Consider the following 113,438-nt stretch of genomic DNA (forward strand, 5'->3'; position numbering starts at 1 on the left):
GTCCTCGAAGGCCGTCTGGCCTCCGTAGGTCACCAACACCTTCCGCAGCAGCGGGTACTTGAGTCCACCACCGCGCACGTAGACCGGCTCCACGTACAGCAGTCCGCCGTCGAGCGGGACGGCCAGCAGGTTGCCGTACTCGACCTCGGAGTCGCCGCCTCGCAGCAGCCTGATCGACTCGGCGATGTCCTGTTCGGAGTTGAACTGGCTCTGCACCTGCTTGGGTCCGGCCACCGTGGTGCTCGTCGGCAGCTTCAGGACTCTGATCTTGCCGTACCCCTCGCTGCCCGCCTCGGCGTCCACCGCCATGAAGGCACTGAGGTTGTCACGGCCGTTCGGAGTGAACGTCGTGGTGAGCGAGAAGGCCTGTTCCTTCTGGTCGGGCATCTTCATGCTCTGGTAGTACGGCGGCACCGCGTCGCCCGTCTTGTTCGTCGGGTCGGCCGGCACCTGCCACACCTCGCTGCCGCTGAGGAACGTGTTGGCGTCCTTCACGTGGTAGCGGGTCAGCAGTTCGCGCTGCACCTTGAACAGGTCCTGCGGGTACCGCAGGTGGGCCATCAGGTCGCCGGAGATCTCGCTCCTCGGCTCCACCGTGTCCGGGAACGCCTTCATCCACGTCTTCAGGACGGGGTCCTTGGTGTCCCACTGGTAGAGCTTGACCTCGCCGCTGTACGCGTCGACGGTCGCCTTCACCGAGTTGCGGATGTAGTTGACCCGGTTCTCCTGGGCCACCACCGCGCGGTTGTCGTTGGTGGCGGTCAGCGAGTCGGCCGTGGTGTCACCGAGGGTCGTGCGCGACGCGTACGGATAGCCGTTGCTGGTGGTGTAGGCGTCGACGATCCACTGGATCCGGCCGTCCACCACCGCGGGGTAGGCGTCGCCGTCGATGGTCAGCCACGGGGCGACCGCCTCGACGCGCTCCTTGGGCGTGCGGTTGTACAGGATCCGCGAGCCCTCGCCGATGGCACCGGAGTACAGGATCTGCGGCTCGCTGAACGCCGCCGCGTAGGCCGCCCGGTTGACCGGGTTGGCGAGGTTGACACCGCTGTCGCCCTTGTAGCTGGTCGTCTTCTCACCGCTGTCGTCGGAGTAGTCGATCTCCTTCTGGGGACCGCCGACGATCGAGTACGTCGTCGTCCGCTCGCCGTAGTAGATGCGCTGCTCGTACGTGCCGAGGTCGCCCTTGGACGGCAGGTCGGACTCGGTGAACACCGGACGGCCGTCGTCGGCGCTGGTGCCCTTGGCGGCGACGGCACCGTACCCGTGGGTGTACCGGAAGTGGTCGTTGATCCAGTTCCGCTTGGGGATGCCGTTGAGGTTGATCTCGCGCAGACCGATGACCGTGTCCTGCTCGGCGCCGGTCTCGGGATCGGGATAGCGGTCCACGTCCAGGTTGGTCGGGAACGCGTAGTAGTTCCTGATCTGCTGGAGCTGCTGGAACGTCGGCGAGACGATGTTCGGGTCCATGATCCGGATGCTCGCCGTCTCGGAGACCTGGTCGCGGAGCTTGGTCTTGTCCTCGGTCTGGCTGGTCCCCGGGTACTCGTCGACCTGGGCGTCGTCGATGCCGTAGGCCTCACGCGTCGCCTTGAGGTTCTTCTCGACGTACGGCGCTTCCTTGGCCTGCTCGTTCGGCTGGACCTGGAACTTCTGGACGATCGCCGGGTACAGGCCGCCGATGAGGATCGCCGACAGCACCATCAGGCCGAAGCCGATCACGGGCAGCTGCCACGTGCGCCGCCACAGGGTGGCGAAGAACAGCAGCGCGCAGATCACGGCGATGCAGAACAGGATCGTCTTGGCCGGCAGATAGGCGTTGGCGTCGACGTACCGCAGACCGGTCCAGTTGTCGGTCGCCTTGAAGTCGCTGGACTTGACCGCCAGGCCGTACCGGTCGAGCCAGTACGCGACCGCCTTCAGGGCGACGAAGATGCCCAGGAGCACCGACAGGTGGCCGGTGGCGGCCGCCGTGGCCCGCGCGCCGGGGCTGGTGACCCGCAGCCCGCCGTACAGGTAGTGCGTCAGCGCGGCGGCGATCAGCGAGAGGATCGCGGCGGCGAAGCCGAACCCGAGCATGAAGCGGTACCACGGCAGGTCGAAGGCGTAGAACGCGACGTCCAGCTTGAACTGCGGGTCCTTCTGGCCGAACGGCACACCGTTGATCCACATCAGCCAGGTCCGCCACTGGCTCGACGCCGAGGCGCCGGCGATCAGCCCCACCAGCGCGGTGATCCCGAGCAGCAGCCACTTCTTGTACGGCGCGACGCTCATCCGGTACCGGTCGAGGTTCTGCTGCTCCAGCGACATGGCACTCAGCGGCGGCCGCATCCGGTGCGCCAGCCAGATGTTGAAGCCGACCGCGAAGGCCATCAGCAGGCCGAAGACGAAAAAGAGTCCGATCTTGGTCCACAGGGTCGTCGTGAACACCGACGAGTAATCGACCGAGCGGTACCACAACCAGTCAGTCCAGAACCCCGCGAACATGGTGAACACCATGAGAAGGACGGCCAGGACGCCCAGGGTCATGAGCAGGGTCCGGACCCGCCGGGACGGGCGGCCCACTCTCATCCGTGGCCCTGTCGGGCCTCCGCCACGGTCCGGCATCTGGAAAGCCAAGGTAGGCACCTCGAAGTTCGCTGTTGATTCGTCAGGCCCGCGAGTTCGTGGACCATGCGCGGACCCGCGCGATCGCGGGCCCACACTTATGCAACTTACTCACTCTTTACTCAGTTCCCGATTCCGGTCCTGAACGAGAGAGGATTGTGACCATGTCCAACACACCCATGGCGGCGAACCCGCTCACTCGGGCCGTACTCGAGATCGACGAGTACGTCTCCGGCCTCGGCTGGGACCAGCCTGCCCGCCTTTTCGCCCTCGTAGACACCGCGCGGCTCCGCGCAGAACAGCCCTTGCTGGCGGACCGGCTCGGTCTGGGCGACGAGCAGGAGACGACCGCCCTCACCCCGATCGAGCAGGACGAGATTCCGACGGGCAAGCCGCTCGACGAGTTCCTGGGCACCATCGCCTGGCCCGACTCGGTGGCCGGCTGTGCCCTGACCGTGGAGCGTCTGATGCTGCCGCCGTCCGCGGAGGCCCAGGTCCCGCAGGATCTGGACGGGGCCGCGCTGGCGGCGTGGGTGGCGAAGCACCCGGAGCGCCAGGAGGTCCGGATGACGGTCGCGGTCCTGCGGGACGGCACCCGTGACTCCGCGCTGCGGCTGCGGGAGAAGGACTCGCCCACGGAGGTCCTCACCGGGTCCGCCCTGGTACCGGGTCTGGCGGAGGCGCTGTCGGCGACGTTCGCGGAGTAACCCGTACCGGACGGCTGGAAGCGTGCCCGCGCGGGCGGTCGGTGTGCCCGCGCGGTCAGGAAGCCGTGCATGTCGGCAGGTCCGCGGTGTCACCGGAGCCGAGGTCCTTCAGCGCGTCGAGGGCGTCGTCGATGGTGTCCACCTTGATGAGGGTGAGACCCTCGGGGATGTCCTCGGCAGCCGCCGCGCAGTTGTCCGCGGGCGTGAGGAAGTACCGGGCGCCCTTGGCGCGTGCGCCGACCGTCTTCATCTGGACCCCGCCGATCGGCCCCACCTTGCCCGCGTCGTCGATCGTGCCGGTGCCGGCCACGAACGCGCCGCCGGTCAGGCTGCCCGGGGTGAGCTTGTCGTAGATGCCGAGCGCGAACATCAGACCGGCGCTCGGCCCGCCGACGTCGGCGAGCTTGATGTCGATGCTGAACGGGAAGGTGTGGTCGGTCCCGGCGGCGATTCCGACTATCGCACGCTTGTTGCCCGCGTCGTCGGAGGCCGCGGTGATGATCGTGACCTTCTCGGTCCGTGTCGGCGCCCGGTTCTCCTTCTCGGCGGCGGCCTGCTCCTTGGCGGGCACGATCGTGAACTCGACGTCGTCGCCGGGCTTATGCTCGGTCACGAGTTCGGCGACGTCGGCCGGCTTGCGCACCGCGCTGCCGTCGACGCTCTTGATCACGTCGCCGGCGTGCAGCTTGCCCTCGGCGGGGGACCCCTTGACGACACTGGAGACGATCACCCAGGACTTCACCGGGACGTCGAGCGCCTTCAGGGCCGCGACCTTGGCACTCTCCTGGGACTGGCTGAACTCCTCGGCGTTCTCCTGGGTGGACTCCTCCTCCGTCTTGCCGTCGGGGTAGAGCGTGTCGTGCGGCACGACCTTGTTGTCGTGCGCGAGCCATCCGTAGACGGCCTCGACCAGGTTCATCCGGTAGTCGGCACTCGTGACCCGCACCGTGGTCATGTTGAGGTGGCCGTCGGTCGGATAGGTCTTGCGTCCTTCGATGTGCAGCACCGGCTCGCCGTCGTGATCGCCCAGAGTGTCCACCGTCGGCCCCGGGGACATCTCCGAGTACGGCACGGGAAGGAACACACCCGCGCACAGGAGTGCGATCAGCATCAGGGTGGAGGCGAGCATCGTCGCGGTGCGGCGTGGCATGCACCGACAGTACGGGACGAGGCTGTCAGCGCACCGTCAGGGCCGCCCGAGCGGGCGGCCCTGACCTTGGCGTACATCGTTGACCTGCGGTTTTCGGTCCCTCAGTCACCCGAGGGCCGAGGCTTCTCCATGGCCTCGCGGAAGCGGGCGTACCCGACGAGCTCGGGGCCGTCGCTCCGCGCCCTGCGCGTGCGGTTGGCCCAGCTTCCCCAGAGACCCGCGCCGACCGCGGTCATGAACGGAATCAGCAACCAGGCAAGAGCGGCCATACCGACCTCCCAACCCCATGAGCGTCCGCGACTGACTGATCAGCAGATTAACCATCCGCAGTGACAACGCTCATACCCGGGGTGCGGTTACGCAACCGGAGTCCGGAACGGGGACACGGAACGCCTCGGCACGCCCCCACCCGCCCGCCCGTCGCCCGACCACCGTCCTCGACGACGGCACTACGCGCCGACCCATTCCTCTGTCCCGTCCGAGAACTTCTGGTGCTTCCAGATGGGCACCTCGTGCTTGAGGTCGTCGATCAGTTTCCGGCAGGCCTCGAAGGCCTCGCCCCGGTGCGGGCACGACACGCCGACGACGACGGCCAGATCCCCGACCCGGAGGTCTCCCACCCGATGCACGGCGGCCAGCGCCCGCACGGGATACTCGGCGGCGACCTTCTCGGCGATCCGCCGCATCTCGTCCTCGGCGCTCGGATGGCACGAATACCCCAGCGCGTCGACGTGGGACCCGCCGTCGTGATTGCGCACGGTCCCCACGAACAGCGCCGTCCCGCCGGCCGCGTCATCGCCGACGGCCCGGAGGATCTCGTCCACGGACAGCGGCGCGTCCCGGATCGCGATCAGCTTGACCGGATCCTGTGCCGCCTGCTCACCGGGGTGATCATTCGTGGATGCCATGCCCCCATCGTGCCCCACGCCCGCACCGGCACGGAACAGCCCCGCCGCCCCGTGTCGCCCCGCACGCACGCGCACGGACCCTCCCCGGCCGGCGGCTCCCGGTCCGTTCCCGGATCCGTCAGATCCGCCGACGGGTCTTCCGCGCCCTCCGCACCACCGCGGCCGCGCCCAGCAGGGCCACCGTCGCTCCCGCGGCGCCCGCCGCCGTCGCGTCCTTGCGGCCGAGCCTCCGCCCGGCGACCGTGTGCCGGCCGGAGACCTCCTCGAGCAGTTCGGCCAGCACCTCCTCGTTGGTGTGGGCGGGCCGCCACCCCGCGTCGTGCAGCCGGCTCCCGCTGACCACCCAGGGGTGCATCGTGTACGCCAGGTCCCCGGCCGGGGACGGGGTCAGCCCGATCCGGTGCAGTCGTGCCGCCGCGCCCAGCGCGACCGCCGACGGCAGCTCCATCCGCCGGATGCCGCTGAGCTCCTCGACCTCCTCCTGCTCCAGCCATCCGTCGCACCCGACGGCCAGCTCGCCCTCGACCTCTTCCCGGACCGCGTACTCCAGGGCGCTGCACAGATCGTCGACGTGGCAGAACTGCCACGCGGGCCGCGAGCCGGCCACCACGAGCAGTCGCGGCGACTCGAAGTACCTGGTCAGCGCGGTGTCGGTGCCTCCCACCAGCACAGCGGGCCGGACCACCGTGACATTGAGCCCGGGGTGCGCGCGGGGCGCCCTGCGGGCGAGCCGCTCGATCTCCAGGAGGTCGCCCACGCCGGTGGCCTCGGCCGTGGCCCGCAGTTCCGCGTCCTCGGACAGCGGCAGCTCGTTGTCCGGGAGCGCCCCGTAGACCATCGTCGAGGTGCACAGCACCACCCTGCGCACCCCGGCCGCCGCGGCGGCCGTCAGCACGGTCTGCGTCCCCCGGACGTTGTAGGCCGTTCGGGCGGCGGCGTCGGTCTCCAGGTCGAGGTCGATCGCCAGATGGACCACCACGTCGGCCCCGCGCAGCTTGTCCGCGATGGCGGGATCCCGTACGTCCAGGATGTGCCAGTGCGCCTCGGCGCACTCGCCGCGGCGCTCGTCGATGGCGATGACCTGCTTGATCTCCTCCGAGGCGGCGAGCCGCTCGGTGAGCAGCGCGCCGACACCGGCCGCGGCGCCGGTGACCGCGACGACGGGCCCGCGCGGGGGCGACGAGCGGGTCGACTGGTTTCGCGCTGCGCGAACCTGCGGATCTGGGGAACTCACCGGGCGTCTCCAGCGGTTGTCTTCAGTACGAGCGCATGCGAAGCATGTGTACCAGGTGGCATCCATCCTGCCGCAGGCTTTCTGTCGGCGAAGCATCGAGGCCCGAACAGCTTCAGGTGTCTACGCTGGGTGGTGTTGTCGGGCAGCCGTGCCGCCGGAAAGAACCGGCGGCCCTATCAGCCGAGGAATCCCGTGAGTGACACCCCATTCGGATTCGGCCTTCCGCCGGAGGAGCCGGACGACGGCGACGAGGGCAAGAAGAAGGACCCGCAGAGCGGTGGTGGTCAGGACCCGGCCAACCCGTTCGGTTTCGGCATGCCCGGGGCCGGCGGCTTCGGCGGCCCCGGCGCCGACAATCCGTTCGCCGCGATGTTCGGTTCCCTGAACCCCAACGACCTGGGCGCCGCGTTCCAGCAGCTCGGACAGATGCTCTCCTACGAGGGCGGTCCGGTGAACTGGGACATGGCCAAGCAGATCGCCCGCCAGACGGTCTCCCAGGGCACCTCGGACGGCACGAAGGACGCCAGCGTCGGCCCGGCCGAGCGCAGGGCCGTCGACGACGCCGTCCGTCTGGCCGACCTGTGGCTGGACGACGCCACCTCGCTGCCGTCCGGTGCGGCCTCCTCGGTGGCGTGGAGCCGTGCGGAGTGGGTCGAGGCGACCCTGCCGGCCTGGCGGGAGCTCGTCGACCCGGTCGCCGAGCGCGTCGGGGCCGCCATGGGCGACGTGCTGCCGGAGGAGATGCAGGCCATGGCGGGCCCGCTGATCGGCATGATGCGCTCGATGGGCGGCGCCATGTTCGGCACGCAGATCGGCCAGGCCGTCGGCGTGCTGGCCGGTGAGGTCGTCGGCTCCTCCGACATCGGCCTGCCGCTCGGCCCCGTCGGCAAGGCCGCGCTGCTGCCGGTGAACATCGCGGCGTTCGGCAAGGACCTGGGCGTCCCGCAGGAGGAGGTGCGGCTGTATCTCGCCCTGCGCGAGGCCGCCCACCAGCGCCTGTTCGCCCACGTGCCGTGGCTGCGCTCGCACCTGTTCGGCGCGGTCGACGGCTATGCGCACGGCATCAAGGTCGACACCGCCAAGCTGGAGGACGTCGTCGGCCAGTTCGACCCGCAGAACCCGGAGCAGTTGCAGGAGGCTCTCCAGCAGGGCATGTTCCAGCCGGAGGACACCCCGCAGCAGAAGGCCGCCCTGGCCCGTCTCGAGACGGCGCTGGCCCTCGTCGAGGGCTGGGTGGACGCCGTGGTGCACGCGGCGGCGAAGCCCCGGCTGTCGTCCGCGGACGCGCTGCGCGAGACGCTGCGCCGCCGTCGCGCCTCGGGCGGCCCCGCGGAGCAGACGTTCGCCACGCTGATCGGTCTGGAGCTGCGCCCGCGTCGGCTGCGCGACGCCTCGCGCCTGTGGGCCTCGCTCACCGACGCGCGCGGGGTCGACGGCCGGGACGCCCTGTGGGCCCACCCGGACATGCTGCCGACGGCCACCGACCTGGACGATCCGGACGGTTTCGTGCACCGCGAGCAGATCGATTTCTCCGAGCTGGACAAGATGCTCGGTGAGGCGGCCGGCAAGCACGACCTCGGGAAGAAGGACGAGGGCGGGAGCGGTGGCCCGGACGAGGGCACCGGCAAGGACAAGGGCGACGGCGCCGAGTGAGCCTGTACGACGACACGGTTCTCGTGCTCAAGGGGTACGAGAGCCAGCCGGAGCTCCGCCAGAGCTACCTCGACCACCTCGCCGCGTACCGGGACGGCATGTGGAAGGCCTGCGACGCCGGCCACATCACCGCGAGCGCCCTGGTCGTCGATCCGGAGCGCGGCCGGGTGCTGCTGACCCTGCACCGGAAGCTGCGGATGTGGCTGCAGATGGGCGGTCACTGTGAACCGGGTGACGCCTCGCTCGCGGCCGCGGCCCTGCGGGAGGCCGCCGAGGAGTCGGGCATCGCCGGGCTGACCCTCCTGAAGGGCGGACCGGTGCGTCTGGACCGGCATGCGATCCCGCCGCCCTGCCACTGGCACTTCGACGTCCAGTACGCGGCCGTGGCGTCCCCGCACGCCGCGCACGCCATCAGCGACGAGTCGCTCGACCTGCGCTGGTTTCCGTACGACGAGGTGGCGGACGTGGCCGACGCGTCGGTCGTCCGCCTGTTGGAAGCGACCCGGGCGAGACTGGGCGTCTGACGCACGGGTGAGGGGCGACCCGCCCGTGGCGGGTCGCCCCTCACCGCTGTTCCGGTGTTCCGGCCGGAGACTCAGCTCCAGACGTTGCCCTGGTTCTGTCCGCGGGCGCCCTGCTGGCCCATGCCGTACTGCGCGGCGAGACCGGAGCCGATCCGGGCGTTCTGCGGCGGCAGCAGCTCGCTGGGCTGGACGAGTACGAAGCCGCTGCCCATGAAGCTGAGCTCCCAGCCCTCACCGGTGCTGCCGCGGCGCCGCCACACCCCGGAGGAGTGGGTCTGGGCCTGCATCTGCACGCGCAGCGCCGTGGACCAGGCGACGATCGCGTCGGCGTCGCAGTTGACGTACTTGTCCGGCGTCACCTGCATCAGCAGCGGCATGCCGGAGGTCATCAGCGCGACCTTGCCCTGGCCGGTGATGTTGAGCTGGTACTTCCCGGAGCCGGAGATGCCGTACAGGCTGTCGACGGCGATGACCTCGTGGTGCAGCGAGGAGTCCATCGCGAGCACATAGCTGCTGTCGACGGTCAGCCCCTCGTGGTCCACGTCCATGAGATGGATGTGCTGGGCGAGGTTGGCGAGGTAGACCGTGCCCTGCCCGTGGCAGCGCATCAGGTCCAGTCCCTCACCGGTGCGCGCACGGCTGAGGGACTGACCGCGGCTCTGGTACTCGGCGTCGAACTCGACGAGCCCCTGGTAGGCGACCATGCTGCCCTTGCGGGCGAGGATGTCGTCGTGACCCCCCAGGGCGACCCGGAGCATCTGCTTGTTCTGCAGGCTCCAGCGTTCCTGGGTCTGCTGGTCGTTGTGGGCGAAAAGCGGGCTCTGCATGATGTGGTTGCTCCCCCTCAGCCCCGGACCCGGAGGCGGTCGGTGCTGTCCTCACTGGGCTGGACGACGACGATGCCCTGTCCGGAGAACGCCATCTGGTAGGCCTCGCCGCTGCCGCGGCCGATCAGCGACTGCGCCCGGAAACTGCGCTTGCCCTTCACCTTGAGGTTCGGGGACCAGGCGACCAGGGCGTCCGGGTCGACGTACGTCTCGTCCTCGCCACCGCCGCAGTCGACGACGATCGGCTTGCCCCGGGAGGTCAGCGCGACCCAGCCCTGCCCGGAGATCCTGGTGTTCCACAGGCCCTGCCCGGCGAACTTCGCCAGTCCCTTCACCCGCTCCACGCCCCACGACAGGTGGGCGTCGAAGGCGAGCAGGTTGGTGGCGTTGACGGAGATGCCGTCGCCGTCGAGGTTGATCACGACGACGTTCGCACCGTAGTCGGCGAGGTAGAGCAGGCCGTCGCCGGAGCACTTCATCAGCGGCGCGCCCTCCCCGGTCATCCAGTCCCGCGCGATCTGGCGCACGGCCGACGGGTTGGGCTCGTACTGGACGAACCCCTCGTAGGCGACCATGGAGCCCACGCGCGCGAAGAGGTCGTTCCCGGTCTGCATGGCGACCTTCAGCATGTGGTCGCCGTGGTTCTCCATGCGCGCGGTGACGGGGGCGGGGGCGTAGCCCGCGAGCGGCTGGTTCATGACGGGCTCCCTCAGATCTCGTACGGCTGGACGACGATGAAGTTGCCGGGCGCTCCCCGGAACTGGAGGTTGACGCTCTCCCCGGTGTCGCCGGGGTAGGAGTTGCGGCGCATTCGCACCTGGCTGGAGACGATCACCTGGGAGGCGGCCGACCAGGCGACCACGGCGTTGCAGTCTGCGAACGTGGTGGGCGTCACCGGCAGCACCACGGGCACCCCGTGCGTCTTCACGACGACGGTGCCGGTCCCCTGGAACTGCATCGTGAACAGCGCGCCACCGGGAATGCCGTGCCCCTCGATGCGGCGGACCTCGTACTGGAGGCCCTCGTCGAAGGCGAGGACGTTCTCGGCGGAGACGCACACGGCGTCGCCCTGGAGCTCGATCGGGTGCAGCATCGTGGCGTCCTCGGCGAGGAACACCTGCCCCTGGCCCGTGCAGCGCATCAGCTGCATCTCCTGGCCGGTCGCGTTGCCCACGAGCCGGCCGGTGAAGCCGGCGCCCTTGTAGCTGAAGTCGACCTTGCCCTGGTAGAGGACCATGCTGCCCTGCCGGGCCAGCACGGGCTGACCGCCGATGCCGAGGTCGACGCGGACGAGCTTCTGGTTCTGCTGGGTCCAGCGCTGCCCGGTGGGCGTCTCCTTGAACGTCTGGAGCGCACCGAGCACACCCAGGATCTGCGGTGTGCCCTGCGGAGCCCCGTAGAGGGCCGGCGGGCCCGGCATCTGACCCGGCATCTGTGCGGGCGGCGGCGGCTGGCCGTAGCCGGGCGGGGGTGTCGACAGGCCGTGACCGGGGGGCGGGACGGGTGCCTGCGGCTGTGCGCCGTAGCCGGGGGGCGGCGGGGCGCTCGGGGCCGACGGACCGGGGGGCGGTGACTGCCGGCCGGGCTGACCGAAGGGCGCGGGCGCCGGAGCCGGAGGCGGCACCGGAAAGCCACCGGGCGGAGTGTTCAGGGGCGCGACGATCGTCTGCGCGACGTGCACCGACGGCGCCGGGGGCGGGGGCGGGGTGGCGCCGGGAGGAGGGGCGAAGCCCTGCGCCGCGGGCTGCGGGGCAGGCGCGGGAGGCGGGGCGGGGGTGCCGGGGACGGCGAACGCGGGCGGTGCGAAGCCCGGGGCGGCGCCGCCCGCCTGCGGCTGCTGCGGGGCGGCGGGCTCCTCCTCCGCCACCTCACCGCCGAAGTTCTTCAGCAGCGCTTCGAGCCCGCCGTCGAAGCCCTGACCGACGGCGGCGAACCGCCACACGTCCTTGAAGTAGAAGTCACCCAGCATCACCGCCCGCTCGGTGGAGAACTCGGAGCCGTCGAAGGAGTAGCGGGCCACTTCCTCGCCGCCCGCGACGATGCGGATGTATCCGGGCCCGATCTGGGACATCTGTCCGGCGCCGTCGATCGCCGCCGTGAAGGACAGCTTCTTGATCTGCTGCGGGATCCGGTCCAGCGTCACCCGGAAGGATTCCGTGTCGCCGGCCTGCGCACCCAGGAGTTGGAGGGACTCCTCGGGGGACTTCGGCTGGTTGAAGAAGATGAAGTACCGGTCGTCCGAGAGCCGTTCGTCGGCGTCGAGACCGAAGCAGCTGATGTCGAGGGTGATCCCGGGACCGGAGATCTGCACGCCTACGTACAGATCCGTGCCGGCGGTGAGATCACTGATCCTGGCCTTGTGGCCGCGTTGGAATTCCCTGGCCATGCGTACGACCGTCCCCCATCCCGAATGTGAGTGCGTCGCGCCAGGCTAACGGCAAAACCGGACAACCGACGAAGTCGGTACAGACCCGGTACACAACACGCGCATGCCCCTACGGCGTGCTCGCCCCGGACCGTGTTCCCTCGTCGCGGGTGCCGGGCGGATGCGGCAGCCGTCCGGCCGCGACCACGCCTTCGAGGTAGCCCCGGGCCCGTTCCGTCTTCGGGTACGCCTCCAGCAGACGCCAGAAACGGGGCCCGTGACCGGGCACCAGCAGATGCGCCAGCTCGTGGCAGAGGACGTAGTCGATGACGTACTCGGGCATGCCCTGCAGCCGGTGCGACAGGCGGATGCTGCCCTCGGACGGCGTGCACGAACCCCAGCGCGTGTTCTGGTTGGTGACCCACCGCACGGAGCGGGGCAGGGCCCGCCCGTCGAAGTACTGGGCCGACAGCCGCTCGGCCCGCTCGGCCAGTTCGGTGTGCCCGAGTGTCCGTCTGCTCTCCTGGGCGGCCAGCTTGTCGAGCATGACGCTCACCCAGCGCTGCTCCTCCGCCTCGGACATCCGGGCGGGAATGAGCACGACGGTGCGATCGCCCTCGCGGTACGCGGACACCGTTCTGCGTCGGCGGGAACTCCGGCGGACCTCGATCGCGCTCGCCCGTGAGCCGTTCGTCGGCTGGCTCGTCGTGCTGCGCTGTGGCGGGGCGGGGCGGCGCGGTGGGTCGGCGGGCACGCCCCGACGTTACCCGCTGCCCACGGGGAAGTCCCGGTTCCGGGACGCTTCGATGCCGATCCCCCACCATGCGCAGGATTCATAGGATCATTCATCCCACCTGTGGACAACTTTCCGCACACCACGCCAAAGCGGTGCATGCTGGCACTCGTCGGCCGTCCCATGAGCGGGCCGACGCTACCGAGCTCCGGCGGAACTACGGCGACCACAGCAACTACGGCACCGATCAAGGGCATACGGGGGACCTGGCATGCATCCGATGGTGAAACCCGCGCTCCGGCGCGGATGGCGCGACCTCAACACCGTGCAGTTCGGGATGACACCCGCGCACGCGCTGACCCTGGGGCCGGTGGACACGGCGACGGGCAGCTTCCTCGACCTGCTCAACGGCGCCCGCGGACTCGATCACCTGCGCGAGGAAGGCCGGCGCATGGATCTGCCCGACGGCCATGTCGACCGCCTCGTGACCAGACTGGCGCGGGCCGGCCTCCTGGACGACTCCCGGGGCGGCGGCCCGGCCGCCGATGCCCTGCGCGAGAAGCGGGAGGTCATCGACCGGCTGCGCCCCGACCTGGCCTCGCTGACCCTGACCACCTCCGCACCGGGCGATGCGCTCGGCCGCCTCGCCGCGCGCCGCGGCGCGCGGGTGCAGGTGAGGGGAGCGGGCCGGGTGGGCGCGATGCTGGCGGCACTGCTGTCGGGAGCCGGCGTGGGTGAGGTCGACGTGCGCGACATCGGGCGGGTCGAGCCCTGGGACGTCGCACCGGGCGGCCTGCCCGCCGAAGCCGTCGGCGACCGCAGGGACGAGGCGGCCCGCCGCGCCGTGCGCCGCGCCGCGCCGGACCGGCCACGACGCCGTACCGCCCGGTCGCCGTCCACGGGTGGCGGTCCCGGGTTCTCCCTGGTGATCCTCGCTCCCCGGGACGACGTCGCCGTGCACGCACCCGACCCGTCGGGGGCCGAGCCCCTGGTGGCCTCCGGAACACCCCATCTCTACGTGGGCGTGGCGGAGGCGACCGGTGTCGTCGGACCGCTCGTCCTGCCCGGTGAGACGGCCTGCGCGGGCTGCCTCCAGGGGAACAGGACGGACCGGGACCCGGCCTGGCCCCGTCTGGTCGCCCAGTGGCGCTCCGGACGGCAGCGCCAGGTGGGAGCCTGCGACACGACTCTGGCCGCGACCACGGCCGGGCTGGCCGGCGCCCACGCACTGGCTCACCTGGACGGCCATGTTCCGTCCAGCGCCGGCACCCGCTGGGAGGTGTCCCTCCCAGGGCTGCGCTGGCACGCGCGGCCGGTCCGGGCACGTCCCGGGTGCCCGTGCGGAGCGGCGGAGGGAAGCGCGGCGAAAGGCATGTCGGAACACACCTCCGAGTACGGCCGGGCGCACGAGACAATGGCCTCGCAAGGGCCGTCGAAGGAGTCGTATCGTATGGCGGACGCGAAGCGGCCGGCAGGGACTTGGAGGGCGCATGTCTGATCTTCCCCGGAAGGCGGTCACCCGGACCGCCAAGCTGGCCGCGCTCCCGCTCGGCTTCGCCGGGCGGGCGACCTGGGGGCTCGGCAAGCGGATCGTGGGCGAGTCCGCGGAGATCGTCGGCCGGGAGCTCCAGCAGCGCACCGCGGAACAGCTGTTCAAGGTGCTCGGCGAGCTAAAAGGCGGCGCGATGAAATTCGGCCAGGCCCTGTCGGTGTTCGAGTCGGCCCTGCCGGAGGACATCGCCGGGCCCTACCGCGCGGCGCTGACGAAGCTTCAGGAGGCGGCCCCGCCCATGCCGACCCGCACCGTGCACACGGTGCTGGAGGAACGGCTCGGCGAGGACTGGCGCGACCTGTTCGTCGAGTTCGAGGAGAAGCCGGCCGCCGCGGCCTCGATCGGCCAGGTCCACCGGGGAGTGTGGCACGACGGCCGCGAGGTGGCGGTCAAGATCCAGTACCCGGGCGCCGGCGAGGCCCTGCTGTCCGACCTGAACCAGCTGAGCCGGTTCGCCCGCCTGCTCGGCCCGCTCATCCCCGGCATGGACGTCAAGCCGCTGATCACGGAGCTGAAGGACCGGGTCTCGGAGGAGCTGGACTACGCCCTGGAGGCCCGGGCCCAGCAGACCCACGCCGAGGAGTTCGCGGACGACCCCGACGTCGTCGTACCGGCGGTGGTCCACCAGGGCGAACAGGTGCTGGTCACCGAGTGGATGGACGGCGTCCCCCTGTCGGAGATCATTTCGGACGGCACGGAAGAGCAGCGCGACCGGGCCGGTCAGCTCCTGGCCCGCTTCCTGTTCTCCGGCCCGGCCCGCACCGGGCTGCTGCACGCCGATCCGCATCCGGGCAACTTCCGTCTGCTGCCCGGCGGTCCGGCCGGCGAGGACGACTGGCGTCTGGGCGTACTGGACTTCGGCACGGTGGACCGTCTCCCGGGCGGGCTGCCCCAGCCCATCGGCGAGGCCCTGCGGATGACACTGGACGGCGAGGCGGAGGCCGTCTACCGGATGCTGTGCGCGGAGGGTTTCGTCAGGGAGGCCGTCGAACTGGACCCCGACGCGGTCCTCGAGTACCTCCTGCCGATCATCGAACCGGCGCGGGTCGAGGCGTTCACCTTCACCCGTGGCTGGATGCGCGGCCAGGCCGCACGCATCGGCGACCCCCGCTCCCCGGCCTACCAACTGGCCAAGCAGCTCAACCTCCCTCCGGCGTATCTGCTGATACACCGGGTGACCCTGAGCACGATCGGTGTGCTGTGCCAGTTGGGCGGAACGGTACGGCTCCGCGACGAACTGCGGGAGTGGCTGCCGGGGTTCCTCCCGGAGGAGCCGAAGCCGGAGGAATCCGGGCCGGAGGAACCGGAGTCGGGCACGGAGAACACAGAGAGCGCGGCGGACCCGGTGGAGGCGGGCGGCGCGGGGGCCTCGGCGGAGGAGAAGTCGACGGCTCAGGCGTGAGACGCGCGGGCCGCGCCCGCCGTCGCAGCCCGCTCGGTGCAACGCACCGCGGGGGCCGGTCCGTTCGGCACGGACCGGCCCCCGCGGTGGAGAGGGACCGCCGGGTCAGCCGGATCGGAGGAACCGGCTGACCCGGAGAACCGCTCCTGCACGGTTACTGCATGACGGCCATGGCGAGCGCGCGGCGGGCGCGCCGGGAGGCGCGCTCGGCACGGCGCTGCATCCGCCGAGCGGTCACCAGGCGCACAGCCTGGCGCTCCCGCTCGGCCTCGTGCAGCCGCTCGTGCATATGCGCACGGGCCAGGGCTTCTGGAATGAGTTGCATCTCACGGGTCCTGTTCTGGCGCGAGTCGTTCGCGCCGCTGGTGGTGAAGTCTTCGGTCGCGGAGCCTGCGGGCTCGTCGGCGGTCGGCATCATCGAGGCCTGCTTCTGCGGGTCGTACGTGAGGGGATGGTCGATCGTTCCTGGGGTGTTCATGCCGTGACCGGGTTCTTGCGCGGACGGCCACGCGGCCGCTTCCGGGCGACGACGACACCCTGGACGAACAGCTCCCCGCCCCAGACGCCCCACGGCTCACGCCGCTCCTTGGCACCCGCGAGGCAGGCCTCCATCAGCGGGCAGGTACGGCAGAGGGATTTGGCGTACTCCACGTCCGCCGGCGACTCGGCGAAGAAGACCTCCGGGTCGTAGGAACGGCACGGGACGGGTACACCAAGGTTCTCGATGGCGTCGTCGAGCGCGGTGAGCGCGGTGAGCGGAGTCAAGGTCGGGTCCTCCGTGGAGCCAAGCTTGGGGATCGTGTCGGAAGGCGGTACGGACGGGGCGTGCGCTTCGAGTTGCACGGTTCGTCTTCCTCGTCTGTTCGTTCCGGCCGGTGGGCCGGGTGGCGGCTGGTACCGGGTTCTTGTCTTGTCCCGAGGCGCTTCGGTCCGTCGCCCCCGTTCGGGGACAAACAGAAGGGCCGCGGATCCCGGGTGGGGTTCCGCGGCCCTGAAGGCGCCGGCCTGATCGCATCAGGCTGGATGACTCCAGGGTTCTGGCCCACGGAAGGCCCACATCAGGTACTGCTGCGTCGTCTGCTTCCGGAATCCGGCACCGGCCGCCGCAAAGACATAGGCCTGCGCCTGTGCCTCTACCGCTTCCAGTGCCTTGATCGGTCGCTCATTGCGCTCACGGAGGGAAAGACCCGCGGGAGCGACAAAGGACGCCGGACGTGCGGCGGGGATGCCGGACAGACCAGTGCCCTGATGCGAGGCGCCGAGCATGCACAGGGAGACGGCCGAGCGATCGGTCGTTTTGACGACGGAGCTGGTGTTGATGCTGATCACAGGACTCGCCTCCTCTCGGCGTATCAGGGGACCGGGTCTACCGGTCCGGCGAATATGCAAGTACAACACGGATCCAGGGCCTGTGAGAAGGCCGCCGTTCCCGTGCCTAAGAACCTATGGGGCTTCCCCGGGCATGCGCAAACTATTTTCTCGACGAGTTGGAATCAGTCTTGATCCTTGCCATGCGCCCCGTCCCCGCCTGCGCATATGGCCAGTACGTCGGCTCCGTAGCGTCCCAGCTTGCGCATCCCCACCCCGGGGATGCGGGCGAGCCCCGCCGCGTCCTCGGGGACCGCCTCGGCGATGGCCATCAGCGTCTTGTCCGTGAAGACGCAGAAGGCCGGCTGCCCGCTGCGCCGCGCCTGCTCACCACGCCAGTCGTACAGCCGCTCGTAGAGCCCCTCGTCCATGTCCGAGGGGCAGTCCTCACAACGCATCAGCTTCATCTCGCCCGCGTCCGTCAGGGTGCGGCCGCAGACCCGGCACCGGGCAGGACTGCGCTGCCCGCGTCGGGGAGCCGACGCCGCGAAGCGGGAAACGGCCGCCCCGGACACACCACGCTCCACACCTCCCCCTCCCCCCGCACCGCCCCGGCCGACCGCGACCGCCGAGCCGGAACGCAACCCGTCGAGGAAGCGGCTCGCCCTGCGGCTCGCCCGCCCGCCGGGCGAACGGGAGAGCGCCCAGGAGACATGGAGACGCTCACGCGCCCGGGTGACACCGACATAGAGGAGCCGACGCTCCTCCTCGATCTGCTCGTCGGTCTTTGCGTAGGTGATCGGCATCATCCCCTCGGCGACACCGACCAGGAAGACGACGTCCCACTCCAGACCCTTGGCCGAGTGCAGCGAGGCGAGCGTGACGCCCTCCACCGTCGGGGCGTGCTGGGCACCGGCCCGCTCGTCGAGCTCGGCGACGAGATCGGCGAGAGTGGCGCCCGGTCTCGCGGCGGCGAAGTCCTGGGCGAGGTTCACCAGAGCGGCCAACGACTCCCAGCGCTCCCGCACCGCACCCGAGCCCGTCGGCGGCTGGGCCGTCCAGCCCTGGCCGGACAGCACGGCACGCACCTGGGAGGGCAGGTCGACGGCATCCTCGAGGAGACTGTCGTTACCGCCGAAACGGGCCGCCCCACGCAGGGCGACACCCGCCTTGCGCACCTCCGGGCGGTCGAAGAAACGCTCGGCACCCCGCAGCTGGTACGGCACCGAGGCGTCCGCGAGGGCCTGTTCGTAGGTCTCGGACTGGGAGTTCGTGCGGAACAGCACGGCGATTTCACTGGCCCGGACACCCGCGTCGATCAGTTCGCGGATCCGGCGTGCGGTCCCCTCGGCCTCAGCGGGCTCGTCGGGGTACTCGGTGAAGACCGGCTCGGGGCCCGGACCGCGCTGGGAGACCAGTTCCAGCCGGTGGTCGGCGGCACGGCCACGCGCCTGGGCGAGCAGACCGTTGGCGAGGCGGACGACCTGGGGGGTGGACCGGTAGTCACGGACCAGCTTCACGACGGTGGCACCGGGATGCCGGGTGCGGAAGTCGAGCAGATGGTCGGGCGTTGCGCCCGTGAACGAGTAGATCGTCTGGCTGGCGTCACCCACCACGCACAGGTTCTCCCGGTCTCCGAGCCAGAGCTCCAGCAGCCGCTGCTGGAGCGGGCTGACGTCCTGGTACTCGTCGACGACGAAGTGCTGGTACTGGGCGCGGACCTGTTCGGCGATGTCCCGCCGGTCCTGCAGGACGGCCACGGTGAGCAGCAGCACGTCCTCGAAGTCGATGACTCCGCGCTCCCGCTTGAGATCCTCGTAGGCGGCGTAGAGCTGCGCGATCTCGGCGGGGTCGCGGGGCGCTTCACGCGCGGCCTTGGCCGCGGCGGGCGGGTAGTCGGCGGGGACGGTCTGGGTGACCTTGGACCACTCGATCTCGGCCGTGACGTCCCGCAGCTCGCCCCGGTCGAGACGGATGCGGCAGGCCGCGGCCGCGTCGGCGACGAGCTGGATCTTCCGGTCGACCAGCCGGGGCAGGGAACCACCGACCGCTTTCGGCCAGAAGTACTGGAGCTGGCGGAGCGCCGCCGAGTGGAAGGTGCGGGCCTGCACCCCGGCGGCGCCGAGCTGGCGCAGCCGACCACGCATCTCCCCGGCGGCGCGGTTGGTGAAGGTGACGGCGAGCACGCTGGAGGGCTGGAGTATGCCGGCGCGCACCCCGTAGGCGATCCGGTGGGTGATCGCCCTGGTCTTGCCGGTACCGGCGCCCGCCAGCACACACACCGGACCGTGCAGGGCGGTGGCCACCTCGCGCTGCTCGGGGTCGAGCCCGTCGAGCACCGCGTCGGCCGAGTCCGGTACCCGCGGGAAGAGAGAGGGTGGCGTTGCTGCTGTCACACCGCCATGCTGCCAGGTCGCCCGAGACGGGTGAGTCGGGTTGTCCACAGGCAGCACCTCGCGGTCGTACTGATACGACAGGGGCGCACCAGGAGGGCCGGGGGACGCGGGGTGGACCCCGCCGCAGGGGAATGCCTGCGCTTTCAAGTACGTTCCCCCACATCGAGGACTTCCCCGAACAGCCGAAGGAGCACAAGAGACATGCCGGGCACTGTGACGATGTACAGCACCACGTGGTGCGGTTACTGCCGCCGTCTGAAGGGCCAGATGGACCGCGAGGGCATCGCGTACACCGAGATCAACATCGAGCAGGACCCGGAATCCGCCGCCTTCGTGGAGAAGGCGAACGGCGGAAACCAGACGGTTCCGACCGTCCAGGTAGTTCCCTCCAACGGTGGCTCCGAGGTCGTGATGACGAACCCGAGCCTTGCCCAGGTGAAGCAGGCGCTCGGCGTCTGAACCTTCCAGGCTCAGCGCCCCCTCCGGTCGACATGACCGGCGGGGGCGCACCTGTTCGTGCGACAACACGCACAGGGCGATGGCAGAGCCGGTGAATCTGCAACTCCCCCGTTCTGTGTCGCGTGTCGTCGCGTCGTCGATCAGTGCACGTCGAACTCATAGCCGTGCCGGATGTCCCTGGGGCAGCTGAACACCCGGAGGTCTCCCCACCTGCCCACGGTGATACGTGTGGTGTGGTCGCTGGCCACAGTGAACAGGAGTCTCATGGGGGTGTCGCACTTACGGCAGCGGAACTCCCACGGTTCGGTGAGGTGCCAGGTGGGCCAGCCGCCGAACTTGCATCCCGCCACGCGTGTGATGACGTCGCCTCCGTCTTCGCCAGAGGTCTCCTCCACCAGCCGTTTCACGTCAGCCGCGACATCGTCCGGCAGTTCCTCCGGGTAGGGAAAATCCGTCAGCGGCACGGGGGTCAGCAGGCACGGCCGGGGCGAGAAGCCGTAGTCCTCTTCTTCCTGCCGCACAGGCGCGGGGGGCAGGAAAGACTCCTGTGGCAAATCGGCCGCCCGCCGCCAGCGAATCTCCACGACCGGACTTCCGTCCGCGTGCGGAGCCGGCGGATCCCAGTGCGGGTTCGGGCACCACAGCAGTTGGAACACATCGGCATCCTGCGGCCACCAGTCTCCCGGTGCGTCCTGCCGCAAAACCTGCACCACCGGGACCATGGCCACGGGCGGCAGCCCGGAGGACGCCTGTTCGTCCGGCACAGAACAGTGTGGCCATGGCTCGTGTGCCGGCCAGAGCATCGGCCCAGCGATGGAGCTGTTCTGCTGCCCCGGTGTCCCTGGCACCGGATGAAGGACGGTTGCGGGCCGGGCGTAGGGAGCGAGAGTGGGGACTGCGGCGAGAATGGCCTCGGCGGACGGCCTGTTCGAGTACGGCAGCACGATCGAACGGTACACGGCACCTGAAGGCATCAACCCACGTCACCGCCCCACCGAGCCCGCGGACGCCTCCGCACCGCTCGACTTTGAAGCCCCGGCCACGTCGGCAAGGAACGCACCCGCTCGATGGCAGCACTGCCGGACCATGTGGGAAACCTGCCGTCTGTGAAGTGGACGGCGTCGGATGATGTCGATGCCCTTGCTCTTGTTGCCGTGGCAGCGGTACCACTCTCGTTGCCCCTTGGAGGGGTTGCCTTTGACGAAGTACAGCGGACTCCCGCACAGCAGGCAGAACGTCACGCCCACCGTCGGCGAAATGGAGCCTTTCTGCTTCTTGTACTTGACCGAGGTGACGGCTTCCGACAACTTCGCCCACTCCTCCTGTTCAGTACCGGTCCCGGACGGTTCGACGCTCACCGATCCGTCGTCGGCGCAGGTGAAGCAGAAGATCGGCGGCTGAGCGGGCCGTTCGCCGGAAGCGGGGTGGGTGTCCCCGGTCGAGGGGCGCCCGCCCCGCTTCCGTGCGTCAGAAGGCGCTGCGGGTCGGGAGGGGCTCGCCGTACCAGCGTTCGATCAGGCGGGCGGCGATCGAGATGCCGTAGGGCGGGAGCACCTCGCCGGACTCGAAGGCGGCGCGCAGTTCCTCCCGGGAGAACCAGCGGGCCTCGTGGATCTCGTCGCCGTCGACGGTGATGTCGGTCGAGGTGGCGCGGGCGACGAAGCCCAGCATGAGGCTGGAGGGGAACGGCCAGGGCTGGCTGGCGACGTACTCGACATCGCCGACGCTGATGCCGACCTCCTCCTGGACCTCGCGGCGCACCGACTGCTCGATGGCCTCGCCCGGCTCGACGAATCCGGCGAGTGTCGAGAAGCGGCCCTCGGGCCAGTGGACCTGGCGGCCGAGCAGGATGCGGTCGTGCCGGTCGACGACGGACATGATCACGGCGGGGTCGGTGCGCGGATAGTGCTCGGCGCCGCAGGCGGGGCAGCGGCGGATGTGGCCGGCCGCGGCGATGACGGTGCGCTCGCCGCAGCGGGAGCAGAAGCGGTGCAGGCGCTGCCAGTTCTCCAGGGCGACCGCGTGCACCATCAGGCCCACGTCGCGGGAGGACAGGAACAGGCCCGCCTCGCGCAGTCCGGCCGGACGGGCGGAGTCGTCCATGCGGCCGGGCAGGGAGTCCTTCTGGAGGGCGAAGTAGCTGACGCCGTCCTCGTCGGTGCCGAGGAAGTAGCGGTGTGCCTCGGTGAGCGGCGCCTCGAAGGAGGGGGTCATGACGAGTTCGGTGCGGCCGTCCGCCGTCTCGTCGATGAGGACCTGGCCGCCGGAGACCACGAAGCAGCGCGTCGAGGGGTGGCTCCAGGCAGCCGCGAGCCACGCTTCGTCGAGCCGGTGGTGGGCGGCGCGGTTGATGCCGCTCGGTGCGGTGAGCGAGACGGGGCGGTCGGCGATGTGGTCGGTCCTGGTGGTCACGGGTGCTTCCAACTCCCCCGGTGAAACGGATTGGGTCGGCGGTTGGTTCGGCGGGACGTACGGCGGGAGGCGACCGGGTCCGGCGGCACGCCCGGCGGCGGGGGTGTTTCCAGTGTGCCCCGTCGCGGGCGGTCGGGGGCCGGGCGGCCCCAGGGCGTTCAGGGCACGGGCCGCCAGTGCTCGGCGAGGTCGCCCCAGAGGTGTGCGGTGGTCTCGACGCCCTTGAGGAGGAGGTCCAGTTCGACCTTCTCGTCGGGGGCGTGCCATCCGTCGGACGGGATGGAGATGCCGAGGAAGAGCACCGGTGCGCCGAGGACGTCCTGGAGGTCGGCGGCCGGCCCCGAGCCGCCTTCGCGGGTGAAGCGGACGGGTTTGCCGAAGGCGCGCCCCATGGCGCGGGCCACGGACTCGAGGGCGGGGTGGTCGAGCGGGGTCAGGCACGGGCGGGTGGCGGGGCGGAAGGTGATCTCGCAACGGATGCCCTCGGGGATCTGTCCCGCCGTCCAGTCGCGGACGGCTTTCTCGATGTGGTCGGGGTCCTGGCCGGCGACCAGCCGGAAGGAGAGTTTGACCATGGCCGAGGAGGGGATGATCGTCTTGCTGCCGGGGCCCTGGTAGCCGCCGCCGATGCCGTTGACCTCGGCGGTGGGGCGGGCCCAGATGCGTTCCAGGGTGCTGAAGCCGCTCTCGCCGTGGGTGCCGTGCGACTTGGCGGTGCGCAGCCACTCCCGTTCGTCGAAGGGGAGCTCGGCGAAGAGCTCGCGTTCACGGTCGGTGAGTTCGACGACTCCGTCGTAGAAGCCGGGGATCGCCACGCGCGCGTGTTCGTCGTGCAGGGCGGCGACCAGGCGGGCGACGGCGGTGGCCGGGTTGGGCACCGCGCCGCCGAAGGAACCGGAGTGGATGTCCTGGTCCGGGCCGTGCAGCCGGATCTCGCACTCGGCGAGGCCGCGCATGCCGGTGCACACGGTGGGGGTGTCCGCGGACCACATGCCGGTGTCGGAGACGATCACCGCGTCGGCGGCGAGCCGGTCGGCGTGCTGCTCGACGAGTGCCCGGAAGTGGGGTGAGCCGGATTCCTCCTCGCCCTCGATCAGCAGCTTCAGGTGCACGGCGGGGGTGGTGCGGCCGGTGGTGGCGAGGTGGGCCCGCACCCCGAGGGTGTGGAGGAACACCTGGCCCTTGTCGTCGGCCGCTCCGCGCGCGTAGAGGCGGTTGTCCCGTACGACGGGTTCGAAGGGCTCGCTGTGCCAGCCGTCCTCGCGGGCAGCGGGCTGCACGTCGTGGTGGCCGTAGACCAGCACGGTGGGTGCCCCGGGGTCGTCCGAGGGCCATTCGGCGTAGACGGCGGGGGCGCCCGGGGTGGGCCAGACCTCGACGGTCGGGAAGCCGGTCCCGGTGAGTTCGGCGGCGAGCCAGTCGGCGCTGCGGCGCACGTCGGGTGCGTGGTCGGGTTGGGCCGACACCGAGGGGATGCGCAGCCACTCCACGAGGTCGGCGAGGAAGGCGGCGCGGTGCCGCTCGATGTACGTACGGACGGCGCTGACGGCACTGTCAACGGGCTGGCTCATGGTCTCGAGCCTATCGGCCCGCGGAGGTGTCCTCGGAGTGCGGTATCTCACCGGACGGTTCCTCCAGCAGCAGCCGCTCCAGCGCCTCGCGGTCCGGCAGCGTGTCGGGGCGTACGACCTCGCCGGTGCGTACGTACAGGAAGGCGGCGGTGACCGATTCCGGGGGAACGCCCTGCTGCTCGGCCCAGGCGATCCGGTAGACGGCGAGCTGGAGGGGGTCGGCGGTGCGGTGGCGGTGGGTCTTCCAGTCGACGATCTCGTACGTCGTCCCGTCGCCGGCGCCTCCCTCCCCTCCGGCGCCCTCCTCTCCGGCGTCCTGCCGGTAGACGGCGTCGATGCGGCCGCGTACGACGCGGCCGGCGATCGCCAGCTGGAAGGGGGCCTCCACGCGGTAGGGCGTGCGGCGGGCGTACTCGGTGCGTTCGAAGGCGTCCTTGAGGGCCGCGAGGTCGTGTTCGTCGGCGATCTCGGCCTCGCTGCCGGGAAGCTCGTCGGGTTCGAGCATGGGCAGCGTCAGTTCTTCGAAGCGGGTCTCGACCCAGGCGTGGAAGCGGGTGCCGCGGCGCGCGGCGGGCTGCGGCGGCCGGGGCATGGGGCGGGCCAGTTCCCGGGCGAAGCCGTCCGGGTCGGCGGCCAGGCGCAGCAGCTGGGAGGTGGTCAGCGACGCGGGCAGCGGGACCTCGGTGACGCTGTCGCGGGCGCGCAGCAGTTCGCCGGTGAGGGCGTCGAGGTCGCGGTCCCAGGAGGCGACGGTGCGGGCTTCCTCGGGGGTGAGCCGGGGTGCGGCGGGCTCCGGAGGGGGCGCCTGGTGCGGGATCCGGAGCGGGGCGACGGGCCGGCCGTCGTCGGGCCGGCCGCCGTCGGGACCGCCGTCGGTGGTGGGGCGGTCGGTGGTCCAGGAGTCCCAGTCGCCGGAGTCGTCGCCCGCGAAGAGGTCGTCCTCCTCGGGCGGGAGGTGCTCGTCGTCCGGTGGCGGGGGCCAGTCCGGGTCGGCGTACGTGTCGGGAGCGTGTACGGCCGTGGGGTGGCCGTCCGGGTCGGCGGCGAGGCTTTCCAGGTGGGCCAGGACGGTCTCGGCGGCGGCGCGGCGGCGGGCGAGGGCGTCCTCGTCCAGCGGGAGGGGCCATGCCTGGTCCTGGGTGGCCCGGCGCAGGGCGGGGTTCTCCTCGTCCTCGGCGGGCTCGTCCGCCCAGGCCTCGATCTCGCCGTGTCCGGCGGCGCAGTGGTCGTGGAGGGCCTGCAGGAAGGCGGACGGCCCGCGCGGTTTCTTCTGCGAGGGGCCCCACCAGTGGCCCGAGCCGAGCAGCAGCGAGCGGGGGCGGGTGAAGGTGACGTAGCCGAGGCGGAGCTCCTCGGTGTGCTGGTGTTCCTTCATGGCGTCGTGGAATGCCTTCAGGCTCCTGGAGTCCCAGGAATCGACGTCGGGCAGGGTGTCGGCGTCGCCGCGCAGCCCGTGGGGCAGCACCTTGCCCTGTGCGGTCCACTTCTCGCGGCCCTGGCCGCTGGGGAACGTGCCGGTGACCAGTCCGGGGACGGCCACGACGTCCCACTCCAGGCCCTTGGACTTGTGGGCGGTGAGGACCTTGACGGTGTTCTCGCCGCCCGGCAGCGCGTTGTCGAGGCCCTTCTCGTACTGGGCGGCGGTGCGCAGGAAGCCGAGGAAGGCGAGCAGGGTCGCCTCGCCGTCCCCGGCGGCGAAGGAGGCGGCGACGTCGAGGAAGTTGGACAGGGTCTCGCGGCGGCGGGCGGCGAGGGCGTGCGGGGACGCCGACAGTTCGATCTCCAGGCCGGTGACGGCGAGGACGCGGTGCAGGACGTCCATCAGCGGGTCGGCCAGGGAGCGGCGCAGGTCGCGCAGCTCGGTGGCCAGCCGGGCGAACCGGACGCGCGCGTCCGGTGAGAAGGGCAGTCCGTCGTCGCCCGGCCCGTCCAGGGGCGTCTCCAGGAACGTGTCGAGGGCGTCGGCGAGTGAGATCACCTCGGCCGGGTCGACGCCTTCGACGGCTGCGGCGAGGCGGCGGTCGGGGTCGTCCTCGCCGTCCACACGCGCGTGGGTCACGAGCAGTCGCGCGCGGCGGCCGAGCAGGGCCAGGTCGCGGGGGCCGATGCGCCATCGCGGGCCGGTGAGCAGGCGGACCAGGGAGGCGTTGGCCCCGGGGTCCTGGAGGACCTCGCAGACGGCGACCAGGTCGGCGATCTCGGGCAGGTGCAGCAGCCCGGACAGGCCGACGACCTCCACGGGGACGTCCCGGGCGACGAGGGCGCCCTGGATCTCGGCGAAGTCGGTGGCCGTGCGGCACAGGACGGCGATCTCGCCGGGTGCCTTCCCGGTGCGTACGAGGTGGGCGATGGAGTCGGCGATCCAGTCGAGTTCCTCGGCGTGGGTGCTCAGCAGGGCGCAGCGGACGGTGCCGTCGCGTTCGGCTCCCGGGGCCGGGCGGAGGGCTTCCACTCCGGCGTGCATGGCCCGCAGGGGTTCGGCGAGGCCGTTGGCGAGGTCCAGCAGGCGGCCGCCGCTGCGGCGGTTCTCGCTGAGCGACTGGCGGGTGGCGGGGCCGCCGTCGGCGCGGGCGAAGTGTTCGGGGAAGTCGTCGAGGTTGGCGACGGAGGCGCCGCGCCAGCCGTAGATCGCCTGGCAGGGGTCGCCGACGGCGGTCACCGGGTGGCCGGTGCCGCCGCCGAACAGGCCGGCCAGCAGGACGCGCTGGGCGACCGAGGTGTCCTGGTACTCGTCGAGGAGGACCACGCGGAACTCGTCGCGCAGGACGCGGCCCACCTCGGGGATCCGGGCGAGCCGCGCCGAGAGGGCGATCTGGTCGCCGAAGTCGAGCAGGTCGCGTTCGCGTTTGGCGGCCCGGTAGCGCAGGACGAGGTCGGCCAGTTCGCGCCGGGCGGCGGCCGCCTCGGGGACTTTGCGCAGGTCGGCGTTGGTGAGTCTGGTGTTCTCCAAGGTGTGCAGCAGTTCGGTGTCGTGGTCGCGCAGGTCCTCGGGCCGTACGAGGTGTTCGGAGAGTTCGCCGTCGAGGGTGAGGAGGTCGCCGACCAGGTCGGGGAAGGAGCGGGTCAGTGCCGGGTAGGGGCCGGGGGCCTCGCGCAGCACCCGTGCGGCGAGCTGGTAGCGGGTCGCGTCGGCGAGGAGGCGGGAGGTCGGTTCGAGGCCGAGGCGCAGCCCGTGGTCGGTCAGGAGGCGGCCCGCGAAGGCGTGGTAGGTGGAGATCACCGGTTCGCCCGGCGGGTTGTCCGGGTCGAGGGGATCGGGATCGGTGACGCCGGCCTTGACCAGTGCCTTGCGGACGCGTTCGGCGAGTTCGCCGGCGGCCTTGTTGGTGAAGGTGAGGCCGAGCACCTGCTCCGGGGCGACCTGGCCGGTGCCGACCAGCCACACCACGCGCGCCGCCATCACCGTCGTCTTGCCCGAGCCGGCTCCGGCCACGATCACCTGGGGGGCGGGCGGTGCGACGATGCAGGCCGTCTGCTCCGGCGTGAAGGGGATGCCGAGGAGTTCCTTGAGCTGATCGGGGTCGGTGAGAGGTGCGGGCACATCGCAGAGGCTAACGGTGATCGCTGACACCGGGGGCCGGACGGCGCTCCGGGAGCGGGAACCGCGGGCCGGTGCGGGCGGCACGGTGCGTGAGACCCGTCACTCGACCACGTGCCGCCCCTCGGGCCGGGCGCTGCACGAGGCATGGAAGGCGCAGTGGTCGCAGTGCCGGCCGGTGCTCGGGGTGAAGCGTTCGTCGAGGACCTTGCCGGCGGCCGTGGCGAGCAGGTCGCCGACCCACTCCCCCTCCAGCGGCTGCTGGGCCTGCACCTTGGGCAGGGTCTCCCCGCCGTCCCGTTTGGCGGCGCCCTGGCGCAGCTGGACCAGCTCGGCGCCCCCCGTTTCGGGGCGTCTGCCGTCGAACACCCCGTCGACGGCACCCTCCCGGACGGCGAGCTGGTAGACGGCGAGCTGGGGGTGGCGGGCCACCTCGGCGGAGCTGGGGGCCTGTTTTCCGGTCTTGAAGTCGACGACGTAGGCACGGCCCTCGCCGTCGGTCTCGACCCGGTCCATCTGGCCGCGGATGCGGACCTCGTAGTCGCCGGCATCGAGGCTCACGTCGAAGTCGTGCTCGCTGGCCACCGGGGTGCGTCCGGCGCGGTCCATGACGTGCCACTGCAGGAAGCGTTCGAGTGCCGCGCGCGCGTTCTGCTTCTCCTGCTGCGACTTCCACGGTGCGTCGAAGGCGAGCGCGTTCCACACGGAGTCGAGGCGTTCCATGAGGACGGCGAGGTCGGCCGGGGTGTGCCCGGAGGCCACCTCGTCGGCGAGGACGTGCACCACGTTGCCGAAGCCCTGGGCGGCGGTCGCGGGAGCGTCGGCCTTCACCTCCCGGCCGAGGAACCACTGCAGGGCGCAGGTGTTGGCGAGCTGGTCGAGGGCGCTGCCGGAGAGCACCACGGGCTGGTCGCGGCTGCGCAGCGGCACCTTGCTCCGGGTGGGTTCGTACATGCCCCACCAGCGGTAGGGGTGGGCGGACGGCACCAGGGGGCGCCCGTCCTCGTCGGCGAGGGCGGCGAGCCGGGCGAGCCGGTGGGCGGCGGCCTCCCTGAGGGTGTCGGAGACGCGCGGGTCGACCGTGGTGGCGCGCAGTTCGGCGACGAGCGCGGCGACGGACAGCGGGCGGCGCGGGCGGCCGGTGACGTCCTTGGGCTCGACGCCGAGTTCGGTCAGGAAGCGGGAGGGCTGGTCGCCGTCGTCGGCAGGGGTTTTCACGGCCGTCACGACGAGGCGTTCGCGCGCGCGGGTGGCCGCCACGTAGAACAGCCGGCGCTCCTCGGCGAGGAGCGCGCCGGGGGTGAGCGGTTCGGCGAGTCCGTCGCGGCCGATGCGGTCGGCCTCCAGCAGGGAGCCGCGGCGGCGCAGGTCGGGCCAGAGGCCTTCCTGGACGCCGGCCACGACGACCAGCCGCCACTCCAGGCCCTTGGCGCGGTGCGCGGTCATCAGGCGTACGGCCTCGGGGCGTACGGCGCGTCGGGTGAGGGTGTCGGCGGCGATGTCCTCGGCGTCGATCTCCTCCAGGAAGTTCAGGGCGCCCCGGCCGCCGGTGCGTTCCTCGGCGCGGGCGGCGGTCGCGAACAGGGCGCACACCGCGTCGAGGTCCCGGTCGGCGTGGCGTCCGGCGGCGCCGCCCCGGCGGGCGGCGCGTTCCAGGCGTGCGGGCCACGGGGTGCCGTCCCACAGGTCCCACAGCGCCTCCTCGGCGGTGCCGCCGCCGGCCAGGCGTTCGCGTGCCGTGCGCAGCAGCGCGCCGAGCCGCTGGGCTCCTCGCGCGTACGTGGGGTCGTGCACGACCAGCCGCTCGGGTTCGGCCAGCGCGCGGGCGAGGAGTTCGTCCGAGGGCGGCGGCAGGGGGTTGCCCGCGGCCCGCTCCTCCTCGCGCAGGGCCCGACCGAGGCGACGCAGGTCCGCGGCGTCCATGCCGGCGAGGGGGGAGGTCAGCAGGGTGAGGGCGGTTTCGGTGTCGAGCCAGCGGGACTCTTTCCGGTCCGGGTCCTGCGGCTGTTCCTGTTCCTGTCCCTGTTCCTGTCCCTGTTCCTGTCCCTGTTCCTGTTCCTGTTCCTGTCCCGGCTCCGGGCTCCGTCTCCGCTCTCGGCCCGGGCCGTCGGCCGCCTCCGCCGTCGCCACCGCCCTCAGGGCCGTCAGCAGCGGGGTCACCGCCGGTTCGTGGCGCAGGGGGAGCTCGTCCCCGTCGACGTCCACCGGGACGCCGGCCGAGGTGAGGGCGCGGCGGACGACGGGGAGGGTGCGGGAGCCTGCCCGCACCAGGACGGCCATCTCGCTCCAGGCGACGCCGTCCTCCAGGTGGGCCCTGCGCAGGATGTCGGCGATGTTGTCCAGCTCCGTACCGGGTGTCGGGTACGTGTAGACCTCGGCCCGGCCGCCGTCCCGGGCCGGCGTGAGTTCCCGGTGGGCGCGGACCTTCTCGGCGGGAAGGCGGGTCAACGGCATGCGCCGGGTGACCAGGCGGGTGGCGGCCAGCAGGGCCGCGCCGGAGCGGCGCGAGACCCGCAGCACCTCGACCGGGGCCGGGCGGCCGTCCGCGCGGGGGAACGCCTCGGGGAAGTCCAGGATGCCGTTCACGTCAGCGCCCCGGAAGGCGTAGATCGACTGGTCCGGGTCGCCGAACGCGACCAGGGTGCGGCCGCCGCCGGCCAGCGCGTGCAGCAGGCGTACCTGGGCCGGGTCGGTGTCCTGGTACTCGTCGACGTACACCGCGTCGTACCGCGCGGCGAGCTGCCGGGCGATCTCGGGGCGGCGGGCGAGGAGCACCGCGCGGTGGACCAGTTCGGCGTAGTCGAGCACGCCCTGCAGGTCGAGGACGTCGAGGTACTCGGCGAGGAAGGCGGAGGCGGCACGCCAGTCGGGGCGTCCGATGCGGCGGGCGAAGGCGTCCAGGGCCCCGGGGCCGAGGCCCAGCTCACGGCTGCGGGCGAGCACCGCGCGGACCTCGTCGGCGAAGCCGCGGGTGGTCAGGCAGGCCCGCAGTTCGTCCGGCCAGCGCACGTGGGCCAGACCGAGGCGTTCGAGGTCCGTCTGGCCGGCCAGCAGCTCACGGACGGTGACGTCCTGCTCTGGGCCCGAGAGCAGGCGCAGCGGTTCCACGAAGAGGTCGCTGTCCTGGTGGGCACGGATCAGGGCGTAGCAGAACGAGTGGAACGTGGTCGCCTGCGGGGCGCGTGCGGCTCCTGTCCGCAGGGCCATGCGGTCGCGCAGCTCGACGGCCGCCCTGCGGCTGAACGTCAGCACGAGGATGCGTTCGGCATCGCCGCCACGGGCGATGCGCGCGGCCACGGACTCGACGAGCGTGGTCGTTTTCCCGGTGCCCGGACCTGCGAGAACGAGCATCGGTCCGGCCTCGTGGTCAACCACGGAGCGCTGTGCGGCGTCCAGTCCGGGGGGAGCCTTGCGAGCCGGCGGGGTACGGACCAGTCGATGAGTGCCACGAGCCCCCCGCCGCACCTGGGGGTGCGACAGGCCGTTGGTGGAGGAGGAGGAGCTCACGTGGTTCGCCGGTCCTGGTGGGTGTGCTGGTTGCCGTTCCACCGCGTGTGGCGGGCGGTGGCCGCTGGGTCGAAGGGGCACGTGTTGGTGACGCTAGACCGACGGGGAGCGCGGAAGCAGGGCCTCCGCATTTTTCCTCCCGACGCTCGCGGCACACGTGTCACTCGCCCCACGAACGTACGTCATGGCACGGTCGTGCCCCGTTTCCCCCATACGGATCACGGGTCGCACGGCGGTGCGTCCGATGCCGGAAGCTGGCTGGTGTGACCCTCCCCGTGGCCGCCGTCCCACCGTGCGCGCCTCATCTCGAGACGCGGCAGGTGCCCTTCCGCGGCCCGGCTCGCCTCCTTGAGCGGAGTGCCCTCCGCGCGGTAGTGGCCGAGGGCCCTCAGTTCGTGGCCCGGCAGCAGCACACCGTCCGCGCGGACGACACGCCACCACGGGACGGCTCCGCCGTAGAGGGCCATCACGCGCCCCACCTGGCGTGGGCCGCCCTCCCCCAGCCACTCGGCCACGTCGCCGTACGTCATGACGCGGCCCGGCGGGATCCGCTCGGCCACCTCGAGGACCCGCTCGGCGTACTCGGGCAGGGCGTCCGCGTGCCGGGGGCCGGTGCCGGGGCCGGTGCCGGGCGGAAGGCTCTCCTGACTCATCCGCCCCATCCTGCACCACCCCACCGACAACGCGGCCGACCGTGTGGCGGGGACCCGCACGTGCGCACACCTCGCCCGGGAACCGCGCTTCGGGCAGACTGTGCGGCCCCGCAGGTGGACCCTGATGCCCCCTTGTGGCGGTACGGCATGCCACCATCGTGCGGGTGGTGACTGGTGATACGAGAGCAAGAAGAGGCGATGGAACAGCAGGGTGCGCACCCCGGGGACACGGCGGGCACCTCTGACGCTTCGTCGCGCCCGGACACCGGGAACACCGGCCCGCAGGCCGCCGACGCGCAGGCCGCCGACGCCGAGGCGGCGGGAGAGCAGGCCGCTCCGGGCCCTCCCGACGGCACGAGCAGGACGGAAGGGGCGAGCGGCGGCGTCGGCGCCACCGATCCGGCGCGCATCGACGAGGTCGAGGGCGACGAGCCCCTGCTCCCCGCGCGGGTGCACCGCCCGTCCGATCTCATGCGGCTGCTCGTCGGCGTACTCGCCGTCGGGGTGCTGCTGGCGGTCGCCGCCTTCGCCCACGGCACCACCTCGGGGCTGGAACAGGACATCACCAAGGGCACCGGTCAGGCGCCCGACCTGCTCATCAAGCTCGCCGGTCTGGCCTCGAGCATCGCGATCCTCCTCGTGCCGGTGGCCTTCGCCATAGAACGGCTGATCAAACGGGACGGGCTGCGCATCGCCGACGGGGTGCTCGCCGCCGTCCTCGCGCACGGCGTGACACTCGCCACCGATCTGTGGGTCGCGCGGGCCGCGCCCGACTCGATCCAGGACGCGCTGACCCAGCCCTCCCCCGGCGACATCCACGTCCTCACCGATCCGGTGCACGGCTACCTGGCTCCGGTCATCGCCTACATGACGGCCGTCGGCATGTCCCGCAGACCCAGATGGCGCGCGGTGCTGTGGGTCGTGCTGCTCCTCGACGCCTTCTCCATGCTCGTCACCGGGTACACGACTCCGTTCTCCATCATCCTGACCGTGCTGATCGGCTGGTCCGTCGCCTACGGCACCCTCTACGCGGTCGGCTCGCCCAATGTGCGCCCCACCGGACAGACCCTGATGGCGGGCCTGCGGACCGTCGGCTTCCGTCCCGTGAGCGCCTCCCGCCAGGAGGCGCCGGAGGCCGTCGAGGCCGGGGACCGGGGGCGCCGCTACTTCGTCACCCTGGAGGACGGTCCGCCGCTGGACGTGACGGTGGTCGACCGTGAGCAGCAGGCACAGGGCTTCTTCTACCGCACGTGGCGCAATCTGACCCTGCGCGGCTTCGCCACCCGCAGCAGCCTCCAGTCCCTGCGCCAGGCGCTGGAGCAGGAGGCGCTGCTGGCGTACGCGGCCATCGCGGCCGGCGCCAACGCGCCCAAGCTGATCGCGACCTCCGAGCTCGGCCCCGACGCGGTGATGCTCGTCTACGAGCACAGCGGCGGGCGCACCCTGGACTCGCTGCCGGACGAGGAGATCACCGACGAGCTGCTGCGTGGCGCCTGGCGTCAGGTGCAGGCGTTGCAGTCCCGCCGGATCGCGCACCGCAGGCTGGTCGGTGACGCGATCCTGGTGGATCGTTCCGGCAAGGTGATCCTCACCGACCTGCGTGCCGGGGAGATCGCCGCCGGAGATCTGCTGCTGCGCATGGACGTCTCCCAACTGCTGGTGACCCTCGGACTCAGGGTGGGCGCCGAACGGGCGGTGGCCTCCGCGCTGAGCGTGCTCGGCCCCGACGCCGTGGCGGACTGCCTGCCGATGCTCCAGCCCATCGCGCTGAGCCGCTCCACGCGCGGGACCCTGCGCCGGCTCGCCCGGGAACGGGCGCACCGCGAGCGCGAGGCGGTCCTGGAGGCCTCCCGGCAGGCCAAGCTGCTCCGCGCGGAGCAGGCCGCGACGGAACAGGCCGAAGGGACTTCGGGCGGGTCCACCGCGGCCGGCAAGCCGGACAAGAAGACCGTGCGGGCGGAGCAGCGGGCCGAGAAGCGGGCCATCGACGAGGCGCTGGAGGAAGCGCGCGAGGAGGACCTGCTCACTCAGATCCGGCACGAGGTGCTGCGGATCAGGCCGCAGGCGCCGGTGGAGCCGGCCCGGCTGGAGCGGGTGCGCCCGCGCACGCTGATCAGTTTCATCGCGGGTGCCATCGGCGGGTACTTCCTGCTGACGCAGCTCACCCACATCGAGTTCGGGCCGCTGGTCTCCAACGCGGAGTGGGGCTGGGTGGTGGCGGCCGTGCTGTTCTCGGCGGCCAGCTACTTCGCCGCCGCCCTGGCGCTGCTGGGGTTCGTACCGGAGCGGGTGCCGTTCGTCAGGACGGTGGCGGCGCAGGTCGCCGGTTCCTTCGTGAAGATCGTCGCCCCGGCGGCGGTGGGTGGTGTCGCGCTGAACACCCGGTTCCTCCAGCGTGCCGGGGTGCGGCCGGGGCTCGCGGTGGCGAGTGTCGGCGCGTCCCAGTTGTTCGGGCTGGGCTGTCACATCCTGATGCTGCTGGCGTTCGGCTATCTGACCGGTACCGAGAAGACGCCCTCGCTGTCGCCGTCCCGCACGGTCATCGCGGGTCTGCTGACGGTGGCGGTGCTGGTGCTCGTGATGACCTCGGTGCCGTTCCTGCGGAAGTTCGTCGTCACGCGCGTGCGGTCGCTGTTCGCGGGTGTCGTGCCGCGGATGCTCGACGTGCTGCAGCGCCCGCAGAAGCTGGCCACCGGCATCGGCGGCATGCTGCTGCTGACCTCCTGCTTCGTGCTGTGCCTGTACGCCTCCGTCCGGGCGTTCGGCGACGGGACGACGTCGGTCAGCCTCGCCGGTGTGGCGGTGGTCTTCCTCGCCGGCAACGCGCTGGGGTCGGCGGCTCCCACCCCGGGAGGTGTGGGCGCGGTCGAGGCGACCCTGACGGTCGGTCTGATCGCGATCGGTCTCCCCAGCGAGGTGGCCGCGCCGGCGGTGCTGCTGTTCCGGCTGCTGACGCTGTGGCTGCCGGTGCTCCCGGGCTGGCTGGCCTTCAACCACCTCACCCGCAAGGAAGCGCTGTAGTTCACCCAGCTGCACCGAGCGGGGTCCGTCCCCTCCTGTTCCCCGCGAAGCAGCAGGTCAGAGGGTTGTCCACAGGCTTCCCCCGGGAATCCGGGATCTGCCTACCATGGCCTGACCGCCATCCGCCGCACGGTGCGGACGGCCCGCGAGGGGGGATGTGGCACATGACGCGTTTCGCACGGTGGACGGCTCTGGCGGTCTCCGCCGCGCTCCTGGCGGCGGGGTGCAGCGGCGGCTCGTCCGACGGTGAGAGGGACGGGACGGCGTTCGGCTGGGGGCGCTGCAAGGCCTCCGACGACGCGCCCGCGCCCGGCGACGACTGGCAGTGCGGCACGCTCGAGGTGCCGCTCGACTGGTCGAAACCGGACGGCGAGACGATCGAACTGGCCCTGATCCGGGCGAAGGCCACGGGGGACGACCGCCTCGGGTCGCTGCTGTTCAACTTCGGCGGTCCCGGCGGCTCCGGCGTGTCGATGATGCCCGCCTACGCCCCGAACGTCTCGAAGCTGCGCGAGCGGTACGACCTGGTGAGCTGGGATCCGCGGGGAGTGGCCGCCAGCGAGGGCGTCCGCTGCCGGGAGGACGAGGAGATCCAGGCGGCCGAGTCGGTGGACACCACCCCGGACACCCCGGCCGAGGAGCGGGCCTACCTCCGGGACGCCGCGGACTTCGGGCGGGGCTGCAAGGAGGCGGCCGGAAAGCTGCTGGCACACGTGTCGACCGCCGACACCGCCCGCGACCTGGACCACATCCGGCAGACGCTCGGCGACGACAGGCTGAACTACTTCGGGATCTCGTACGGCACCGAGCTCGGCGGGGTCTACGCCCATCTGTTCCCCGAGAAGGTGGGCCGGATGAACCTCGACGCGGTCGTCGACCCGACCGCCGACACGATGGGGCACGCCAAGAACCAGGCGCGCGGTTTCCAGCGCGCGCTGGAGAACTACCTGAGGTCCACCGGCCGGGACCCCGAGCAGGGGACCCGCGAGATCGCACAGCTGCTGGACCGGATCGACGCCGAGCCGCTGCCCACCTCCTCGGCCGGCCGGAAGCTGACCCAGACACTGGCACTGACCGGCATCGTCCTCCCGCTGTACACCAAGGAGGGCTGGCCCGTGCTGACCAGCGCCCTGCGGGCCGCGGAAGAGGGGGACGGCTCGGAGCTCCTCGCCCTGGCCGACGGATACAACGAGCGCGACGCCTCGGGCCGCTACGGCACGACGACCCACTCGCAGCGGGTCATATCGTGCTCGGACGCCGAGCAGCGGCCGACGGCGGCGCAGACGAGGAAGCTGCTGCCGGAGTTCGAGCGGATCTCGCCGGTGTTCGGGCCGTTCCTCGGCTGGGACACGGCGGGCTGGTGCCACGACTGGCCGGTGCCGGGCCGACAGGTCACCCCGGAGGTGAGCGCGCCGGGTGCGGCGCCGATCCTGGTGATCGGGAACACCGGCGACCCGGCCACCCCGTACGAGGGCGCCCGGCGGATGGCGGACGAGCTGGGCGAGGACGTGGGGATCGTGCTCACCTGGAAGGGCGAGGGGCACGGCGCGTACGGCAGTGGGAGCGACTGCGTCGACTCCGCCGTGAACGCGTATCTGCTGGACGGCACTGTGCCGAAGGACGGCAAGGTCTGCTCATGACGACGGCGGGGGCCTCACGCACCCGTGGTGCGCGAGGCCCCCGCCTCGGTCTCTCGTCCGGCTCAGGCCGGCATCGCGGTGGTGGACCGGGGTCAGTAGATCGGCTTCGACGGCTCGATCTGGTTGACCCAGCCGACCACGCCGCCGCCGACGTGGACGGCGTCGGCGAAGCCCGCGGACTTCAGGACGGCGAGGACTTCCGCGCTGCGGACACCCGTCTTGCAGTTCAAGACGATCTTCTTGTCCTGCGGCAGGCTCTCCAGGGCGTTGCCCATGAGGAACTCGTTCTTCGGGATCAGCCGGGCGCCGGGGATGGAGACGATCTCGAACTCGTTCGGCTCACGGACGTCGATGAGCTCGATGTCCTCGCCCCCGTCGATCCACTCCTTGAGCTGCTTGGGAGTGATCGTGGAGTCGGCGGCCGCCGCCTGGGCCTCCTCGGAGACAACGCCGCAGAAGGCCTCGTAGTCGATGAGTTCGGTGACGGTCGGGTTCTCGCCGCAGACCGCGCAGTCGGGGTCCTTGCGGACCTTGACCTGGCGGTACTGCATCTCCAGGGCGTCGTAGATCATCAGGCGGCCGACCAGCGGCTCACCGATGCCGGCGAGGAGCTTGATGCCCTCGTTGGCCTGGATGGAGCCGATGGACGCGCACAGCACGCCCAGGACGCCGCCCTCGGCGCAGGAGGGGACCATGCCGGGGGGCGGGGGCTCCGGGTAGAGGCAGCGGTAGCAGGGGCCGTGCTCGGACCAGAAGACGGAGGCCTGGCCGTCGAAGCGGTAGATCGAACCCCAGACGTAGGGCTTGTTCAGCAGCACGCACGCGTCGTTGACCAGGTAGCGGGTCGCGAAGTTGTCCGTGCCGTCGATGATCAGGTCGTACTGGCTGAAGATGCCCATCACGTTGTCGGACTCGAGCCGCTCTTCGTGCAGGACCACGTTCACGTACGGGTTGATGCCCTTGATCGTGTCCCGCGCGGACTCGGCCTTCGGCCGGCCGATGTCGGCCTGGCTGTGGATGACCTGCCGCTGCAGGTTCGACTCGTCGACCTCGTCGAACTCCACGATGCCGAGCGTGCCCACGCCCGCCGCGGCCATGTACATCAGTCCTGGCGAACCCAGGCCGCCGGCGCCGACGAACAGCACCTTGGCGTTCTTCAGCCGCTTCTGCCCGTCCATCCCCACGTCGGGGATGATCAGGTGGCGGGAGTACCTGCGAACCTCGTCTACGGTGAGCTCGGGGGCCGGCTCGACCAGGGGTGGCAACGACACGGGGACTCCGTTGGTCGGTCAATCACTACGGTTGTTCTCTCCCCAACATTGCCACGGCCTTTTTCATTCCGAGACACCCATCCCGATGTACGAGACGAGATCGTCCCAGTAGCCGGGCAGCGGTTCCCAGGGATCGATCAGGCCGTCGCGGGCCGTGCGGTCGGTGAAGTAGATGGTCGCGGCGCCCTGCCAGCGGGCGATGCGCAGCGCCTCCTCCAGGTGCGGTCCGGGCACTCCGTGGACGAAGTGGCAGAACCGCTCGGGCGGATGGTCGGCGGTCCATTCCGCCACCTGCGACCAGCGGTAGTCGCTCCACGGGCCGGAGAAGGTGACCAGTTGGTCCGCGATCTCGGCGTGGCCCGGGTGCGGGTGGGTGCCGTGGCCGAGGACGATGTGGGCGTCGTCCCGGATCACGCGGAGCGCGCCGACCGTCCGCCGGACCTCGGGGAGCGCGGCGCGGTCGGCGGGGCAGCGGTCCAGGAGGAATCCGCCGACCTGGTACCAGTCGATGAACCGGTGGGCTTTGGAGATCAGCTCGCCGGAGCCGCTCAGACCGTATGCCGAGTCGAGATGGCCCAGGATGCGGACACCGGCGTTGCGCAGTCGGCCGGCTGCCTCCAGGCAGTGCGGGTCGGGTCGTACGCCGGGACCATTGGCCACGTTCAGGACGACCCAGTGCAGAGGGCTTCCGTCTCCCGGGCGGGTGAGCGCGTTCCACTCGGCCGGGGCGAGGAGGGGGTGCGCCAGACCGGGGACGCCGAAGCCGGTGCGGACGCCGGTACCGGCACTGGTACCGGTACCGGCTCCGACCCCGGGGGTCAGATACGACATGCCGCCTCCATCCAGATGTCGGCGAGGGATTCCTCGAGGTTGATCCTGGGTCGCCAGCCGAGCCGGTCGCGCGCGGTGCGCACGTCCGCCTGCTGCCAGCTGCCACAGCCGTCCGGGTACGGGTACGCGACCGATGCCGTGTGGTGGTCGGACTCGCTCCGCGGGTGGCCGATGCCCGGCCTGAGATGCGGGGTGTGGGCGGTGTGGCCCGCATGGCCCGTGTGGGTGGTGTGGCTGCCGTGGTGGCCGTGGGTGGCCTGGGCGCCGGGCGGGCCGTCGAGTTCGTGGAGGATCCCGCCGTATCCGGCCACGCGGGCGAGGACCGCGGCGGCGTCCCGCAGGCGGACGGCGCGGCCCGAGCCGATGTTGATGACTCCCTGGGCGGCGGAGAGCGAGGCGGCGTGCACGGCACGGGCCACGTCCCGGACGTCGACGAAGTCGCGCTGGGCGCCGAGGCCGCCGAGCTTCAGTTCGCCCTCGCCGGACTGCATGGCACGGCGCATCGCCTCGGCGAGGCGGCCGAGCGGGGAGCCGGCGGGGGTGCCGGGCCCGGCGGGTGAGAAGACCCGCAGCACCACGGCGTCCAGTCCGGAGCCGAGGACCAGTTCGGTCGCGGCGAGCTTGCTGACGCCGTACGGGCCGCCGGGGCGGGGGACGGCGTCCTCCGCCGTGGAGGAGCCGGGCTGGCTGGGGCCGTACTCCGCGCTGCAGCCGATCTGCACGAGGCGGGCGCCGCAGCCACTGCGGCGCAGTGCCTCACAGACGGTGGCTACGGCGACGGTGTTGTGCCGGGTGAGTTCCCTGGCACCGCCTCGGGTGGCGCCGGCGCAGTTGACCACCACGCCGGGGTGGACCGCGTCGAGGAACCGGGTGAGCGCGCCGGGGCTGCCGGTGGCGAGGTCGAAGCGGACGTCGGCGTCGTCGCCGCGGCCGAGGACGGTGAGCTGGACGGCCGGGTCGGCGAGCAGACGGTCGGCGACGAAACGGCCGATGTACCCGTTGGCTCCGATCAGCAGGACTCTCATCGGGCGGCTCCTGTGGCGGCCGGGGCCGCCGGGCGGGTGATCATGTGGGATCTCCTTGGAGTGATGCCTGCGGCCGGGCGTGCGCCGAGGCTCGGGGGAGTGTGCGGGTCGCGTGGATCAGGAGGGTCAGGGCCGCCGCGCCGCAGGCGAGGGTGGGGACCGCGGTGGGGCCCCAGACGTCGACCAGGCTTTCCACGGGCGCGGCCAGCTCGCCGCAGCCGGGGAGGCGGGCCGCGAAGACCGTGGCCAGGGCGGCCGCCTGGGTCAGGGCGGTGGCGGCGAGGATCACCTTCGGGGCGCGGGTGAAGCCGTGGAGGGCGAGGAGGCGGGACAGGAAGAGGAGAGCCCCCAGGGAGAGCGCTTCGAAGGGGGTGAAGGGTTCGTCCAGGGCCGTGGCGCAGAAGGGGAGGAGAACGGCCAGGGCGCACAGGAACAGCGTGAGGACGCCGAACAGCAGGGGGCGGACGGAGGCGGTGAAGTCTTCGAGGCCCCGACTGGTCGCGAGTCTGCGGCGGGCCCGTGCGGTGAACAGGCACGCGACCCAGGCGCCGGGGGCGCAGGCCAGGGTGAGCGCCAGGGCCGGAGCCGCGGTGAGCGGCCAGTCGCCGTCGGCGGCGCCGGTGGGCGGGCCGTCGGGGCCGCCGGTGATCGCGGTGTGCAGCAGTCCGTCGCCCAGGACGGCGTAGCCGATGAGCCAGCAGGTCCACATCGCCGCGCCGGGAGCGGGTGGGCGGGCGGTGCTGAGCGGGCCCCGGCGCAGGACCGCGCGCGCGGCCAGGGCGATGGCGAGCACTCCCGCGGCGAGCGCGTAGAGGCGGGTCTGGCCGTGGGTGAGGCGCAGTGCGGTCACCGACGCGACACCGAGGGCGCCGGGGAGCAGCGTGAGGGCGATCCAGCCCGCGCGGACCTCGGGAGCGGCGGTGGCGGAGGGGCCGGGGACCTCGTGGTCGCGGGGGATCCTGGCGTACAACTCCTCCGCGAGGGAGAAGACGTCCCGGTGCCGGAAGCGTGCGGCGGTCCGGTCGGTGACGCCGTGCGCCTCCAGGCCCGCCGCGATCTCCAGGGGGTCCACGGCACGTTCGCACAGCTCACGGTGGCGGTGCAGCAGCGCCTTCACGGGGTCGGCGGTGCCCGGGCGGGTGGTGGCGGGCCGGGCCGTGCCCCGGTCCAGTTCGTCGAGTCCGGTCATCGTGCCGCCTCCGTCGCGGGGACCAGGGGGGTGGCCGGTACCGGGGCGGCCGGCCTCGGGACGTCCGCGACCCGCGCCGGGGCACCGGTGGCCCAGGCGGGGGCGGTGCGGAACGGCGGGCGGGAGGCGGGGCCGGACCGGTCGCCGGGGACGTGGACCTCGGCGGGGGCCGCGAAGGGCAGGGGGTCACCGGCGTCGTTCAGCAGGACGCGGTGGACCGGGCTGTGCGCCACGATCTCCAGGTACAGGTCGTGGAACGCGGCGACGTTCTGCTCGACGGTGAACAGTTCGAGCGCGCGGGCGCGCGCGGCGGCGCCGAAGCGCGCCCTGCGCTCGGGGTCGCGCAGCAGCGCGACGCATGCCTCCGCGAGCGCCCGCGGGTCGCGGGGCGGTACGACGAGACCGGTGCCGCCGATGACCTCGACCACCGCGCCGACGTCCGTGGACACCGTCGCGCGGGCGGAGAGCATGGCCTCGACGAGACCGGCCGGGAACCCCTCGACGACACTCGACAGGACGATCACGGCGCCCGAGGCGTACGCCTCGGCCCGGGCGGCGGGGTCCGGGCCGCCGATCTCCTCGAAGGACACCGGACCGGTGCCGTCGGAGTGCGGGCCGCCCTCGGCTCCGTCCGGGAGGAGCCGCGCGGCCAGCGCCCGGCAGTGCTCGAGGTAGGCGGCGCCCTCCGGGCCGGCCGGTGCGCCGATGATCCGCAGCCGGGCCCCGGGCACCTCGGCGCGGATGCCGGAGAACGCGTGCAGCAGGGAGACCAGGTCCTTGGCGGGTTCCACCCGGCCGGTCCACACGAGGGTGTCCGGGGCCGCGCGCTCCGGGGACTCCTCCGTCTCCGCGAAGGGCGCGGCGTCCATTCCGGGGTGGATGGTGCGGATCCTCGCCCGGTCGGCACCGCAGCGTTCCTGCCAGCGACGGGCGTGGGCGTTGCCCGGGGTGACGAACGCGGCCCGCCGGTAGGTCTCGGCGGCGAGCCGGCCGTGGAAGGCCGCGAGCAGGGACCGGACCGCGGGCGGGGCTTCCGGGCGGGTCAGGAAGTGCGTGCGCAGCCGTACCCCGTACTCGGTCACCAGCAGGGGGACGTCGAAGAAGTGGCCGGCGAGCAGGCCCGGCAGGGCGGCCGTGCCGCCGGAGGCGGCGTGACACAGGTCGACCGCGCCGAGCCCGTTCTCCTCGTACCAGTCGAGCGAGAGGGGGCGCAGGGCGTGCTGCAGACGGGCGGCCACGGCCAGCAGGTCCGGTACCCGGGCCTCCCGCGCGGCACGTAGCACGCGGGGCGCGCGACAGGCGCGTTCCAGGATCCGTACGGCGGTCTCGGAGCGGAGGGCGGCGTCGAGACCACCCTCGTCACGGGCGAGTTCGGCGAGGCCGTACAGGGCGTGGGCGAAACGGTCCGCCTCGGCCGGGGCACCGGTCGTCGCGGGGTCCGCCGCGCTGAGCACGGCGGCGAGTTCGCCGTAGTGCTCGGTGAATCGCCGGCGTGCGCGCCTGCCGTACACCACCCCGTCGTCCTCGGCCGTCCACAGCGGCGCGGTACGCACCCTGGCGACCTGCGGCGGCAGCGGTACCCAGCCGGCGTCCTCCTGGGCCTGGCTGCGACTGAACGCGTAGACGTCGAACTCGTGGTGCCCGAGGCCGCGCACGAGACGGTCGCACCAGAGTCCGGCGTCACCGCCCACATACGGATAGCCACCCTCCGTAAGCAGTCCGATGCGCACGAGTGCACCCCCGATCTCCCGTATGGGGAGCCGCCGTTGGTCCGGCGGCTCGCAGCGGGACGAACGTATGCGGACAAGGTGGGGGCGTGATGGACGGTTGTCCGTCGCACCATCAAAAGGGGTGAACGGTCGTAACTTTCCCGCACGGGACGCGTTCGGTCGCGCTATACGGTCAACTGTGCGATCGGTTGCGCGCGATCAGCCGACACCGGGCGCGCCCGGTGCACCCGGCGCGCCCTGCCGGAGCGTCAGCCCTGCGGGTAGGGCCAGGGGTTCGGCCGGCAGCTGATTCCGCCGTGGTCGAGGAACTTGGTCTGCTGCTGCATGACCGGGGCCAGGTCGCCGTCCTTGTCGCAGGTGAGGTGGTTGTACCCCAGGCGGTGGCCGATCTCGTGGTTGATCAGCATCTGCCGGTAGGCGAGAAGTTCGTCGCCGTACGTCTCGGCGCCCTGCGCCCACCGGAACGCGTTGATCATCACGCGCTCGGTGGCCGCCGAGTCGCAGGAGACGTTGTCCACCGTGGTGTCGAGTCCGGACCTGGCGCACCAGTCGGCGGTCGTCTCGGGGCTGGCGAGCGTGATGACGAAGTCGGGGCGGCCCGAGTGGATGCGTTCGAAGGCGCGGGCGCCGTTGTGCGACCAGCTGCGGTTGTCGTTGAGCGTCCGCTGCACCGCCTCGGCGAAGAGTTCGCCGTCGAGGCCGAGCCCCTGCTCCACATCGACGCGGTAGGTGAGCTTCTGCCCCTTGCCCCGCGCCTTGTCGATCCCGGGGATCGCGTCGAACTTCCCCGAGCCCGCGCGGGAGTCGGCGACCGGGTACCGCTTCCCCATCTTCTGCTCGTACGTCAGCGGCACGGCGTCGGACGGCGCCTCCGCGGCCTCGTCCCGCCCGGCCCCGCGCGAGCCGGAGTCCCGGACGTCGCGCGCCGCCTGGTCGGTGACGGACTGCGCCCGCACGTCGTCGGCGGCGGCGTCGTGTTCGTCGGCGACCTGGCCCGCCACGACGACGGCCAGCACGGTGGTCACGGCGGCGGCCGCGATCCCGGTGAACGCGCGCCCCTTGGGGCCCCTGGTTTCCGCCGGCGCTCCGGTGGGCGGCGCGTCGTGGTGGGCGGCCGGGACGCGGGCCGCCGACGCGGTGTCCCAACCGGTGACGGCGGCGTAGGGATCCGTCGCGTGCGCGGAGTCCGCGGCGGAGGTCCGGCGGACCGGGTCGCGGGGCGTGAAGAGGTCGCCCTGCTCGTCGAAGGCGTCGAGGTAGTCCTGCCGAGGTCCGCGCGGAGCTCGTGGACCGCGCGGACCGCGTGCCTCCCACGGTCCCTCGAAGGGCGCCTGGCGCTGTCGCGGCAGGGGCACGCTCCCGCCGGCCGGCCCGTGGTGCCCCGGGTACCCGGGAGACCCGGTTCCCGGGTTCCGTCCCCCCAACTCGCCCCAGCCGCCACCGGGTTCCCGCTGTTCGGGATGTCCGCCGCCATGGGTGCGCGGAACGTCGTGGACGGGGGTGCCGTCGGGCGCTCGCGGCACTCCACGCGCGGGCGGCCCGTCCGGAAGCCATCCGTCCGGCAGGTGTGGCACCCCGTGAGCCGGGGGCCCGTGTTCCGCGGGCGGGCCGTGGTCCGGCGCTCCACGGCCCGGCGGAACCAGGCCGTCCTGCCGGATCCCTCCCCTGCCGTCGCTGCCCCGGCTGCCCCGGGACCTCCGGTCGGCACGTGCCGCCGCCGGATCCGCGGCGCCCCCCTTGGGGGCGGGTCCGCGTCGGCTGTGGCGTCCCACCTGGTGCCTCAGCCCCTCGTGTTCTCGGCGGTGGCCCCGCCGTCGGCGGTCTCGTCCGCGGCGGTGCCGACGGCCGAGCCCGGAGCGCCCTTCGCGCCCGACTCCAAAGTATCCCCCTCGACCGCTGAATCCGTTGCATCCGCGAGGAGTTCACGGAAGGCAGCGGCCACGACCTCGGGGTATTCCATCATCGCCACGTGCCCCGCGTCGGGCAGGGTGACCAGTCGGGAGTCGCGGAACGCACGGGCCGCGCGCCCGGCCATGCGGAAGCCGACGAGCTGGTCCCGGCCGCCGTACAGCAGCAGCGTCGGCGCGAGCACCCGCTCGGCCTGGCGCCACAGTCCGTGCTGACCGCCCAGGGTGTACGCGTTGACGAGCCCTCGCGCGGAGCGCGCCATGGCGTCCCAGAAGTACGGAAGCCGCAGTCGCCGCTCCATCTCCTGCACGGCGTTGTGGAACGCCTCCGGCGACACCTGCGCGGGGTCCCCGTAGCAGAGCGCGACGACGCCGCGGACGCGCTGCTCCGCCGACCAGTCCTGGGTGATCCGGGTGAAGAGCCGGGCCACCCCGGGCACCGCCAGCAGTCCCGTGGGCACCGCGGTGCGCTGCACCCGCAGCTCGGGCAGGGCCGGTGACACCAGCGTGAGCGTGCGGACGAGGTCGGGGCGCACGGCGGCGACGCGGGTGGCGACCGCCCCGCCCAGCGAGTTGCCGGAGAGGTGCACGGGGCCGCGCCCGGAGGAGTCGAGGTAGCGGACCACCGCGCGGGCGTGCGCCGAGATCGAGTAGTCGCCGTCGTCCGGGGGCGGCGAGTCGCCGAAGCCCGGCAGGTCGACCGCCTCGTTGTCGACGACGTCGTCCAGGTGCGGCATCAACGCCGACCAGTTCTGCGACGACCCTCCCAGCCCGTGGATGTGGAGCGCGGCCGGCAGGCCTTCGCGCGCGGGGGGCCTCGACCGTATCGCCAGGGTGACGCCGGGCAGTTCGACCGATCTGAGGCGCTCGCCCTCCGCGATCCTGACGGCGGCCACCTTGGGCAGTACGGTCGCGGGCGGCACGAACGGAAGATCGGTCGAGGACATGCCGCAATGTTACGAGACGATCACACCGGGACTCATGTGTTCGCGGTCACAGGGGCAGCGCCGGACACCGGTCGGACACCGCCCGGCCTCCGCGGGCCTGCCGTGCGCGCCGTGCCGCAATCCGACGGCGGATCGCATGGCGCCCGGATCGGGTGTCTCCTAGGCTCGTACCGAGGGCACCCGTATGTGGCCCCGCATGCTCCGGGGACGTTCACAGGAAGGGAGCCCAGCCATGGCCGTAGACCCCACCGACCCCGAGACGTTCGAGGAAGCCGAGGACGCTCGCGAGGACCACGGAGACCAGGAGTACGACGTCGAGGCACCCGTGGCCGACGCGGCCGAACAGCGCGCGGACCTCGAACAGGACCGCGACGAGCCGTTGAGCGGCGCCGACACCGACCGCGCCAACGAGGCGGACCTGGCCGAGCAGGCCAGGGTCGTCTCCCTCCACGAGGACGACTACCGGTGAAGGTCACGACCGCCGGCGAAGGCGACGGGGCCGGAGCGGGGCGGCCCCGACCGGGAGGAAGGCGCCGACAGCCGGGAGGGAGGCACCGTCCTGCCCTCATTGAGAGGTTTTGAAACGGTCCGTGACTCTTTCGCCGCAGTCCGGTACGTGAAATTCTGCGCTCTCGGCGCGCACACCACGATTACCGAAAAGTACGATGGCGGCGCGGCTCACACCGCACGTGGACGAGAATGGGAGGCGGCGTGACAGCCATCGAGCAGACAGAGGCCGTGCGCCCGAGGGGCACACGCCTGCCGCGCCGTGCCCGACGGAACCAGTTGCTGGGCGCCGCCCAGGAAGTATTCGTCGCGCAGGGCTACCACGCGGCGGCGATGGACGACATCGCCGAGCGTGCGGGCGTCAGCAAGCCGGTGCTCTACCAGCACTTCCCGGGCAAGCTCGATCTCTACCTGGCCCTGCTGGACCAGCACTGCGAGGCACTGATCCAGTCGGTGCGCCAGGCGCTCGCGTCGACGAGCGACAACAAGCAGCGCGTACGGGCGACCATGGACGCCTACTTCACGTACGTCGAGGACGACGGCGGGGCCTTCCGCCTGGTCTTCGAGTCGGACCTGACCAACGAGCCCGCGGTGCGCGAGCGCGTCGACCGGGTCACCAACGACTGCGCCGAGGCGATCTGCGACGTCATCGCCGAGGACACCGGCCTGTCGCGCGAGGAGTCGATGCTGCTCGCCTCGGGGCTGGGCGGTCTGGCCCAGGTGGTGGCGCGGTCCTGGCTGCACAGCGACCGCACCGTGCCCCGCGACCAGGCGGTGCAGTTGCTGACCTCGCTGGCCTGGCGGGGCATCGCCGGATTCCCGCTGCACGGCAACGAGCAGCAGTTCTGACGGCGCCCGGGAGCGCCGCCGGGCGGCCGGGGGGCGGTTTGTTCCCGTGGGCTGTTCGCTCCTGGCGTTGCAGAGGCTGAGCGTGCGCATCCCCTCACCGGGCTAATGTGTGCTGGGTACGGCGCGGAAGGTCGCGCACTTCACTGACCGTCGGAGGGACATAGCCGTGGAGGTCAAGATCGGCGTGCAGCACGCGCCCCGCGAGATCGTTCTGGAGAGCGGTCAGAGTGCCGAGGAGGTCGAGCGCGTGGTGGCCGAGGCACTGGCCGGGAAGTCGCAGCTGCTGACTCTCGTGGACGAGCACGGCCGCAAGGTCCTGGTTCCGGCCGACCGTCTCGCGTATGTCGAGATCGGCGAGCCGGCCCCGCGCAAAGTGGGCTTCGGCGCGCTGTAGGCGACGACCGGCAGACAGCGGAAGGGCCCGGCGGTTCCGGAATCTCGACACCGCCGGGCCCTTCCGTGTCTCCCGGCCCCTTCTCCTCTTCTCCTCTTCCCCTCTTCCCCTCTCCACCGATGGAGCACAGGTCGCGCACAGAGGAGGATTGGGTTTCGCAGGCCAGGGGTAAGTCGGGCTACGACCGATGCGATCAGGCCGGCCATGTGGGAGGGACCCCCGACATGCTCTTGGAAACGCTCAGCTCAGCGATCCTCGGCCTGGCCCTGGCCTGGGCGGCCACGCGTCGCCTCCCGCACCGCCTCCCCGCCCGCGCGCTGGTCCTGCCGACGGGCGTGGCCGGGGCCGTGTTCGGTGCGCTGATCACACACAGCGCGCTGGACGCGGGCGGCTCGCTGACGGTCCTGTCCGGCGCCGCGATCGTCTCCGTGGCCTCGGTGTCGCTGCTGCTGCGTCCTGCGGGGAGACTCCGCGGCCGGTCGGCGACCGCCTGACCGGCCGCCGTCGTCGGCACGGGGACTGAGCGGGGCGGCTCTCTCAGGCGGCCAGCCCCAGGGCGGCCATCCGCTTGGTGTGGGCCTCGGTGATCCGGGAGAACATCCTGCCGACCTCCGCGAGGTCGAAACCGTCCGCGACACCGCCGACGAGCATCGTCGACAGCGCGTCCCGGTCGGCCACCACCCGCTGCGACTGGGAGAGCGCCTCACCCATCAGCCGGCGCGCCCACAGCGCGAGCCGTCCGCCCAGGCGCGGGTCCGCGTCGATCGCCGAGCGCACCTTCTCCACGGCGAAGCCGCCGTGCCCGGTGTCGTCGAGCACGGTCAGCATCAGCGCCCGGGTGTCGGAGTCCAGCCGGACCGCGACCTCCCGGTAGAAGTCACTGGCGATGGAGTCGCCGACGTAGGCCTTGACGAGCCCTTCGAGCCATCCGGAGGGCGCCGTCTGCCGGTGGAAGCCCTCGTACGCGGCGACGAACGGCTCCATGGCGGCGGTCGGTTCCTCGCCGATCTCGGCCAGCCGGTCGCGCAGCCGCTCGAAGTGGTGGAACTCGGCCGACGCCATCTTGGCCAGTTCCGCCTTGTCCGCCAGCGTGGGGGCCAGCTTGGCGTCTTCCGCGAGCCGCTCGAACGCCGCGAGCTCTCCGTACGCGAGTGCGCCGAGCAGATCCACGACGGCGGCGCGGTACTGCGGGTCGGCGGAGGCGGCCGACCAGTCCAGGGCGGCGATGCCGGTGGGGGCGGTCGGGGTGTCGGGGGTGTCCTCGGCGGGGTCAGGCTTGTCAGAGCTCGTCATAAACCGCACAATAGCCCGCTGATCGGGGACCGGAAGGCGCTGATCAACAGGTGTGACGACGGCTACGTGGCCAAATCGGCCATGGCGTGTGCGCGAATTCGGGGTATGGTGGTAATGCGCCTGTGCCGAATACTTCGACGTGTTCGACGGGGCGTATGTATGAGGATGCCCGGTCGGAGGACCGATCGGCTCCGCCCCGACCGCTCTCCCTGACCGTACGCCACAGTGCGTACGACGATCGGAGGGACCCTCAGCGGTACGAGCGCTAGAGCGTCGGCAGTGGTCCCGTGCCCTACGGCATCCCCGTAAGGCAGCCGACGTCCCCGGCACGGTCCATAGACGACCCCCGCGCTCGCCTCGCACCGCGCACACAGAAGAGGCAGCACCCTGACTACGTTCCGAGAGCTCGGGATCCTCCCCGAGACCGCCGAAGCCCTGGAAGCCGTCGGCATCACCACCCCCTTCCCCATTCAGGAGCTGACGCTCCCCGTGGCCCTGTCGGGCACGGACGTCATCGGCCAGGCCAAGACCGGCACCGGAAAGACGCTCGGCTTCGGCCTTCCGCTTCTCGAGCGGGTGACCGTCCCGGCAGACGTGGAGGCCGGGCGCGCGAAGCCCGAGGACCTCACCGACACCCCGCAGGCGCTGGTCGTCGTCCCCACCCGCGAGCTGTGCACGCAGGTCACCAACGACCTGCTGACCGCCGGCAAGGTGCGCAATGTGCGCGTCACCGCGATCTACGGCGGCCGGGCCTACGAGCCGCAGGTCGAGGCCCTGAAGAAGGGCGTCGACGTGATCGTCGGCACCCCGGGCCGGCTGCTCGACCTGGCGGGGCAGAAGAAGCTGAACCTGAAGCACGTCAAGGCCCTCGTCCTCGACGAGGCCGACGAGATGCTCGACCTGGGCTTCCTGCCCGACGTCGAGAAGATCATCAACCTGCTTCCGGCGCGCCGCCAGACCATGCTCTTCTCGGCCACCATGCCGGGCGCCGTCATCGGGCTGGCCCGCCGCTACATGTCGCAGCCCACGCACATCCGCGCCACCACGCCGGACGACGAGGGCGCGACGGTCGCGAACACCACGCAGTTCGTCTACCGCGCGCACAACATGGACAAGCCCGAGATGGTCGCGCGGATACTGCAGGCCGACGGCCGGGGGCTGGTCATGGTCTTCTGCCGCACCAAGCGCACCGCCGCCGACCTCGCCGACCAGCTGGGGCAGCGCGGTTTCGCCTCCGGCGCGGTCCACGGCGACCTCGGCCAGGGCGCCCGCGAGCAGGCGCTGCGCGCCTTCCGCAACGGCAAGGTGGACGTGCTCGTCTGCACCGACGTCGCCGCCCGCGGCATCGACGTCGAGGGCGTGACACACGTCATCAACTACCAGTCGCCCGAGGACGAGAAGACGTATCTGCACCGCATCGGCCGTACCGGCCGCGCGGGTGCGAAGGGTACGGCGATCACGTTGGTCGACTGGGACGACATCCCGCGCTGGCAGCTGATCGACAAGGCGCTGGACCTGGGCTTCAGCGACCCGCCGGAGACGTACTCCACCTCCCCGCACCTGTTCACCGACCTCGGCATCCCCGAGGGGACGAAGGGTGTCCTGCCGCGCTCGGAGCGCACCCGTGCCGGGCTCGACGCGGAGGAGCTGGAGGACCTGGGCGAGCCGGGTGGCCGCGGTCCGCGCGGCGGTCGAGGTGTCCGGAGCGACCGCGGCGGCCGGGGCGACTCCGAGCGTGAGCGTCCGGCCCGTACGCCGCGCCGCCGGCGCCGTACGCGCGGTGGGGCCCCGCTGGACGACTCGGCGCAGCAGGCGGCCCCGGCCGTCGAGGGCGCCGACGAGGCCGACACCGCTGCGGCACCCCGCACCCCGCGCCGTCGTCGCCGTACGCGCGGTGGGGCGGCCACCGAGGCGGTCACCGAGGCGACGACCGCCCCGGCGACCGCGGTCGAGTCCGCCGATTCCGCTGCCGAGCACGTCGAGCCCGCCGGGTCGGCCGTCGCGACGGCCGAGGGCGGCGTGGTCGGAGAGGCTCCGGAGACCCCGGCGGCGGAGACCCCGGCGGCACCGCGCCGCCGCCGGACCCGTAAGACCGCGGCCGCTGCGGCCGTGGCGGTGGTGGACACCGTCGAGGGGGCCACCGAAGCCGAAGCCACCGCGGAGGCGACCGGGACGAAGCCCCGGCGCACCAGGACGCGGAAGACGGCCGCCGCCGCGGCCACCGAGGGCGCTACGGCCACGGCCGACATCCCGGCGCAGACCGCACCGGAAGCGGAGACGGAGGCGGAGGAAGCCGAGGCGAAGCCCCGGGTCCGCCGCACCCGCAAGACCGCCGCCAAGGCCGAGACCGGCGCGGACACGGCCGAGGCCGCCGAGACCGCCGAGGCCAAGCCGCGCCGTACCCGCAAGGCGGCCACCGCCGTGCAGGAGCCGGAGGCCGCGGCCGCCGCCGCGGTCGAGGCGAAGCCCCGGCGCACCCGGAAGACGGCGGCCGCCGCGACCGCGCTCGACACCGCCGAAGCCGTCGAGGCCGCCGAGACCAAGCCGCGCCGCCGCACCCGCAAGACCGCCGTGGCCACCACGGCCACCGAGGACGGCACGACAGCGGCCGGCATCCCGGCACAGGCCGCGCCGGAGGCGGAGGCGGCCGAGGCGAAGCCCCGGGTCCGCCGCACCCGCAAGACCGCCGCGACGGCCACCGCGGAGCCCGCGGAGGCCTGACACACCACCCCGACGGCCCGGTCCCACACCCGTGGGGCCGGGCCGTCGGTGTCGGCCGTCCCCCGCTGCCGCTACCCTCGCCCCCGTGACCAGCCACCCCACCCCCGCCTCCGTTCCCCCTTCGAACCCGGTCCCGGCCCTCGCCTCCGCCCCGCCCGCCGGCGCGCGGGCGTACCGGCTCCGCACGTCCCGCGGGGAGTTCGCCGTCGTCGACGTGCCGCCGGCCGACGGGGCCGAGCCGAAGGGGGTCGTGCTGGCACTGCCCGGGTTCACGGGCAGCAAGGAGGACTTCACGCTGCTGCACGGGCCGCTCGCCGCACGCGGATACCGCAGCGTCGCCGTGGACGGACGGGGGCAGTACGAGTCGGACGGCCCCGCTGACGACGAGTCCGCTTACGCCCAGGCCGAGTTGGCGCGGGATGTGCTCGCGCAGGCGGAGGCGCTCGGCGCGGCTGCGCCGCTGCACCTCGTCGGGCACTCGCTCGGCGGGCAGATCGCCCGTGCGGCCGTGCTCGAGGACCACTCCCCGTTCCGTTCGCTCACCCTGATCTCCTCGGGCCCCGCCCGGATCTCGGTCTCCCAGGAGCAGCGCGTGAAGCTGCTGCGGGAGGCGCTCGACTGGATGTCGATGGCACAGTGCTGGGAGGCGATCCTGGCCATGGGCCCGCCGGAGGAGGTCGGCGGTCCCGCCCGTGGGCTCGGCGGCCAGGACCATCTGCGCCGCCGCTGGCTGGCCACCAGGCCCGCACAACTGCTGGCCACAGGGCGGCAGTTGTGCACCGAGCCGGACCGGGTCGCCGAACTCGCCGCCGTGCCGCTGCCGTTCCATGTGCTGTCGGGTGCGTACGACGACACCTGGCCGGTACCGGACCTGGACGCCATGGCCGTACGGCTGCACGCGCACCGCACGGTCGTCGCCGGCGCCGAGCACTCCCCCAACGTCGACCGGCCCGCGCCCACCGCACACGCCCTCGCCGACTTCTGGGACCGGCTCCACGACGAGGACGACGAGGACGACGAGGACCACGGCCACGGCCCCCTGCGCCACGGCTGATCCCGCCGTGCCGGTACCGCCGTGGGCGTGCCGTCAGTACTGCGCCTGGAGGTGGGACCAGAAGCCGTCACGCAGGGCGCGTCTCAGGTCCGCCTGGCCGCGCAGGGAGTACTGCAGCAGGCCCTCGGCCTCCACCAGCAGGTCCTGGTCGACCGAGCCGGGCAGGTAGGGGTGGCCGGGCAGCAGTTCCACCAGCGTGTCCCGGCCCCGTTCGGCCAGCCACTTCGCGGCGATCTGCGCACCGACGAAACGGACGTCCTCGCGGGTGGGCCGGCCCGCCGCGGGCTCGTACACGGAGGCCGTGCGCCGGGAGACGTACGGCTTGAAGAAGTCGAGTTCGAAGGTGCGCTGGCTGTCGACCTCCCAGAGCAGGGGCTCGGCCTGGTTGCGCCCCTCGGGCGCCTCGATGCCCCAGAGGTGGACGCGGGCGCCGTACCCCTGGGCGGCCTCGACCGCCGGGACCAGGTCCTCGTCGCCGCCCAGCAGGGCCGCGTCGCTGATGGCGCGGTGCCGGGCCAGTGACTCCAGGTCGGAACGGATCAGGGAGTCGACGCCCTTCTGCTGGTTGTTGGCGTTGAGGTTGCCGAGGCGCACCTTGACGTCGGGGAGTTCCGCGATGGTCTGCTGCTCGGCGGTGTGGATGCGGCGCCGGGCCCCGTCGTACCAGTAGACGCGCAGCAGCCTGCTGTCCGCGAAGATGGTGCGGGCCCGGTCGATGAGCGCGTCGATGAGTCCCTCGGCGTCGAGGTCGAAGGCCCTGCGGTCCTCCGTCCCGGCCACCAGCCGTCCCGCCGCCGCGTACAGGTAGCCGGCGTCGACGAAGATCGCGTGCGTCGAGGGCGTCTTCGCCACCTCGGCGAGCATGCGCTGGAGCAGTTCGTTCGTACGGTCGATACGGGAGTTCAGCTCCGCGAGGTCATCGTTCATCATCTCTATTGTCCTGGCGGTCACCGTACGAACACAACCGGTCCCGATCGGTCCCCTTCGAGGGGATCACCCGCCGACGCCCGGTCGATCTCCGGCAGGCCGAATCTTTTCGCCGACGTAGGAATGTTTTCCGGGGGCCACTCGTTTTTCACTGATGGCACACGAGCCGGTCCGGCCCGTGGCCGTCCACTCCACGGTCCTCCCCGGGAGGACGACCGGACGAAGGGAGAAGTGCTTGCACTTCGAGATCATGCGACTCGACGACATCGACGGCACCGCCGTGGACAGCACCGTGGTGGAGGCCGCCTCCGTCCACCGTATCGTCCAGCAGGCCGCCGCCATCGGGCAGCGCCTGTGGATCCGCCCGGCCGACACACCCACCCCGTGACGCGGGACCCGCACCCCGGGTACGCGCACCCCGGGACGGTCAGCCGCCCTGGATCACCTGTGTGACCCCGTTGATGATCTGCTGCACGGCGATCGCGGAGAGCATCATGCCCGCGAGGCGCGTCACCAGGACCACTCCGCCGTCCTTGATGACCCGGATGATCAGCAGCGAGTACCGCATGACCAGCCACAGCACGACGTGGACGGCGAGGATCGCCGTCCACACCGACACCTGGGCGGTCGTGTCCTCCGCCTTCTGCACGGCGAGGATGACCGACACGATCGCGCCGGGACCGGCCAGCAGGGGCATGCCGAGCGGCACCAGCGCGACGTTGACGTCCTTGGTCTGCTGGGGCTCGTCGGTCTTGCCGGTGAGCAGGTCGAGCGCGATCAGCAGAAGCAGCAGCCCGCCCGCGATCATCAACGCCGGAACCGACACGTGCAGGTAGTCGAGGATCTGCTGCCCGACCAGCCCGAACAGGACGATCACCCCACCGGCCACGCAGACGGCCTGGAAGGCCATCTGCCTCTGCACCTTGGCGGGTCGCCCCGCGGTCAGGGCCAGGAAGATCGGGGTGATCCCCGGGGGATCCATGATGACGAAAAGGGTCAGGAAGAGGGAGCCGAAGACGGCGACGTCGAACATGAGTGCCTTGCTGAGAACGAGCGAGCGCGGGAGCGCTCGAGGAAAGGGCTCAAGGAGTGAGCAGGGGGAAAGAAGGGCGTCGACGCCCCGGACCAAGGGGCGACGAGCCGGGGGAGCGGGTGGGGCGGGCGGGCGTGGGACTCAGACTCCGCCGGCCCCCGGCACCGGGAACGCGCCGGTCGCGCGTCGCGTGATCTCGCCGTACACCTCGGGGTCCGTCGTGAACTCGCCGAGTTCGCAGCTCTTCCGGCTGCCGTGGTAGTCGCTGGACCCGGTCACCAGCAGTCCCAGTTCCTTCGCGAGGCCCCGCAGCCGCGCCCTGGTCCCGGGGTCGTGGTCCATGTGGTCGACCTCGATGCCGTCGAGGCCCGCCTCGGCCAGTTCGGCCAGCGCGGACTCCGGTACGGTCCGGCCGCGCTTGGCGGCGGCCGGATGGGCGAACACCGCGACCCCGCCCGCGCCCTTGATCAGCCGGAGCGCTTCGAAGGGGTCCGTTTCGTGCTTCTCCACGTGGGCCCGGCCGCCGTCGGCCAGCCACTGGGGGGTGAACGCGTGGTCCACGCTCGCCACCACGCCCAGTTCGACGAGTGCGGTGGCCACGTGCGGGCGGCCCACCGAGCCGTCGCCGGCGATCCGCGCGACCTGCTCCCAGGTGACGGGCACGCCCAGGGCGTTCAGCTTGGCGACCATGCCCCGGGCCCGCGGCACCCGGTCGTCCCGGACCAGCTCGCGCTCGGCGAGCAGGGCCGGCTCCGCGGGGTCGAAGAGGTAGGCCAGCATGTGCACGCCGACACCGTCGAGCCGGCAGGAGAGCTCGGCGCCGGTCACCAGGGTGAGCCCCGCGGGGAGCGCGGCGAGGGCCTCGGCGTGACCGCGGGTGGTGTCGTGGTCGGTCAGCGCGACGACGTCGAGACCGGCAGCGGCGGCCTTGCGGACCAGGTCCGCCGGGGAGTCCGTGCCGTCGGACGCGGTGGAGTGGGTGTGCAGATCGATACGCACGACGCGTTGCTCCAAGCGGTGGCCGACGGACAGGGACGCCTCAGGATAACCGTATTTTCGAGCGCCCCTGTCACAACCGAACCCGCCCTGCGCCCCCTACCGCGCCCGCCGCACGGGGCCTACGGTCTTGTCTCCATCAGCCTCGGCGACAGCGCACCGCAGGGCACCAGTCCCACCTCGGCCCCGGCGTCCCGGAGGTCAGTGAGGACCAACTCGTCGTACATCAGGAGCCCGGACTGCTCGGGCCAGAGCACCGCCCACAGCCACATCCCGAGCGCCTCGCCCGCGAAGACCGCCCGGTCGTCCGGCGCCTTGGAGACGTGCCAGAGCGGGGTCGGCCGTCCGGCGGCCAGCACCTTGGTCTCGGCGGGTTTCTCGACGTTCAGATACGGGCCGGGGTCCGGACCGTCGACGCCCGCGTACCGCGCGCCCAGCCCGACGCCGAGCTCCTCGGCCACGAGGACGAGTTCGCCCATGCCGCCGAGCGGTCCGGGCCCGGTGCAGGCGACGGCGGTGGCCCGGCCGCCGCTGCGGTCGTCACCCGCCGAGGCCACACCGGTGAACAGCCAGCCCACCGGCAGCGGCCACGGCATCCACACCGGCACCCGGGTGCGGTGCACGACGACGTTGAGGGCGTCGACGCTCGGCGGTATCACGGGCTGGACCGGATGCACCACCCCGTGCACATCGCACTGCCAGGCATCGGAGAAGAGGCCGGGAGCCCTGACCCGGCCACCACACTTCGGGCAACTGGGTTCGCCCCTCATAGGGCCCCACGGTCCTACCCCGGCACCCTCACGTCAAGGACGATCACCCGTCCGGACCGAACCGGGCGCCCGGAACCGGACGCTCCCCACTCGGCCCGCCCGGCGGCCCGATCCGGGCCGGACCGGGCCGCCGACCCGGACGGCACTCTGCGCCCTCCCACTCAACGTCGGCCAGGAACCGACCAGTTGACGGGAAGAGGGGTGAGTTTGCTCACTCCAGCGGGACGGAGGCGCGGGCGGGGTCCCTCAGGTCCGTGCCCCGGGCCAGCCAGCGCTCCTGGAGCGCCTGGGCGCCGTGCACCCGCTTCCAGGCCGCCTCGTTCGGAGTCATCGGCAGCAGCGGCAGGAACCGTACGGGCTCCAGGGGTTCGTCGAGCTCCAGGTCCTCCACCAGACCGCCCGGCTCGGCGACCAGCACCGAGGTGAACGGGGCCCCGGGCCACAGCGGTTCACCGACGTCGAGGGAGGCGCCGGGGGCCACGACCACGCCCTCGACCTGCGGGGACGCCGCGAGCACGGCGAGCGGGCGGAGCACCTTGTCGGTGTCGGCGAGACCGGCCCGTACGGACAGCAGCAGTTCCACGCGCGGGCCCGCGACCGGGTCCGCGACCACCGCCGTGGGGTCGGTCATGGGCTGCGCGGACATGCCGAGGGTGGCGTAGCGCACGATGTCGCCCTCGTGGAAACGCAGCACCTCGAAGCGGTCCGTACCCAGGAAGGTGACCGCCGCGCGTGCGTCCGGTTCGCCCAGAGCCGTACGCAACCGGGCCTCGACCAGAGGAAGAACATCAGCCATGCGGCGAGCATAGAACTCGCCGGTAGCGGACGAAGCGGCGCCTTGACACACCGGTCGACTGCTACTCTGGCCCGGTGGTTCGGGGCAGCACGCAGGAGGCCGCCCAGGTACCGCCCAGGCCTTGAGGGCCTCACCTCAGGGCATCGCCTCAGTGCGCTGGGAGAGTCGGTCCGCGTCCCGAACCCCGATGTGACGCTTCCCCCCACGGGGGACTCCCCTGAATCCCCTCAGGGGATGAGGATCGTCCCTCACGAGGGACCGGCCGGAGGAGGTGGGGCTGGCATGGACCGAAGTCGACCGTGCAGTAGCACCCGCTCTTCCACCCGCTGACGCAGCCACTCCGTACCGGCTGCCACCCCTCACCATCGCGTCTTCACCGGAAGAGCATCTCGTTTCGTTCTGCCTGATCTGCCCCAGCAGCTGTGTCAGCGACGGAACTCGCCACCGCGACGGTTCGGTGCTCCCCGCTTTGTGGACGTGCCAAACATCCTGCGCCTCAACTCTTCTCGGAGGCAGGGAGAATCCCTGGTCAGGACGTCCCCATTCCGGGTGGTTCCACCCGTCGTACCGGCGCCTTTCGTTGCCCGTTCCGCGAAGGAGCCCGCCTTGTCGATGATCCGCGACCTGCGCGCCGTGGTCCGCCCCTCCCGTGTCTCGCCGCGCAAGGAGAGCAACGCCCCCTACGACAGCACCCGCGATCCGGCGACGACCACCGCGGTCGTCGACTGCGCCATCTACCGCGACGGCCGTCGCGTGGCCACCGAGAGCCCGCTCACCCCGCAGGAGGCGATGCGCCTGGTGCGCCGCGACTCGGGCTTCGTGTGGATCGGCCTGCACGAGCCGACCGAGGACGAATTCGCCGGTATCGCGCGCGAGTTCGGGCTGCATCCGCTGGCCGTGGAGGACGCGGTCCAGGCCCATCAGCGGCCCAAGCTGGAGCGCTACGACGACTCGCTCTTCACGGTCTTCAAGACCCTCCACTACCTCGACCACGACCGGCTCAGCTCCAGCAGCGAGGTCGTCGAGACCGGCGAGGTGATGTGCTTCACCGGCCGGGACTTCTTCATCACCGTCCGGCACGGCGGCCAGGGCTCCCTGCGGGCCCTGCGGCACCGGCTCCAGGAGGACCCCGAACTGCTGGCCAAGGGTCCCTCGGCCGTCCTGCACGCCATCGCCGACCATGTCGTCGACGGCTACATCGCGGTCGCCGACGCGGTGCAGGACGACATCGACGAGGTGGAGACGGAGGTGTTCTCGCCGGGCCGGGGCGGCACCCCGCGCGGTACGGACGCCGGCCGGATCTACCAACTCAAGCGCGAGGTACTGGAGTTCAAGCGGGCGGTGTCGCCGCTGCTGCGGCCCATGCAGCTGCTCAGCGAGCGGCCGATGCGGCTGGTCGACCCGGAGATCCAGAAGTACTTCCGGGACGTCGCCGACCACGTGGCCCGGGTGCACGAGCAGGTGATCGGCTTCGACGAACTGCTCAACTCCATCCTCCAGGCCAATCTCGCGCAGGCGTCCGTGGCGCAGAACGAGGACATGCGCAAGATCACCTCGTGGGCCGCCATCATCGCCGTGCCGACGATGGTCTGCGGGGTGTACGGCATGAACTTCGACTACATGCCGGAGACGGAGTGGAAGTACGGCTATCCGCTCGTCCTCGGCGTCACGGTGGCCCTCTGCCTGGGCATCCACCGCGCGCTGAAGCGCAACGGCTGGCTCTGAACGGGCGTTCCCCGGGGCCGACCGACGGGGAACGTCCGGCCCCGGGAGGAGCCCTGGCCCCCGAGCGGGCCCTGGATAGGCTGGGTCCCATGACAAGTGCGACCAGTGCGCTGTTCGACCGGGCCCTCATCGAGGAGGCCACGAAGAAGTCCGGCCTCGTCTGGGTCGAGGGGCCGGGCGTCCCGGCCCGGCCGCTGTGGCACGTGTGGCACGAGGACGCGATGTGCCTGGTCGGCGACGGGCCCGGGGAGCAGCCGCTGCCGGGACTGGCCGACGGGGTGTCGGCCGAGGTGACGGTACGCAGCAAGGACAAGGGCGGTCGGCTGGTCTCCTGGACCGCGAGGGTCGTGGAGCTGCCGTCCGGCTCCGCGGAGTGGGACGCGGCGGTCGCCGTGCTCAAGGGCAAGCGGCTCAACGCACCCGACGGCGAGGCGATGACGGAGCGCTGGGCCCGTGAGTGCCGTGTCCTGCGCCTGGAGCCGACCGGGGCGACGGCGCCGTTGCCCGACGGCTCACTGGCCGGGCCCCCGCTGCCGACCCCGGTGACGACCCGGCGTCCGCTCCCCGCGGGCCTGCCCCGGCTGCTGGCGGGCAGGCGGGGCGCCGAGAAGCGCCGTTAGCCGGTCGGCTCTGGGCTCTCGGCTCTGGACTCTCCCGCGGCTACGAGGCCGGAAGCTGTCCGCCGTAGTCCAGGGTCTCGTTCTCGGCCGGTTTCTCCAGGGCGAAGTCGCTGCCCCAGGCCGAGAAGGTGAGGGTGCCCGCCTTGCCGGCCCGCACCAGGCGCAGCGGATACGGCTTGCCCTCCAGGGAGACGTCCAGGGTGCCGCCGGAGCCCTGGTCGCCGGTGATGCGGATGCACCGGACGCCCTCCTGCTCGTGGTGGCCGTCCGTGGCCAGCTTGCCGTGCAGGGTCAGCAGGGCGCCGAGGAGGACATCCTTGTCCGCGAACCCGATGAACTTCTTGTACGACGGGTCGCCCTCCGGGACCTTCACATACTTCTCGGCGAGCTTGCCGGCCGCCGCCGTGTCCGACGCTCCGCCGCCCCCGTCGCCCTCGCCCCCGCCCTCCGTGGCGCCCTTGTCGCCCTTGCCGTTCGCCCAGAAAGCCGCGTCGGCCTTCAGGAAGAGCTCGTCGTCGACCTTCAGCAGCCGGAACGTCTGCTCTCCTGCGGTGACCGAACCGATGCCGCCCTCGGGTTTGAGCTGCATGTCGAGCTTGTAGGTGCCCCCGCTGGTGACCACGCTTCCGTGCAGCCGCACGGTCTCGACCGAGGTGGCGGCCTTCAGGGTTCTCTTCTGGATCTCGTCGGCGGTCAGTCTGCCGACACCGTTGGTGCCCTCGTTCGGGTCCACCTCCTCGGAGCATCCCGTGAGCGTCATTCCGGTCACGAGCAGCACGCACACGGCACGCGCCAGCGCGGCGGTGCGGGACCGGCCCTGGGAGATCGGAGTCACAGGTTGCGCTGCCTCTCTGATGGGGACCTGAACGGCGTACCGCAGATTACCGGGGCCGCACCGCCCGGGCGGAGGCAGTCCGTCCGGACCGGCCCTCGGGCACCGGCGATCAGGACCGGCTAGCCTGAAACCCGCTTGAGCAGGGCATCCGGAGACCGAAGACAGGAAAAGACCAGGAACAGAGCGAGCAGCATCACGCACGGCACGACCCCGTATGAAAAGGAGCCGCCGCCATGGCAGCGGGCGCCCCCCGGATCTTCGTCTCGCACCTCTCCGGCGTCGCCGCCTTCGATCCGGCCGGCGACCAGGTGGGGCGCGTGCGCGACCTGGTCGTCATGCTGCGGGTCGGCCGCCGACCACCGAGGCTGCTCGGCCTGGTGGTCGAACTTCCCACCCGGCGCCGCATCTTCCTGCCCATGAACCGGGTGACCGCCGTGCAGTCCGGTCAGGTCATCACCACCGGTGTGCTCAACGTCCGGCGCTTCGAGCAGCGGCCCACCGAGCGGCTCGTCTTCGGGGAGCTCCTGGACCGCAGGGTGACGCTGGTGGAGACCGGCGAGGAGGTCACCGTCCTCGACCTGTCGGTGCATCAGTTGCCGGCCCGTCGGGAATGGGAGATCGACCGGGTGTTCGTCCGCAAGGGCAGGAAGGGCGGAACGTTTCGGCGCGGCAGGGGGGAGACGCTGACCGTCGAGTGGTCCGCGGTCACCGGCTTCTCCCTGGAGGAGAAGGGGCAGGGCGCCGAGAACCTGCTCGCCACCTTCGAGCAGCTGCGCCCCGCCGACCTGGCCAACGTCCTGCACCACCTCTCCCCCAAGCGCCGCGCCGAGGTCGCCGCCGCCCTGGACGACGACCGCCTGGCGGACGTGCTGGAGGAGCTGCCCGAGGACGACCAGGTGGAGATCCTCGGCAAGCTGAAGGAGGAGCGCGCCGCCGACGTCCTGGAGGCCATGGACCCCGATGACGCGGCCGACCTGCTCTCCGAACTTCCCGAGGCGGACAAGGAGCGGCTGCTCAGCCTGATGCAGCCCGCCGACGCGGCCGACATGCGGCGCCTGATGTCGTACGAGGAGCACACCGCGGGCGGTCTGATGACGACCGAGCCGATCGTGCTGAGGCCCGACGCGACCGTCGCCGACGCGCTGGCCCGCATCCGCAACCCCGATCTGTCACCGGCGCACGCGGCCCAGGTCTACGTCTGCCGGCCGCCGGAGGAGACCCCGACCGGCAAGTACCTGGGCACGGTCCACTTCCAGCGCCTGCTGCGCGACCCTCCGTACACCCTGGTCGGCTCGATCCTCGACGACGACCTGCAGCCGCTGGAGCCGGACGCGGCGCTCCCCGTGATCGCCGGGTTCTTCGCCACGTACGACATGGTGGCGGCGCCCGTGGTCGACGAGGCGGGCGCGCTGCTGGGCGCGGTGACGGTGGACGACGTACTGGACCACATGCTGCCCGAGGACTGGCGGGAGACCGAGTTCCATCTGGACGACGACAACGCTGACGACAACGACGGCACCGCCGACGACAGCCACAGCGACACCGACGACGACAACGACAACGACAACGACAACAACGACGACGCGCGCGACACAGGCGAGGGGGTGGTGACCGATGGCTCCTGAGCGAGAGGGCGGGCGCGAGCGCCTGCCGGCGGGTGCCACGGCCGCCGGGCGCCCGCGTACACCGCGACTGGACCAGCCGCGCGCCCCCCGGCGACGGCTCCTGCCCGAGTGGGACCCGGAGGCCTTCGGGCGGCTGTCGGAACGGATCGCGCGTTTCCTGGGCACCGGGCGGTTCATCGTCTGGATGACGGTGGTCATCATCGTGTGGCTGGTGTGGAACGTGTCCGCGCCGAAGGAACTGCGCTTCGACGAGTACCCGTTCATCTTCCTGACCCTGATGCTGTCCCTCCAGGCCTCCTACGCCGCCCCGCTGATCCTGCTCGCGCAGAACAGGCAGGACGACCGCGACCGGGTCAACCTGGAGCAGGACCGCAAGCAGGGCGAGCGGTCGATCGCGGACACCGAGTACCTGACCCGGGAGATCGCCGCTTTGCGGATCGGGCTCGGGGAGGTCGCGACGCGGGACTGGATCCGCTCGGAACTGCAGGACGTGGTGAAGGAACTGGAGGAACGCCACAACGGTCACCGGGGCCACCACGGCTCGTTCCCCGTGATGCGGACGCAGCGGCCCCCGGGACGTGACGCAGACGACCACTGACGGGCTTACCGGGGAATGTACTGAGCGCCGTACCATCGACACCATGGCTACGGAAGACGCGGTGCGCGAAGCACTGGCGACGGTGAACGACCCGGAGATCAACCGGCCCATCACCGAGCTGGGCATGGTCAAGTCTGTGGAGATCGGTGCGGACGGTGCGGTCGCGGTCACCGTGTACCTGACGGTCTCCGGCTGCCCCATGCGGGACACCATCACGCAGCGGGTGACGGACGCGGTCGCCGGGGTCGAGGGCGTCACCCGCGTCGACGTCACGCTGGACGTGATGAGCGACGAGCAGCGCAAGGAGCTGGCGAACGCCCTGCGGGGCGGCCAGGCCGAGCGCGAGGTGCCGTTCGCCAAGCCGGGCAGCCTGACCCGGGTGTACGCGGTCGCCTCCGGCAAGGGCGGTGTCGGCAAGTCGTCGGTGACGGTGAACCTGGCGGCGGCGATGGCGGCCGACGGGCTGAAGGTGGGCGTCGTGGACGCCGACATCTACGGCCACTCGGTGCCGCGCATGCTGGGTGCCGACGGGCGTCCGACCCAGGTCGAGAACATGATCATGCCGCCGTCCGCGCACGGTGTGAAGGTCATCTCCATCGGTATGTTCACCCCGGGCAACGCGCCGGTCGTGTGGCGCGGCCCGATGCTGCACCGCGCGCTGCAGCAGTTCCTGGCGGACGTGTACTGGGGCGACCTGGACGTGCTCCTGCTGGACCTGCCCCCGGGCACCGGCGACATCGCGATCTCGGTCGCCCAGCTGGTTCCGAACGCCGAGATCCTGGTCGTCACCACGCCTCAGCAGGCGGCGGCCGAGGTGGCCGAGCGGGCGGGTTCCATCGCCGTGCAGACCCACCAGAAGATCGTCGGCGTGGTCGAGAACATGTCCGGTCTGCCGTGTCCGCACTGCGACGAGATGGTCGACGTCTTCGGCACCGGCGGCGGCCGCTCGGTGGCCGAGGGGCTGACCCGGACCACGGGCGCCGAGGTCCCGGTGCTCGGCTCCATCCCCATCGACGTGCGCCTGCGCGAGGGCGGCGACGAGGGCAAGCCGGTCGTCCTGTCCGACCCGGACTCCCCCGCCGGTTCGGCGCTCCGCTCGATCGCCGGCAAGCTCGGCGGCCGCCAGCGCGGTCTGGCGGGCCTGTCGCTGGGCATCACGCCGCGCAACAAGTTCTGAGCGCTCCCAGCGGCCCGTGAGGGGCCGGGAGCCGCCGCAGCGCGCTCACCGCACGGGCGCCGTCCTTCGGGGCGGCGCCCTTCGCCGTACGGGACGGCCGCACGGTCCGCGGCTCAGGCCCCCTCGTAGGCTCCGAGGTCCTTGACCACGGCGAAGCCCAGGCCGTACGCGCTCATGCCCCGGCCGTACGCGCCGACGTGCACACCGGCCCGCGTCGATCCCGCGAGCACCCAGCCGAACTCGGACTCCCGGTAGTGGAAGGGCGTCGGCACCCCGTCCACGGGGAGGGACAGCGTCGACCAGTCCGGGCCGGCGAGGTCGTCCGCGAGCACCCAGGCCGTCTCCGTCTGCTGCTCCAGCCAGTCGTCGCGCAGGGAGTGGTCCATCTGGCCCGGCCAGGTGAACGACAGCAGCCCCACACCGGCGAGCCAGGCGGCGGAGGACACCGAGGTGGCCTCCAGCAGGCCGGTGCCGTCCGCGCTGCGGCGCACCGGGTGGGCGGCGACGGTCACGGCGACCGCGAACTTCTCCTTGACCTCCTGGCCGGTCCCGGCCGTGTACTCGCTGCGCACCGAGGGTGTGTCGCCGTGCCCGATCGAGCCGTGCTCGACGGCCCCGTCGGCCGTGGTGCCGACCTGCATCAGCCAGCGCCGCCCCGTGAACGCCTCGTCGAGGCCGTACCAGGGAAAGGGCGCGCTCAGGTAGCCGTCGACCGTACGCCAGGCGGAGGGGGCGGGTCCTCCGTCCTTCGCGGCCGTCGCCTGCGCGACCGCCCGACTCGTCGTCTCCATGCCCGGACGCCTCCTCGCTCTGGTCGGACCGGGGGCGGCCCGCCCCCCTTCGGGCGTACTCGTCCGGACCGCACAACAACTCGGGCAGCATAGCCATCTCGTCGGCGCGGCCCGGGAAAAGTGTCCGGCGCGTGGGTCGCGCGGATGTCCGGTTCAGGCCGTGCGGGGCACTTGTGGAGTATGAAACGCGTCACGTGCGCGGCGGTCGTGCTTCTGCGTGTCCGCGCCCGCGCGCAGGGTGTGTCTCAGGTGGCGTCCGCGTCGAAGGGCGGACGGTCGTCGGCGGCCGACGGCTCGGGCTTCTTCGTCATGTCGATGCGGCCACCCCCAGAAGGCACAGCAGGCACAGAAGGCGCAGCGGGCACAGCGGACGCGGAAGCCGCGGCTGCCGCGGCGGCCCCGGCGGCGGACGACGTGGAGTCGTGACCGTTGACGGCGTCCGCGACGTCGGCCATCTCCTTCTTCAGGTCGAAACTGCTGCGGATCTCCTTGAGCCCCAGTTCGTCGCTGTCCAGCTGCTTGCGGATGAACGTCTTGGGGTTGAGGTCCTCGAATTCGAAGTCCTTGAACTCCGGGCCGAGTTCCTCGCGGATGTCCTGCTTGGCACTGTCCGAGAAGTCGCGGATCTTCCGGATCGTCCTGCTCACGTCCTGGATGACCTTGGGGAGCTTGTCCGGACCGAAGACGAGCACGGCAAGGACGATGAGCGTCACCAGCTCGAGCGGTCCTATGTCATTGAACACCTGAAGCTCCTTGCGATGTTCTCGGTCCTCGGCTCTCGGCCCTCGGTGGTCGGTGCGTCGACTCGTCCGTGCGGCCCTCCGTGGCCCGGGCCGGATCCACGGTACCCGCCGCCCCGTACGACCGGTACCGTCCCGTCGCTTCCCGGCGCGTGCGGCGGGGGCGCTTCCCCGCCTGTTCGCCTTCTCGTGGCGTGCGGTACGCCTCGGCCGCCGTCCCGCTCAGTCACCGCCGGAGGATCCGAGCACCAGCGAGATCTCCCGTTCCTCGCCGTCCCGTTCCAGGGTGAGTTCCAGCCGGTCACCGGGGCGGTGGGCGCGGGTCTTGACGATGAGTTCCTCACCCGAGTGGACGCGCCGGCCGTCGACCTTCGTGATGACGTCGCCGGCCTTGATCCCGGCCTTGTCGCCGGGCCCGCCGGTGCTGACCGGGGGCCCGCCGTCGCTGCCCCGGGCGCCGACGCGGGCGCCGTCGCCGGTGTAGTCCATGTCCAGGGTGATGCCGATCACCGGGTGGGTCGCCCTGCCGTTGTTGATCAGTTCCTCGGCGACGCGCTTGCCCTGGTTGACGGGGATGGCGAACCCGAGCCCTATGGAACCCGCCTGGCCGCTCTCCCCCTCGTCGCCCCCGCTGCCGGCGGAGCGGATGGCGGAGTTGATGCCGATCACGCGGGCCTGGGCGTCGAGCAGGGGGCCGCCGGAGTTGCCGGGGTTGATCGGCGCGTCGGTCTGCAGGGCGTCGACGTAGGACACGTCGCTGCCGTCGCCCCGTCCGCCGCCCGCCGTGATGGGGCGTTCCCGCGCGCTGATGATGCCGGCGGTGACCGTGCCGGCCAGGTCGAAGGGGGCGCCGATGGCGATCACGGGATCGCCCACCCGCACGTTGTCCGAGTTGCCGAGGGGCAGGGGGGCCAGTCCGCTGACGCCCTTGACCTTCACCACGGCGAGGTCGTAGCCGCTGTCCCGGCCGACGAGCGTGGCCCTCGCGGTGTCGCCGCTGTGGAAGGTGACGGTGATCTCGCCGTCGCTTCCGGCGGGCTGCACGACATGGTCGTTGGTGAGGATGTGCCCGCGGGCGTCGAGCACGAACCCGGTTCCGGTGCCCGCCGACCCGGCGCCGCTGACGTGCAGGGTGACGACGCTGGGCAGCGCCTGCGCGGCGATCCCGGCGATGCTCCCGGGTTCCCGTTCGGCGGGCTCCTCCCCGGCCTGGGGCAGTTCCACGGCACCCACACCGCCGTTGCGCTCCAGGTGGGCGCCCACGATTCCGCCGACGCCGCCGGAGGCGAGCGCCACCACCAGCATGAGGCCGACGAGCCTCCCCCGGGCACGCCTGCGTCGCTGCTCCTTCGTGGGTTCCGCGACCCCGGTCTGCTGCAACGGCGCGCTCGCCCCGTCGGCGGGCGCCGCCCAGGGGTCGTAGCGCTGCCAGGGGTCGGCTGCCGCCGGGGCGTCCACGGCGGGGGCGGCCGGGGGCGCGGGCTCGGTGGGCGCTGCGGCGGCCTGGGCGGGCACCGTGGCGGCCGGGGCGGGCGCGCCGGGCGCCGTCAGGTCCGACGCCGGATGCTGCACCGGGGGCGCCGGCGCCCAGGGCCCCGGCTCACCGTACGGCGGGGTGCTGTAGGGGTCGGGATCGTGCAGCGGCCGGGGCTGCTCGGTCCGCCCCACGCCGTGTCCGGCCCCGGCGGGCTCGGCCACCCCGGCAAGGCGGCCTGCAGCCGCTGCCTCACCGGTCTCCGCGGCTTGCGCGGCTTCCGTGGCCTCGGCGCTCAGGGGCCTGCGCAGTTCGTAGTCGCCCCCGGGGGCGGTCGCGGGCGGGGCGGGCCGCGCGAGTTCGAAGTCTCCGTCGGCGGCGCGCGCACGCTCCCTGTCGGGCGCCGCGTCCCGGTCCGCCGCCTCGGGCGGGGTGCCTCGGGCCGCCACCGGCTCTGCGGGCTCCTCCTGCTCCCCCGTCGGGCCCGCCTTCGTGGGCTTCCCCTCGTTCATGCTCTCCCCACAGCTGGCAGCAGATCGTCGACTCCGTGGCTCCGTACGCCTCCGCGCGTCAGAGCCGGTCCGGCACCCGGCTGCAGTCGGCCTGGGCGCGCCACCTGGATTCAATCAGGTTCGCACGCCCGTCCGCAGCGCACCGGGTCGGTGCACGGGTCAGCGGAGCATGCGGGAGGGAGCCGAGGAGTCCGAGGCCGCCGAGGACACGGTGGGGGCCGGGGCCGCGGTCGCACCGACCGTGGAACCGGAGACCGTGGAACCGGAAGCCGTGGACACGGGAGCGGTGGACGACGAACCGGGCGTCATGAGCCCGGGGGTCGTCTCCCACTCGGACAGCACGAGCGGCGGAGCCGTGCTGAGCGGCGGTATCAGCGGGGACACCGGGGTCACGTCGGCCATGACCGGGGCCGCCAGGGCGCTGTGGTGCCGGTGGGCGGGCGGCGGTACCCCGGGCAGCAGGGGCGCGGTGGCCTGTGCCGGAGCGGCCGGAGCGTTCTGCCCCTGCGGCCGGCTGTCCGACGGTGCGGTGCCGCGGCGCCGCTGGGAGTCGGGTGCCGTCGCCGCCGTGCTGCCCTGGGTGCGCATCGGAGTCGCGTTGCTGCCGCTGCCCGAGCCGCGGGCCACCGTGTCGGTGGGAGCCGCACCGGTGATACCGCCCACACCGCCGAGGGCGATCGCGGCCAGCGACACCGCTCCGGCGGCAGCGGCGGCGAACCGCAGCCCGCGCGAGGCGGACCGGTCCGGCTCCGGCCGGCTGACGTCATGGATGCGGAAACCCCGGTCGGTTCCGATCGTGCCCGCCGAGGGCGCCGGCAGCGGAGCGTGCCGACGGGAGGGCGCGTAGGCGAACTCGAACCGCTCGTCATGGCTGCCGCCGGTCCCGAAGACCCCGGAGATCCGGCCGTACGGCCCGGACGGGTCGCCCGGCAGCCCTCCTCCGCCCAGCGGCGAGCCGCCTCCGAGGTCACCGCCCGCGGGCAGGCCCTGGAGGCGGGCCAGGAAGCTCTCGGAGGGCGGTGGCGGGGCCGCCTTCGCGAAGACGTTCTTCAGGCGGCGCTGCGCGTCCACCTCCGTTCTGCATTTCGTGCAGGTGGCGACGTGTGCCAGTACGCGCTCGCGCGCGTCATGACCGAGCTCTCCGTCCACCAGGGCGGAGAGTCGGTCTCCCAGGTGCTGCTCTGCGAGGTGTCCCTCGGCAGGTTTCGGCTGTGACCCACTCACGCGCTCGTGCCCCCTCCCCCCAGTGCGGGAACACGCGGGATGAAGGAGCGGCGCTCCGCGCGCGCCTGGGGCGAGCGGTGGGCGAGGGCCTTGCGCAGCTGGGAGCGCCCGCGGTGGATCCGGGACCGGACCGTGCCGAGCTTGACGCCGAGGGTCGCGGCGATCTCCTCGTACGACAGTCCCTCGATGTCGCAGAGGACGACCGCGGCGCGGAACTCCGGAGCGAGGGTGTCGAGGGCCTGCTGGACGTCCGCGTCGAAGTGGGTGTCGTTGAAGATCTGCTGGGGGGTGGGCTCCTTGCTGGGCAGCCGCTCGGCCGCGTCGTCGCCCAGCGAGTCGAACCGGATCCGCTGCTTACGGCGCACCATGTCCAGGAAGAGGTTGGTGGTGATGCGGTGCAGCCAGCCCTCGAAGGTGCCCGGCGTGTACGTCGACAGGGAGCGGAAGACGCGGACGAAGACCTCCTGGGTGAGGTCCTCCGCGTCGTGCTGGTTACCGGTGAGACGGTAGGCGAGCCGGTAGACCCGGCCGCTGTGCGTGCTGACGATCTCCTCCCAGGTGGGCGGAGTCCACGCCTGCCCGTCCGCGTCGGTGGAGAAGCTCGCGGTCTGGGCCGGCTCAGCGGCGTGGATGTGGTCAGCAACGGTGTCGTTCACGGATTTCGGCCTACCCGCCGATCCGAGGAAGCGTCTCAGCACTCCGCCCCGATCCACAGGCGCAGCCGCACCTCCCCTATCGGCTCTGGTGGTGTCCAGTGGAGCCCCTACCATAGCCACCTCGCCCGTTAGCTCCGGATAAGCGGTTTTACGAAGAATTGATCCGGCCTGCCGCGGCTCACGGGTCCGCACCGGCGCCTGCCCGGCGTCCTCGCTCATCCGTTTCCCCCCTCACGGCACACGCCGCTTGCTCTTCCTCTTCAACGACCGGTCCCATCAGTGGGTTCCCGGCGCCAACGGATAAAGTCACGCCGAGGCAACCACGGGGACAGGAGAGGGTCATTACCGCCAACCGGCAGACGAGCTGGGCGTTCTCGGACGCCTATGTCGCCGAGGACGAGGCGCTGCACTGGGCCCGGGAGCGGGCTCGCGAGGCAGGGCTGCGCTCGGTGGCGCCCGGTACGGGCGCGGCTCTGCGGTTGCTCGCGGCCACCGTGGACGCCAAGGCGGTCGCGGAGATCGGCACGGGGTGCGGAGTCTCCGGGGTCCACCTGCTGCACGGCATGCGGCCGGACGGGGTGCTGACCACGGTCGACCAGGAGCCGGAGCACCAGCAGTCGGCCCGCCAGGCCTTCCGCACGGCGGGCTTCGCCGCCAACCGGGCCCGCTTCATCCCCGGCCGGGCCCTGGACGTCCTGCCCCGTCTCGCGGACTCCGGCTACGACCTCGTCTTCTGCGACGGGGACCGGCTCGAGTACCAGGACTATCTCGCCGAATCGTTGCGCCTGCTGCGCCCGGGAGGTCTGGTCGCCTTCGAAGGGATCTTCGCGAACGGCCGGACGGTGGACACCGGCCCGCAGCCCACCGAGGTGCTGCGGCTGCGGGAACTGGTGCGGGCCGTGCGCGAGAGCCAGGAGCTGGTGTCGTCGCTGCTGCCCGTGGGCGACGGACTGCTCTGCGCGGTGAAGCGGTGACGCGGTGACGCGGTGACGCGGTGACGCGGTGACGCGGTGACGCGGTGAACAGCCGCACACACCCGCCCCGACCTGCTCAAGCAGTCGCCCCGGTACCGCGTGCGGTACCGGGGCGACTGAACTGAACCGAAAGGGTATGGTCGCTTGCGCGTCAGCCGACGACCTTCTTGAGGGCGTCGCCGAGCGCGTCGGCCTCGTCCGGGGTCAGCTCGACGACGAGCCGACCGCCGCCTTCGAGCGGAACGCGCATGACGATGCCCCGCCCCTCCTTGGTCACCTCGAGCGGGCCATCACCCGTCCGCGGCTTCATGGCCGCCATGCTCGTTCCCCTTCCTGAAACCCAGCTCAACCGTCTGAAGCCGACGGCCCACTGAAGGGCACCTGCGGTCCTTGAAGCAGGACACACGCCACCGGCATCGAACACATTGCTTCCAGGCCATTATCCCGCATCGCACGACCCGATGACCAACATCGGTCGGCATCGCTTGGGCAACGCGCGCGAGCAAAACCACCCAATTCGGCGATGTGGCTGCGATACTGCGCCACCGCACGCCGTTCCACCCGACGAAAACCACCGGTAATTCTTTGACGCAGGTCACACAACGGCACCGCGCCACCGCCGGCGATCTCCGTCATGCTGTCCTGCACGGGGGCGTACCGGCCGGTACGCCCCGAGCCGCCACGCGGAGGGGACACACCATGGCCGACACCGTGCTCTACGAGGTGCGCGACGGACTCGCGACGATCACGCTGAACCGCCCGGAGGCGATGAACGCGCTGAACGTGGCGGCGAAGGTCGCGCTCCGGGACGCGGTCCGGGACGCCGCGGACGACGACGCCGTGCGGGCCGTGCTGCTGACCGCCGCCGGTGACCGGGCCTTCTGCGTCGGGCAGGACCTCAAGGAGCACATCGAGCTGCTGATCGCCGACCGCGAGGACGGCGCGGGGCGGACGATGGAGACGGTGCGCGAGCACTACAACCCGATCGTGAAGGCGCTCGCCGGGGCCGCGAAGCCGGTGGTCGCCGCGGTGAACGGGGTCGCGGCCGGGGCGGGCTTCGGCTTCGCGCTGGCGGCGGACTACCGGATCGTGGCCGACACGGCGGCTTTCAACACGTCGTTCGCCGGGGTCGCGCTGACCGCGGACTCGGGGATCTCCTGGACCCTGCCGCGGGTCGTCGGCCCCGGTCGCGCGACCGATCTGCTGCTCTTCCCGCGCAACATCACGGCCCAGGAGGCGTACGACCTCGGGATCGCGAACCGGCTGGTCCCCGCCGCCGAGCTGCGCGCGGAAGCGGAGAAGACGGCGCGGGCGCTGGCCGCGGGGCCGACGGTGGCGTACGCGGCGCTGAAGGAGTCGGTGGCCTACGGGCTCGGCCACTCCCTGGAGGAGACGCTGGAGAAGGAGGACGAGCTCCAGACCCGGGCGGGCGCCTCCGAGGACCACGCGATCGCCGTGCGGGCCTTCGTCGACAAGGAGAAGCCGAAGTACCTGGGCCGCTGACCGACGGCCCGGGGCCCGGGCCCGGGGTGCAGAACCGCCCGGCGGCTCAGGGCCGCCGGGCGACGCAGTCCGCCAGGTGGTCGTCGACCAGCCCGCAGGCCTGCATCAGCGCGTAGGCCGTGGTCGGGCCGACGAAGCGCAGGCCCTGTTTCTTCAGCGCCTTGGACAGCGCCGTCGACTCGGGGGTGACCGCCGGGACGTCGGCGAGGGTACGCGGCGCCGGGCGCCCGGACCGGTCCGGGGCGTGGGACCAGATCAGGGCGTCCAGGTCGCCGGGCGCCCACCCGGCCAGCAGGCGTGCGTTGGCGAGGGTCGCGTCGATCTTGGCGCGGTTGCGGATGATGCCGGTGTCGGCCAGCAGGCGCTCCCGGTCGGCGTCGGTGAACTCCGCGACGGCCGCGATCCGGAAACCGGCGAAGGCGGTGCGGAAACCCGGACGGCGGCGCAGGATCGTGATCCAGGACAGGCCGGACTGGAAGGCCTCCAGGCTGAGCCGCTCGAAGAGGGCGTCGTCTCCGTGGACCGGGCGGCCCCACTCCTGGTCGTGGTAGGCGGTGTAGTCCTCGGCGGACAGGGCCCAGGGGCAGCGCGGGGCGCCGTCCGGGCCGGTGAGGGCGCCGCCGGTCACGGCTGTCGGTCCTCCGGGTGTGCGGCGGGCTTCTCCGTGGAGACGTGGGCCGCGGCGGCGCGGGCGCCGGCGAGCGCGGACTCCAGGTCGGCGATCCGGGCGTCGCGCTCGGCGAGCTCGGCGCCGAGCCGGCTGAGGGCGTCGTCCACGTCGGCCATGCGGTAGCCGCGGACGGCGAGCGGGATGCGAAGACCGTCCACGTCCGCCCGGCCGACCGGGCGGTCCGGCGGCAGGGAGTCCGTCAGGCGGTCGGGGACCGCCTCGGGCAGCGGGCCGTTCTCCCCGCCGCCCACCACGGCGAGGGTCACCGCGGCGACCACCACGGCGAGCGCGACGACCAGGAACAGGAACATAACCATCGCTGGGGCCCCCACGGTTGGATCGGGTCGGAACGGAGTCGGGTGTGTGGCTCCGATCGTGCCATGCGAGTCTGACAGTCAGGGGCACAGGCGGTCGTGGACGGCCGCGGACCGGACGGAACCCGGGCCACACCTTATAAACCATCACGGGCCCTTACGAACGAGAAGAGGTCACAGGGGATGTTCAGGCTGGGCAGGCGGGAGTTCGCACCGCACGAGCCGGTGATCATGGCGATCGTGAACCGGACCCCGGACTCCTTCTACGACCAGGGCGCGACCTTCCACGACGAGCCGGCGCTCGCGCGCGTGGAGCAGGCGGTGGCCGAGGGCGCCGCGATCATCGACATCGGCGGGGTGAAGGCCGGGCCGGGCGAGGAGGTGTCCGCCGAGGAGGAGGCGCGGCGGACCGTCGGTTTCGTCGCCGAGGTGCGGCGGCGCTTCCCGGACGCCGTGATCAGCGTGGACACCTGGCGGCACGACGTGGGTGAGGCCGTCTGCGAGGCCGGGGCGGACGTGCTCAACGACGCGTGGGGAGGGGTCGATCCGCGGCTCGCGGAGGTCGCGGCGCGGTACGGCGCGGGGCTGGTGTGCACCCATGCGGGGGGCGCCCGGCCGCGGACCCGGCCGCACCGGGTGACGTACGAGGACGTGATGGCCGACATCCTGGAGCGGACCGTGGGGCTGGCGGAGCGGGCCGTGGCGCTGGGGGTGCCGCGGGAGTCGGTGATGATCGACCCCGGGCACGATTTCGGGAAGAACACCCGGCACAGTCTCGAGGCGACGCGACGGCTGGACGAGATGGTCGCCACCGGGTGGCCGGTGCTGGTGTCGCTGTCCAACAAGGACTTCGTCGGGGAGACCCTGGACCGGCCGGTGAAGGAGCGGGTGCTGGGGACCCTGGCGACGACGGCGGTGTCGGCGTGGCTGGGGGCCCGGGTGTACCGGGTGCACGAGGTGGCGGAGACGCGGCAGGTGCTGGACATGGTGGCGTCGATCGCGGGGCATCGCGATCCCGCGGTGGCCCGGCGGGGGCTGGCGTAGGGCCCGTCCCCGCCGGAGGGTGCGAGGGCGCCGCGTCCCCGCCGGGGGGGCACGGCGCCCCGGACGTACGCCCCGCGCCCTACCGCCTCAGCGGCCCGCCTCCTTGGAGACCAGCGCCACCGCCTCGTCGACGTCGTCCGTGACGTGGAAGAGGAGGAGGTCCTTGTCGGCCGCCTTGCCCTGGGCGATGACCGTGCCGTGCAGCCAGTCGACCAGACCGCCCCAGTAGTCGGTGCCGAACAGGACGATGGGGAACTGGGTGATCTTCTGCGTCTGGACCAGGGTCAGGGCCTCGAAGAGTTCGTCGAGGGTGCCGAGTCCGCCGGGCAGGACCACGAAGCCCTGCGAGTACTTGACGAACATCAGCTTGCGCACGAAGAAGTACCGGAAGTTCAGGCCGATGTCGACGTAGCCGTTCAGCCCCTGCTCGAACGGCAGCTCGATGCCGAGGCCGACCGAGACGCCCTGGGCCTCGCACGCGCCCTTGTTGGCCGCTTCCATGGCCCCGGGGCCGCCGCCGGTGATCACCGCGAAGCCCGCTTCGACCAGTCCCCGGCCCAGCCGGACACCGGTCTCGTACTCCGGTGCGTCCACCGGTGTGCGCGCCGAGCCGAAGACGCTGATGGCGGGCGGCAGCTCGGCGAGCGTGCCGAAGCCCTCGATGAACTCCGACTGGATGCGCAGCACCCGCCAGGGGTCGGTGTGCACCCAGTCCGAGGGTGTGCGCCCGTCCAGCAGCCGCTGGTCCGTGGTGCTCGTCTGGACCTGGCTCCGTCTGCGGAGCACCGGGCCCAGGCGCTGTTCCTCCGGTGGGCTCTTCTTGCCCTCGGGGTTGCCAGTAGCCATATGCGCTCCCTCCGATTGCTGTCTCCCCGCTCGGGGGACGCCGAGGTGCCGGGGAGAGATCGTTCCATTTCAGCGTAGATCTACGCGGGTTACGTGCGGGGGACGTCAGCATGTCCGCGGGACAGCGTTCCGAAACTCCCTCACGCGGTCAGCCAGGACCGCAGCCGCTCCTCCCCCGCCAGGATCTTCGCCGTGTCCACGCGCTCGTCCCGCTTGTGCGCCAGGTGCGGGTTGCCGGGACCGTAGTTGACCGCCGGGACGCCGAGCGCCGAGAAGCGGGAGACGTCCGTCCAGCCGTACTTGGGCTGGGGGGTGCCGCCCACGGCCTCGATGAAGGCCGCCGCGGCCGGGTGGGACAGGCCGGGCAGGGCCGCACCGCTGTGGTCGTCGACGATGAACTCGGCCACACCGCAGTCGGCGAAGACCTCCCGCACGTGGGCCAGCGCCTCGTCCTCCGAACGGTCGGGCGCGTAGCGGAAGTTGACGGTGACGACACACTCGTCGGGGATGACGTTGCCGGCCACGCCCCCGGAGATGCCCACCGCGTTCAGGCCCTCCCGGTACTCCAGGCCGTCGATCACCGGGCGGCGCGGCTCGTAGGAGGCGAGGCGGGCGAGGACGGGGGCCGCCGCGTGGATCGCGTTGGAGCCCATCCAGCTCCGCGCGGAGTGGGCGCGCTCGCCGGTGGTCCTCAGCAGCACCCGGAGCGTGCCCTGGCAGCCGCCCTCCACCTGGCCGTCGGAGGGCTCGAGGAGGACCGCGAAGTCGCCCTCCAGCCAGTCGGGGTGCTGCTCGGCGACGTGCTTCAGCCCGTTGAGGTCCGCGGAGACCTCCTCGTTGTCGTAGAAGACGAAGGTCAGGTCCCGGTTGGGGGCGGGGACGGTGGCCGCGATGCGCAGCTGGACCGCCACGCCCGCCTTCATGTCGCAGGTGCCGCAGCCCCACAGCACGCCGTCCGCGTCGAGCCGGGAGGGGACGTTGTCCGCGATCGGGACGGTGTCGATGTGACCGGCGAGGATCACCCGCTCCGCGCGTCCGAGGTGCGTCCGGGCCACGACGTTGTTGCCGTACCGGTCGACCGTGAGGTGCGGCAGGTCGCGCAGGGCGGACTCGATCGCGTCCGCGAGCGGCTTCTCGGTGCCGCTGACGGAGGGGAAGTCGACGAGCCGCGCGGTCAGTCGTGCCGCGTCCAGGGTGAGGTCAAGCGGAGTGTCGGCCATGACGACGACCCTAACGCGCGGGTCCGGGCACACTGTCCACACCCGGCACACACGTCTCGTACTCTCCAGTACCTTGTACGCGTGTCAGAGCCACCTCTTCCTTCCAGGCGTCGGGGCCGTCTCCTCCGTTTCGGGGCGGCCTCCGTGGTTCTCCTCGGAGTCGCCGGCTACCTCGCGGTCCAGTACGACTCGGGGGGCGGCAGCGGACCGGGCTGCCGCGTCGTGTCGGGCAAGGGCGACGGAGCCACCTACGAGTTCACCCCGGAGCAGGCGGTGAACGCGGCGACGATCACCGCCGTGGGCACCGCGCGCGAACTGCCCGAGCGGGCCGTGACGATCGCGCTGGCGACGGCCCTCCAGGAGTCGGCGCTGCGGAACATCGACTACGGCGACCGCGACTCGCTCGGCCTGTTCCAGCAGCGGCCCTCGCAGGGCTGGGGCACACCGGAGCAGATCATGGACCCGGTGTACTCGGCGGAGAAGTTCTACGAGGGCCTGGAGAAGGTGCCGGGCTACACCCGGCTGCCGCTCACCGTCGCCGCGCAGCGGGTGCAGCTCAGCGGCTTCCCGCAGGCGTACGCCAAGCACGAGCCGGACGCCACCCTGCTGGCCGCCGCCCTCACCGGCAACTCGGCGGCCACCCTGACCTGCAAGGGCCGCCCGGGGACGACCGGTTCGACGGACACCGACGCGGTGCGCGCGGCGCTGGCCCGGGACTTCGGAGGAGGCACGCTGGAGCCGGCCGGTGCCGAAGTGAGCGACACGGCGGCCTCCCCGGTCCCCTCCCCCGCGCCACCCTCGTCGTCCGCGCCCGACGCGTCGGATGCGTCCGAGGCGTCCGACGCGTTCGACGTGTCCTTGGCGGATGCCGACGTCGACCCCGACGGGCGGACCGTGACGCTGTCGGTCCGCGCCGACGCCGAGGCGGGACGGAAGGCCGGGGCGCCGGGCTGGCAGCTCGCGCACTGGGCCGTGGCCAACGCCTCCGAGCTGCGCATAGAGCGGGTGGTGTACGCCGGGCGGGAGTGGACCGCGGGGAGCACCGGCCACCAGTGGCGCACGCTCGACGGCAAGAACACCGAGGCCGCGGGCGACGGCGCGGGCGAGGTTCGGATCACGACCGCGCGGTAGCCCGCACAGGGGCGCCGCACAGGGGTGCGAGAGGTCGCTCCCGGGGGTGGTACGGAGTGCGGGCCGTCGACGGCGTGCGCGGGTCGTCGCGCCGTCGGTCCCGGTCCGGCGGCATCCCTTGGGGCCGCGCTGCCGTAACCGTTCGTCAGCCCGCCGAACCATGCACCGTTCATCCGCTTTTATGCGCAGCCGATGATGCGACGCATTGCCAACTCTTTACGCCGCCCTGCCGCAACCTTCCCGGCCTTCGAGCGGTAGTCACTGAGTCCGGGCCCGGAGATCGACCATCGGGTCCGGGCGGACACACCGTCGTCCCCTACCGCTCAAGGAGCAGCACCATGTCCCTCCCCCTGACCCGCCGGATCGCCCGTGCCGCGCTGCTCGTCGCCGCCGGAGCGGCCGCCGGGGTCGGTGCGGCCGGTTCCGCCGCCGCGGCCCCCGCGCTGCCCGCCGCCCCGAACGTCGGCGGGCTGACCGCCCTGGACGGGTCGAACCTGGCCTCCCCCGTGAACGACACGACGCAGGTCGTCAACGACGCCACGGGCACCACCGGCTCCCTCCCCCTGGACGGCGTGCCGACCGCCCGGACCCTGCCGGCCGCGTCGCTGCCGATCGGCTGAGCCGCCCCCTCACCGCCCCGGCGGGCACGCCGGTGCGCAGGTCCCCCACGCGGACGGGGCCCGGGAGAACCCGGGCCCCGTCCGCGCGCGTCGTGCGCTCCACCGCGTCACGCCTTCAGGCGCTCCACCGCCGCGCGGACGCGCTCGTCCGTGGCGGTCACGGCGACGCGCACGAACTTCTCGCCCGCCGGACCGTAGAAGTCGCCCGGCGCGACCAGGACGCCGCGCTCGGCGAGGCGGCCGACGGTGTCCCAGCAGGACTCGTCGCGGGTGGCCCACAGGTAGAGTCCGGCCTCGCTGTGCTCGATCCGGAAGCCGTGCCCCAGGAGGGCCATCCGCAGGGCGGTGCGGCGGGCCGCGTACCGTTCGCGCTGGACGCGTACGTGCTCGTCGTCGCCCAGGGCCGCCACCATGGCCGCCTGGGTGGGCGCCGAGGTCATCATGCCGCCGTGCTTGCGGATCTGCAGCAGCGGTCCGAGGACGTCGGGGTCGCCGGCCAGGAAGGCGGCGCGGTAACCCGCGAGGTTGGACCGCTTGGACAGCGAGTGCACGGAGACGAGGCCCTCGTACGAGCCGCCGTTGACGTCGGGGTGCAGCACCGAGACCGGTTCGGCGTCCCAGCCCAGTTCGAGGTAGCACTCGTCGGAGAGGACGAGGACGCCGTGCTCGCGGGCCCAGGCGACGATCCGGGTCAGCTCCGCCTTGGCGAGCACCTTGCCCGTCGGGTTGGACGGGGAGTTCAGCCAGAGGAGCTTCAGGCCCGCCGGGTCCAGTGCGGTCGGGTCGTCGTACGCCTCGTGCTCCGCGCGGGCCAGGCGGGCTCCGACCTCGTACGTCGGATAGGCCAGGCGCGGGTACGCCACCCGGTCGCCGGGGCCGAGGCCCAGCTGGGTGGGGAGCCAGGCGACCAGTTCCTTGGAGCCGACGACCGGCAGCACATGACGGTGGGTGACCTCGCGGGCCCCCAGGCGACGCTCCACCCAGTGGGTGAGGGCGTCGCGCAGTTCCGGGGTGCCCCAGACCGTGGGGTAGCCCGGGGAGTCCGCCGCGGCGATCAGGGCCTTCTGGATCCGTTCGGGGACCGGGTCGACGGGGGTGCCGACCGAGAGGTCGACGATGCCGTCGGGGTGCCCGGCGGCCGTCTTCTTGTAGGGCTCCAGCTTGTCCCAGGGGAAGGTGGGCAGCCGGTCGGAGACTGCGGACACGGGTTCTGGCTCACTTTCTGGTGCGGCACTGCTGCCGCGCTGCTGCCGCACCGGTACGGCAAACGCCCCGGCCCCGCACGGCGATCGGGTGCGATCGGACCGTACGGAACCGAGGCGGCACGGACGTGCGGGCCGCGCGCGGCGGCAGGCCCCGGGGTTCCGGTGCGCGCCGATGCGCGAGCAGCGCGCTCTAGGCCTGCGGCGGCAGCGCGGCGATGAACGGGTGGTCTCGCTCGATCAGCCCCAGCTTGCTGGCGCCGCCGGGCGAGCCGAGGTCGTCGAAGAACTCGACGTTCGCCTTGTAGTAGTCCTTCCACTCCTCGGGAGTGTCGTCCTCGTAGAAGATGGCCTCGACCGGGCAGACCGGTTCACAGGCGCCGCAGTCGACGCATTCGTCCGGGTGGATGTACAAGGACCGCTGGCCCTCGTAGATGCAGTCGACCGGGCACTCCTCGATGCACGCCTTGTCCTTCACGTCGACACAAGGCTGCGCGATGACGTAGGTCACGCTGTCGTTCCTCCTCGATTGGGCGCCGGCGGGCCTCCTCAGGCTCCGCCGCCTGGCGCGCGGGAGCGCGGCGTCGTCGATGCCCGCCCCTAGTATCTCCGTTCCGGGGCATGATCCGAACAGGAGGGGTGAACTGACCTGTGGAAATATCTGCGGCCGGACGTCTCGAGGTCCGCATCACCGCTGCTGACGTGGGCAAACGGGTCTCCGTACGGAGCTTGATCGAGCATGGCCCGCCGGGTGAGAGGTTCACCGACACGGTCGGAGTTCTCACATCATGGGACGACGGTGTGCTGCGGATCACACGGAAGAACGGTGAGAGCGTCCGCATCCCGGAATCCTCCCTGGTCGCGGGCAAGGCGGTACCGCACGCCCCGGCCCGCAGGCGCGGTCCGGCCGCCTCGTACGAGGAGCTGGCGCGGGTCGCCGCGCGGGCGTGGCGGCCGGTGGAGAGCGGGCGGCTGGGCGACTGGGAGCTGAGGGCGGCGGCCGGCTTCACCCGCCGGGCCAACTCCGTGCTGCCGCTCGGCGACCCGGGCGTGCCGCTGGACGAGGCGCTGACGGCCGTACGCCGCTGGTACGCCGACCGGGGGCTGCCCGCCTACCTCCAGACGGCGACCGGCGCCGCGGGCACGCAGGAGCGGCTGTGCGCGGAGCTGGAACGGCGGGGCTGGGTGCGCGAGGTGACCGCCGAGCTGTGGATCGGCGGCCTCGCCCCGATCGCCGACCTGACCGACCTGACCGATCCGGCCGACCCGGCCGGCCCGGCCGGGGGTTCCGGGGTCGTGCTGTCCCGGGAGGCCGACGAGGCGTGGCTCGGGCGCTACCGGCGCGGGGGCGTGAGCGAGGTGGCCCTGCGGGTCCTGCACGGCGGCCCCTCTGTGTGGTTCGCGTCCGTGCCGGGCGAGTCCGCACCCACCGCGATCGGGCGGTGCGTCGTCGACGGGCGGTGGGCGGGCTTCGCGGCGGTCGAGGTGGACCCGGCGCGGCGGCGGCGCGGGCTCGCGACGGCCGTGATGGCGGCGCTGGCCCGGCGGGCGCTCGACGAGGGCGCGTCGGCCGCGTGGCTCCAGGTCGAGGAGGACAACGTGGAAGCACGCGCCCTGTACGACAGAATGGGCTTCGCCACGCATCACACGTACCACCACTACCGCGCACCCGGCTCACCGGCTCCGGCAGGTGACGGAGCGCCGTGAGAGGGCACTGACCGGTTATGCGCTCCCCCCGCCCCCCGTCCCCGGAACGGTCCGCCGAGCTGCGCCGGCGGTTCGGCGAGGAGGCCCGCTCCGAGCAGCCGGACCTGTCCGCGCTCTGCCTGCTGGTCGGCGCGGAGGCGGACGGCACGCTGGACGAGACGGGCATGGACGCCGCGCAGATCGAACTGGACGCGCTGGCCGGCCTGCTCCCCTACCGGCCCGGCTCCCCGCACGCCTGGGCGACGGCACTGCGCGCGCTGCTGGGTGAGCGGTACGGATTCCACGGCACTCCGGGCGACTACCAGCGCCTGGAGTCGTCGCTGCTGCACGAGGTACTGCGCCGCCGGCGCGGGCTGCCGATCCTGCTGTCGGTGGTGTGGCTGGAGGTGGCCCGGCGGGCGGGCGCCCCGGTGTACGGGGTCGCGCTCCCCGGCCATTTCGTGGTGGGCCTCGGCAGGGCGGAGCAGCAGGTGCTCGTCGACCCCTTCGACGGGGGGCGGCTGCTGACCGGGGCCGACGCGGATCTGCTGGTCGCCGGGGCCACGGGGGCGCCGCTGGACGCGTCGATGCTGACACCGGCCGATCCGCTGGACGTCGTCCTGCGCATCCTGAACAACATCCGGGCGTGGGCGGCCGCCCGCCCGGAGCGGTCGGACGTGGCGCTGTGGGCGGTGGAGCTGTCCCTGCTGCTCCCCTCCCGGCCGGCCCGGCTGCGGTACGAGCGGGCCCAGTTGCTGGTGCAGCGCGGCGACTTCGCCGACGGCGCGGACGAGCTGGAGGCGTACGCCGAGGTGGTGGCCGCGGTGGACGAGCCGACCGCGGAGCGGATCCGGGGCCAGGCCCGAGCGGCACGGGCCCTGCTCAACTAAGGCCCAGGGCCTGTCCGGCGGATCATGCCGCAGACGCGGGTGCTGGCACGCCCTCCCCCGAGCTCTTCGAGCAGGGAGGACCCCCAGCGGCGTTGTCGCCGGTTGCCGACTCCCCGAGCTCTCGACGAGCTCGAGCAGGGGGACCCGCCAGGAGCACCCGCTGCTGCCGATGCGCCTGTTCCGCAACCGGTCGCTGACCACCGGTGCGGTCATGCCCGGCGGCATCTTCTTCATCCGGCCTCCTTCGTGGACACCCCCGGCTTCAGCCGGGGGTGGGGGTACCGCCCGCTTGCGGGGGAGAAACAAAGTTCCTGCGGAGCAGGGCAACGGGCTGCGATGCGCCGTCAGGGCGGATCGCAGTGCTCCGACCCCCAGGTTCGGCCTTTAAGTCGCAATGACGCTGGTTTGCGAGTGTGACCACGGCGTATGTGAAGCGGGTTCGACTCCGGCGGCACCGCTTCCGCGTCCTCGCGGGTCGTCCCCGCGCGGCCGCGACGCGCGCAACGGCGGGAACGCTGGGATTCTGGGAGGTGAAGCGCCGCGCGTGACGCGGCCGACGGTGGGTGGTGAGTGCCATGGCCATCGACGACGTCCCGGAGCGGGACGCCCCCGGCCTCCCCGGTGTCGACCCCCGGGGGGACCCGTTCCTGCGGACCCGGTACGCGGTCCCCCCGAGACCGGTCACGTTCCTGCGCCGGGAGCGTCTGGTCCGGCATCTCGACGGTGCCCTCGCCACCCCCCTGACGATCGTCAACGGGGCGGCGGGAGCCGGCAAGACCCTGCTCGTCGCGGACTGGGCGGCCGGCCTCGCCCTGCCCGTGGCCTGGTTCACCACCGACGCGCCGCATCTGCGTCCCGGCGTGTTCTGGGCGTACGTGCTGCGGGCCCTGCACACTGCCGGGGTGCCGGTCCCCGCGGCGGTGGGCTGCCCCGCCGACCCGAGCCGGGTGGACGAGGGGCTGCTGAACCGGCTGGCCGCCGAACTGAGCGGCCCGGCGGCGGCGCGACGGCCGGCGGTCCTCGTGCTCGACGAGTTCGACCCGGTCGCCGCGCCGGAGACGGCCGCCCAGCTGGACTTCGTCCTGCGGCACGCGGGAGGGGGCCTGCGGCTGGTCGTGGTGTCCCGTACGGAGCCGCTGCTGCCGCTGCACCGCTACCGGGCCGCCGGGGAGCTGACGGAGATCCGGGACGCGGAACTGGCGTTCACCCCGCGGGAGGCGGGCGAACTCCTCCGCCGGCACGGGCTGTCCCTGCCCGGGCCCGTGGTGAACGCCCTCGTGGACCGCACCGGGGGGTGGGCCGCCGGGCTGCGGCTGTGCGCGCTGGCCGCGCGGGAGAGCCCCGACCCGGAGACCTACCTGAAGGAGTTCGAGGCCGGGCAGAGCACGGTGGCGGACTTCCTGCTGGCCGAGGTGCTGAACATCCAGCCGCCCGACACGCAGGACCTGCTGCTGCGGGTCAGTGTCCTGGAGCGGTTCTGCCCCGACCTCGCGAACGCGCTGACGGGGCGCTCCGACGCCGGGCCCGTGCTGCACTCCCTGCACCACCGCAACGCCTTCGTGCAGCACCTCGGGCACGGCTGGTACGGCCTGCACCCGTTGTTCGCGGAGATCCTGCGGGCCCATCTGGCGGTGCGGCACCCCGGTCTGGCGCCGGAACTGCACCGGCGGGCCGCGCGCTGGCTGAGGGGGGCGGGGTTCCTGCCGGAGACGCTCGTCCACGGTGCCGCCGCCGGTGACTGGGACTTCGCCGCCGGCACCCTGGTCTCCGATCTGGCCATCGGCCAGCTGTTCACCGGGCTGCGCTCGGCCGGTCTGGACGACCTGTTCTCCCGTATGGCGCCCGACGCGACGGGCCCCGCGCCGGAACTCGTCCGGGCCGCCCGCGACCTGGCCCGTGGCGATCTGGACCGGGGGCCGGCCCATCTGGAACGCGCCGGGAGGCAGTTGGCCGAGGGGGCCGCGGGCCCGGCGGCGGCACGGCTGTGCTGGGCGCTGCTGGAGGTGCTGGCGGCCCGGCTGACGGGGTCCTCGGCGCGTGCGGAGCGGGCCGCCCGGCTGGCCGGGGAGCTGCGCGGCGCCGTACCCGCCGACCTGCTGGACCGGCATCCCGAGCTCACCGCGCTGCTGCTGACCCATCTGGGTTCGGCCCGGCTGTGGGCGGGCCGCTTCGAGGAGGCCCGGACGGCCCTGACGGCGGCCGCCGCCGGGCCCGAGGGTGCGTCGACCGCGCTGCCCAGGGAGGACGCCCTGGCCCAGCTCGCGCTGATCGACCAGCTCAACGGCTGGCCCGGCCGGGCGGAGCACAAGGCGTCCCGGGCCCTGGCCGAGACCGCCCGGTACAGCCTTCCCGGCCCTCCCGGCACCGGCCTGGAGCGGCTGGTGCTGGCGGCGGTGGCGGTGGACCGCGACGAGCTGGACCGGGCGCAGGAACTGCTCGACGAGGCGGGCACCTCCACGGAGGGGGACGCCTCGCACGACCCGGTCGCGCTGGCGGGGCGGGCCGTCGCCACGGCCCGGCTGCTGCTGGCCCGCGGTGCGGCGCGCGCCGCCGTCCGGGCGGTCCGGCCGGACGTCACCGCCGAGGTGCCCTCCCCCTGGTTGCGGGGCCACACGGCGCTGGCGGAGGCCGCCGCGCACCTGTCCGAGGGACGGCCGCGGGCCGCCGTCGAGGCGCTCCGCGAGGTGCCCCTCGACCAGCCGGCCTGTGTCGTGGAGGCCGCCAGGATGCAGCTCGCCGCGGGCCGTCCCGATGAGGCGGCCGCACTCCTCGACGCGCTGCAGGACGCGGGCCGGACCGGTCCCGGGGTGTCCGTGCGGGCCGCCCTGGTACGGGCCCGGAGCGGGCACCTGGCGGGGGACCCGGCCACCGCCCGCCGGTGGCTCGCCGTGGCGCTGCGCGGTGCCCGGCACGGCCGGCTGCGCCGCCCCTTCGTGGACGCCGGACCGTGGATGGCGCCGCTGCTGGACACGGACCCGCTGCGGGGGCTGGCCGCGGGGTGGCTCGTCACCGGCTCCGCCGACGTCCCGCCGTCCGCCGTGCCGCCCGTGGTGGAGGAGCTGAGCGGCCGGGAGCGGGACGTGCTGCGGCGGCTGGCGCGGATGATGACGACCGAGGAGATCGCCGCCGACCTGTACGTGTCGGTCAACACGGTGAAGACCCACCTCAAGAGCGTCTACCGGAAGCTCGACGTCAACCGCCGCGCCGACGCCGTACGCCGGGCCCGCGACCTGCGGCTGCTGTGAGACACGGCCGCCCCGCTCACCTGCCACGGGTGAGGGCGGGGCGGCCGGACGGGGTGGACGATCGCAGGGCGGCAGCACGTCTGCCGCCGCTCCCGAGCCGTGGGAGGAGGGACGCATGCACTACGAGATCCGCGTCGACGGCCGCATGTCGGACACGCTGACCGAGTCCTTCCCCGAGCTGGACCATGTCGTGATGCGGGGCCAGACCCTGCTGTTCGGCCAGGTGGTCGACGAGGCACACCTGTACGGACTCCTGGCCCGCCTGCGCTCCCTGGGCCTCCGCGTGGTCGAAATGCGCCCGACCCCCCGCTGACGCCCGCGGGTCAGCGGGTTCAGGGGTTCAGGGGTTCAGAGGGTCTCGACGGGGAGGCGGCCGGAGCGTACGGCGGTGGCGAGTTGTTCGAAGTCCCGCTCGTTGCGGTCAGCGTAGGACTGGGCGAAGTCGGGAAGGGCCTGGTCGAAACGGTCGCTCGTGCCGAGGTAGGCGGCGATCGCGAGGGGGTCGCCGGAGCGGGCGTGGGCGCGGGCCAGGCTGCCGCCGCACCAGCCCCCGAAGAGGGCGAGCGTCCGGGCGTCCATGGTCTCCGGGCGCGCGATGCCCTTCCAGTCCCGCAGCTGGCGCACGTAGAAGTCCCGCTGCCTGTCGTCCAGGCCCCGTACCCGGGCCCAGCCCAGGAAGATGTCACTGGTCGTCTGGATCAGGCGCTGCCCGGTCACCACGCGGCGGCCCTGGTTGTCGAAGCGTTCGCCGTCCGTGTACGGCTCGAGCACCGACTCCTGGGCCTCCTTGGCCTGGAGCAGCAGGGGATCGTCGTCGTCCCGGCCGAGCAGGAGCAGGATCCAGCAGCGGGTGCCGACGCTGCCGACGCCGACCACCTTGCGGGCCGTGTCCACGAGCCGGTACCGGCTCAGCAGGTGCCGGCGCTCGGAGGACAGGGTGTCCGCGTATTCCTTGACGACGGAGCGCAGTTCGCTCTCCTCGTCGCGTCCGGGCGCGTCGGCCAGCAGGTCGCGCAGCGGGGTGATCAGGGGCGGGTCCGGGGTGATCCGGCGGCCCTCGGGGGTGAGCCGGGTGAGCCGGTCGACGGCCTGGACGTAGGTGTGGGCGCGGGCCCGCTCGGCGGCCCGCTGGGTACGGCGCCGGACGGACCGGTCGAGGGTGGAGGCGAGGAGTTCCCGCATCCGGTCGACGTCGTCCTGGGCGTACCAGATGTCCAGGGTGCGCATGCCGGCGAAGGTCCGCATCCGTTCGCGGTACGCCCGCGCGCAGGCGATGACCGCCTTGTTCTGCTCCCGGGGCGAGAAGTCGTTGGCGCGGCCGGCGATGACGAGGCTGGCGGCGAGCCGTTTGACGTCCCATTCGAAGGGGCCGGGGAAGGTCTCGTCGAAGTCGTTGATGTCGAAGACGAGATGCCGTTCAGGCGAGGCCAGCAGCCGGAAGTTCAGCAGGTGCGCGTCGCCGCACAGCTGCACCTCCAGTCCGCTGTGCGGCAGCGTGGCGAGGTCGGCGGCCATGATCGAGGCGGCGCCCCGGTAGAAGCGGAACGGCGACTCCAGCATCCGCCCGTACCGGATCGGGACCAGTTCGGGCACCCGCGTGGCCGACTGGCGCTCGAGCACCTCGACCGGGTCGAAGCGGTCGGGGCCGGGGGCGAACCGGCCGTGCGCCGAGCGGGTGACGCGTTTGCGGGCCAGTCGGCCCCGCTCGGTCCGCTCGGCCGGGGAGAGGGCCGCGGCGACGGCGCTCGGTGCGGTCATGGTCCGCCCTCCTGGCTTCGGCCGGCTTCGTCCGGTTCCGGCGTACGTCCGCTCTCCAGCGCACCGCACCCCGGGCCCGGCCGGGATCACCCGTCGGGGGTGAGGCGGCACGGTCACCGCCCCGGGCAACCTGGAACCGGCGCGCATCCCCGCGCCGGACGGAGGAGAGCCATGAGCCCCGCGACGTACCTCGCGTACGACTACCCCCTGCTCGGAGCCTTCTGGACCATGCTGCTGCTGTTCCTGTGGGTCATGTGGTTCGTGCTGCTGTTCCGGGTCGTCGTCGACATCTTCCGGGACGACTCGCTGAGCGGCTGGGCCAAGACCGGCTGGATGATCTTCGTCATCGTGCTGCCCTTCGTCGGCGTGTTCGTCTACGTCATCGCCCGCGGCAAGAACATGGGCCGGCGGGAGATCGCGCAGGCCCGCGCGCAGCAGGAGGCGTTCGACAGCTACATCCGGGAGACCGCGGCGGGCCACGGCACACAGGCCGGCACCGCCGACGAACTGCACCGGCTGTCCGAGATCCGCTCGCGCGGCGACCTCACCGACGAGGAGTTCGACCGGGCCAAGCAACTGGTACTGAGCGGCCACGGCTCCGGACACGCCCACTGACCCGCACGGACCCGCCCCGACGCCCCGGATCCCGACCGCACACCACGGAATGAGGTGGCGACATGGCCACACACGCTCCGCACGCACACGCACGCACCCGCACGTCGTCCACGAAACACCAGGTGGCAGGCGGAATGACCGTCTTCGGCGGCGTCATGCTGCTGCTCGCGGGGATCCTGGGCATCGTCCGGGGGATCTCCGCGATCGCGCAGGACGACATCTTCGTCACCACGCAGAACTACGTCTTCAAGTTCGACCTCACGTCCTGGGGCTGGATCCACCTGGCCCTGGGCGTCCTGGCCGTACTCGTCAGCCTCGGGCTCTTCCAGGCGCAGTTGTGGGCGCGGGTGGCCGGTGTGGCGATCGGCGGACTCATCATGATCGCCAACTTCATGTCGCTGCCGTACTACCCGGTCTGGTCGGTCGTGATGATCGGACTGTCCGGCTTCATGATCTGGGCGCTGTGCCTGGTACGTCCCAGGGACATCTGAGGCGGGGCGCTCCGGGTGCGTCCCGGCAGCGCTCGGCCCCGGCCGCCGTACGTCGTCCGTCGCGTGGCGGACGTCGTGCGGCGGCCGGGGCCGGTGCGGGTCGGCCGGGGCCGGTCCCGGTCAGCTGGGGTCGGTCTCGATGACGGCGACGCGGTCGCCGGTGCTCGTCAGCGCCTGGCGGAGGGCGCCGTAGACGTCCTGCGGCGTGACCGCCGTCTTCTCGCCGTTGCCCCGGGTGATCAGCACACCCTCGAAGGTCTGGCCGTAGAGCTCCTCCAGGGCCTTCAGGTCGGGCTTGTCGACCAGCTTGCCGTCGACGGCCTCCACCCTGAGGAACTTCCACAGCGACTTCTGCGGACTCATCACCACCGTGTGCGCCGCATCGGTCTGCACGGTCACGTTGGCCGACATCGCCGGTTCGGCGTACTCCTTCATCATCCGGTCGACCTCGGCCTTGGAGACCGTGGGCTCCTGGGTGGTGGTCGGGACCTTCACCGGGGGCGTGGAACCGCTCTCCACCTGGGTCCGGTACGCCGCCTCGACCGCGTCGACCGACTTGCCGATGTCGATGCCCGCGCCGGGCTTGCCGTAGACGGCGACGGCCTTGCCGGACTCGAACCTGATCGTGCCGTCGTTGCCGGAGCCGCCGCCCGCGGCCTCCAGGGCGGCCTGCAGCTTCTCCTCGTCGACGGGGATGACCGGGTCGACGACGCGGCTGTTGCCGAAGAGCGAGCCGATCACGGAGACCGGGTTGTAGTCGCTCTTCGCCGCGTCCCCGACGGTGGCGTCGGTGTCCAGCTGCAGTCCGGCGTTGTCCGGCTGCAGTTCGACGGTCTTGTCGCCGACGGCCAGCTCGAGCGGCTTGTTCAACCGGTCGGCGAGGGCCTTGTCGAGCGTCTTCACGGCCTCGTCGCGGGTGCTGCCGCCGATGTCGACGCCGAGCACGGTGGTGCCCTTGGGCACGTCGGAGTGGTTCATCAGCAGGCCGGCGCCGTAGGCGACGCCGAGGAGGAGGACCACGCCGCCGCCGAGCAGAGGGAGCTTGCCGCGTCCCTTCTTCTTCGGCTTCGAGGACGCCGCCGGGGGCGGGGTCGGGGCGGCCGGCTCGGGGAACCTGGAGGGCGTGCGCGGGCCGCGGCCGCCGGCGGGGGTGTCGTCCGCGTCGAAGGCCGCGCTCGCCGGGACGACCGGGGCGTTCCTGGTGCCGGTGTACCCGGTGGCGCTGTCGTAGTGGGCGTCGTAGCCCGGGGCGTCCGGGCCGGGGGCGTGGATCTGCGGGGTGAGGCTCGCGGTGTCGTCGCTCAGCCCGCTGCCGGGGCCGCCCGCGCCGCGGGGGCCGCTGCCCTGCGGCGGGATCATCGGCCCCCGGCCGGTGACCGGGCCGGTCGTGGGGCCCCCGGGCCCGCCCTGGTACAGCGCCGACCTGGACTGGCCGGACTGGCCGCTCTGACCGGGCGGCCCGAACGGACCGGACGGGCTGGAAGGGCTGGACGCGCCGGGCTGCCCGGGCTGTCCGGGGTGGCCGGGCTGCCCGGCCGGGCCACCGCCGGCCAGCGCCTCGGTCACGTCGAAGGAACCGGTGCCGCCGCCGTGCCCGGGGGCCACCGGGCCGCCGGTCGCGCCGGAGAGCCCGCCGCTCCCGGAACCGGGTGCGGAACCGTTCGTGCCGGCGGGACCGCCGGGGCCGCCGGGTCGGGCGCCGCTGGTCACGCTCATGCCGCCGACCACGCCGGGCGGACGTCCGCCCGGCCGCGCGCCACCGGGTGCACCGGCACCGGAGGCACCGGAGGGGCCGCCCGCGGGCGCCGCGGGACCCGAACCGCTCGGCGCGCCCGCCCCGTTGCCGGAGCCGCCGCCCGTACCGCCCTTGCCCGCGCTGGACTTGCGGGGCGCGAACCAGTCACTGGTCGGCGTCTCCGCCGGGGCCGACTGCTGCGGGGCCGGCTGCTGCGGGCCCGACTGCCGCGGAACCAGCTGTCCCGAGCCGCCGGACGGCGCGCCCGGAGCCGCCGCGGGCGGCTCGCCGGGACCGGACCCGGCCCTGGAGCCGGACCCGAGCCCGGTGCCTGTACCGGTGCCCGCGGGCCCGGAAGAACCGGGCGCCGGCGCCCGGCCCTCGGCACGGGTGTCGGACTGGGTGCCGCCGTCGTCCGCGCCCTCGCCGTCCGTGACGGGCTTGCGCACGACGACCGGCGGAATGGGCCTCGATCCGGGGATGTTGATCCGGATTCTGGTCGTCAGGGTGGTCTCGGTCTTGCGTTCGTCCGGACGTCGTTCGTCCGACCGCGCGGCCGGCCGGCCCGCGGCCGTCGCCTCGTCCGGAACCGCCGGAATCCCGTAGGGCGGAGTGCCCGACGGGTACGCGGCTCCGCCGCGCCCGTTGGGCCCGGTGGACGGAGTGTCAGTTTCACGACTCAAGGCAGGTTCTCCCGGTTGGCTCCGCCGCCCGTCACGACCTCACGGTGGGGTCCCCCCCAACTCGAGCGGAGCCGAGAGTTCGGGGAGGCTCAGCGGCGCGCGCACCACCATACTGGCCACGTACGACCCGTTTCCCAGGACCGCCGGGGAAACCCGCACGGGACCCGCACACGCGTACCGCGGCGAAGTGGTACGTCACTTCCCAAGTCGGACGGTACGGCCGTTCGGTTGCCTCACCGGCGCGAGGGTGGCACAGATCACAGCAACGACGATGCCGCCGAGCAGGAAGAGATAGGAGCCGGCTCCCGCGGCGAACAGGAAGTCGCCCTCCGGGCGGCTGGCGGTGAGCAGGAGGACGACGATCACCCAGCCACCGGCGGCCGAAGCGGCCCCGGCCCGGCTGCGGAGGGCGAGGCCCGCCGCGAGGCAGAGCCCGGCCTCGCCCGCGAGGGCGAGCAGCAGCCCGCCCGGGAACCAGGCGGGCTGCACCAGCGCCCCGGCCACACCGACCACGGCACCGAGGACGAACAGCCCCAGGCAGGCGGCGAGCCGCCCGGCGGAGGGCAGCCGCAGCGGCTGGGCCAGCGCCGAGACGGGCCGCTCCTGGCCGCTTCGGTCGCTCTGGCCGCTCCGGTCGCTCCGGTCGCTCCGGTCGCTCCGGTCGCTCACGACGCCTCCCCGCCGCCGGCTCCGGTCTCCACTCCCGCGAACAGGTCGCTCTCCCTGCCGACGGAACACTCTCCGCGCACCAACTCGTAGTACTCGGTGGTGAACAGCGGCTGCGCGAGTTCGTTGGAGAGCACGAAGTACGGCTCGGCCACCGTGATCTGGGTGGCGTGCGCGCGCATCGCGGCGGCCTTGGCGGCCGCGTACGCCGTGCCGTCGACCTCGGCGGTGACGTGCACGTCGGAGACGACCCCCGGCACGTCACCGATGCTGCCCGCCTTGTCGAACGGCAGCCCGGCCAGTTCGTCCTCCAGACGCGCGAAGGCCGCCTCGGCGACGGAGCGGGGCATCCGGTTCCAGTACACCTTGGGAACGTCCCACCCGTCCTGCCCGTCCGCCGCGGCCCTCTCCGCCAGCTGGACGGCGCGCATGGCGACGCGGTGCGCCTGGATGTGGTCGGGGTGCCCGTAGCCGCCGCGCTCGTCGTACGTGACGAGCACCTGGGGCCGGACCTCGCGGATCACCTCGGCGAGCAGTCCGGCGGCCTGGTCGACGTCGGCCTGCCAGAAGCAGCCGGGGTCGTCGTTGTCGGGCAGGCCCATCATCCCGGAGTCGCTGTAGCGCCCGGCACCGCCGAGCAGCCGGAAGTCGTCGACCCCGAGCGCGCGCATCGCCTCGGCCAGCTCCCCCATCCGGTGCTGCCCGAGGGCGGCGCCGCTCAGGTGGGCCAGTTCGGGCGGGATGACCTCGCCACGCTCACCGAGCGTGCAGGTGACCAGTGTCACGTGCACGCCCTCGGCGGCGTACCGGGCCATGGTGGCGCCGTTGTTGATCGACTCGTCGTCCGGATGAGCGTGCACGAGCATCATCCGCCGAGAGGGCAGTTCCGTCATGGGCCCAGCCTACGAGTCACCCGGCGGCCCCGCGGCACGTCGCCCCTTGCTGCCCTTGGCCTTGCCGTCCCTGGCCGTCGAGCACGTGCGCGACGGCCATAGCGATCCGGACGACTTCTAGCAGCCCGCGCCGACGTCGCCCTCCCCGAACGAGTGGACATCGATCGAGTAGCCGGCCCCGGTGGTGAGGTCAGGACGGTTTCCGTGGCCGTCCTCCTCGAGGCCCTCGGCGGTGAGGAAGGAGACGTACAGGGACATTCCCTCTTTGACGAAGCACAGCTCGTCGGACGAGACCTCGGGGTCCGGACTCCACCCGTCCCGTGCCGCTGCCGTCCGGTAGTGCGCGGCCACTTCGCCCCGCGTTCCAGGGAAGGCGTAGGTCCGGTTGGCGTACACCGCGACATCCCCGCTGTCCGCCCAGCAGCCGGCGTCGACCTCCTCGAAGCCCCGGGCGACAGTGGCCTCGGCGGGCCGGGAGTCGAGGATGTCGAGCGCGGCCATCTCCTTCACCCGGTCGTCGGTCCCCCCGCAGTCCCTGGCGAGTTCCTGCAGCACGCAGCCGGTGAGCGTTCCGGCCGCGAACACGGTCGACAGGAGCAGGGACATCGGGCGAGTGGCACCTGTCCGTATAGACAAAGCGGGCTCCAGGCTGAAGGCCGGGGCGGAGGGGATCCGCCGGGCAAGGTGGCTGGCCGTGCCGCTCCGGAGCGGCATGGCCAAGTTCTACCAGGAACCGTCGTCCTCCTCCGCGGGCATCCCCACGTTCTTCAAAGCCCTGCGAGCCGGGCCAAGTCCCTTTCCCGAGAGCGATGTCGAGTGCCCGGCCGCGCGTTCCAGCAGTGCCCGCGCCAGGTCCGCGTAGCGGGTGGCAGCCTTCTCACCGATGACGCCTGCCGCAGTGGTCTCGGATGTGCCCAGGACGGTGCCGGTGTCGTCCATCGACCGAACGGCATCCCGCCTGGCCCGATAAACGCGGGAGGCGCCCTGACGCGCGCTCATGCCGGCCGGCCGCCTCGCGTTCGGTTCCGGCAGTCGCGGCAGCGGTCGGGGCCCGGTACCGGGGCGCGGAAGCCGCGGTCGCAGCCGTCACAGTTGCGCATCTCGTACCGGCCGGGTGAGGGCTCGACCGGTGCGCGGAAGGGCGGCGGGGGCGGCAGCTGGGCGGTGAGGCGGTGGGCCAGGAGGGCGGCGGGGCGGCGTACGCCCTCGGGCGGCAGGTCGGCGGTCAGGGCGTGGCGTACGGCGGTGGGCGTGACGTCCCGCTCCAGCCAGGCGGCGACGCCGGGCGCCAGGTGGGCCGTGTCGCAGGCGGAGAGGAGCAGCCGGGGGTCGTGGCGGTGGAGGCCGGCGAGGAGGTCGGTGGCGGCCTGGAGAAGCGCGGGGGCGGGATACCCGGGACCGGGTACGGCAGGGAGCTGCTTGCGGGAAGCTCGTTTCTCACGCGCCGCACGCGGCGACTCCCGCTCCTCGCACGCCTCCTGCCGCTCCCGCCGTTCCTGCCGTTGCGGTTCCGCCGCCGGACAGGTGGGTGTCCCGGCGTGGTGGCGGGCTGCCTCCGGCTGGTTGCAGGAGGTCGTGCGGGTGACGATCCGGCCGGAGGGGGTGCGTACGCGCTCGCGGCGCAGGTAGCCGTGGGCCTCCAGCTCGCGCAGGGCGGCGGCGATACGGGTGGCTCCCTCGGGGAACCGGGCGGAGAGGGTCTTGATGTCGGCCGGCGCGCCCTTCGGCAGCGACTGGAGGTGCGCGCCGAGCCCGATGGCGAGCAGCGAGAGCTCCCGGTGCTGGGTCAGGTGGTTGCCGATGACCGTGAAGCGGGTGGTGTGGCGGGTGTTGTCGTGCTGGAGCCCACCGGTGCGGTGGCCCCGGTTCGGGTGCTGGTTGCCCGCGATACGGGCCTGGGCGCGCGGGGGCGCGCTAGGGTTCTGGGTACCCATCGGGAAGCCTCTATCTTCCTCGGTGGTCAGGCCCTCGCACTGGGATTGCAGTCCCGGCGGGGGCCGTCGCATGTCTGCTGTTGTCCTGCGCTGAGCGTCGGGCCTCAAGGGCCCCGAAATCCAGCCGAACCGGAGATGTTCACCCGCCCGAGTGAGTGCACGCCACGGGCGGGAGGGGTGGGGCTTGGTGGGGTTCTTTCCCCTTCGTTCTTTGTCTTTTCAGCCGTCGACGCCGCCGGAACCCGCGGTGTCGCGTTCCGGTGGCGTCAGGCTCAGTTCGGCCCATACGGTTTTCCGCGGGAACCGCCCCTCGACCACCCCCCAGCGGTCGGCCAGCGCCTCGACGAGTAGCAGCCCACGCCCCGACTCGGCCCTGCCATCGGGCGCTTGGAGCGCGGGCAGCCGATCGCCGCGCGTGTCGGTGACCTCGATGCGGAGCGTGGTGCCGACCACGTAGAGCGTGAGGCGGAAGCTGCGGCCGGGAAGGCGGCCGTGGGTGGCCGCGTTGGCCGCCAACTCCGCCACGACATGGCTCGCCATCTCCTGCGGAAGTCCCCAGTCCCGGAGCGTGTCCGCCGCGAGCAGACGGGCGAGGCGGGCACCGCGCGGGGTGGAGGACAGCAGCACGGTGAAGTCGCGGATTCCGCTGTCGGGTTGAGATCTGGTCTCGGCAATTTCCTGATTCACGTCACTCAGCGTGGCCGACCGGACGTACCGTGAAGAGTAATCACGACGCTGCGTAGGGTGACCGTCCACGGCTCGCCCGGCCCTGTCGGAACTGTCGACGCGGCTCCCCCCGGCACGTCGTGACGGTACTGCGCGGCACAACGGAGGAGCGCGACATGTCGGTGAACGGCGAGGCGGTACGGGTCACGACCGAGACGGACCGGACGGACGAACCGGGATGGGAGGTCGACCCGGACGACGACTGGGCACTCGCAGTAGTGGCCACCGTGGGACGGCAGTTGAGGCTCCGCCGGGAGGCGGCGGGCATGAGGGTCGGCGACTTCGCGGTGGCGGTCGGTTACGGCGACGACCTCGTCTACAAGATCGAGAGCGGCAAACGCATCCCCCGCCCTGAGTACCTGGACACGGCGGACGAGCTGTTCAACGCCGGTGGCCTCATCGCGGCGATGAAGGAGGACGTGAAGAAGGTCCGGTACCCGAAGAAGGTCCGGGACTTGGCACAGATGGAGGCGCGAGCGGTTGAGCTTCAGTTGTACGACCCCTTGAGCATCCATGGGTTGGTGCAGCACCCGGAGTACGCACGCGCCCTTCTGTCCATGCGGCGCCCCGCCTATTCAACGGACGAGGTGGAGCAGTTCATTGCCGCACGCGTGGCACGCAAAGCGATCTTCGAACGGAACCCGGCGCCCGAACTCAGCTTCATCCTGGAAGAGTGGACACTTCGACGACCACTGGGCGGGAGGGCAGTCCTGCGCGCCCAGCTTGAGCACCTCCTCGAGGCAGGACGGTTGCGTAACGTCGAGCTTCAAGTGATGCCGATGGAACGTGATGAACATGCCGGGGTGGACGGCAGCATCGAGGTGCTCAAGTTCGAGGATGGTTCAGCGATCGGCCGCTCCCCAGCAGTAGCCAACGGACGGCCGGTTTACGACCTGAAGCAGCTCCGCATCCTGGAACTGCGGTATGGCATCATCCGGTCTCAGGCGCTCACACCACGTGAGTCGACGGCCTTCATCGAACAACTGCTGGGGGAAACATGATCCGGAATACCTCAGCCAGGGATGCCTCCAACCTGGTGTGGTTCAAGAGCAGTTACAGCAGCGGCAGTGAGGGCGACTCGTGCGTGGAGATCGCCACCGCGCCCGGCGCCGTCCACGTCCGTGACTCCAAGGACGTGGGTGGCGGTCGGCTGACCTTCGCCCCCGCCGCTTGGGCCGGCTTCGTCCCGTACGCGGTCGAGGGCTGACGGGGCTGCTCCCGGCTTACGGCACGTCCACTCGGCAGTCAGAGAACCTCAGCTGGACCAAGGTCGATGTCGGATTTCTGCCGGAGTGCAGCCATCTGGCGATGCTTGACTGTCCGTCTGACCGCCATGCAGCCGACCAAGGCTCACCTCTTCCGCTGTTTGACGCAGTTGATGCATAGACGGCGAAATCGGGCCGGGGAGCTTTCCGGCTCTGGAGTTCGACTCCCTGGCGGGGCAAGACCGGGTGCATGCCCAGCCGACGTGAGATCGTTCTGCCGCCAAGAATTCGGTTACCAGGAGACGGGATACTACTGAGGGAATGGGCCGAGGCCGACCTGTCCGCGTTGGTTGAGGTCTATGACGATCCCGAGATCGACCGTTGGACTCCGGTGCCCTCGCCGTTTGACTCCAGGGCGGCGCGTGAGTACCTGACCAAGGCTCGCGAAGGCCGCGAGGAAGGGCGCAAGAAAGCGCAATTGGCGATCACTACCGACGGTGAGCAGCCGCGCGGTGAGGCTCTCCTCTTTCGCAGCGAGCTCGACGCGCGGGACGTCGAGCTCGCCTATGGCGTCGGCAGCCGACATCGACGGCAGGGCCTGGCCTCACGCGCCGTCAAGTTGATGTCTGAATACGCCTGTCGCCAGCTGGGCGCAAGGCGAGTGCTGCTGCGCATTGAAACGGGGAACTCCCCGAGCGTGGCTGTCGCTCGTGCCACTGGCTTCCAGCTCACCGACGACGAGCCCATCACACGCGAGGCCAAGGGCCGCCAGGTGACATTGCTTACCTGGTGTTACCAGAACAGCGGAGTGGATTCCCTTTCGGCTTGAGCGGCCGGGGCAGTTTGCCTTCAGCCCGCCTCGGCGGGTTCAACACGTGCCCGCAGGATGATGAGGGTTGGGCGCGGGAGCCACCTGGGGACGCCGAGCGCCCGTGACCGGCGCGGATGATCTGAGGATCTACTGTCTGGTTGCCGGGTGCGATGCTGGTCATCTGGTCCGCCCCTGCCCATGAGCCGACGGTCGGTTCCATTTCTCAGGTATCCGTAAGAGCGCGGTCACCAGCGACGCTCTAATCCTGGCCTCAGGTTGTTCGGGGACACTGAGCGGCAAAAACTTCGACTGGAAGGGGGCGGGCCGGCGTGCGGATCATGATCGCGGATGATGACGCGGCCATCCGTGAGTCGCTGGAGCGGGTGCTCCAGGTCGAGGGTTACGACACCAGCACCGTCGCCAACGGTCTCGCCGTGCTCGACGGGGTCGGTGGGGTCGGCGGTGACACGCTGGATCTGCTGCTCCTCGACGTGATGATGCCCCGCCTCGGCGGGTTGGAGACCTGCCGGCGGTTGCGGGCCGCGGGTCGGGATCTGCCGGTGCTGATGCTGACCGCCCGTGACCAGGTCTCCGACCGGGTCGCGGGGCTGGACGCGGGCGCCGACGACTACCTGCCCAAGCCGTTCGCCACCGAGGAGTTGCTGGCCCGGGTGCGGGCCCTGCTGCGCCGGCGCACGCCGACCGACGACGAGTCGCAGATCCTGTCGTACGCCGACGTCCGGCTCGATCCCGACCGGTTCGAGGCGTGGCGGGGCGAGCGGCCGCTGCACCTGACCCGGACCGAGTTCTCCCTCCTCGAGGTCCTCGTGTGCAACGCGACCCGGGTCTTGACCCGCGACGCACTGTTCGAGGCGATGTGGGGCTTCGGCATGAGCTCCACCGCCAACAACCTCCAGGTCTACGTGAGCTATCTGCGCCGCAAGATGGAGGCCGAGGGTGAGCCGCGATTGATCTACACGCTGCGCGGCCTGGGATACACGTTGCGGGAGACTCCTCCGTGAGCAGGCCCGCCGGCCGGGAACCGCGCCGACTGACCCGATGGTGGCGCCGGCGGTCCCTGCGGACCAGGCTGACGGTGATCGCGGCGACGGCCATCGCGGTCAGCGTGTTCGTGGCCTTCCAGGTGGCCAGCGAGCTACTGGACTGGGAGCTGCAGGACACCGCCGAGAATCAGCTGCGCGCCGACTCCCGCGTCCTGGCGGCGAACGCGGAGCGCGCCGGTCTGGCGCAGGTGCAGCTACCGCCGTATCCCGGATCCGGTCGGCTGGTGCGGGTCATCCTGCCCGACGGCTCGATCCGGACGCCGGCCGGCCAACCCTCGCTGCCCCCGGTCAGCGAGCACGCCGGGCGCGTGGCGCAGGGCGCGTCGGCCGACCTGATGGAGTCGGACGACAGCGACGAGGACGGCTACCGCATCTACACGCTGCGGGCGGGCGACGGTGCGGTCCAGGTGGCCCGCGTCGTCGACGACGGCCCGATCAACCGGTTCGGGTTGGGCATGTTGCTGATCGGGCTGCTCTGCGTGGTCGGCGGCACCCTTGTCGGGCGGACCGTGGCGCGGACCGGGCTGGCACCGATCGACCGGCTGACCGCCGCCGCGGTGCGTGTCGCGCACACCCGGGAGCTCGACGCCGACATCCCGGACGAGGGCGGTGGGGAGATCCGGCGGCTGATCCAGTCGATCAACGACATGCTCGCCGCGCTCCGGGAGTCCCGGCGGGCACAGCGGCTGCTCGCCGAGGACGCCGCCCACGAGCTCAAGACCCCGCTCACCAGCCTGCGCCTCAACGTCGAGCTGCTGATCCGGCTCGATCGGCGCGGCACCCTGGACAGCGCACTGCCGGCGGAGAGCCGGACCCGGGTGCTCAACGATCTCGGCGCCCAGGTGGCCGAGTTGAGTACCCTCGTCGCCGAGCTGACCGACCTGGCGCGCGGTGACGTCAGCGACGAGAGCACCGAGGTGCTCGACCTCGCCGACGTGGTGGTCGCCGCCGCGACCCGGGCGCGTTCCCGCGTGCCCGACATCGAGGTCGCGCTCGACGTGACCTCTGTGTGGGTGAGCGGGCGTCCCGCTGCGCTCGAGCGAGCGGTGCTCAACCTCATCGACAACGCCGGCAAGTGGTCCCCCGCGGACCATCCGGTCCAGGTCCGGCTCCGTGCCGAGGGCGCGTCGGCGGTGCTCGAGGTCGACGACGCCGGGCCGGGCATCGACGCCGCCGACGTACCGCGGGTGTTCGACCGATTCTACCGTGCCGACAGCGCCCGGGCGTTGCCGGGATCCGGTCTGGGGCTGTCGATCGTGCAGCGGGTCGTCGACGCCCACGGCGGCCGGGCCACCGTCGCCCGCTCCGCACGCGGTGGCGCGCTGCTTCGGGTCGGCCTTCCGGCTGCGGCCCCGCCTGCCCCGATCGCGCGCCGCGCCGCCGGGGAGGACACCGCGATGCGCTGACCCGCCCCGGCGGTGCGGCGCAGGACAAGGGGCGGCGATCCTCGGGCATGGCCCCGCGCGGCTCACCGCCGGGGCAGGACACCGCGATGCGCCGACCCCAGCCCCGGCGGCGCGGCGCAGGGCCAAAGGGCGGCGACCGTCGGGCCCATGAAAAAGATCCGGGACGGGCCTGGGTTCCCGTCCCGGATCTCGTCCGTGCCGCCGCGCTCACCGTTGCAGCGCGGACTCCTCGTCGTCGGCGAGCGGCTGTTGACCGTCCGGCAGCTCCGCCGCTGGACGGGCCGGCCGGCTCGGCCACCACATCCGCCGGCCGATCAGCAAGGTGAGGGCGGGCACCAGGACCGACCGCACCAGCAGGGCGTCGAGCAGCACGCCGAAGGCGACCAGGAACCCGAGCTCGACCATCATTACCAGCGGAAGTGTGACGAGGACCGCGAACGTGGCCGCCAGGACCAGGCCCGCCGAGGTGATGACGCCACCGGTGGCCGAGAGGGCTTTGAGCATGCCCTCTCTGGTGCCGAGACGCACGGTCTCCTCCCGGGCCCGGCTGGCCAGGAAGATGTTGTAGTCGATGCCGAGCGCCACCAGGAACAGGAATGCCAGCAGCGGCACCGAATAGTCGATCCCCTTGAAGCCGAGGATCGTGTCGAAGACGAACACGCTGCCGCCGAAGGCCGCGGCGAACGAGACGACCACGGTGGCCATCAGGACCAGCGGGGCCAGGACCGCGCGCAGCAGCAGCCCCAGGATGATCAGGACGACGACGAGCACCAGCGGAATCACCAGCTTCTCGTCGCGCTTGGTGGTCACCTCGGTGTCGAGGTTCTCCGCACTCGGCCCGCCGACGATCGCCTCCGCCCCGCTCACCGCGTGCACGGCGGTGCGCACCCGCTTGATCGTGTCGTACTCCGCGACGGTGTCCGGCGCGTCCTTCGGGAACACGGAGATGTTGGCCCAGTCACCGCTGGTCTGCTCCGGGATGGCCAGGGCCACACCCGGAGTGTCCTTGACGACGTCGAGCACCCGCTCCTGGTGCGTCGGCCGCGTGAAGATCGTCACCGGCTGGCCGCCGAGCTCCGGGAAGTGCTGGCGGAGAACGGTGAAGCCGGTGACCGACTCCGGCGCGGACAGGAACTGGTCCTGCTCCCGCAGGGCGCCGGTGTTGCCCGCCAGCCCGAGGGCGAGCACGCCGAGGACTCCGAGCGAGCCGAGCGTCGCCACCCACCGGCGGCGGCTGATGGCGGTGCCGAGCCGTCCCCACAGCCCCGGCTTCTCCTCCACGGCCGTGCTGAACCGCGGGATGGCCGGCCAGAAGATCCGCCTGCCGAGCACCACGAGCACCGCCGGGAACAGCGTCAGCATGGCCACCAGCGCGCACAGGATGCCGGCCGCACCGATCGGGCCCAAGCCGCTGGTGCTGTTCAGGTCCGCGACGAGCAGGCAGAGCAGGCCGGCGACCACGGTGGCCGCGGACGCGACGATGGCCGGCGCCGCGCCGCGTAGCGCGTGGACCATCGCGACCCGGACGTTCTCATGGTGGTGCAGTGCCTCCCGGTATCGAGCGATGAGCAGCAGCGCGTAGTCCGTGCCGACGCCGAATACCAGGATCGTCAGCAGCGCCGAGTTCTGGTCGTTGACCACGATGCCGAAGCCCTTGACGAGCAGGTAGACGGTCCCCATCGAGGTCAGTGCGGCCGCGCCGACGGCCACCAGCGGGATGATCCACAACACCGGGCTGCGGTAGGTGAGGATGAGCAGGAGCGTGACGACGACGATGGTGGTGAGGAGGACCTGCACGTCGATGCCGTCGAAGACGGCATCCATGTCGCCGTCGATCGCGCCCGGGCCGGTCACGTCGAGTTCCAGGCCGGCGGGGCGGTCCTTCGCGGCGTCACGCAACGGGCCGACGATCTCCTCCGGTGGGCCGTAGTCCGTGCTCACCTCGAGGGTGAACATCATCGCCTTGCGGTCGGTGGAGAGGTTCGCTGGTGAGCCCTCGTCGTCCTCGCCGGCCGCCGCCGTCGCCTTCGGCGGGTACCGCTTGGCGAGGGTGTTGTAGTGGCGCTCGACCGTCGCGCGGTCGGCGTCGGTCATGCCGTCGGCGCGGTGGTACACGAAGACGAACGTGTTGTCGTCACCGCCGGGGAGACTGTCGTCCAGCACCGCCACCTTGGTGGACTCTGCACTGGCCGGCAGGGTGTCTACAGCGCTGTCGGTGGTGACCGAGCTCAACTTCGCGCTCAGCGGCACCATGCCCGCCGCCAGCACCAGCCACAAGCCGATCACCAACCATGGCACCCACCGGCCTGCCAACCGACCGGCCGGCGCTTTCCCGGACGGCGCCGCGTTGACTGCCATCACTAGCCTCCTGCATACGAGTTGCTCGCTTATCTGGATGCCAACTTCCTAGCGAGCGAACCTGAGGCGACTGTTAATACGGTGCTCAGGCCGGTTGGCCGAACCATGTGCCCAGCGCACGCACCAGCGTGGTGGCGTCGAGGTCCTGCCCGGTAGACCTCGACAACCTGGCCGCGCAGGGCGTCCTCGCACGCGTCCGAGGCGGGGCACGGACCCTGCTGCTCAGGGGCGAGGAACCGCCCTTCGCGCTGCGCGCCCACGAGGCCGTCGGCGCCAAGCGCCGGATCGCCACCGAGGTCTCCGCGCTCATCGCCGACGGCGAGAGCGTCCTGCTGGACAGCGGCACCACCTGCCTGGAGGTCGCCCGCCTCCTGCGCGAGCGGCCCGTCACCGTGATGCCCCTGTCCCTCCAGGCCATCCACCTGCTCGGCGAGACGCCCGGCCCGGCCACGCTGGTGGTGCCCGGCGGACAGCCCCGCGCCGCCGAGGGAGCCCTCACCGGCCCCCTCGCCCTCGCCTCCCTGGCAGCCCTGCGCTTCGACACCGCGGTCATCGGCTGCTGCGGCCTGAGCGCAGCCGACGGCCTGACCGCCTACGACCTCGACGACGCCGCGGTGAAAAAGGCGAGCATCGCCTCCGCCCGCCGCACCGTCGTCGCCGCGGACGGCGGCAAGCTGGGCCACATCGCCTACGCCTACGTCGGCCCCTCCACGCTCCTGCACACCCTCGTCACCGACACCACCGCACCCGCCGACGAGGTGACCGCGCTCGAAGGCGCCGGAACCATCGTCAAAACCGCCTGACCGGTCCGCTGCACGGACGCACCACCCCTGCATGCAACGGCCGGCGTCACGGACAGTCACCTGCGCGCCCGGGGCGAGCGACCATGCCGGGGCCTGTACCGATGTGCCCCAAGGCCGGTTCAGAACAGACCCTGGCCTGCCTTCTCCGCCGGCCCCCGAGTGGTCGGCCGCTCACGGCCCCAAGCGGCCAGCGGCTGGAGTGCGTCGTTGAGGCGCTTGCCGTCCTCGGTCAGCGAGTACTCGACGCGGGGCGGCACCTCGTCGTAGGAGACGCGGTGCACGACGCCGTCCGCCTCCAGCTCACGCAGGTGAGAGGCCAGCACCTTCTCGGTGATCCCCGGCAGCAGTCGACGCAGCTCGCCGAAGCGGCGGCAGGGATGCTCGTGGAGCGCCCAGAGGATCAGCACCTTCCACCTGCCGCCGATCACCTCCATCGCGGTGTCGATCCCGCAGACGTGTCCTTCTGGTCCGCCCGGCCGGTTCAGCGTCGCCATGCCCCACCCCTTTGACGTGCTCGCTCACCCCGGGGTGACCACCCACTCCCAAGTGCGTACTTGATCACTCCCGGACCTGCGATCAGCCTAATCGGCATGACACGGAACCCTGTTGAGAAGACTCCCGTCACCTTGCTGGGCCTCGGCGCGATGGGCACCGCGCTGGCCCGCACCTGGCTTGCCGCCGGCCACCCACTCACCGTCTGGAACCGCACCCCGGCCCGCGCCGCGGCACTCGCCGTCGAGGGGGCGAGGGTCGCGGACACCGCCGCCGAGGCGGTCGCGGCGCACGCCCTGGTCGTCGTCTGCCTGCTGGACGACGCCTCGGTCGAGGACGTACTGGCCGGCACCGACCTGGCCGGCCGGGACCTGGTCGACCTGACCACCGGCACCCCCGCCCAGGCCCGCGCCCGTGCCGAGTGGGCCCGCGAGCGCGGCGCCCGCTATCTGGACGGCGGGATCATGGCCGTCCCGCCGATGGTCGGCGTCCCGGAGGCCGGCGGTTACGTCCTCTACAGCGGCTCACGGGAGCTGTTCGAGCGGCACCAGGAGACCTTGGGCGTCCCGGCCGGCACCACCTACGTCGGCGAGAACGCGGGTTTCGCGGCCCTGTACGACGTGGCCCTGCTCAGCGCCATGTACGGGATGTTCGCCGGTGCCGCGCACGCCTTCGCCCTGATCCGCAAGGAGGACATCGACCCCGCGGCGCTCGCCCCGCTGCTCGCCGACTGGCTCGTCGCGATGGCCCCGGCGGTTCACCGGACCGCCGACCAGCTGCGCAGCGGCGACTACACCAAGGGTGTCGTCTCCGATCTCGCCATGCAGGTGGCCGGCGTGCCGACCTTCCTGGACACCGCCGAGCAGCAGGGCGTCAGTCCGGAACTGCTCAGCCCCTACTTCGCGTTGATGCGCCGCCGCCTGGCCGTGGGCAGCGGCGAGGAGGACCTGACGGGCGTGATCGACCTGCTGGTCCGCTGAACCGGTTCAGGGCCTGCTCGGCGGGGCATGCCGGGGACCCGGTGGTCCGGCACGCCCCTCTGCGGCGTCGTCGTCAGGTGAGCCGAGGAGAATGAGCGACATGGTCATGGTGAAGGGCGTAGAGGCCCGCGGTATGCGGCACTGCGAGACGACGGCGCTGGGGGTGCTGCTGCGGCACGAGGGGATCGACCTGTCCGAGCCCATGCTGTTCGGGCTCGGCTCCGGGCTGTCCTTCGTCTACTGGGACAGCAAGGCCATGGGGTTCCCCTTCCTGGGAGGTCGGGTCAAGCCGTTCGAGCTCACCAGGAACCTGGCCGCCGCCCTCGGGCTCGAGCTGCTGGTCGAGGAGACCACCTCCCCGCGCAAGGCATGGCGGAACGTGGCGGCGCCCCTCGACGCCGGCCGGCCGGTCGGCCTGCAACTCGACAGCTACCACCTGGATTACTTCAGCACCAAGGTGCACTTCGGCGGGCACGTCGTGGCCATGTACGGCTACGACGAGCAGAACGCCTACCTGGTGGACACCGACCAGCAGGGCGGAGCCGTCTCCACCGGCCTCGACGGTCTGGCCAGAGCCAGGGCCGCGCGCGGCCCCATGACCGCCAGGCACCGCTCCTTCACCCTCACGGCGCCCGGCGGCGGTCCGACGTCACCGCGGGACAGGATCATCCCCGCGATCAAGAGCTGCGCCGACGCCTTCCTGAACCCGCCCATCGCGAACCTGGGCCACCGGGGCATCGAGAAGACCGCCCAGCAGGTGCCGAAGTGGCTGCGGCGCAGCGACGATCCGCGGGACGATCTGCCACGGACCGCCGTCCTCATGGAGAGGGCCGGGACCGGCGGCGCCCTGTTCCGCAACCTCTACCGGGACTTCCTCGCCGAGTGCGCCCAGCTGATCGACAGCAGCCACCTGCGCACCGGCCACACCCTGTACGCCGAGGCCGCCACCCTCTGGACGCAGGTGGCCGCACTCGTCGCGGCAGCGGGCGAATCCGGCGACGCGGAGAACCTCGTACAGGCCGGCTCCGTCCTCCACGAGCTCTCACGCATCGAACGCGAGGCGATGCAGGCGCTCAGCCTGCTCTAGGCCCTGTCGGCGGGGCATGCGCGGAGTCGGAGCCGGCGGGATCAGAAGCTGATGCTGCCGATCATCCCCGCGATGTTGGTCGTCAACTCGCTGATCGTGGGCGCGATCGTCGACGACGCCATGTAGAAGCCGAGGAGCATGCAGACGACCGCATGCCCGGTCTTGAGGCCCGACTTCTTGATCAGCAGGAAGACGATGATCGCCAGCAGCACCACCGCCGAAATCGAGAGTGCCACGGCGGCTCACCTCCAAGGACCCCAGGACTCGGGGGGTAAGGGATATGGGGGCAGATACATCCACACAGCAGCCAGCAGGTTCATACCCACTATGCGCTAACGATCATAACTATCCGTACGTGCGCATCGGTCGGCGCACGGCCGCACAAGGGGGCGCATGGCCAATATGGTCATGGCATGACGACCGATGCTGACTCCTTCCCCCGACGGCACGCCCGCACCCAGCGCTTCACCCTCGGCGCGCCGCGTGCGTTCACCGTGGCACCCGACGGCTCCCGGGTGGTGTTCCTGCGCTCGGGTTCCGGTACGGACCGGGCGAATTCGCTGTGGGTCCTCGACCCGCAGGGCGGCGGGGAGCGCGTGGCGGCCGACCCGCGGGCCCTGCTGGGCGGCGCCTCGGAGCACCTGTCGGCCGAGGAGCGGGCCCGGCGCGAGCGCAGCCGCGAGGGGGGCGCCGGCATCGTCGGCTACGCCACCGACGCGGCCGTGGAGTTGGTCTCTTTCGCCTTGTCAGGGCGGCTTTTCACGGCCGAGCTGCAGGCCGGGACGGCACGTGAACTGCCCACGCCGGGACCGGTGATCGACCCCCGTCCGTCGCCCGACGGTCGGCACGTCGCCTATGTCGCGCAGGGTGCGCTGCGGGTCGTCGGGGCGGAGGGGGAGGACGACCGGGCGCTGGCGACGCCCGAGGCGGACCACGTCGCCTACGGTCTGGCGGAGTTCATCGCGGCCGAGGAGATGCACCGGCTGCGGGGCTTCTGGTGGGCGCCGGAGTCGGACCGGCTGCTGGTGGCGCGCGTGGACGACACGCCGGTGGAGCGGTGGTGGATCTCCGATCCGGCCCATCCGGAACGGGAGCCGCAGCGGGTGGCGTACCCGGCCGCGGGCACCGCGAACGCGGACGTACGGCTGTTCGTGATCGGGCTGGACGGGACGCGCACGGAGGTCTCCTGGGACCGTGCGCGGTATCCCTACCTGGCGCATGTGCACTGGTCAGCGGCGGGGGCGCCACTGCTGCTCGTACAGGCGCGCGACCAGCGCGGGCAGCTGGTCCTGGCGGTGGACCCGGACTCCGGGGCGACCCGGATGGTGCACGCCGACGAGGATCCGGATTGGCTTGAAATTTTCCCCGGGGTGCCCTGCTGGAGCCCGTCCGGGCAGCTGGTGCGGATCGCGGACGAGGGGGGCGCACGACGACTCGTCGTGGGTGAACGTCCGCTCACCGGAGGGCAGTTGCACATCCGGACCGTCCTGGACGTCTCCGCCGACGAGGTGCTGGTCTCGGCGTCGGCGGGCGCGGAGGCGGCCGATCCGGAGATCGGCGAGGTGCACGTCTACCGGGTGAACGAACTCGGCGTGGAGCGCGTCTCGCAGGAGCCCGGCGTGCACTCCGCCGTACGTGCCGGGGGCGTCACCGTGCTCGTCTCCGCGACACCGGATCGGCCAGGTTCCCGGGCGGTGGTGCTGCGTGACGGGAAACCGACGGCGACTGTCCCCTCGTACGCCGAAGACCCCGGTATGTCCCCTCGGGTGACCCTCACCCAGGGGGGCGCACGTCGAATCCCGTGCGCCGTGCTTATGCCCCGGGACTACTCCGGCGACGTTCCGCTCCCCGTCCTCATGGACCCCTACGGCGGCCCGCACGGCCAGCGGGTGGTGGCCGCCCACAACCCCCATCTGACCTCGCAGTGGTTCGCCGACCAGGGCTTCGCGGTGGTCGTCGCCGACGGACGCGGCACCCCCGGCCGCTCCCCGGCCTGGGAGAAGGCGGTCCGCCACGACTTCACGCTCACCCTGGACGACCAGATCGAGGCGCTCCAGGACCTCGCCGCCTCCCATCCCCTCGACCTCTCCCGGGTGGCGATCCGCGGCTGGTCCTACGGCGGTTACCTCGCGGCGCTGGCGGTGCTCCGCCGCCCCGACGTCTTCCACGCGGGCATCGCGGGCGCCCCGGTGACGGACTGGACGCTGTACGACACCCACTACACGGAGCGGTACCTGGGCGACCCGGCCGCGCACCCGGAGACGTACGCGAAGAGCTCGCTGGTCACCGCCGAGGGCCTCTCCTCCCCCGCCGACCGGCACCGCCCGCTGATGATCGTGCACGGCCTGGCCGACGACAACGTGGTCGCCGCCCACTCCCTGCGCCTGTCCTCCGCCCTGCTCGCCACCGGCCGCCCCCACGAGGTCCTCCCCCTGTCGGGCGTCACCCACATCACCCCCCAGGAACAGGTCGCGGAGAACCTGCTCCTGCTCCAGGTGGACTTCCTCAAACGCTCGCTGGGCCTCACGGGCTGATCCCCGAAGGGACCTACGCCGGGCAGGCGCACCTCACTTGTCCGCCTGCCCGGCGACGGCCCGAAGCCGCCACGTCGTCACCGCGCGCTCCGCCAGGGCCACGAGGACGGCGCGACCGAGAACACCAGGAAGCGGGAGCGGGGCGGGAGCCCGTGAGCGAAGCAGACACGGTGTGACCGGAGGTCCTTCCACTGACCGGGTCAGGCACGTAGAGCCCCTGCTCGCCCAGCGCTCGCCCCGGTGGCAGACTTTCGATCTGCCGCGCCGGCGCGAGGGGCGTCGGGGGCGAGGGGGTGGATTGTGCACGGGCGGGTGCATGACCTGGTGTGGGGGACGGTTCGAGTCGTGGTGGCCGTCGTGCTGCTCGGTTCGGCCTGGCAGACGGCACGGATCGCGGAGCGCGCAGGCTCAGCCGACCTGGCCTTCCGGCACCTGGAGATACACGATGCCGAAGGGCGGGACACGGGCAGTCTGAAGGTGTGCGGGGACCGGTACCGGGAGCCCTTCTGCCTGCGGGCGGAGCACGTCACCGTGGACGACGTGCTGCTGAAGCTGAACAAGAAGGGCGGGGCGGCCCGCTACCGGTTCGAGTTCGGCCGGTCCGACGGGCGCACGCTGGATCTGTCGCTGGACGTCGACAGAGAGGACCAGGACGTAGTCGAGGCCGCCGGTGGGCGTGGGAAGGCGACCCTGTACTGGTGGCGTGACTCGTTGCGGCTGCTGAAGGTGTCGGCCGACGGTCACGAGCGGACGATCCGCGCAGCGCACTACCCGGGTAGGGAGTTCGCGCCGCCCGCCGCGTTCGGCTCGGTCCTCGCCGGGCTGGGCGTGGCGGCCCTGTGGGCGGGGCTGTGGCGGATCGTGCGCGGGGGCGCGTCCCGGCTGAGCTGGCCGTGGCAGACGACGGCGCCGGGGGTGACCTTCGTCCTGGCAGGGCTGGGCGGGGCCCTGGGCGCGCTGTTCGCGACGCACTCGCACGCGGTCCGCACGATGGTGTGGACCGCGGGTGCCGTGGGTGCGGTGAGCGCGGTGGGCATGGCCTGCTGGGCCTACCGGTGGACGCGGCGCAGCTTGCCGGAGGTGGACCGGATGGAGCCGGTTGTGCCGGTGGACGAGCACCGCTTCCCGGGTGTCGTGTGGGGACCGGGTCCGTGGAAGGCGCTGTCGATCGGATGGCTCCGGGCGGGCCCGCAGGGACTCGCCGCTGTGCCCCCCGGACCGGCCATCGGTACCGGCACCTTCGGAGTCCAGCCGTTCCCCGGGCCGTTGCGGCTGGTCCGGGTGCGGACACCGCACAGGGACGACCCGCTGCGCATGCGGTTCAACAGCTCCTGGCGCCAGTCGGGCGGGGCGGATCAGGGGTCGTTCGTGGTCGTTGCCGAGTGCGAGGCCCTGGGCGGGCCGGTGCCCGGGGCGCGCGTGCTGATCGGCACGGGCAGGGACGACATGCCCCACGTGCTCGGTGCGCTGTCTGCGGCCGCGTCGTTCCGCCCCGACCGGGACGACCAGGACGACCAGGACAGCCACGGCGTCCAGGGATCGTCGCGCGACGGCAGTACGGCGAGCCCGTAGGGCATGGCGGTCCCTGCCGGTCCCGGGATCGACCCGGTCCGAGCGTCCTGCCGCTTCACGGGCCCGGGGGCTTCTCCCCCGGCACCACCTGTTTCTCCTCGGCGAAGTGGCAGGCCGAGGGGTGGGCCGCCGGGCCGCCGGCCGCGCGGAAGGCTTCGGGGACCGCGAGCAGGGGGACCTCCACCGCGCAGCGTTCCCGGGCCTTCCAGCAGCGGGTGCGGAAGCGGCAGCCGGAGGGGATGTTCGTGGGGGACGGGACGTCTCCGGTGAGGATGATCCGTTCGCGGTGTTCGCGGGCCGCCGGGTCGGGGACGGGGACGGCGGAGAGCAGGGCCTGGGTGTAGGGGTGGGTCGGGTGGTCGTAGATCTGGGTGTCGGTGCCGGTCTCGACGATCCGGCCGAGGTACATCACGCCGACCCGGTCGGAGATGTGCCGGACGATCGACAGGTCGTGGGCGATGAAGACGAACGCCAGGTCGAACTCGCTCTGGAGCCGGTCCATCAGGTTGACGACCTGGGCCTGGACGGAGACGTCCAGCGCGGAGACCGGTTCGTCGGCGACGATCACCTCGGGGTTCAGGGCCAGGCCGCGGGCGATGCCGATGCGTTGGCGCTGGCCGCCGGAGAACTGGTGCGGATAGCGGTTGATGTACTCGGGGTTGAGGCCGACCACGTCCAGCAGGTCCTGGACGCGTCGGCGCCGCTCGCCCTTCGGGGCGACCTCGGGGTGGATCTCGTAGGGCTCCCCGATGATGTCGCCCACCGTCATCCGGGGGTTGAGGGAGGTGTACGGGTCCTGGAAGACCATCTGGATGTTGCGTCGGACCGCCTTGAGGGCCTTCCCGGACAGCCGGGTGATGTCCTCGCCCTTGTAGCGGATCGTGCCGGCCGTCGGGCGCTCCAGGTGGACCAGCATCCTCGCGACGGTGGACTTGCCGCAGCCGGACTCGCCGACGATGCCCAGGGTCTCGCCCCGGTCGAGGGCGAAGTCGACGCCGTCGACGGCCTTCACGGCGCCGACCTGCTTGCGGATCACGATGCCCCGGGTCAGCGGGTAGTGCTTGACCAGGCCGGACACCTCCAGGATCGGCTCAGTCAGGAGCGGCTCAGCCATCCAGGCACTCCCGCCAGAAGTGGCAGGCGCTCCCCCGGGTCTCCGAGACCTCGTACAGCGGGGGCTCGTCGGTCCGGCAGACGTCGCGGGCCAGGGGGCAGCGGGGGTGGAAGGCGCAGCCGGGCGGGATGTCCATGAGGTTGGGCGGCAGGCCCTTGATGGCGTAGAGCTGCCGGCCCTTCTGGTCGAGGCGGGGGATGGAGTCCAGCAGGCCCCGGGTGTAGGGGTGGGCGGGGGCCTTGTAGATGTCGTGCACGGGCGCCGACTCGACGATGCGGCCCGCGTACATGACGACGATCCGGTCGGCGACGTCGGCGACCACGCCGAGGTCGTGGGTGATCAGGATGAGCCCCATGCGGTACTCGCGCTGCAGTTCCGCGAGGAGTTCCATGACCTGGGCCTGGACGGTGACGTCGAGGGCGGTGGTCGGTTCGTCGGCGATGATCAGGGCCGGTTCCAGGGCCAGCGCCATGGCGATCATGATGCGCTGGCGCATGCCTCCGGAGAACTGGTGCGGGTACTGCCCGACCCGTTCCCGGGCGGCGGGGATGCGGACCCGGTCCATCAGCTCGACGGCCCTGGCCCGCGCCTCCTTCTTCGACATGCCCCGGTGCACGACGAACATCTCGCCGAGCTGGTCGCCGACGGAGAGCACGGGGTTGAGGGAGGAGAGCGCGTCCTGGAAGATCATCGCCATCTCGGCGCCCCGCACCCTGCGGCGCTCGTTCTCCTTCAGCTGCAGCAGGTCGCGGCCGCGGAAGACGACCTCGCCGCCGGTGATCCGGCCGGGCGGCGTGTCGAGGATGCCCATGACCGCCTGCGCGGTCACCGACTTGCCGGAGCCGGACTCGCCGAGCACGGCGAGCGTCTCGCCGGCGTCGACGCCGTAGCCGACGCCGTCGACGGCCCGGGCGACGCCGTCCCGGGTGTGGAACTCCACGTGCAGGTCGCGCACTTCGAGCAGCATGACGGCGGCTCACCTCAGCTTCGGGTCGAGGGCGTCGCGCACCGCGTCGCCGAGCATGATGAACGCCAGGACGGTGATCGCGAGGGCGCCGGAGGGCCACAGCAGCGCGTGCGGGGCGTTGCGGACGTAGGGGGAGGCGGCGGAGATGTCGATGCCCCAGGAGACGCTGGGCGGCTTCAGGCCGACGCCGAGGTAGGACAGGGTCGCCTCCAGCGAGATGTACGTGCCGAGCGCGATGGTCGCCACGACGATGACCGGGGCGATCGCGTTGGGCGCGATGTGCCGCAGCACCAGGCGGGAGTTGGAGGCGCCGAGCGCCCGCGCGGCCTGGACGTAGTCGTTCTGCTGGGCGGTGATGACCGAGCCGCGGGCGATCCGGGACAGCTGCGGCCAGCCGAGCAGCACGATGAAGCCGATGACCGGCCAGACGGTGTTGCTGGTGGTGACGGACAGCAGCACCAGTCCGCCGAGGACGACGGGGATGGCGAAGAAGACGTCCGTGACGCGGGACAGGACCGAGTCCCACACCCCGCCGAAGAATCCGGCCAGGGCGCCGAGGACGCTGCCGAGGACCGCGACGCCGAGTGTGGCGAGGACGCCGACCGCGACGGAGGTGCGGGCGCCGTAGACGGTGCGGGTGTAGACGTCGCAGCCCTGGCCGTCGAAGCCGAAGGGGTGGCCGGGCTGCGAGCCCTCCCGGGCCTTGGCGAGGTCGCACGTGAGGGGGCTGCCGGGGGCGATCAGCGAGGGCCACAGGGAGATGAGGACCAGGAAGAGGATGATCAGGGCCGAGACGATGAAGACGGGGTTGCGGCGCAGGTCGTGCCAGGCGTCGGACCACAGGGAGCGGGGCTTCTGCTGCGGTCCGGCGCCCCGCGGGCCGTCCGGGGTGCGTTCGAGGGTCTCGGCCTCGTCGACGCCCAGGTCCATGACGCCGCCCATGCCGGTGCCCGCGACGGCGCGGTCGGGGTCGTGGTGCCGCTCAGGCATAGCGGATCCTCGGGTCGAGCACGGCGTAGAGGAGGTCGACGACGAGGTTGGCGACCAGGAACACCAGCACGAGCACGGTCACGAAGCCGACGACGGTCTGGGTGTTCTGCCGCAGGATGCCCTGGTAGATCTGGTAGCCGACGCCGTGGATGTTGAAGATCCGCTCGGTGACGATCGCGCCGCCCATCAGGAAGCCGATGTCGGCGCCGATGAAGGTGACCACGGGGATGAGGGAGTTGCGCAGCAGGTGCCGGGTGATCACCCGGTGCCGGGGCAGGCCCTTGGCGACGGCGGTGCGGACGTAGTCGGAGCGCCGGTTCTCGGCGATGGAGGTGCGGGTCAGCCGGGTGACGTAGGCGAGGGAGACGGAGGCCAGTACCAGTCCGGGCAGGATCAGTTCGTCGAGGGGCGCCGCGGAGGAGACCGACGGTCTGATCCAGCCCCACTTCACCCCCAGGAGCAGCTGGAGCAGCAGGCCGGTGACGAAGGTGGGGACGGAGATGACGACGAGGGTGAGCAGCAGGACGCCGGTGTCGACGGGGCGTCCCCGGCGCAGCCCGGTGATCACGCCGAGGGCGATGCCGATGACGATCTCGAAGAGGATCGCGACGATCGTGAGGCGGATGGTGACGGGGAACGCGGTCGCCATCAGCTCGGTGACCTCCTGGCCGTTGAACGCCGTACCGAAGTCGCCGGTGAAGACGTTCCCCATGTAGGTCAGGTACTGCTGCCAGACGGGCTTGTCGAGGCCGAACTCCTTCTTCAGCTGGGCGGCGGTCGCCGGGTCGCAGCGCCGTTCGCCGCAGAGTCCGGCGATGGGGTCGCCCATCACGTTCACCATGAGGAAGATCAGCAGCGTGGCCCCGAAGAACACCGGGATCATCTGGAGCAGACGCCGGACGACGTAGCGTCCCACAGCGGATCAGCTCACCTTGATCTGGTCGTACACGGGGACGCTGAAGGGGTTGAGCTTCACGTCGGACAGCCGCTCCGACCAGCCCGCGCTGCCGTTCTGGTACCAGAGCGGGATGGCGGCCATGTTGTCGCGGACGACCTCCTCGGCCTGCTGGAACAGGCTGATGGCCTTCGCGTTGTCGGTCTCGCGGTTGGCCCGGTCGACGAGGTCGTCGAACTCCTGGTCGGACCACTTGCCGTCGTTGGAGGAGGCGTCGGTGTAGTAGAGCGGCTGGAGGAAGTTCTGGATGAGCGGGTAGTCCATCTGCCAGCCGGCCCGGAACGGGCCGCTCATCTTCTGCCGGGTGATCTGGTTGCGGAAGTCGGCGAAGGTGCCGACCGGGTTGCCGGTGCAGGCGCGTTCGTCGCCGAGCGCGTTGTTGATGGAGTTGCAGACGGCGTCGATCCAGTCCTTGTGGGAGCCGGTGTCCGCGTTGTAGGTGAGGGTGAAGCGGCCGCCGGGCAGGCCGCCGCCCTCCTGGATGAGCTTCTTGGCCCGGTCGGGGTGGTACTCGCAGGCGTCCCCGCACAGGCCGGCCCGGTAGCCGCCGTCCTTGCCGAGGACCGGGGAGGTCCAGTCGGTGGCGGGGGTGCGGGTCCTGGCGAAGATGGTCTCGGTGATCTGGTCCCGGTTGATCGCCATGGACAGGCCCTTGCGGACCTTCTCCGATCCGGAGGTGTTCCAGGCCTCGTCGTAGAACGGGAAGGCGAGGGTCTGGATGATGCCGGCGGGGGTGTTGAGGTAACGGCCGTCGAGGTCGTTCTCGACGTTCTTCAGCTGGGCGGCGGGGACGTCGTCGACCAGGTCGAGGTTGCCGGCGATGAGGTCGGTGTAGGCGGTGTTGTTGTCGGTGTAGACCTTGAGGTCGACGCCGCCGTTCCGCGCCTTGTCGTCGCCGGGGTAGTCGTCCCAGGCGCGCAGGGACATCTGCGAGCCCTTGGCGTACGAGTCGACCAGGTACGGGCCGTTGCCGACCGGCTTGGCGACCCAGGCGGCGTGGTCGTCGAAGAAGGCCCGGGGCAGCGGGGCGAAGGCGGCGTAGCCGAGGGTGTCGGGGAAGGTGGAGAACTTCTGGGTGAGCTCGACGGTGAAGGTCCGGTCGTCGAGGACCTTCAGGCCGGAGAGGGTGTCGGCGCTCTGCTCGCCCTCCTCGGGGTGGACCTTGTCGTAGCCCTCGATGTAGCCGAAGAAATAGGCGTTGCGCTGGTTGTTCCGCAGACCGGCGCCGTAGTTCCAGGCGTCGACGAAGGACTTCGCGGTGACCTTCTCGCCGTTGCTGAAGGTCCAGCCGTCCTTGACGGTGATGGTGAAGTTCTGCGAGTCGGAGGTCTCGATCTTCTCGGCGAGCATGTCCTGGGCCGCGCCGGTCTCCGGGTCGTAGCGCTTGAGCCCCCGGAAGATCATGTCGAGGACCTTGCCGCCCTGCACCTCGTTGGTGTTGGACGGCTCCAGCGGGTTCTGCGGGTCGCCCCAGGAGGCGCTCAGCACCGCGCCCGCGTCACCGCCGCTGCCGCCGCCACCCCCTCCGCCGCAGGCCGTCGCCGCGAGGGCTGCCGCCACCGCGCATACGGCCCATCTGGCGTGCGTGGCTCCGCGCATGGAGTTCCTCCTCGTACGTACGCGGTGGTGCGCCGATCCGTCGCACCCATATCAACGCAAAAGGTGCGCCGCGTGGACGTGCGACACCTGCACGCGCGGAACTCCAGCCGTATGTACGTATGAGCGGCTCTCCATACGGTTTCCGTACGTTTCCATACGTTTCCGTACGGTCTCCCTACGGAGGGGGCGGGTCCGAAGACGCCGGAACCCGGCACCCCTGCGCAGGGGTGCCGGGTTCCGGGCAGTCGGTCGGACGAGGGCGTCAGGCCGC

Annotated in this window: 104 protein-coding genes and 1 pseudogene (2 of these 105 only partly in view); 41 read left to right on the plus strand and 64 right to left on the minus strand. The window is 72.0% G+C overall.

The genetic code is table 11. The annotated features are described in order from the left end of the window. A protein-coding gene (locus ACWEQO_RS09945; RefSeq protein WP_361459158.1) for a UPF0182 family membrane protein crosses the window boundary here: on the minus strand, positions 1-2,607 show its 5' portion. Its footprint begins 354 nt before the window's first position; 2,607 of the gene's 2,961 nt are visible here — the first part of the coding sequence; the start codon lies at positions 2,605-2,607; its stop codon lies off the left edge, out of view. A gap of 164 nt (positions 2,608-2,771) precedes the next feature. On the opposite strand from ACWEQO_RS09945, the gene ACWEQO_RS09950 reads away from it, so the two are divergent. After that, complete coding sequence (locus tag ACWEQO_RS09950) at positions 2,772-3,314, plus strand: PPA1309 family protein (protein WP_452980952.1); 543 nt, start codon at positions 2,772-2,774, stop codon at positions 3,312-3,314. Positions 3,315-3,369: 55 nt separating this feature from the next. On the opposite strand, the gene ACWEQO_RS09955 is transcribed toward ACWEQO_RS09950, so the two are convergent. The 4 genes from ACWEQO_RS09955 to ACWEQO_RS09970 all read right to left on the minus strand — a co-directional run bounded on the left by ACWEQO_RS09955 (position 3,370) and on the right by ACWEQO_RS09970 (position 6,606). Further along, positions 3,370-4,464: a YlbL family protein gene (locus ACWEQO_RS09955; RefSeq protein ID WP_452980955.1), complete on the minus strand. Its 1,095-nt coding sequence runs from the start codon at positions 4,462-4,464 to the stop codon at positions 3,370-3,372. A gap of 101 nt (positions 4,465-4,565) precedes the next feature. Next, positions 4,566-4,733 (minus strand): hypothetical protein, encoded by a 168-nt coding sequence (locus ACWEQO_RS09960; protein WP_361459146.1) that lies wholly within the window; start codon positions 4,731-4,733, stop codon positions 4,566-4,568. Positions 4,734-4,913: 180 nt separating this feature from the next. After that, positions 4,914-5,372: a molybdenum cofactor biosynthesis protein MoaE gene (locus ACWEQO_RS09965; protein ID WP_452980958.1), complete on the minus strand. Its 459-nt coding sequence runs from the start codon at positions 5,370-5,372 to the stop codon at positions 4,914-4,916. A gap of 118 nt (positions 5,373-5,490) precedes the next feature. Then, positions 5,491-6,606 carry an SDR family oxidoreductase gene (locus tag ACWEQO_RS09970; protein ID WP_361459142.1) on the minus strand — a complete coding sequence of 372 codons (1,116 nt, stop codon included), beginning with the start codon at positions 6,604-6,606 and terminating at the stop codon, positions 5,491-5,493. Positions 6,607-6,798: 192 nt separating this feature from the next. Between ACWEQO_RS09970 and ACWEQO_RS09975 the strand changes: the two genes are divergently transcribed. After that, complete coding sequence (locus ACWEQO_RS09975; protein WP_361459140.1) at positions 6,799-8,259, plus strand: zinc-dependent metalloprotease; 1,461 nt, start codon at positions 6,799-6,801, stop codon at positions 8,257-8,259. Next, positions 8,256-8,783 (plus strand): NUDIX hydrolase, encoded by a 528-nt coding sequence (locus ACWEQO_RS09980; protein WP_361459138.1) that lies wholly within the window; start codon positions 8,256-8,258, stop codon positions 8,781-8,783. Before ACWEQO_RS09975 ends, ACWEQO_RS09980 begins: the two co-directional genes overlap by 4 nt. A 71-nt stretch (positions 8,784-8,854) precedes the next feature. On the opposite strand, the gene ACWEQO_RS09985 is transcribed toward ACWEQO_RS09980, so the two are convergent. From ACWEQO_RS09985 to ACWEQO_RS10000, 4 genes are all read right to left on the minus strand, one after another. After that, entirely contained in the window at positions 8,855-9,610 is a 756-nt protein-coding gene (locus ACWEQO_RS09985) for an AIM24 family protein (protein WP_361459136.1), read from the minus strand. 17 nt (positions 9,611-9,627) lie between these two features. After that, positions 9,628-10,308 (minus strand): AIM24 family protein, encoded by a 681-nt coding sequence (locus tag ACWEQO_RS09990; RefSeq protein WP_361459134.1) that lies wholly within the window; start codon positions 10,306-10,308, stop codon positions 9,628-9,630. Positions 10,309-10,319: 11 nt separating this feature from the next. Then, on the minus strand, positions 10,320-11,996 hold the full coding sequence (locus ACWEQO_RS09995; protein WP_452980964.1) for a TerD family protein: 1,677 nt from the start codon (positions 11,994-11,996) through the stop codon (positions 10,320-10,322). A 109-nt stretch (positions 11,997-12,105) separates the two neighbouring features. Then, positions 12,106-12,729: a M48 metallopeptidase family protein gene (locus tag ACWEQO_RS10000; RefSeq protein ID WP_361459130.1), complete on the minus strand. Its 624-nt coding sequence runs from the start codon at positions 12,727-12,729 to the stop codon at positions 12,106-12,108. Between the two features lie 250 nt (positions 12,730-12,979). Between ACWEQO_RS10000 and ACWEQO_RS10005 the strand changes: the two genes are divergently transcribed. Then, positions 12,980-14,206: a ThiF family adenylyltransferase gene (locus ACWEQO_RS10005; protein ID WP_361459128.1), complete on the plus strand. Its 1,227-nt coding sequence runs from the start codon at positions 12,980-12,982 to the stop codon at positions 14,204-14,206. Continuing rightward, positions 14,199-15,662, plus strand: a complete 1,464-nt coding sequence (locus ACWEQO_RS10010; protein WP_361459126.1) for an ABC1 kinase family protein — start codon at positions 14,199-14,201, stop codon at positions 15,660-15,662. Before ACWEQO_RS10005 ends, ACWEQO_RS10010 begins: the two co-directional genes overlap by 8 nt. Positions 15,663-15,816: 154 nt before the next feature. Here ACWEQO_RS10010 and ACWEQO_RS10015 read toward each other — a convergent pair whose 3' ends face one another. From ACWEQO_RS10015 to ACWEQO_RS10030, 4 genes and pseudogenes are all read right to left on the minus strand, one after another. After that, positions 15,817-16,140: a hypothetical protein gene (locus ACWEQO_RS10015; protein WP_361459124.1), complete on the minus strand. Its 324-nt coding sequence runs from the start codon at positions 16,138-16,140 to the stop codon at positions 15,817-15,819. Then, entirely contained in the window at positions 16,137-16,505 is a 369-nt protein-coding gene (locus ACWEQO_RS10020) for a WhiB family transcriptional regulator (protein WP_361459122.1), read from the minus strand. Before ACWEQO_RS10020 ends, ACWEQO_RS10015 begins: the two co-directional genes overlap by 4 nt. Positions 16,506-16,676: 171 nt before the next feature. After that, positions 16,677-16,991 (minus strand): hypothetical protein, encoded by a 315-nt coding sequence (locus ACWEQO_RS10025; RefSeq protein ID WP_361459120.1) that lies wholly within the window; start codon positions 16,989-16,991, stop codon positions 16,677-16,679. A 164-nt stretch (positions 16,992-17,155) separates the two neighbouring features. Next, positions 17,156-19,493, minus strand: a pseudogene (locus tag ACWEQO_RS10030) (ATP-dependent DNA helicase UvrD2). A gap of 74 nt (positions 19,494-19,567) precedes the next feature. Here ACWEQO_RS10030 and ACWEQO_RS10035 point away from each other — a divergent pair. After that, positions 19,568-19,825 (plus strand): mycoredoxin, encoded by a 258-nt coding sequence (locus ACWEQO_RS10035; protein WP_361459116.1) that lies wholly within the window; start codon positions 19,568-19,570, stop codon positions 19,823-19,825. Between the two features lie 140 nt (positions 19,826-19,965). On the opposite strand, the gene ACWEQO_RS10040 is transcribed toward ACWEQO_RS10035, so the two are convergent. The 7 genes from ACWEQO_RS10040 to ACWEQO_RS10070 form a co-directional block, all read right to left on the minus strand. Next, positions 19,966-20,589 (minus strand): hypothetical protein, encoded by a 624-nt coding sequence (locus ACWEQO_RS10040; RefSeq protein ID WP_452980971.1) that lies wholly within the window; start codon positions 20,587-20,589, stop codon positions 19,966-19,968. Positions 20,590-20,808: 219 nt separating this feature from the next. Beyond that, positions 20,809-21,183 carry a hypothetical protein gene (locus ACWEQO_RS10045; RefSeq protein ID WP_452980974.1) on the minus strand — a complete coding sequence of 125 codons (375 nt, stop codon included), beginning with the start codon at positions 21,181-21,183 and terminating at the stop codon, positions 20,809-20,811. Between the two features lie 109 nt (positions 21,184-21,292). Further along, complete coding sequence (gene nudC, locus ACWEQO_RS10050; RefSeq protein ID WP_452980977.1) at positions 21,293-22,237, minus strand: NAD(+) diphosphatase; 945 nt, start codon at positions 22,235-22,237, stop codon at positions 21,293-21,295. A gap of 158 nt (positions 22,238-22,395) precedes the next feature. Next, the gene (locus tag ACWEQO_RS10055) at positions 22,396-23,808 is read right to left on the minus strand and encodes a dipeptidase (RefSeq protein ID WP_452980980.1); all 1,413 of its coding nucleotides are present in this window, start codon (positions 23,806-23,808) and stop codon (positions 22,396-22,398) included. A 10-nt stretch (positions 23,809-23,818) separates the two neighbouring features. Continuing rightward, on the minus strand, positions 23,819-27,349 hold the full coding sequence (locus ACWEQO_RS10060) for a UvrD-helicase domain-containing protein (protein ID WP_452980983.1): 3,531 nt from the start codon (positions 27,347-27,349) through the stop codon (positions 23,819-23,821). 99 nt (positions 27,350-27,448) lie between these two features. Beyond that, positions 27,449-30,853 (minus strand): ATP-dependent helicase, encoded by a 3,405-nt coding sequence (locus ACWEQO_RS10065; protein WP_452980986.1) that lies wholly within the window; start codon positions 30,851-30,853, stop codon positions 27,449-27,451. Between the two features lie 218 nt (positions 30,854-31,071). Next, the gene (locus ACWEQO_RS10070) at positions 31,072-31,506 is read right to left on the minus strand and encodes an MGMT family protein (RefSeq protein ID WP_361459102.1); all 435 of its coding nucleotides are present in this window, start codon (positions 31,504-31,506) and stop codon (positions 31,072-31,074) included. A gap of 198 nt (positions 31,507-31,704) precedes the next feature. Between ACWEQO_RS10070 and ACWEQO_RS10075 the strand changes: the two genes are divergently transcribed. Further along, on the plus strand, positions 31,705-34,527 hold the full coding sequence (locus tag ACWEQO_RS10075; protein WP_452980990.1) for a lysylphosphatidylglycerol synthase domain-containing protein: 2,823 nt from the start codon (positions 31,705-31,707) through the stop codon (positions 34,525-34,527). A gap of 164 nt (positions 34,528-34,691) precedes the next feature. Beyond that, positions 34,692-36,167, plus strand: coding sequence for an alpha/beta hydrolase (locus tag ACWEQO_RS10080; RefSeq protein WP_452980993.1), 1,476 nt, complete (start codon positions 34,692-34,694; stop codon positions 36,165-36,167). A 92-nt stretch (positions 36,168-36,259) separates the two neighbouring features. Here ACWEQO_RS10080 and moeZ read toward each other — a convergent pair whose 3' ends face one another. The 7 genes from moeZ to ACWEQO_RS10115 form a co-directional block, all read right to left on the minus strand. Next, positions 36,260-37,438 (minus strand): adenylyltransferase/sulfurtransferase MoeZ, encoded by a 1,179-nt coding sequence (gene moeZ, locus ACWEQO_RS10085; RefSeq protein WP_361459096.1) that lies wholly within the window; start codon positions 37,436-37,438, stop codon positions 36,260-36,262. A gap of 63 nt (positions 37,439-37,501) precedes the next feature. Next, positions 37,502-38,269, minus strand: coding sequence for a spherulation-specific family 4 protein (locus ACWEQO_RS10090; protein ID WP_452980997.1), 768 nt, complete (start codon positions 38,267-38,269; stop codon positions 37,502-37,504). Then, positions 38,257-39,294 (minus strand): NAD-dependent epimerase/dehydratase family protein, encoded by a 1,038-nt coding sequence (locus tag ACWEQO_RS10095; RefSeq protein ID WP_452981000.1) that lies wholly within the window; start codon positions 39,292-39,294, stop codon positions 38,257-38,259. Before ACWEQO_RS10095 ends, ACWEQO_RS10090 begins: the two co-directional genes overlap by 13 nt. 40 nt (positions 39,295-39,334) lie before the next feature. After that, on the minus strand, positions 39,335-40,483 hold the full coding sequence (locus ACWEQO_RS10100) for a hypothetical protein (RefSeq protein WP_361459090.1): 1,149 nt from the start codon (positions 40,481-40,483) through the stop codon (positions 39,335-39,337). Next, positions 40,480-42,213: a DUF3492 domain-containing protein gene (locus ACWEQO_RS10105; protein ID WP_452981003.1), complete on the minus strand. Its 1,734-nt coding sequence runs from the start codon at positions 42,211-42,213 to the stop codon at positions 40,480-40,482. The genes ACWEQO_RS10100 and ACWEQO_RS10105 overlap by 4 nt, the downstream gene beginning before the upstream one ends. A 248-nt stretch (positions 42,214-42,461) precedes the next feature. Next, positions 42,462-43,985, minus strand: a complete 1,524-nt coding sequence (locus ACWEQO_RS10110) for a DUF3152 domain-containing protein (protein ID WP_452981006.1) — start codon at positions 43,983-43,985, stop codon at positions 42,462-42,464. Between the two features lie 8 nt (positions 43,986-43,993). Further along, the gene (locus ACWEQO_RS10115; protein ID WP_452981009.1) at positions 43,994-45,067 is read right to left on the minus strand and encodes an alpha/beta fold hydrolase; all 1,074 of its coding nucleotides are present in this window, start codon (positions 45,065-45,067) and stop codon (positions 43,994-43,996) included. 232 nt (positions 45,068-45,299) lie between these two features. On the opposite strand from ACWEQO_RS10115, the gene ACWEQO_RS10120 reads away from it, so the two are divergent. From ACWEQO_RS10120 to ACWEQO_RS10135, 4 genes are all read left to right on the plus strand, one after another. Then, positions 45,300-45,536 carry a hypothetical protein gene (locus tag ACWEQO_RS10120; RefSeq protein ID WP_361459082.1) on the plus strand — a complete coding sequence of 79 codons (237 nt, stop codon included), beginning with the start codon at positions 45,300-45,302 and terminating at the stop codon, positions 45,534-45,536. 242 nt (positions 45,537-45,778) lie between these two features. Continuing rightward, positions 45,779-46,423 (plus strand): TetR/AcrR family transcriptional regulator, encoded by a 645-nt coding sequence (locus ACWEQO_RS10125; RefSeq protein ID WP_361459080.1) that lies wholly within the window; start codon positions 45,779-45,781, stop codon positions 46,421-46,423. Between the two features lie 166 nt (positions 46,424-46,589). Continuing rightward, positions 46,590-46,817 (plus strand): DUF3107 domain-containing protein, encoded by a 228-nt coding sequence (locus ACWEQO_RS10130; RefSeq protein ID WP_202277955.1) that lies wholly within the window; start codon positions 46,590-46,592, stop codon positions 46,815-46,817. 224 nt (positions 46,818-47,041) lie between these two features. Then, a complete protein-coding gene (locus ACWEQO_RS10135; RefSeq protein WP_361459078.1) occupies positions 47,042-47,311 on the plus strand; it encodes a hypothetical protein in 270 nt (89 codons plus the stop codon). 43 nt (positions 47,312-47,354) lie between these two features. Here the strand turns inward: ACWEQO_RS10135 and ACWEQO_RS10140 are convergent, their stop codons facing one another. Further along, on the minus strand, positions 47,355-48,110 hold the full coding sequence (locus tag ACWEQO_RS10140; protein ID WP_361459076.1) for a ferritin-like fold-containing protein: 756 nt from the start codon (positions 48,108-48,110) through the stop codon (positions 47,355-47,357). Between the two features lie 489 nt (positions 48,111-48,599). Between ACWEQO_RS10140 and ACWEQO_RS10145 the strand changes: the two genes are divergently transcribed. Continuing rightward, positions 48,600-50,831: a DEAD/DEAH box helicase gene (locus tag ACWEQO_RS10145; RefSeq protein WP_452981015.1), complete on the plus strand. Its 2,232-nt coding sequence runs from the start codon at positions 48,600-48,602 to the stop codon at positions 50,829-50,831. An 85-nt stretch (positions 50,832-50,916) separates the two neighbouring features. After that, positions 50,917-51,885, plus strand: a complete 969-nt coding sequence (locus ACWEQO_RS10150; RefSeq protein WP_452981018.1) for an alpha/beta fold hydrolase — start codon at positions 50,917-50,919, stop codon at positions 51,883-51,885. 33 nt (positions 51,886-51,918) lie between these two features. Here the strand turns inward: ACWEQO_RS10150 and ACWEQO_RS10155 are convergent, their stop codons facing one another. Beyond that, positions 51,919-52,812, minus strand: a complete 894-nt coding sequence (locus tag ACWEQO_RS10155; protein WP_361459070.1) for an NYN domain-containing protein — start codon at positions 52,810-52,812, stop codon at positions 51,919-51,921. A gap of 235 nt (positions 52,813-53,047) precedes the next feature. Between ACWEQO_RS10155 and ACWEQO_RS10160 the strand changes: the two genes are divergently transcribed. Further along, on the plus strand, positions 53,048-53,200 hold the full coding sequence (locus tag ACWEQO_RS10160; RefSeq protein ID WP_361459068.1) for a hypothetical protein: 153 nt from the start codon (positions 53,048-53,050) through the stop codon (positions 53,198-53,200). Positions 53,201-53,239: 39 nt separating this feature from the next. Here ACWEQO_RS10160 and ACWEQO_RS10165 read toward each other — a convergent pair whose 3' ends face one another. The 4 genes from ACWEQO_RS10165 to ACWEQO_RS10180 all read right to left on the minus strand — a co-directional run bounded on the left by ACWEQO_RS10165 (position 53,240) and on the right by ACWEQO_RS10180 (position 56,407). After that, positions 53,240-53,845, minus strand: coding sequence for a MarC family protein (locus ACWEQO_RS10165; protein ID WP_361459066.1), 606 nt, complete (start codon positions 53,843-53,845; stop codon positions 53,240-53,242). 141 nt (positions 53,846-53,986) lie between these two features. Continuing rightward, positions 53,987-54,844, minus strand: a complete 858-nt coding sequence (locus ACWEQO_RS10170) for a PHP domain-containing protein (RefSeq protein WP_361459064.1) — start codon at positions 54,842-54,844, stop codon at positions 53,987-53,989. 119 nt (positions 54,845-54,963) lie between these two features. Next, entirely contained in the window at positions 54,964-55,611 is a 648-nt protein-coding gene (locus ACWEQO_RS10175; protein ID WP_361459062.1) for a DUF6758 family protein, read from the minus strand. A gap of 211 nt (positions 55,612-55,822) precedes the next feature. Continuing rightward, on the minus strand, positions 55,823-56,407 hold the full coding sequence (locus tag ACWEQO_RS10180; protein WP_361459060.1) for a suppressor of fused domain protein: 585 nt from the start codon (positions 56,405-56,407) through the stop codon (positions 55,823-55,825). A 606-nt stretch (positions 56,408-57,013) separates the two neighbouring features. On the opposite strand from ACWEQO_RS10180, the gene ACWEQO_RS10185 reads away from it, so the two are divergent. After that, entirely contained in the window at positions 57,014-58,132 is a 1,119-nt protein-coding gene (locus ACWEQO_RS10185; protein WP_361459058.1) for a magnesium and cobalt transport protein CorA, read from the plus strand. A gap of 89 nt (positions 58,133-58,221) precedes the next feature. Then, positions 58,222-58,752, plus strand: coding sequence for a hypothetical protein (locus ACWEQO_RS10190; protein ID WP_361459056.1), 531 nt, complete (start codon positions 58,222-58,224; stop codon positions 58,750-58,752). A 40-nt stretch (positions 58,753-58,792) separates the two neighbouring features. Here the strand turns inward: ACWEQO_RS10190 and ACWEQO_RS10195 are convergent, their stop codons facing one another. Beyond that, positions 58,793-59,587 (minus strand): hypothetical protein, encoded by a 795-nt coding sequence (locus ACWEQO_RS10195; RefSeq protein ID WP_361459054.1) that lies wholly within the window; start codon positions 59,585-59,587, stop codon positions 58,793-58,795. Between the two features lie 233 nt (positions 59,588-59,820). Between ACWEQO_RS10195 and ACWEQO_RS10200 the strand changes: the two genes are divergently transcribed. Genes ACWEQO_RS10200 through ACWEQO_RS10210 form a run of 3 tightly spaced genes read left to right on the plus strand, consistent with a single transcriptional unit; the run spans position 59,821 to position 62,987 of the window. Further along, positions 59,821-61,212 carry a magnesium transporter MgtE N-terminal domain-containing protein gene (locus tag ACWEQO_RS10200; RefSeq protein WP_452981025.1) on the plus strand — a complete coding sequence of 464 codons (1,392 nt, stop codon included), beginning with the start codon at positions 59,821-59,823 and terminating at the stop codon, positions 61,210-61,212. Further along, complete coding sequence (locus tag ACWEQO_RS10205; protein WP_452981028.1) at positions 61,202-61,810, plus strand: DUF1003 domain-containing protein; 609 nt, start codon at positions 61,202-61,204, stop codon at positions 61,808-61,810. Before ACWEQO_RS10200 ends, ACWEQO_RS10205 begins: the two co-directional genes overlap by 11 nt. A gap of 43 nt (positions 61,811-61,853) precedes the next feature. Continuing rightward, positions 61,854-62,987, plus strand: a complete 1,134-nt coding sequence (locus ACWEQO_RS10210) for an Mrp/NBP35 family ATP-binding protein (RefSeq protein WP_361459048.1) — start codon at positions 61,854-61,856, stop codon at positions 62,985-62,987. Between the two features lie 113 nt (positions 62,988-63,100). Here ACWEQO_RS10210 and ACWEQO_RS10215 read toward each other — a convergent pair whose 3' ends face one another. The 5 genes from ACWEQO_RS10215 to sigE all read right to left on the minus strand — a co-directional run bounded on the left by ACWEQO_RS10215 (position 63,101) and on the right by sigE (position 68,426). Continuing rightward, complete coding sequence (locus ACWEQO_RS10215; RefSeq protein WP_361459046.1) at positions 63,101-63,778, minus strand: hypothetical protein; 678 nt, start codon at positions 63,776-63,778, stop codon at positions 63,101-63,103. Between the two features lie 245 nt (positions 63,779-64,023). Beyond that, complete coding sequence (locus tag ACWEQO_RS10220; protein ID WP_452981032.1) at positions 64,024-64,521, minus strand: sec-independent translocase; 498 nt, start codon at positions 64,519-64,521, stop codon at positions 64,024-64,026. A gap of 219 nt (positions 64,522-64,740) precedes the next feature. After that, positions 64,741-66,504: a S1C family serine protease gene (locus ACWEQO_RS10225; protein ID WP_452981035.1), complete on the minus strand. Its 1,764-nt coding sequence runs from the start codon at positions 66,502-66,504 to the stop codon at positions 64,741-64,743. 159 nt (positions 66,505-66,663) lie between these two features. After that, complete coding sequence (locus tag ACWEQO_RS10230; RefSeq protein WP_452981152.1) at positions 66,664-67,653, minus strand: anti-sigma factor family protein; 990 nt, start codon at positions 67,651-67,653, stop codon at positions 66,664-66,666. Positions 67,654-67,724: 71 nt separating this feature from the next. Beyond that, positions 67,725-68,426 carry an RNA polymerase sigma factor SigE gene (gene sigE, locus ACWEQO_RS10235; protein ID WP_361459038.1) on the minus strand — a complete coding sequence of 234 codons (702 nt, stop codon included), beginning with the start codon at positions 68,424-68,426 and terminating at the stop codon, positions 67,725-67,727. Positions 68,427-68,659: 233 nt separating this feature from the next. Here sigE and ACWEQO_RS10240 point away from each other — a divergent pair, with 233 nt between their 5' ends. Then, complete coding sequence (locus ACWEQO_RS10240) at positions 68,660-69,358, plus strand: O-methyltransferase (protein WP_361459156.1); 699 nt, start codon at positions 68,660-68,662, stop codon at positions 69,356-69,358. A 151-nt stretch (positions 69,359-69,509) separates the two neighbouring features. Here ACWEQO_RS10240 and ACWEQO_RS10245 read toward each other — a convergent pair whose 3' ends face one another. Next, on the minus strand, positions 69,510-69,677 hold the full coding sequence (locus ACWEQO_RS10245; RefSeq protein WP_003966491.1) for a DUF3117 domain-containing protein: 168 nt from the start codon (positions 69,675-69,677) through the stop codon (positions 69,510-69,512). A gap of 26 nt (positions 69,678-69,703) precedes the next feature. Further along, positions 69,704-69,994, minus strand: a complete 291-nt coding sequence (locus tag ACWEQO_RS10250; RefSeq protein ID WP_452981038.1) for a hypothetical protein — start codon at positions 69,992-69,994, stop codon at positions 69,704-69,706. A gap of 63 nt (positions 69,995-70,057) precedes the next feature. Between ACWEQO_RS10250 and chcB the strand changes: the two genes are divergently transcribed. Beyond that, positions 70,058-70,861: a 2-cyclohexenylcarbonyl CoA isomerase gene (gene chcB / locus ACWEQO_RS10255; RefSeq protein WP_452981041.1), complete on the plus strand. Its 804-nt coding sequence runs from the start codon at positions 70,058-70,060 to the stop codon at positions 70,859-70,861. Positions 70,862-70,907: 46 nt separating this feature from the next. Here chcB and ACWEQO_RS10260 read toward each other — a convergent pair whose 3' ends face one another. Continuing rightward, positions 70,908-71,489, minus strand: coding sequence for a DNA-3-methyladenine glycosylase I (locus ACWEQO_RS10260; protein ID WP_452981044.1), 582 nt, complete (start codon positions 71,487-71,489; stop codon positions 70,908-70,910). Continuing rightward, a complete protein-coding gene (locus ACWEQO_RS10265; protein ID WP_361459154.1) occupies positions 71,486-71,842 on the minus strand; it encodes a DivIVA domain protein in 357 nt (118 codons plus the stop codon). The genes ACWEQO_RS10260 and ACWEQO_RS10265 overlap by 4 nt, the downstream gene beginning before the upstream one ends. 186 nt (positions 71,843-72,028) lie before the next feature. Between ACWEQO_RS10265 and folP the strand changes: the two genes are divergently transcribed. Further along, positions 72,029-72,889 (plus strand): dihydropteroate synthase, encoded by an 861-nt coding sequence (gene folP / locus ACWEQO_RS10270; RefSeq protein ID WP_361459032.1) that lies wholly within the window; start codon positions 72,029-72,031, stop codon positions 72,887-72,889. A gap of 87 nt (positions 72,890-72,976) precedes the next feature. Here folP and ACWEQO_RS10275 read toward each other — a convergent pair whose 3' ends face one another. Continuing rightward, the gene (locus ACWEQO_RS10275; RefSeq protein WP_361459030.1) at positions 72,977-73,735 is read right to left on the minus strand and encodes an LOG family protein; all 759 of its coding nucleotides are present in this window, start codon (positions 73,733-73,735) and stop codon (positions 72,977-72,979) included. 140 nt (positions 73,736-73,875) lie between these two features. Next, entirely contained in the window at positions 73,876-74,955 is a 1,080-nt protein-coding gene (dapE, locus tag ACWEQO_RS10280; protein ID WP_361459028.1) for a succinyl-diaminopimelate desuccinylase, read from the minus strand. An 81-nt stretch (positions 74,956-75,036) separates the two neighbouring features. On the opposite strand from dapE, the gene ACWEQO_RS10285 reads away from it, so the two are divergent. Beyond that, a complete protein-coding gene (locus ACWEQO_RS10285; RefSeq protein ID WP_452981048.1) occupies positions 75,037-76,086 on the plus strand; it encodes a heavy metal transporter in 1,050 nt (349 codons plus the stop codon). 338 nt (positions 76,087-76,424) lie between these two features. Further along, complete coding sequence (locus ACWEQO_RS10290) at positions 76,425-76,706, plus strand: ATP-binding protein (protein ID WP_361459024.1); 282 nt, start codon at positions 76,425-76,427, stop codon at positions 76,704-76,706. A gap of 107 nt (positions 76,707-76,813) precedes the next feature. Here ACWEQO_RS10290 and ACWEQO_RS10295 read toward each other — a convergent pair whose 3' ends face one another. Together ACWEQO_RS10295 and fdxA are read right to left on the minus strand one after the other, a co-directional pair. Then, a complete protein-coding gene (locus tag ACWEQO_RS10295; protein WP_452981052.1) occupies positions 76,814-77,911 on the minus strand; it encodes a bifunctional succinyldiaminopimelate transaminase/glutamate-prephenate aminotransferase in 1,098 nt (365 codons plus the stop codon). Positions 77,912-78,101: 190 nt separating this feature from the next. Further along, the gene (gene fdxA, locus ACWEQO_RS10300; protein WP_055572727.1) at positions 78,102-78,419 is read right to left on the minus strand and encodes a ferredoxin; all 318 of its coding nucleotides are present in this window, start codon (positions 78,417-78,419) and stop codon (positions 78,102-78,104) included. 140 nt (positions 78,420-78,559) lie between these two features. Between fdxA and ACWEQO_RS10305 the strand changes: the two genes are divergently transcribed. From ACWEQO_RS10305 to ACWEQO_RS10320, 4 genes are all read left to right on the plus strand, one after another. Continuing rightward, on the plus strand, positions 78,560-79,615 hold the full coding sequence (locus ACWEQO_RS10305; RefSeq protein WP_452981056.1) for a GNAT family N-acetyltransferase: 1,056 nt from the start codon (positions 78,560-78,562) through the stop codon (positions 79,613-79,615). 17 nt (positions 79,616-79,632) lie between these two features. After that, positions 79,633-80,484, plus strand: coding sequence for a transglutaminase family protein (locus ACWEQO_RS10310; RefSeq protein ID WP_452981059.1), 852 nt, complete (start codon positions 79,633-79,635; stop codon positions 80,482-80,484). A gap of 575 nt (positions 80,485-81,059) precedes the next feature. Then, a complete protein-coding gene (locus ACWEQO_RS10315) occupies positions 81,060-83,729 on the plus strand; it encodes a LuxR C-terminal-related transcriptional regulator (protein ID WP_452981062.1) in 2,670 nt (889 codons plus the stop codon). A 115-nt stretch (positions 83,730-83,844) separates the two neighbouring features. After that, positions 83,845-84,042 (plus strand): hypothetical protein, encoded by a 198-nt coding sequence (locus ACWEQO_RS10320; protein ID WP_361461468.1) that lies wholly within the window; start codon positions 83,845-83,847, stop codon positions 84,040-84,042. Between the two features lie 35 nt (positions 84,043-84,077). Here the strand turns inward: ACWEQO_RS10320 and ACWEQO_RS10325 are convergent, their stop codons facing one another. Further along, positions 84,078-85,487, minus strand: a complete 1,410-nt coding sequence (locus ACWEQO_RS10325; RefSeq protein WP_361461470.1) for a DUF2252 domain-containing protein — start codon at positions 85,485-85,487, stop codon at positions 84,078-84,080. A gap of 171 nt (positions 85,488-85,658) precedes the next feature. Here ACWEQO_RS10325 and ACWEQO_RS10330 point away from each other — a divergent pair, with 171 nt between their 5' ends. Further along, on the plus strand, positions 85,659-86,102 hold the full coding sequence (locus ACWEQO_RS10330) for a PLDc N-terminal domain-containing protein (protein ID WP_452981066.1): 444 nt from the start codon (positions 85,659-85,661) through the stop codon (positions 86,100-86,102). A gap of 62 nt (positions 86,103-86,164) precedes the next feature. Then, positions 86,165-86,593: a DUF7144 family membrane protein gene (locus ACWEQO_RS10335; RefSeq protein WP_452981069.1), complete on the plus strand. Its 429-nt coding sequence runs from the start codon at positions 86,165-86,167 to the stop codon at positions 86,591-86,593. Between the two features lie 120 nt (positions 86,594-86,713). Here ACWEQO_RS10335 and ACWEQO_RS10340 read toward each other — a convergent pair whose 3' ends face one another. From ACWEQO_RS10340 to ACWEQO_RS10370, 7 genes are all read right to left on the minus strand, one after another. Then, a complete protein-coding gene (locus ACWEQO_RS10340) occupies positions 86,714-89,011 on the minus strand; it encodes a hypothetical protein (RefSeq protein WP_452981072.1) in 2,298 nt (765 codons plus the stop codon). A gap of 195 nt (positions 89,012-89,206) precedes the next feature. Further along, complete coding sequence (locus ACWEQO_RS10345) at positions 89,207-89,596, minus strand: DUF6113 family protein (RefSeq protein ID WP_452981156.1); 390 nt, start codon at positions 89,594-89,596, stop codon at positions 89,207-89,209. An 80-nt stretch (positions 89,597-89,676) separates the two neighbouring features. Next, positions 89,677-90,570 (minus strand): N-acetyl-1-D-myo-inositol-2-amino-2-deoxy-alpha-D-glucopyranoside deacetylase, encoded by an 894-nt coding sequence (gene mshB / locus ACWEQO_RS10350; RefSeq protein WP_452981075.1) that lies wholly within the window; start codon positions 90,568-90,570, stop codon positions 89,677-89,679. 117 nt (positions 90,571-90,687) lie between these two features. Further along, positions 90,688-91,176, minus strand: coding sequence for a hypothetical protein (locus ACWEQO_RS10355; protein ID WP_452981078.1), 489 nt, complete (start codon positions 91,174-91,176; stop codon positions 90,688-90,690). A gap of 117 nt (positions 91,177-91,293) precedes the next feature. Beyond that, on the minus strand, positions 91,294-91,509 hold the full coding sequence (locus ACWEQO_RS10360) for a hypothetical protein (RefSeq protein WP_452981081.1): 216 nt from the start codon (positions 91,507-91,509) through the stop codon (positions 91,294-91,296). A 56-nt stretch (positions 91,510-91,565) separates the two neighbouring features. Then, on the minus strand, positions 91,566-92,504 hold the full coding sequence (locus ACWEQO_RS10365; RefSeq protein WP_452981084.1) for a helix-turn-helix domain-containing protein: 939 nt from the start codon (positions 92,502-92,504) through the stop codon (positions 91,566-91,568). 219 nt (positions 92,505-92,723) lie between these two features. After that, the gene (locus ACWEQO_RS10370; RefSeq protein ID WP_452981087.1) at positions 92,724-93,191 is read right to left on the minus strand and encodes an ATP-binding protein; all 468 of its coding nucleotides are present in this window, start codon (positions 93,189-93,191) and stop codon (positions 92,724-92,726) included. Positions 93,192-93,346: 155 nt separating this feature from the next. On the opposite strand from ACWEQO_RS10370, the gene ACWEQO_RS10375 reads away from it, so the two are divergent. From ACWEQO_RS10375 to ACWEQO_RS10395, 5 genes are all read left to right on the plus strand, one after another. Then, positions 93,347-94,231, plus strand: coding sequence for a helix-turn-helix domain-containing protein (locus ACWEQO_RS10375; protein WP_452981090.1), 885 nt, complete (start codon positions 93,347-93,349; stop codon positions 94,229-94,231). Then, positions 94,228-94,437 (plus strand): DUF397 domain-containing protein, encoded by a 210-nt coding sequence (locus ACWEQO_RS10380; RefSeq protein WP_452981093.1) that lies wholly within the window; start codon positions 94,228-94,230, stop codon positions 94,435-94,437. Before ACWEQO_RS10375 ends, ACWEQO_RS10380 begins: the two co-directional genes overlap by 4 nt. 248 nt (positions 94,438-94,685) lie before the next feature. Continuing rightward, positions 94,686-95,264 (plus strand): GNAT family N-acetyltransferase, encoded by a 579-nt coding sequence (locus tag ACWEQO_RS10385; protein WP_452981096.1) that lies wholly within the window; start codon positions 94,686-94,688, stop codon positions 95,262-95,264. A 311-nt stretch (positions 95,265-95,575) separates the two neighbouring features. Beyond that, a complete protein-coding gene (locus ACWEQO_RS10390; protein WP_452981099.1) occupies positions 95,576-96,268 on the plus strand; it encodes a response regulator transcription factor in 693 nt (230 codons plus the stop codon). After that, positions 96,265-97,716, plus strand: coding sequence for a HAMP domain-containing sensor histidine kinase (locus ACWEQO_RS10395; RefSeq protein WP_452981102.1), 1,452 nt, complete (start codon positions 96,265-96,267; stop codon positions 97,714-97,716). The genes ACWEQO_RS10390 and ACWEQO_RS10395 overlap by 4 nt, the downstream gene beginning before the upstream one ends. Before the next feature lie 207 nt (positions 97,717-97,923). Here ACWEQO_RS10395 and ACWEQO_RS10400 read toward each other — a convergent pair whose 3' ends face one another. Then, entirely contained in the window at positions 97,924-100,074 is a 2,151-nt protein-coding gene (locus tag ACWEQO_RS10400) for an MMPL family transporter (RefSeq protein WP_452981105.1), read from the minus strand. Between the two features lie 107 nt (positions 100,075-100,181). On the opposite strand from ACWEQO_RS10400, the gene ACWEQO_RS10405 reads away from it, so the two are divergent. After that, positions 100,182-100,877 (plus strand): DeoR/GlpR family DNA-binding transcription regulator, encoded by a 696-nt coding sequence (locus ACWEQO_RS10405; RefSeq protein ID WP_452981108.1) that lies wholly within the window; start codon positions 100,182-100,184, stop codon positions 100,875-100,877. 119 nt (positions 100,878-100,996) lie between these two features. Here the strand turns inward: ACWEQO_RS10405 and ACWEQO_RS10410 are convergent, their stop codons facing one another. Beyond that, positions 100,997-101,371 carry a winged helix-turn-helix transcriptional regulator gene (locus ACWEQO_RS10410; RefSeq protein ID WP_452981111.1) on the minus strand — a complete coding sequence of 125 codons (375 nt, stop codon included), beginning with the start codon at positions 101,369-101,371 and terminating at the stop codon, positions 100,997-100,999. 96 nt (positions 101,372-101,467) lie between these two features. On the opposite strand from ACWEQO_RS10410, the gene ACWEQO_RS10415 reads away from it, so the two are divergent. Continuing rightward, entirely contained in the window at positions 101,468-102,349 is an 882-nt protein-coding gene (locus ACWEQO_RS10415) for an NAD(P)-dependent oxidoreductase (protein ID WP_452981114.1), read from the plus strand. Between the two features lie 100 nt (positions 102,350-102,449). Further along, the gene (locus ACWEQO_RS10420; protein ID WP_452981158.1) at positions 102,450-103,436 is read left to right on the plus strand and encodes a BtrH N-terminal domain-containing protein; all 987 of its coding nucleotides are present in this window, start codon (positions 102,450-102,452) and stop codon (positions 103,434-103,436) included. Positions 103,437-103,477: 41 nt separating this feature from the next. Here ACWEQO_RS10420 and ACWEQO_RS10425 read toward each other — a convergent pair whose 3' ends face one another. Next, positions 103,478-103,672 (minus strand): hypothetical protein, encoded by a 195-nt coding sequence (locus ACWEQO_RS10425; protein ID WP_109376839.1) that lies wholly within the window; start codon positions 103,670-103,672, stop codon positions 103,478-103,480. Between the two features lie 177 nt (positions 103,673-103,849). Here ACWEQO_RS10425 and ACWEQO_RS10430 point away from each other — a divergent pair, with 177 nt between their 5' ends. Together ACWEQO_RS10430 and ACWEQO_RS10435 are read left to right on the plus strand one after the other, a co-directional pair. Then, positions 103,850-105,970 carry a prolyl oligopeptidase family serine peptidase gene (locus tag ACWEQO_RS10430; protein ID WP_452981117.1) on the plus strand — a complete coding sequence of 707 codons (2,121 nt, stop codon included), beginning with the start codon at positions 103,850-103,852 and terminating at the stop codon, positions 105,968-105,970. Between the two features lie 345 nt (positions 105,971-106,315). Then, a complete protein-coding gene (locus ACWEQO_RS10435; protein WP_452981120.1) occupies positions 106,316-107,542 on the plus strand; it encodes a hypothetical protein in 1,227 nt (408 codons plus the stop codon). A 55-nt stretch (positions 107,543-107,597) separates the two neighbouring features. Here ACWEQO_RS10435 and ACWEQO_RS10440 read toward each other — a convergent pair whose 3' ends face one another. The 6 genes from ACWEQO_RS10440 to ACWEQO_RS10465 form a co-directional block, all read right to left on the minus strand. Further along, positions 107,598-108,656, minus strand: a complete 1,059-nt coding sequence (locus ACWEQO_RS10440) for an ABC transporter ATP-binding protein (RefSeq protein WP_452981123.1) — start codon at positions 108,654-108,656, stop codon at positions 107,598-107,600. Further along, positions 108,649-109,623, minus strand: coding sequence for an ABC transporter ATP-binding protein (locus ACWEQO_RS10445; RefSeq protein WP_452981126.1), 975 nt, complete (start codon positions 109,621-109,623; stop codon positions 108,649-108,651). The genes ACWEQO_RS10440 and ACWEQO_RS10445 overlap by 8 nt, the downstream gene beginning before the upstream one ends. 9 nt (positions 109,624-109,632) lie before the next feature. Continuing rightward, positions 109,633-110,613 carry an ABC transporter permease gene (locus tag ACWEQO_RS10450; protein ID WP_452981129.1) on the minus strand — a complete coding sequence of 327 codons (981 nt, stop codon included), beginning with the start codon at positions 110,611-110,613 and terminating at the stop codon, positions 109,633-109,635. Beyond that, a complete protein-coding gene (locus ACWEQO_RS10455) occupies positions 110,606-111,529 on the minus strand; it encodes an ABC transporter permease (RefSeq protein ID WP_361461508.1) in 924 nt (307 codons plus the stop codon). The genes ACWEQO_RS10450 and ACWEQO_RS10455 overlap by 8 nt, the downstream gene beginning before the upstream one ends. Before the next feature lie 6 nt (positions 111,530-111,535). Next, positions 111,536-113,167 carry a peptide ABC transporter substrate-binding protein gene (locus ACWEQO_RS10460; RefSeq protein ID WP_452981131.1) on the minus strand — a complete coding sequence of 544 codons (1,632 nt, stop codon included), beginning with the start codon at positions 113,165-113,167 and terminating at the stop codon, positions 111,536-111,538. 262 nt (positions 113,168-113,429) lie between these two features. Continuing rightward, positions 113,430-113,438, minus strand: partial view of an ABC transporter ATP-binding protein gene (locus ACWEQO_RS10465; protein ID WP_361461513.1) — the 3' end only. 1,140 nt of this gene lie beyond the right edge of the window; the window shows 9 of its 1,149 coding nt (coding positions 1,141-1,149); its start codon lies beyond the right edge, outside the window — the gene reads right to left on this strand; the stop codon is at positions 113,430-113,432.

This window comes from Streptomyces sp. NPDC004051, assembly GCF_053604275.1.

Bases quoted from the DNA above. Each gene is read 5' to 3' on its own strand.
- ACWEQO_RS09950 (WP_452980952.1), top strand. From the start codon at position 2,772: ATGTCCAACACACCCATGGCGGCGAACCCGCTCACTCGGGCCGTACTC.
- ACWEQO_RS09955 (WP_452980955.1), bottom strand. From the start codon at position 4,464: ATGCCACGCCGCACCGCGACGATGCTCGCCTCCACCCTGATGCTGATC.
- ACWEQO_RS09960 (WP_361459146.1), bottom strand. From the start codon at position 4,733: ATGGCCGCTCTTGCCTGGTTGCTGATTCCGTTCATGACCGCGGTCGGC.
- ACWEQO_RS09965 (WP_452980958.1), bottom strand. From the start codon at position 5,372: ATGGCATCCACGAATGATCACCCCGGTGAGCAGGCGGCACAGGATCCG.
- ACWEQO_RS09985 (WP_361459136.1), bottom strand. From the start codon at position 9,610: ATGCAGAGCCCGCTTTTCGCCCACAACGACCAGCAGACCCAGGAACGC.
- ACWEQO_RS09990 (WP_361459134.1), bottom strand. From the start codon at position 10,308: ATGAACCAGCCGCTCGCGGGCTACGCCCCCGCCCCCGTCACCGCGCGC.
- ACWEQO_RS09995 (WP_452980964.1), bottom strand. From the start codon at position 11,996: ATGGCCAGGGAATTCCAACGCGGCCACAAGGCCAGGATCAGTGATCTC.
- ACWEQO_RS10005 (WP_361459128.1), top strand. From the start codon at position 12,980: ATGCATCCGATGGTGAAACCCGCGCTCCGGCGCGGATGGCGCGACCTC.
- ACWEQO_RS10010 (WP_361459126.1), top strand. From the start codon at position 14,199: ATGTCTGATCTTCCCCGGAAGGCGGTCACCCGGACCGCCAAGCTGGCC.
- ACWEQO_RS10015 (WP_361459124.1), bottom strand. From the start codon at position 16,140: ATGAACACCCCAGGAACGATCGACCATCCCCTCACGTACGACCCGCAG.
- ACWEQO_RS10035 (WP_361459116.1), top strand. From the start codon at position 19,568: ATGCCGGGCACTGTGACGATGTACAGCACCACGTGGTGCGGTTACTGC.
- ACWEQO_RS10055 (WP_452980980.1), bottom strand. From the start codon at position 23,808: ATGAGCCAGCCCGTTGACAGTGCCGTCAGCGCCGTCCGTACGTACATC.
- ACWEQO_RS10070 (WP_361459102.1), bottom strand. From the start codon at position 31,506: ATGAGTCAGGAGAGCCTTCCGCCCGGCACCGGCCCCGGCACCGGCCCC.
- ACWEQO_RS10075 (WP_452980990.1), top strand. From the start codon at position 31,705: ATGGAACAGCAGGGTGCGCACCCCGGGGACACGGCGGGCACCTCTGAC.
- ACWEQO_RS10080 (WP_452980993.1), top strand. From the start codon at position 34,692: ATGACGCGTTTCGCACGGTGGACGGCTCTGGCGGTCTCCGCCGCGCTC.
- ACWEQO_RS10090 (WP_452980997.1), bottom strand. From the start codon at position 38,269: ATGTCGTATCTGACCCCCGGGGTCGGAGCCGGTACCGGTACCAGTGCC.
- ACWEQO_RS10095 (WP_452981000.1), bottom strand. From the start codon at position 39,294: ATGAGAGTCCTGCTGATCGGAGCCAACGGGTACATCGGCCGTTTCGTC.
- ACWEQO_RS10100 (WP_361459090.1), bottom strand. From the start codon at position 40,483: ATGACCGGACTCGACGAACTGGACCGGGGCACGGCCCGGCCCGCCACC.
- ACWEQO_RS10115 (WP_452981009.1), bottom strand. From the start codon at position 45,067: ATGTCCTCGACCGATCTTCCGTTCGTGCCGCCCGCGACCGTACTGCCC.
- ACWEQO_RS10120 (WP_361459082.1), top strand. From the start codon at position 45,300: ATGGCCGTAGACCCCACCGACCCCGAGACGTTCGAGGAAGCCGAGGAC.
- ACWEQO_RS10135 (WP_361459078.1), top strand. From the start codon at position 47,042: ATGCTCTTGGAAACGCTCAGCTCAGCGATCCTCGGCCTGGCCCTGGCC.
- ACWEQO_RS10140 (WP_361459076.1), bottom strand. From the start codon at position 48,110: ATGACGAGCTCTGACAAGCCTGACCCCGCCGAGGACACCCCCGACACC.
- ACWEQO_RS10155 (WP_361459070.1), bottom strand. From the start codon at position 52,812: ATGAACGATGACCTCGCGGAGCTGAACTCCCGTATCGACCGTACGAAC.
- ACWEQO_RS10165 (WP_361459066.1), bottom strand. From the start codon at position 53,845: ATGTTCGACGTCGCCGTCTTCGGCTCCCTCTTCCTGACCCTTTTCGTC.
- ACWEQO_RS10175 (WP_361459062.1), bottom strand. From the start codon at position 55,611: ATGAGGGGCGAACCCAGTTGCCCGAAGTGTGGTGGCCGGGTCAGGGCT.
- ACWEQO_RS10180 (WP_361459060.1), bottom strand. From the start codon at position 56,407: ATGGCTGATGTTCTTCCTCTGGTCGAGGCCCGGTTGCGTACGGCTCTG.
- ACWEQO_RS10190 (WP_361459056.1), top strand. From the start codon at position 58,222: ATGACAAGTGCGACCAGTGCGCTGTTCGACCGGGCCCTCATCGAGGAG.
- ACWEQO_RS10200 (WP_452981025.1), top strand. From the start codon at position 59,821: ATGGCAGCGGGCGCCCCCCGGATCTTCGTCTCGCACCTCTCCGGCGTC.
- ACWEQO_RS10205 (WP_452981028.1), top strand. From the start codon at position 61,202: ATGGCTCCTGAGCGAGAGGGCGGGCGCGAGCGCCTGCCGGCGGGTGCC.
- ACWEQO_RS10210 (WP_361459048.1), top strand. From the start codon at position 61,854: ATGGCTACGGAAGACGCGGTGCGCGAAGCACTGGCGACGGTGAACGAC.
- ACWEQO_RS10215 (WP_361459046.1), bottom strand. From the start codon at position 63,778: ATGGAGACGACGAGTCGGGCGGTCGCGCAGGCGACGGCCGCGAAGGAC.
- ACWEQO_RS10225 (WP_452981035.1), bottom strand. From the start codon at position 66,504: ATGAACGAGGGGAAGCCCACGAAGGCGGGCCCGACGGGGGAGCAGGAG.
- ACWEQO_RS10245 (WP_003966491.1), bottom strand. From the start codon at position 69,677: ATGGCGGCCATGAAGCCGCGGACGGGTGATGGCCCGCTCGAGGTGACC.
- ACWEQO_RS10250 (WP_452981038.1), bottom strand. From the start codon at position 69,994: ATGACGGAGATCGCCGGCGGTGGCGCGGTGCCGTTGTGTGACCTGCGT.
- chcB (WP_452981041.1), top strand. From the start codon at position 70,058: ATGGCCGACACCGTGCTCTACGAGGTGCGCGACGGACTCGCGACGATC.
- ACWEQO_RS10265 (WP_361459154.1), bottom strand. From the start codon at position 71,842: ATGTTCCTGTTCCTGGTCGTCGCGCTCGCCGTGGTGGTCGCCGCGGTG.
- folP (WP_361459032.1), top strand. From the start codon at position 72,029: ATGTTCAGGCTGGGCAGGCGGGAGTTCGCACCGCACGAGCCGGTGATC.
- ACWEQO_RS10275 (WP_361459030.1), bottom strand. From the start codon at position 73,735: ATGGCTACTGGCAACCCCGAGGGCAAGAAGAGCCCACCGGAGGAACAG.
- dapE (WP_361459028.1), bottom strand. From the start codon at position 74,955: ATGGCCGACACTCCGCTTGACCTCACCCTGGACGCGGCACGACTGACC.
- ACWEQO_RS10290 (WP_361459024.1), top strand. From the start codon at position 76,425: ATGTCCCTCCCCCTGACCCGCCGGATCGCCCGTGCCGCGCTGCTCGTC.
- ACWEQO_RS10310 (WP_452981059.1), top strand. From the start codon at position 79,633: ATGCGCTCCCCCCGCCCCCCGTCCCCGGAACGGTCCGCCGAGCTGCGC.
- ACWEQO_RS10315 (WP_452981062.1), top strand. From the start codon at position 81,060: ATGGCCATCGACGACGTCCCGGAGCGGGACGCCCCCGGCCTCCCCGGT.
- ACWEQO_RS10320 (WP_361461468.1), top strand. From the start codon at position 83,845: ATGCACTACGAGATCCGCGTCGACGGCCGCATGTCGGACACGCTGACC.
- ACWEQO_RS10325 (WP_361461470.1), bottom strand. From the start codon at position 85,487: ATGACCGCACCGAGCGCCGTCGCCGCGGCCCTCTCCCCGGCCGAGCGG.
- ACWEQO_RS10330 (WP_452981066.1), top strand. From the start codon at position 85,659: ATGAGCCCCGCGACGTACCTCGCGTACGACTACCCCCTGCTCGGAGCC.
- ACWEQO_RS10335 (WP_452981069.1), top strand. From the start codon at position 86,165: ATGGCCACACACGCTCCGCACGCACACGCACGCACCCGCACGTCGTCC.
- mshB (WP_452981075.1), bottom strand. From the start codon at position 90,570: ATGACGGAACTGCCCTCTCGGCGGATGATGCTCGTGCACGCTCATCCG.
- ACWEQO_RS10355 (WP_452981078.1), bottom strand. From the start codon at position 91,176: ATGTCCCTGCTCCTGTCGACCGTGTTCGCGGCCGGAACGCTCACCGGC.
- ACWEQO_RS10360 (WP_452981081.1), bottom strand. From the start codon at position 91,509: ATGGACGACACCGGCACCGTCCTGGGCACATCCGAGACCACTGCGGCA.
- ACWEQO_RS10365 (WP_452981084.1), bottom strand. From the start codon at position 92,504: ATGGGTACCCAGAACCCTAGCGCGCCCCCGCGCGCCCAGGCCCGTATC.
- ACWEQO_RS10375 (WP_452981090.1), top strand. From the start codon at position 93,347: ATGTCGGTGAACGGCGAGGCGGTACGGGTCACGACCGAGACGGACCGG.
- ACWEQO_RS10380 (WP_452981093.1), top strand. From the start codon at position 94,228: ATGATCCGGAATACCTCAGCCAGGGATGCCTCCAACCTGGTGTGGTTC.
- ACWEQO_RS10385 (WP_452981096.1), top strand. From the start codon at position 94,686: ATGCCCAGCCGACGTGAGATCGTTCTGCCGCCAAGAATTCGGTTACCA.
- ACWEQO_RS10400 (WP_452981105.1), bottom strand. From the start codon at position 100,074: ATGGCAGTCAACGCGGCGCCGTCCGGGAAAGCGCCGGCCGGTCGGTTG.
- ACWEQO_RS10410 (WP_452981111.1), bottom strand. From the start codon at position 101,371: ATGGCGACGCTGAACCGGCCGGGCGGACCAGAAGGACACGTCTGCGGG.
- ACWEQO_RS10415 (WP_452981114.1), top strand. From the start codon at position 101,468: ATGACACGGAACCCTGTTGAGAAGACTCCCGTCACCTTGCTGGGCCTC.
- ACWEQO_RS10420 (WP_452981158.1), top strand. From the start codon at position 102,450: ATGGTCATGGTGAAGGGCGTAGAGGCCCGCGGTATGCGGCACTGCGAG.
- ACWEQO_RS10430 (WP_452981117.1), top strand. From the start codon at position 103,850: ATGACGACCGATGCTGACTCCTTCCCCCGACGGCACGCCCGCACCCAG.
- ACWEQO_RS10440 (WP_452981123.1), bottom strand. From the start codon at position 108,656: ATGGCTGAGCCGCTCCTGACTGAGCCGATCCTGGAGGTGTCCGGCCTG.
- ACWEQO_RS10445 (WP_452981126.1), bottom strand. From the start codon at position 109,623: ATGCTGCTCGAAGTGCGCGACCTGCACGTGGAGTTCCACACCCGGGAC.
- ACWEQO_RS10450 (WP_452981129.1), bottom strand. From the start codon at position 110,613: ATGCCTGAGCGGCACCACGACCCCGACCGCGCCGTCGCGGGCACCGGC.
- ACWEQO_RS10460 (WP_452981131.1), bottom strand. From the start codon at position 113,167: ATGCGCGGAGCCACGCACGCCAGATGGGCCGTATGCGCGGTGGCGGCA.